Below are 115,343 nucleotides of genomic sequence, written 5' to 3'. Positions count from 1 at the left end.
TGCCCGACGGCGGCACCCTGGTCCTGGAGGCGAACACCGCCGACCTGGACGGCGGGGAACTCGACATGCAGCCCGCACTGCCCGCCGGAGCCTACGCCCGCCTGCTGGTCAGCGACACCGGCGAGGGCATGACAGCGGACGTGGCGGCGCACATCTTCGAGCCGTTCTACACGACGAAGCCCCGCGGCCAGGGGACCGGGCTGGGACTGTCCACCGTCTACGGCATCGTCGCCGAGGCGGGCGGCAGCATCAACGTCTACTCCGAGCCGGGCGTCGGCACCACGTTCCGCATCTACCTGCCGCTGGTCACGGCGTCCGGCGACGGCGCCGCCACGCTCCCGCGGCACGACGCGCCCCCGGCGGGCGACGGGCGGACCATCCTGGTCGTCGAGGACGAGCCGGCCCTCGCCCGCGTCGTCACCCGCATCCTCACCGACGGCGGCTATCACGTCCTCACCGCCACCGGCGGCCGCCAGGCGCTGACCCTCTTCCACCAGCACCGCTGCGACGCCCTGCTGACCGACGTGATCATGCCGGAGATGTCCGGCCGCCGTCTGGCCGAACTGGTCCACGCATCCGAACCGGCCCTGCCCGTCCTCTACATGTCCGGCTACAGCAACGGCCTCCTCGGCACCACCCACGTCCTCGACGGTGACATCGCCTTCATCGAGAAACCCTTCACCGCCCACGACCTCCTGCACAAGATCGCCGAGGTCCTTCCCGACCTCACCAGGAGGTACGGCTGACCCGCCCCGCCGAATCCACCCCGCCCCCTCCGCTCCCCCGCGAGGCGCTGCCCGCCTCCCGCCCCTCAGCGCGCCGCACCGGCGAAAGCGGCCCCCGGCGGTCACCCCTCGCGGGTTCAGGGGCGCGTGGTGAAGGAGGCGAGGATGACGGTGAAGCCGGGGAGGTTGGTGGCCCAGGCCTGCCGGGTGGACTGCCACTCCAGCACGAACGTGCGGCCGCCGCTGGTGGTGACCCGGCGCAGCGAGCGCATCGAGGCGCCGTCGCGGTCGCGGAAGGTGTACTCCCAGACGGCCGCCGATCCGGCCGGAAGCGCTTCGAGGCGGAGCCGCCGGTAGCCGGGGAGGGCGGTCTCCATCTCGGCGATCTCCAGTTCGGCGATCACGTCGGACGGAGGCTCGGCCACGGCGGTGACGCTGAGCCGCAGCCGGTCGGCGTCGGCGCGGAAGGCCGTCCCGCCCGGGATGTCGAGCCGGCGCCAGCCCTCGGGAACGGCGATCCGGTAGCCGTCCGGGCTGTCCCACCAGGTGTGCCCGGGCGGCGGCGCGGTCTCCCGCCCAGGCCCGGCCGGGACGCCGGTGGACCGCTCGGGACCGGGCGGCAGGGCGGGTGGGACAGCGGTCCCGGTGGCGGCCGGGCCACCGGCAGGCGGACCGGCGGTGTCCGGGCCGGCGGTGTGGGGACCATCGGCGGTGGACCGGCCGGTCCCTCCGGGGGCGGACAGCACGGTCGCGGAGCCGGCCGCATCGGTGGTGAGACCGGGCCGGGCGGGCGCCGGGAGGATGCCGGCCGGCCGGTTCGGGTCGGGCGAGGCGGGAGCGGTGGTGACGGTGGCGGCGGCGACGTCCGTACCGCCGCGGGTCTCGCCCTGGGCCGTCGCCGCGACCGCCGTGAGGGTCGTGGTGACCGCGACCGCCGCCAACGCCGCCGGGATCCGCCGGCGGGCCGCGGACCGTGGCCGTCGCCGGCTCGCCTCGACGACGCCGCGCAGCGCCCACTCCGCTCCGGTGACGGTCAGCCGGTCGGACGGATCGCGACGCAGCAGACCGGCGAGCACCGGCGCCAGCGGCCCGGCCCGGCGGGGCGGCTCGGGGCGGCCGGCGCCGATCGCGCGCAGCACCTCGGTGGTGGTCCGGCGGACGAACGGCGGGCGGCCCTCGACCGCGTGGTAGAGCGTGGCCCCCAGCGACCACAGGTCGGACCGCTCGTCGGTGGCGTGGTCGAAGATCCGTTCGGGGGCGATGTATTTCGGGGAGCCGAGGACGATCCCGGCGTCGGCGAGGGTGCGGATGCCGTTCGGGGTGACCACCGGGCCGAAGTCGGTGAGCACCACCCGGCCCTCGTCGGTGATCAGCACGTTGCCGGGCTTGACGTCGAGGTGCAGCACCCCGGCCCGCCCGGCCGCCCGCAGCGCCGACACCAGCACGAGGCCGATCCGCGCGACCCGGATCGGGGACAGCGGCCCGGTCTCGTCGATCACCTCGTGCAGCGACCGGGACGGAAGGTACTCCATGACGATCCACGGACCGTCCCACGACGGCAGCACGTCGAGGGTGTTCATCACGTTGGGGTGCTCGACGCGGGAGGCGGCGACGGCCTCCGGCAGCGCCCAGTCCCGGATCAGCTCCTGCTGCCCGATCGTCAGTCCGTCGGGGATGGCGCAGTGTTTGACCACGACCTGCGTGTCGGTCTTCTCGTCCACAGCGAGCCAGATCCGGCTCATGTGACCTGAGGCGAGCGGGTGGACGAGCCGATAACGCCCCCCGACGACCTCTCCCTCCGCGGCCATGTCTTTACCCCGTCTTCAAGATGTGTTTACGCAGCTCAGATGCTCTGTCGAGAGTAGCCGGTGCGAACCATCCAAGATCGATGGGGGTAACTCTCCGCACCGGTACGACTATCCACTGTGACCAGGGGCGGGGCCATCGTCCGAGTGGCGCGCGCAGGCGTCCTGTCAGAGTTCCGACACCATTCGAGTGATGGGACAACCGTCACCAAAAGGTCCCGGAAGTCTCTACGACACTCCATTGAGGACGGCGAAGACCCGCCCGGCAGTGGCGCGGATCACGGCACGGACGCTCTCCGGCGACTCGCCCCGCGTGATCCGGCGCCGGATCTCGGCATGCAGGGCGTGGTCGGCGGCCGACAGGAGAGCGGCGGCGAGATGGCCGGAGGCCGGCGACGCGGCGTCCGGAGGCGCGGCGGCGGTGAGCGCGGTGGCCAGCGCCTCCTCGGTCAGCTCGCGCAGGAGCCGGGCGCGCGCCAGCAATGCCGGACTGTCGTCGACGACCCGCCAGAATCGCGCCGCTGCGGGGTCCAGGCCGAGCGTGGCGTCGTCGCGATCCAGGCGTTCGAGAAACGCGCGGTGCACGGCGGCCGCCGGCGTCTCCCCGGGGACCCGGTCGCGCACGGCGCGGGCGAGCCGCTGGATCACCTCGTCCTGGCGGTCGAAGAACAGGTCCTCCTTGGTGGGGAAGTAGTTGAAGACCGTGTTGACCGAGACGGTCGCGGCGCGGCCCACCTCGGCGACGGTGACCCGGTCGAAACCCTTCTCCAGGAACAGCGCCAGCGCGGCGTCGGCGATCGCCGTGCGGGTCGCCTGCTTCTTGTCGTCACGAAGGCCCACGTCCCGAATCTTAGCGTCACCCAAAACTTGGTGTGACACCAAAATTCCACTACGGTCGGCCCATGCCTCTTCTCTTCGGTCTCTATCCGGGTGGCCTCTCCGAAACGGCTGACGGCTCCGTCACTCCGGGCGCGGTGAACGATCCGGACCGCATCCTGGCCGCGCTCGACGAGCTGCACGGCGACCGCCCGTTCCTGGTCCGGGGCTACCTGCACTACAGCGACGCCACGCCCGGCATGCCGCAGGCGCCACCCGACCCGGAGCAGTACGCGACCGGCCGCCGACGGCTCGACCTGGTGCTGTGTTTCCGCGAGCCGGGCGACGATCTGGCCGGATGGCTGCGGTTCGTCCGCGAGCAGATCCGCCGGCACGCGCCGATCCTGGCCAAGGTGCAGATCACCGAGGAGCCGGACAATCCCGGGCCGGGTGGCGACGGCGGTTTCCCGGCGGTGCGGCGGGCTCTGATCGAGGGTGTTCTCGCGGCGCGCGACGAGGTGGCCCGGCTCGGCGTGGACGTCCTGGTCGGCTGCAACGCGACGCTCGCCTTCGACCCGGGGCAGGAGTACTGGACCGGCCTGGGGCGGGCGGGTGGTGACGAGTTCCGGGCCGCGCTCGGCTATGTGGGGCTCGACTTCTTCCCGGACGTCTTCCGGCCGATCCCGCCGGAGGAGTTCGCCGGCACGGTGGCCGGGGTGCTCCGCCATTTCCGGCGGGAGAGCCTGGGCGCGGGCGGGGTGCCGGAGTCGGTGCCGATGCACATCACCGAGCACGGGTGGCCGACCGGCGCGGGCCGGTCACCGGAGCGTCAGGCCGAGGTCCTGGAGACGGTGGTACGGGCCGTCGCCGGCGCCGGTGATCTCGGCATCGACACGTATGAGCACTTCGCGCTCCGCGACGCCGACAGCTCCGCCGACGACCCGATGTTCCGGTTCGGCCTGATGACCACGGACTACCGGCCCCGGCCGGCGTTCACCACCTACCGCCGCCTGATCGCCGAACTGTCCGGCTGACGACTCCTCCTCGCCGGAACGGCGACGATCCTCATCGCGCGACGGGGACGAGCGTCCACTGCCGGCCACCGCGGTCGTCGTCCCAGCTCAGGGCCGGCGGGGCGGTGGTGACGGCACGCAGGCGGACCGCGTCGGCCGCGCCCTGGGCGGACAGCAGCAGATAGCGCACCCCGTGGCCGGCCGGATCGGCGACGGCCGCCGCGAAGTCCCGGTCCGGGGTGATGACGAACTGCCGGGGCCGGTCGCTGGCCAGCACGATGCCGAAGGCGTAGGCCGCGTCGGTGAGGACGGCGCCGTCCGGCAGCTCCATGGCGTCCAGGTCGGCGGCCACCCTCCGGTTGACCAGGGTGAGCCCACGGGTACGGTCGGCGCCGTCCGCGGTGAGCCACTCCGACTCCTCGCGGGCCAGCGTCGGCCGGCCGAGGGTGACCACCGTGGCCGGGATCGCGACGAGCACGGCGGCCAGCGCCGCGGTGACCACCTCCCGCCGGGGCCGGGCCGCGATCAGATGCCCGGCCAGCAGCACGGTCAGCGGGACGACAGTGATGTGGAACCGCAGCCAGCCGAACGACGTGCCGGACAGGAACGCCAGCGCGTCGAACGCCAGCACCGACCCGAGGACGGTGACCGCGGCGAGCACCCGTGGGTCACGCCGTCGCCAGGCCACCACCAGCGCGGCGACGAGGACCACCACGAACAGCGGGGCCAGGCCGAGCATCTGCTGCAACCAGTAGCCGATCCGGCCGGGCAGGTCGTCGCCGGTGACCGAGCTGATGCCGGTGGCGTTCGCGGACACCTGGGCGGAGTTGCCGTACTGGGAGGAGAACGTGGCGAACCACTGGCCGACGATCAGCTTGCCGGCCAGCGCCCACAGGATCACCGCCAGCAGGCCGGGCAGCCCGGCGAGGACCGCGTCGGTACGGGCCAGGGCGATTCGGCGGGGGCGGTCTCCGGGCGTACGCCACAGGGTTGTCAGGAAGACGAGGACCGGGACCGCGGCAGCCGGGGCGAGCGCCTCGTATCTCGCGCCGTAGGCGAGCCCGATGGCGAGGCCGAGTGGCACGAGTTGTTCGGCGCGGCCGTCGGCGAGCCAGATGACCAGCGCCCGCACCGCCAGCATCAGGCAGAGCAGGAAGCAGGCCTCGCTCATCCCGTTGCCGGAGTAGATGACGATCATCGGGTGCAGCGCGAACGCGGCGGTGAGCACGAGCCGGGCGGTCCGCGGCACATCGGAGCGCCGGAGCACGTCGTGCAGCACCGCGACGGTCGCCGTCATCAGCGCCGCCGAGACCAGCACCACGAGCAGGCCCTGCTGGGTGAGCGCCGGGAAGATCAGCCCGAGCGGCAGGAACGGCAGCAGGATCAGCGACGGCAGCGGGTTCCAGACGAAACCGATGGCGGCCAGGTGCGGATCCCGGCTGAACAGCGTGTACCAGGCGTTCGCGACCCGGCTCGCCGAGTCGCCGGGCACCAGGTCGCTCTGCCAGAACCACAGAGCCATGGCCACATAGACGACCGCATAGAAGACGAACGGCCTCTTCAACACCTGAGGGGTACGGGTGAGCACGTCAACCGACATCGGCGGTCTCCTTGGCGAGGTGCAGGCCGTGCGTCGTCTTCTCCCAGTAGGACGGTTTGAACACGAGCTGCCAGGCGGCCTTGGCCCCGGCCAGGCTCATCATCGCCCAGTACCCGGGCGACAGCAGCGCCGTGCCGAGGAGGTCGGGCCGGTCCATGGTGCGGGCCGACAGCACGTTCAGATAGATCACCGTGGCGTTGCCGAAGACCAGGCAGAGGACGCCCAGGTAATAGAAGGGCGGCACGAAGATCTCCTCCATGATCGGCGGCCGGTCCAGGAACCAGAGGATCGTGGTGGCCCACAGGACGGCGTTGAGCAGCGCCGCGAGCGGGGTGCCGCCGACGAACAGGTTGAGGCAGAGGATCCCGCGCCAGCCCAGCTGCCGGGCCGTGGCCCGCGGTGACCGCAGGTGCACCAGCCAGGTCATCAGGTAGCCCTTGTACCAGCGGCTGCGCTGCTTGATCCAGTTGATGAAGTCGGAGTTCGCCTCCTCCAGCGTGACCGAGTGCAGCACCCCGACCCGGTATCCGGAGCGGGCCAGCCGGATCCCGAGGTCGGCGTCCTCGGTCACGTTGTACGGATCCCAGGCCCCCAGCTCCCGCAGCTCCCGCGCCCGGAAATGGTTGCTGGTGCCGCCCAGCGGGATCGGCATCCGCAGCGCCACCAGACCGGGCAGCAGCGACCGGAACCAGGTGGCGTACTCCAGCGCGAACCACCGGGTGATCCGGTTCTGGTCGACGTTGAAGTAGCCCAGCTCGGCCTGCAGGCACACATAGGACGGCCCGAGCCGGCGCAGCGCCACCACGGCCCGGCGCAGCTGCAGCGGGTCGGGGATGTCCTCGGCGTCGTAGATCGTCACGAACTCGCCGGTGGCCTGCTCCAGCCCCACGTTGCAGGCCTTCGGCTTGGTCTTGGGCTGCGACTCGGGCACCACCAGGATCCGCACGTGATCGGCGGTCGCCACGGCCTCCGCGGCCTCGATGGTCTCCCGGTCGTCCTCCTCCAGCAGCAGGATGATCTCCAGCTTGTCCGCCGGGTACTCCAGCGCGCCCAGATGCGACATGAGCAGCCCGATCACCGACGGCTCCCGGTAGGCGGGCACCAGCACCGTGTAGACCGGCAGCTCGTGATCGGGGACGGCCCGGGCCTCCTCGTCGCTGACCCGGATCAGGTGCTCGCCGCGGGTCGACGCCCACACCAGCACGACCCGGAAGACGATCGCCGCGCCGTACGCCACGGTCACGATCGCCACCACGGTCTGCAGCACTGTCATCGGCCGCAGCACCGCCCATACGGTGAGCAGCACGAGCGCCGCGATCAGGCCGGCCCGCTGCATCCTCGACAGCACCACCCGCGCCGAGAAGTCCGCGCTCATCGGGCGCTCTCCAGCAGGATCACGGCCATCGCCACCAGTGCCGCCAGCGCGAACCGGCCCCGGGGAAGGTACTGCCGGACGGCGGTGACCGGGGCGGGCGCCGGCGACCAGCGGGTCACGACGACCGCGACGGTGATCGCCAGCACCGCGTCGGTGAGGACCGGCAGCCGTGCCACGTCGAAGGCGGCCGGGCCGAACAGGCGCCCGGTCAGCAGCACGACCAGGACCGCGCCGACGGTCACCGCGGTCACCGTCAGCGACCCCACCACACCCCGGGTCAGGGCCTGCCGTGTCGCTCCGGACAGGACGAACGCGCTGATCAGCAGGCACACGACCGCACCGGCCAGCGCCAGGCCCGGTAGCTGCTGAGCGGGCAGCAGCAACTCCTGGCCGTGATACTCGGTGACCAGGCCGCCTCCGCTGCTGGTCGGCCCGGCCGGGCGGCCGAGCAGGGTGACCACGGCCCGGATGCCGGCGTCCACCGGTGCGCCCACGGCCGGGGCCACCCCGGCGATCGCGAGCAGGGGCAGCAGCAGCGCCCACCGCAGCCGCGCCACGGTACGGGTGCCGACCAGCAGGATCGCCGCGCCGGCCAGGAACGACAGCGCCGCCGGAACCAGCCAGGCGTCGGCCGGCATGAGCAGCAGCAGGGTCACGCCGGCGGTCAGGAACACGGTGGCCAGCAGCCCGTCCACCTGCCGGTCGTGCACGTCCGGTTCGGCGCTCGACGGCCGGATCCGGCTCGCGGCCAGCGCCGCCGCCGCGGCGGCCGGGATCAGCAGCGGCACCCCGGAGCCACGGCTCCACAGGCCGTCCCACACGTCCGCGGCGAGCGCCGGGAACGCCACCGCGGTCAGCGCCACCGCCAGCAGCAGCCGGGTCGCGACCGCCCGGCGCACCGCCACCACCAGGCCGCCCGCGCCGGCCGGAGCGCCGTACACCCAGTTGCTGGTGACCGCGTACCGCAGCACGAACACCACCACGATGGCCAGCACGTTCGCTTCCAGGTAGTGCAGCCCGGCCAGTTGCACGAGCCCGTAGAGCAGCCCCAGATGGACCGGCGTGAGCGTGTTGTTGAGCAGCAGGAACCGGCCGAACCGGCGGCGCCGGGCGTGCTCACCCGGAGGCATCACCAGGTTGTCGATGACCGCGAAGTTCCACACGATCGCCACCTGCACGGCCAGGAGCGCGGCCAGCAGGTACGGCAGCCCCGCGACCTCGCCGAGCGCCCACAGGGCCGCCGAGTTGACGGCTGTGCCGATCGCCCCGGCCAGCCCGAAGCCGGCCAGCCGGCCCAGCGGCGACACCGGATGCCGGGCCGCGGCGAGTCGCAGCAGCGTCAGGTGGCGCAGATAGCGCAGCCCCTCCCGCAGCGACGCCTTGCTCTCGCCAGCCTGCCGTGGCCGGAACGTGTACGGCACCTCGGTGATCTGCCGCATCCGGCCGCGGACCACGAGCTCCAGCAGGATCTTGTACCCGTTCGGCCGCAACGACGAGGTGTCGAGCGCGTCCCGGCGTACCGCGAAGAAGCCGCTCATCGGATCGGTGACCGCCCGCAGCCGGACCGGGAAGAAGATCTTGGCGAGGGTGCCGGAGGCGCGCGAGACGATGCGCCGGAAGGCGCCGCCGAGGCCGGTGACCCGCCCGCGGGTGCGGTAGCGGCTGGCCACCACCGCGTCCGCCTGGTCGATCTGCCCGGCGGCGAGCAGCTCCGGCACGGTGGCCGGGGGATGCTGCAGGTCGCCGTCCATCACCACGACCCACGGCGCGAGCGCCGCGGTCAATCCGGCGGTCACCGCACCCCCGAGGCCCCCGGTCCGTTCGCCTCGCGGCCGATGCAGCAGGCGTACGCCCTCCGGATCCGATGCGGACAGTGCGGTGATGATCTCCGGGGTGTGGTCGTCGCTGTCGTCGACGAAGACGATCTCGCTGGGGGTGGCGCCGAGCGCGTCACGCAGTTGCTCGACCAGGGGCCGTACGTTGTCCGCCTCGTTGCGCGTGGGCACGACGACGGTGACCGCCGGAGGTGCCTTCAGCCGAACCGGGATTACCTCCACCATTACGGGATCTCCCTCTGGGACGTGAATCGTGCTACCGCTCCGCCGCCGGCCTCGTAGTACTCGACGACGACGGTGTGCTCACCGGCCGCGACATCGATGTCGGCGGTGAAGGTGGTGGGGCCGTGATCGGACCAGCCGTCGACGACCGTGACGCCGTCGAGCAGCACCCGGATCCCGTCGTCGCCGGTCGCCGCGAACCGGTAGGTCCCGGCCGTCCACGCGGCGGTCCGTGTCCAGCGGGCCGAGAATCCGTCGGCGGGGACGGCCGGTCCGGGGCTGCCGTCGCCCCAGTCGAACGCGACCGCGTCGTCGGATCCGGTCAGCACCGGCGTGCCGGACAGTTCGCGGTTGTCGAAGTACTCGGCGGCCCAGGTGTCGACCGGGCCGACGTCACCGACGCGTTCGTAACCGAACCGGGCGATGGCGCCGCCACCGTTCTCGAAGTACTCGACCCGGATCTGATGGGGGCCGTCGAACAGCAGGCGGTCGGTGCTGAACGAGTCGTTCTGGTTGACCCACTTGTCGACGATCGGGACACCGTCCAGCCAGACCCGGATGCCGTCGTCGCTCTGGCCGGCGAACCGGTAGATGCCGGCCGGCAGGGTGTCGGTGCGGGTCCAGCGGGCCGAGAAGCCGTCGGCGGGCAGACCCGCGGCGGGTGCGCCGCCACCCCAGTCGAAGCCGATCGTGCTGTCCTGCCGGGTCAGCACGGGCTCACCGGCCAGATCCATGCCGGTGAAGTATTGGGCTGTCCAGTCCGGTGGATCGGCTGCCTCGGCGGTCTGCCGGAAGGCGAGTTTCGCGACCGCGTCGCCCCCGTTCTCGTAGTACTCCATCACCACCGTGTGCGGCCCGCCGCCGAGCAGGGTGGTCCGGGTGTGCGCGGTGGCGCCGGAGTCGGCCCACGCGTCGATGATCCGCTGACCGTCCACGGTGACCCGGACACCGTCGTCGGCGGTGGCGATGAACTCGTAGTCGCCCGGGGCAAGGCTGAGCGCGCGGGTGTACCGGGCGACGAAGTGGTCCGCGCTGATCGCCGGGTCCGGGGAGCCGAGCGCCCAGTCGTTGTCGACGTTCGGCTCGGCACGGGTCAGCGCCGGCGTGGTGGACGGCACGGTCGGCGCGGAGCCGGCCCCCGGGGTGTTCCAGTACTCGGCCTGCCATTCTGTGCCGGGCTGGTCGATGGCGGCCGCCCAGTCCAGTTTGGCCATCGCGTCGCCGCCCTCGTCGAAGTACTCGAGGGTGATCGTGTGGACGCCCTCGCCCAGGTCGCCGATCCAGTCGTAGGCGGTCCCGGACTGGCCCTGCCACCTGTCGAGCACCAGCCGCCGGTCCACGTAGAGCCGGACGCCGTCGTCGGAGACCGTGGTGAACCGGTAGCGCCCGGCCGGGAAGTGCTGCCGCTTCGTCCAGCGGGCGGAGAACGCGTTCGCCGGCACCGCCGGGTCCGGGGCGGCCTCGCCCCAGACGAAGTCGATCCGTGGGTCGGCCCGGGTCAGCACCGGGGTCCCGGCCAGGTTCTTGTTGTCGTAGAAGGTGGCGGTGAACGGCGCCGACGGCACATAGGTGGCGGTGTAGGTGGTGTCCGCGGCCGGGGTGGTGACGGTGTGCCGGATGCCCTTCCCGTCCGACCAGCCTTGGAACTGGTAGACCGTGCCGTCGGCCGCCACGGCGGTCGGTGGGGCGTACAGCTCCCGCTTGAAGTTCTCCACCCCGAGGACCTCGTGCGGGGTCTCCACCGGCACCCCGTCCAGATACGCGGTCAGGCCGGGCGGGCTGGTCGCGACCGTGAGAGTGGTGGTGAGCGGCCGGATCTCGATCGACTTCGAGGTGCTCAGCCCGGTGCCGTCGGTGGCGGTCACCCGGATCTCGTACCAGGTGTCGGCCGACGACTCGCCGGTGTCCGGAATGGTGAACTGCCCGGCCCGGCCGGTCAGCGGCCCGGCGAACGGGTGGATGTGCGTGTGGTGATGCAGGATCACCGACGTCCGGATGCGGTTGTCGTCCAGGTCGAACCCGGCGGCGTCCTGCGCGAAGGCGTTGTAGGTGATGACGTCGCCGGCGCGGTAGGTGGACTCGTCGGCCGGCACCGCGATGGTCACCGTGGGCGCGATGCCGACCTGGATGATCAGCGGTACGGCGCTCGCGGTGTCACCGCCGCTGTCGGCCACCCGCAGCACCGCGGTGTAGACGCCGGTGTCCGGATAGGTGTGTGTCGGGTTGGCGTCGGCGCTGGTCGTGCCGTCGCCGAAGTCCCAGGAGTAGGTGAGCGGGTCGCCGTCCGGGTCGCTGCTGCCCGCACTGGAGAAGTTGACGGTCAGCGGGTTCAGCCCCTTGTCCACGTCGGACGTGGCGTTCGCCGTGGGGGAGTGGTTGCCCAGGCTGTAGGTGACCTTGTAGATCCGCCCCGGGATGTAGGTCAGGTAGTAGAGGTCGCCGTCCGGCCCCACCTTGAGGTCGACGACCGCCCCGGCCTGCGCGTCGAAGTCGTGCACCGCCGTGACGTTGCCGTTCTCGTCGAGCACGGCCCGCTTGATGAACCCCTTCGCGTAGTCGGCGAAGAACAGGTTCCCCCGGTACTCGGGCGGGAAGACCGAGCCCCGGTAGACCGGTCCGCCGGTGGCCGCCGCGCTCTCGCCGTCATGGGCGTACACATGGATCGGGTCGATGAACCCCGCGCAGTTCGCGGTGCACATCCCCTCCTTGAGCGGCCACCCGTAGTTGCCGCCCTTGACGATGTGGTTGACCTCCTCCCACGTGTAGTCGCCGACGTCGCCGCCGTACAACTCCCCGGTCAGGCTGTCGAACTGGAACCGCCACGGGTTGCGGAAGCCGTACGCCCAGATCGCCTGCTCTTTTCCCGCCTGCCCGTAGAACGGGTTGTCGGCGGGGATCGAGCCGTCGGGGTTGATCCGCAGGATCTTGCCGTGCGGATTGGAGAGGATCTGCGCGTTGCTGGAGTAGCCGTTGTCACCGACGGCGAAGTACAGCTTGCCGTCCGGCCCGAACCGGATGCTGCCGCCCACGTGCAGGTGCTGCGAGAGCGACTCGGTCTTGAAGATCTCGAACGGCCCGTCGGTGCCGACGTCACCCGAAGCGTCGAAGCGGACCAGCCGATTGTGCAGGTCAAGGCCGGTGTAATAGAAATAGGCGTAGTGATTGGTGACCCCGAAACCGGGGTCGAAGGCGATGCCGATGAGACCCCGGTCACCGGTCGGCTCGGACGGCAGCACCGCGAACGGCGTGGCCAGTAGGTGCCCGTCCTTGAAGACCTTGATGACGCCGGCCCGCTCCAGGACGAAGATCCGCCCGTCCGGGGCGATCTCGAAGCCGGACGGCTCGTTCAGGTCGGCGCCGACGACGAGCGAGGTCTGGAAATCGGACGGCGGGGCGGCGGACACGGGCGCGCCGGCGCAGAGGGAGAAAAGGATCAGGACCAGAAGCGCTGTCGCCGCTCTCACAGGTCCCGAACCTATGGTCCGATCGTTGCGATACAACGGCTCCGGGCTGAAACTGCAGTGACACCGGTGATTCCAGGCTGTTTCCTGTCCCGGCCAATGAGTCCTAAATGGAAATGGATCACCGGAACTACCGGTGATCCATTTCCGAATCGTCAGCGAATGGGTACGTCCACGTAGGATCCGCCACCGATGGTGATGGAATCCCCCGATTCGTTCTCGTCGTAGTAGAGCGGGTCCACGGTGTCCACCACGAGGGTCAGCGAGTGCCCGGCCGGCAGGTCGTAAGCGGTGGCCGGCAGCTTCACGTCGACACTGCGCGTGGCCGTCAGCCAGGTCGCCGGAGCGTGGGTGATCAGCTTGGCGGTGCCGAGGGAGTCCAGGTCGTAGAGGTACGCCACCACGGTCCCGGTCGCCGCGGCGCCGGAGAGCTCCAGGTGCACCTTCGGGATGCCGCGGATCCGCTGCGCCGACGACGGGCGTTCGGCCGCCCAGACCCCGGCCCGCCCGCGGTCCACGAACGGCAGCCAGACCGACGGCTGCTGCCCGGTGATCGCCGCCGCCCCGTTGGAGATCAGCACGATGCCGCCGCCGGCGACGGTGTCCCGGTCGGCGGGCAGGGTCTTGGTCCAGCCGGAGCTGACCGCGCCGCCGAGCAGGCCGGTGCCGTCCAGGGTGCGGATCCTGCCCAGGCCGTACCGGGTGGTCGACGACGACTGCGCCGCCCAGGTGGGGTACGACTCGGCGGTGGCGTTCAGCGGCTTCAGGTAGATCGGGTCCGGGCTCGTCGTACCGGTGGCGAGGTGCTCGTCGAGGAAGGCGTAGAGGCTCGTCCACACCTCGTTGGGCAGCCCCAGCACGCCGGTCAGCTCGGCGATGGCGTGGTCGCCGGGGCGCAGCTCCAGCCGCTTCGGGGTGGTGAGCCGGCCGTAGAAGTCGACGAGCTGGTTCGGCGGGAAGAAGGTGTCACCCCAGCCGTTGGCGATCAGCACCGCCGGGTTGTTCGCGTTGATCCGGTCGAGGTAGGTGGCGGCGGACCGTACCCTCGCCCACGCCATCACGCCGTCGACGTTCACGTTCGCGTTGAAGTCGTTCATCTTGGCGGTCAGCTCGGCGCTCGGCGTGCCGGCGATCTGCGCGGCCAGCTCCAGCAGCCCGGCCGACTGGCGGTGCCGGGTCTGGTCGGCGTAGAGCGAGTAGACCAGGTCGGTCCATCCACTGAGTACGCCGACCGCCCGGATCCGGCTGTCGAAAGCCGCTCCGAGCAGGCTGATCCCGGCGCCGTACGAGATGCCGGCCGCCCCGATCCGGGCCGGGTCGGCGGCCGTGTTCGCGATCGTCCAGTCGACCACCCTGGTCAGGTCGGCCATGTCCTTCGGCCCGGCGGTGTCGATCTCCCCGCCGGACAGCCACCAGCCCCGCGGCGTGTACGACACCACCACGTACCCGCGCCCGGCCAGCACCTTCGCCTGCGCGAGGTACTCCAGGTCGTTGAGTCCCCAGCTGGACGGCAGGATCACCGCCGGGTGCCGTCCGCCGGCCGAGGGTGCGATGACGTTGGCCTTGAGGGCGACCCCGCCGTCACCGGTGATCTCGACCGCCGTGAAGCCGGTCGTGCCCACGGCGGCGTGCGCCGGTGCGGTGGTCAATGTGGTCGTGGCCAGGGCGAAGGCGGCGATCAGTGTGGTCAAGCGGCGAAGCGCCATCAACACTCCTCGATTCAGGGGAGCGAACGTGGCGGCAGCGTAGGAATCGGTTCCGAGAATTTGAAGATGGTGACATTCTCGTTACCGGCTAGTAACGTGACTGATCGGTAGCCAAGGGGGTGTCAGGTGCTCTACGGAACCCCGACAGCACGTCGACGTGACGCCCAGCGCAACCGGGCGGCCATCCTGGAGGCCGCGAGCGAGGTGCTGGCACAGGAGGGCGTCGTCGCCCTGATGCCGGAGATCGCCCGCCGCGCCGGGATCGGCCAGGCCACCCTCTACCGGCACTTCGCCGACCGGCAGGCGCTGACCGCCGCCGTGCTGACCTACCAGCTGGAGATCATGGAGGCCCGGGTCGCCGCCTGCTCCGGGCATCCGGCCGGGTTCCGGGACCTGCTCCGCGAGACCCTGCACTCCCAGATCGAGCTGCGCGGCCTGGTCAAACTGGTGCGCCGCTTCGACCTCGGGTTGCAGGAGCGCTACCGGCAGCGGGTGATCGCCGCCTTCGCCGCGCCGCTGGGCCGGGCCCGCGAGCACGGGCACGTCCGCGCCGACCTGGTCCCCGAGGACCTGTCCCTGCTGTTCACCATGGTTCAGGGGGTGGCCGAGGCCACCGACGACGTGCGGGCCGCCCGGGCCGCCGCCGACCGCGCGGTCGACCTGGTGCTCGACGGAGTCTTCCGGCCGGACCTCAGGACCCCGGGGACACTGCCGATCAACCCCGCGGTGGAGGAGCACGGCGGAACGGGGTGACGACACGATGCGTGGTCCGGAGATCGACGAGATCAGCGTGTCGGAGCGAGCCGAGCTGGAACGGCTGCGCCAGATCATCTCGACCGGCCCCACCGGCTTCGTCTCGATCGACGCCGACGGCATCGTCCGGATCTGGAACCGGTCGGCGTGCCGGCTGCTCGGCTGGACGGCCGACGAGATCATCGGCCGCCCGCTCACCGAGCTGCTGATCCCGGCCGAGTTGCGGGACGCGCACACCGCCGGGATGGCCCGCTACCTCGCCTCCGGCGAGCCGGCGGTGATCGGCAAGCCGGTCACGCTGCCCGCCCTGCACGCCGACGGCCGCCGGATCGAGCTGGAGTTCACCATCTGGCCGTCCTGGGTCGGCGGCGAGCGCCACTTCTACGCGTTCATGCGCGACATGTCCGAGCAACGGGCCGCCGAGGAGCAGGCCGCCCGGCACACCCGGGTGCTGCTCGCCACCATCGACGCGCAGCGGGCCGTCACCGCCGCGGCCCACGACCACGACAAGGCACTGCGCGTCGTCGCCGAGCAGGTGATGGCCGTCTTCCCCGCGGCCGGCGGCGCGGCCGTCGAGCTGATGGACGGCGACTTCGCCGCGACCGGCGCCCTCACCGGCTACACCGGCCTCACCGGCGTCCGGGCCCGGCCCGGCTCGCTCGCCAGCGAGGCGATCGCCCACCGCCGGGTCGTACGCTGCGCCGACACGGCCACCGACGAACGGGTCGACCGCGAGGCCTGCCTGCGGATCGGGGTCCGGTCGATGTGCGCCGCCCCGTTGTACAGCGGCGACCGGCTGATCGGCGTGGTCAAGGTCGGCAGCGCCCGGCCGGACGCCTTCGGCGAGGTGGACGCGCACCACCTGGAGCTGCTCGCCGCCAGCCTGGCCTCCACCCTGCGGTACGTCGACGACTACGCCCGCAACGCCACCCTGCTCGCCGAGCGGACCGCCGCGCTGGAGGCCCTGGAACTCAGCGACGCCCGGTTCCGCCTCACCTTCGAGAACTCGCCGCTCGGCCTGGCCCTGTCCAGCGTCGACGAGCGGTCGTTCGGGCGCTACCTGCAGGTAAACCCGGCGATGTCGGCGATCACCGGGTACTCGGCCGAGGAACTGCTCGGCATGTCGTTCCGCGACCTGCAGCACCCGGACGACGTCGCCGCCACCGAGACCGCGCTCCGGCAGATGATCACCACCGGGCCGGACACGGTCCGCGTCGAGCGCCGCTACGTGCACCGGGAGGGGCACACCATCTGGGTGTCGAACCGGGTGGCGGTGGTGCGCGGCGGGGACGGCGCCCCGTCGTACGTCGTGGTGCAGGTCGAGGACGTCACCGCCCAGCGCGCGGCGGACGCCCGGTTGCGCCAGATGGCCGCGCTCCTCAAGATCATCCCCGTCGCGGTGATCGTGCGGCGTCTCGACGGCACCGTCCTGTGGTGGAACAGCGGCGCCCAGAGCCTCTACGGCTGGACCCCGGGAGCGGCCGCCGGGCGGCTCAGCCACCGCCTGCTGAACACGGTCTTCGAGGACGGCTCGGCGGCCGAGCAGCGGGCCACGCTGGAGTCCGACGGCGTCTGGTCCGGTCGGCTGCAGCACCTCACCGCCGCCGGGCGTACCGTCAGCGTGCTCAGCCGGCAGGTCGTCCACCGGACCGCCGACGGCGACGTCGAGGTCCTGGAGATCAACACCGACGTGACCGCGGCCCGCGCCGCCGAACAGGCCCTCGCCCTCAACGACCAGCGGTTCCGGGCCCAGTTCACACATTCGGCGGTGGGCCAGGTGATCCGGGCGCTGGACGGCTCGCTGATCGCGGTGAACGAGGCCTTCGCCGGCATGCTCGGCCGCTTCGCCGAGGACCTGATCGGACGCGACGTCGACGAGGCGCTGCTCGGCCCGGACGACCGCGCCCACATGCACAACGAGATCGCCGGGCTCTTCGCCGGTGACGCCACCTCCTACACCCACGAGGCCCGGCTGCGTCACGCCGACGGCTACTGGGTCGACGCCGAGATCACCGTCTCCCTGGTCCGGGACTCCCAGAACCGCCCGAAGCACCTGATCGTGGTGGCCACCGACGTCTCCCAGCGGCGGATCGCCGAACGGGCCCGGGACGACGCGGCCGCCGCCCTCGCCGAGCGCAACACCGCCCTGGAGGTCGCCAACCAGCTCAAGCTCGACATCATCGGGATGCTCGGGCACGAGATCAGCAACCCGCTGTCGGCCATCCTCGGCTACAGCGACCTGCTCGCCGACGACTTCGAGGCCGGCACACCGGCGGCGACGGGGATCGGCGTGATCAGCCGGCAGGCGCAGCGGCTCGACGAGATCGTCCGCGAGGTGCTCAGCATGGTCAGCATCGACGCGGGCAACCTCAGCGCCGTACGCGGGGAGGTGTCCCTGCACGACGGGATCGCGCAGGCCCTGGCGAGCGCCGGCGCCACCGCGGTGCCGGTGACCGGCCCGGACGTCACCCTGCGCTTCAATCCCGGCCACCTGCAGCAGGTCCTGGTCAACCTGCTCTCCAACGCGGCCAAGTACGCGGGCGGCGCGACCGGCATACGGATCGAGCCGTCCGGCCGCGGCCGGGTGCTGCTGCGCGTCGAGGATCGCGGGCCCGGCGTGCCGGAGGAGTTCCGCCCGCGCCTGTTCGAACGGCTCACCCGGGCCGAACGCGACGCCGGCTCGGTCCGCGGAACCGGTCTCGGGCTCTACATCGTCCGGAGCCTGGCCCGCGCCAACCACGGCGAGGTACGGCACGAGCCGCACCCCGCCGGCGGATCGGTCTTCGTCCTGGAGGCCGAGTCGGTCTAGAAGACGACGCTCCAGCCCTCCCGGCGCCCCTGATCGGCGGTCCACGCCACGCCGTCCACCTTGAGCCCGCGCGCGTCCAGCAGTGTCAGCGTGCCGCCACCGTTGCCCAGCCGCACCGGCTCGGTGACCGGCACCCGCGCGGCCGCCCCGGACGCCAGCGCCCCGGACAGCGGCAGCCGGCCGCCGGCCCGGTCCACCAGCGACCAGCCGGCCAGGTCGATGTCCCGGGGCGAGGTGTTCAGCAGCGTGACGGTCTCCGCCTCGGGCGCCGGGCCGGCCGGGTTCACCAGCGCCGCCACGATGCGTACCAGATGGTCCGGCTCGGACGACGACGGCTGCGGCGCCGGGCCCGCACCGGGCAGTTCCGGCAGCGGATGCCCGGTGATGTCGTCGGTGTGCCACACCTGCGACTGGAAGGCCAGGAAGATCGCCACCCAGTCGTCGGCGGCCGGGAAGTGCAGCAGCAGCGCCCCGTCCTGCCACACGCCGTTGTCACCGGCGAACCGCCCGCGGTTGCCCTGGTTCATGTGCACGTCGTGGATCCCGTTGCCGGGCCGGAACCCGAAGATCTTGTCCGGCTTCGCCTCCGGGCCCCACGCCTCGCCGAACACGTACGCCCGCGCGTCCAGATCACCCAGCGCCCGGCGGACGAAATGATCGAGGAAATCGCCCAGATCATTGTCCGGCCCCGGCTTCGCGGCCGGCACCGGGCGCATCGAGGTGCGGTCGAAGAGGTTCCCGCGGATGAAGTCGATCGCCACGCCCCCGGGCCGGCTGCCGATCTCGGTGAAACCGTCCGGAAGCCGGCGCACCTGCTCCAGGATCGGATGGTCGAAATGGTCGGCCGCCAGGTGGAGCAGGTCCGGCGGGCTCTGCTGGGAACGTACGTTGACGGCCGCCCGGTAATCGATGCCGGAGGCCCGCAAATGAATTTGGTAATGCGGTGTGTCATTGGTCTCGATGCGACGGTCGACGACGGCCGCCCGCAGAACCCCGTAGCGCTTCAACGGCATGGACCGGATTGGACACCCGGGTATATTGCGTGTCAATAAACGGCTCGGGAAGTGTTCTCGTCAATTACCGGACAGCGTGTAATCGAGCGGGCGTCACCGGCCCGCCGCGGGCATGGATCACGATCTCCCTGGGAATCCTCACAGCCGGCACCGGTAGCCTGGTGCCTTCGTCTCTTCGTGAAGGAGTTGATGTCCGCCGTGGGCGGATACGGCTGGCAAGTTGTCCTGGTCGTGGTGCTGGTGCTGCTCAACGCGGCGTTCTCGGGAAGCGAGATGGCTCTCATCTCGCTGCGGGAGAGCCAGTTGCAGCGTCTCGAGCGGCAGTCCCGCACCGGAAGGACCCTCGCCAGGCTGGCGCGGGACCCCAACCGGTTCCTGGCCACCATTCAGATCGGCATCACCCTGGCGGGCTTCCTCGCCTCGGCTGCCGCGGCGGTGTCCCTGGCACAGCCGCTGATCGAGCCGCTCGGCTTCCTCGGCAGCGCCGCGGAGCCCGTCTCGATCATCCTCGTCACCATCGTCCTGACGTTCTTCACCCTGGTCGTCGGCGAGCTCGCCCCCAAGCGCATCGCCATGCAGCGGGCCGAGGGCTGGGCCATGCTGGTGGCCCGCCCGCTCGACGTCCTGGCCACCCTGTCGCGGCCGGTCGTCTGGCTGCTCGGCAAGGCCACCGACCTGGTCGTCCGCCTCGCCGGCGGCGACCCCGGCGCCGGCCGTGAGGAGGTCAGCACCGAGGAGATCCGCGACATGGTCGCCGCCCAGCAGGACATCACTGCCGAGCAGCGCACGATCATCAGCGGCGCCTTCGAGATCGCCGACCGCATCCTCCGCGAGATCCTCATCCCGCGCCGTGACGTGCTGATCCTCCCGGCCGACCTGCCCGCCCCCGAGGCGCTGGCCCGGCTGGTCAAGGGCGGCCACTCGCGCGCCCCGGTGACCGGCGCCATGGGCCTCGACGACGTGCTCGGCGTGGTCCACCTGCGTGACCTGATCGCCGCCGACGGGCTGGCCCGCGACCACATGTTCGAGCCGCTGTTCCTGCCCGAGACGCTGAAGGTGTCCGACGCCATGCGCCAGCTGCGCGGCCAGCGCCAGCAGTTCGCCCTCGTCGTCGACGAGCGCGGCGCCATCGACGGCATCGTCACCATGGAGGACCTGGTCGAGGAGGTCGTCGGCGAGATCTACGACGAGAGCGACCGGGACGTGCAGTCGGTGATCCACGAGGAGGACGGGGCGATGCTGCTGCCCGGCACCTTCCCGATCCACGACCTGCCGGACATCGGCGTCGACATCGAGGAGACCGACGCCGGCGACTACACCACCGTCGCCGGGCTGGCCCTGGCCCGCCTCGGCCACATCCCGACCGTCCCCGGCGAGACCGTCCGCATCGACGGCCACACCGCCGAGGTCGTCGAGATCACCGGCCGGGCGATCACCAAGCTGCGCCTGCGATCCCTGCCGGCCGAAACCGCCGACGAGGACGCCGAGGACTGACCCGTCCGGAAGGGCCGGGCGTGCCTCGTCACACCCGGCCCTTTCCGGCTCGCGGGCGTGTCCGTTCGCTCATAGGCTTCACCAGTGCTGATGATCATTGCGCTGGCGCTGCTGGCGGCGGTTCTCGCCTTCGCCGTGGCCCGGCCCCGGGGGCTTCCCGAGGCCGCGGCCGCGGTGCCCGCCGCCGCGCTGGCCGTCGGCTTCGGCCTGGTCACCCCGTCGGCGGCCCTGCACGAGGTGGAGGAGCTGGCGCCGACCGTCGCGTTCCTGGCCGCGATCCTGGTGCTCGCGTTCACCGCGGAACGGCACGGCGTCTTCGGCTGGATCGGCGCGCTCGTCGCCCGTACCGGCAAAGGTCGTCCCCGCCGTCTCCTCGGAGCCGTCTTCGGCGCCGCCGCCGTGACCACCGCCGTGCTCAGCCTCGACGCCACGGTCGTCCTGCTCACCCCGGTGGTCTTCGCGGTCGCCGCCCGCGCCGGCGTCCGCCACCGCCCGCACGCCTACGCCTGCAACCATCTGGCCAACTCGGCCTCGCTCCTGCTGCCCGTCTCCAACCTGACGAACCTGCTGGCCTTCACCGCGAGCGGGCTGACCTTCGCCGGATTCGCCGCCCTGATGGCCGCGCCGTGGCTCGCCGTCATCCTGGTCGAGTTCCTGATCTTCCAGTTCTTCTTCGCCGGCGACCTGGCCGCCCCCGCCACCGAACGCCCCGGCGACCCCGGTCCGGCCCCCCGCTACGCCCTCACCGTCCTGGCCGTCACCCTCGCCGGCTTCGCGGCACTCCAGCCGTTCGGCGTCGAGCCCGCCTGGGTGGCCGCCGCCGGCGCCGCCGCCCTGGCCGCACCCCTGCTGCGCCGCCGCGACATCCGCCCCCGCACCCTGCTCACCGAGGCGAACCCGGCCTTCTGCGCCTTCGTCCTGGCCCTCGGCGTGGTCGTGCTGGCCGTCCGCGCCAACGGCCTCGGCGACTGGATCGACACCTGGATCCCCCGCCACCCCGACCTGCTGGGCCTCCTCGGTGCCGCCACCCTCGCGGCGATCCTCGCGAACGTCCTCAACAACCTCCCCGCCACCCTCGTCCTGCTCCCCGCCGTCGCCCACTCCCCGGGCCTGCTCCTGGCCGTCCTCATCGGCGTCAACGTGGGCCCCAACCTCACCTACGCCGGCTCCCTCGCCACCCTGCTCTGGCGCCGCATCCTGCACGCCCGCGACGCCGCTCCCCGAACCTCCGAATTCCTCAAACTAGGCGCCGCCACCGTCCCCCTCACCGTGGTCGCCGCGGTCACCGCACTCTGGGCCGGCCTCAACCTCTACCAACCCTGATCCGGTACGCCGACGGCCGCCCCCGACCGCACCCACCCCGCCCGTGGCCGCCCCGCGACGCGGTCCCGGCGCCGGACCGCAGCGCGCCCGCCGGGCCGATCCCGCCCCACCGCCCACGCGCCGTCCCCATCCGGCGACCGGTCCCGGGACGGTCGTGGGACGGACGAATCCATCGCGGCCGGGGTGCGCGCTGGCCCACGGCCCCGCCGGCCGGTACCGCTCCGGGCGGCCCCCGGCGTCGTGTCGGCGTTCGGGAGGCAGCGCTGGATGCCGCCCGGCCGAAGGGTGGGGCCGGGGCGTCGCTGACGGCCGCCGGGGACGGGCGTGGGCGGGCGTTGTGGGAACGGGATGTCATGGGGCGCTTGTAGGATGCGCCGGTGGTTCAGGATCTCGTGGGTGACGACCGGTCTGCGGCGGCGATGAGGCAGGGGACTGGCGGGGAGAAGCCGGGCTCCGCCGCCGGTGACGCCCACGCGGCGGAGAGGGCGGCTGAGGCGGCGGCCGGGGCAGCCTCTGAGGAGGCGGCTGGGACGGCGGCTGAGGCGGCGGTGGGGTCGTGGAGTGGGGCCGAGCTGGTGCTGTGGCTGCACCGGGGGCTGTCGGTGGCGGCGGTCATGGGGCTCGTGGTGGGGACCCGCGCGTTCTGGCAGGCCAATGCGATGAGCCGGCCCTGGCTGGCGCTGACGCTGACCGGGGCGTACCTCGTGATGCTGATCGCCGCCGTGGTGGCGCTGTGTGCGTCCCGGCATCGGGTGCTGGCGCGGCTGGATGCCGGCGTGCTGGTCACCGCGATCGTGATCAAGCTGGTGGCGGCGTGGCCCGGGGTGTCGGGCGCGAAGGCGCTGACGGTCGACGAGGGCATTCTGATGGATGCGGCGTCGCGGGCTCTGGCGAAGGGGAACAACCCGTACACGTCGGCGTGGCCGGGGATCGATCCGGCGCTGCCGACCCAGCTGATGGACGGGCGTACGGTGTTCGACTTCGGTTATCCGCCGCTGGGTGTGGAGATCGGGGCGGTGTTCCAGCGGCTGTTCCCGTCGATGACGGGCATCGTGCTGGTGGCGTGGCTGGCGGTGTTCGTGACGGCGGTGTTCGTGTTCACCGTGGCGCCGGGGCCGTTGCGGCCGATCGCGACCCTGGGCGTGCTGGGCCTGGGCACGTTCACCGGTTACGCCGACAACGCGTACCCCTCGGTGATCGCTCTTCCGTTTCTCTGTCTGGCTCTGTGGGGCTGGCCGCGGATCGGCCGGACCGGACGTCTGGGGTGGCACGGTCTGGTGCGCGCGGTGGCGCTGGGTGTCGCGTGCTCGATTCACCAGCTGGGCTGGTTCCTGGCGTTGTTCCTGGTGGTGGGCCTGGTCGTGCTGCGCCTGGGTGAGTTGGGCCTGGCCCGGACGTTCGGGTTGATGCTGCGGTACGGCGGAACCGCGCTCGCGGTGTTCGTCCTGTCGAGCCTGCCGTTCATCGTGACGACGCCGCACGCGTGGCTGACCGGGGTGTTCGAGCCGTTGCTGCAGCACGCTGTCCCGCACGGCCAGGGCCTGATGGGGATCACGCACTACATCATCGGCGGGAGCGCGGCGCTCGACTGGTACGGCCACGCGACGATCGCCCTGCTGCTGGCGCTGCTGGCGGCGTTCGGCCTGCACCTGCGCACGCTGGGTCCGGCGATCGCGGTGCTCCCGTGGATGATCTTCATGGTGTCGACCCGCTCGCAGGACGGCTATTGGCTGCTGACCATGCCGTTGTGGCTGGTCGCGCTGGTGACCACGACCCGGGCGGACTTCGCCGGCGCGTGGCGGGTCCCGCTGCCGAGGCGGGAGGCGGTCACCGCCGCGCTGTTCGTGCCGGCCGCGGCGATGTTCGTGGTCGCGGTGGCGACGCCGCAGCCGCTGGAGTTCACGGTGCGTACCCCGGTGGCGGCGGGGAAGAACCTGCCGGAGCTGACGGTCGAGGTGACGAACCGGTCGGACGAGCCGGTGCGCCCGAGCTTCTCGGTGGCGACGGGCGCGACGATCGCCAGCTTCTGGAAGGCCGAGGCCGGGCCGGAGACGCTGGCGGCCGGGGCGACCGGGACGTACACGCTGGTCCCGCCGACGAAGACGTTCAAGATCCCGGCGGAGGGCCGGACCATCCTGCGCGCGGTCTCGGACGCCCCGCAGACGCTCAGCAGCATCCGCCTGACGAACTGAGGAGCGGCCCTGCGATGACCCGCATCCTGGTGGTCGACGACGAGCCGCAGATCATCCGCGCGCTGCGGATCAATCTCAAGGCACGGGGGTACGAGGTGGACACCGCCCCGGACGGCGCCGCGGCCCTGCGCGCGGCCGTCGACCACCACCCCGACCTGGTGGTGCTGGACCTGGGCCTGCCCGACATGGAGGGCGCCGAGGTGATCGCCGGTCTGCGCGGCTGGACCTCGGTGCCGATCATCGTGCTCTCCGGCCGGGCGGACAGCACCGACAAGGTGACCGCGCTGGACGCGGGCGCCGACGACTACGTGACGAAGCCGTTCGGGGTGGACGAGCTGCTGGCCCGGATCCGGGCGGTGACCCGTCGCTCGCAGCCGGGGGAGCCGGAGGCACCGGTGGTGCGGCTCGGCGCGTACGAGGTGAACCTGGCCGAGCACACGATCAGCGGCGACGTCCGGCTCACCCCGACCGAGTGGCAGTTGCTGGAGCACCTGCTGCGGCATCCGGGCAAGCTGATCACGCAGCGGGACCTGCTGCACGACGTGTGGGGCCCGCAGTACCGGACCGAGACGAACTATCTCCGGCAGTACATGGCCCGCCTGCGCCGCAAGCTGGAGGCCGACCCGGCCCGTCCGCGCCATCTGCTCACCGAGCCCGGCATGGGCTACCGGTTCCGCCCATGAGCAGGCTCGGTGTGCTCGACGTCGGGTCGAACACGGTCAACCTGGTGGTCGCCGAGGCCGCGTCCGGACTGCCGCTGCCGGTGCACACGTGGGAGCGCCGGCCGCGGCTGGCGCACCGGCTGCCGGCCGACGGCACGATCGGCCCGGCCGCCCTGGACCGGATGGTCGCCGCGGTCGGGGAGGCGGTCGCCGAGTCCCACCGGGCCGGGGTGAACCGGATGTTCGCGTACACCACGGCGGTGGTCCGGGACGCTCCCAACCGCGACGCGGTCCTCGCGGCGGTGCAGGAGCGCACGGGGGTACGGCTGGGCACGCTCACCGGCATCGAGGACGCCCGCCTGACGTTCCTGGCGGCGCGGCGCTGGCTGGGCTGGCAGGCCGGTCCGATGCTGATGGTCGACATCGGCGGCGGCTGTCTGGAGGTGGCGTTCGGGCGGGACCGGCTGCCCGAGTCGGCGATGTCGCTGCCGCTGGGTGCGGGCCGGCTCACCCGGGAGTTCCTGGCCGACGGCGATCCGCCCTCGCCCCGGGCCGTCCGGAGGCTGCGGCGGCACGTGCGCGAGCAGTTCGCCGAGGTCGCCGCCCGCACCTCGTGGGAGGCTCCGCGTACGTCGGTGGCCGCCTCCAAGACTTTCCAGCAGCTGGCCCGGCTGGCCGGGGCGGCCCCGCTGCGGCAGGGCCCGTTCGTGCCGCGGGAGCTGCGGGCGACGGCGCTGCGGCCGTGGATCAAACGGCTGGCCGCGATGCCCAGCCCGAAACGGTCGCGTCTGCCCGGCGTGTCCCCGCACCGGGCCCGGCAGATCCTGGCCGGCGCGATCGTCGCGTACGAGGTGATGCGCCGGCTGAGCGTCGAGTCGCTGATCATCTGCCCGTGGGGGCTGCGCGAGGGGATCCTGCTGCGCGAGCTGGAGGCCCGGCAGACGCCGCTGGTCAACGCCGCCTGGGTGCCCTGGAATTGAGGTCTCATTCGCGGGGAGCACACGCCGATATCTCTGGTATCCGGTTGTTCCTCTCGCGCCAAGGAGACACATCGTGCGGTTGTTCGGTTCCCGTGCGGCCGGCCCCGAGGTGGCCCGCCCGATTCCCCGTGAGGTCGAGGCTCTGGAGCAGCTGGTGCTGGCGCTCGACGCGGCGACGGACGAGGACAGCGCCTGGCGTCTCACGGTGGACAGCATGGTCAAGTTCCAGAAGATGGGGTACGGCGCCGTCTGGGTTCCGGACGGGCTGAATCGGCTGCGGCGGCTGCACGAGTGCGGCCCGCTGCAGCCGCAGCTGGCCGGTGTCACCGAACCCGAGCTGGTGACCCGGGCGTTCCAGACACGTACCGCGGTCTTCGACGAGGAGCCGGAACGGGCCGCCGGGTGCCGTCGCTGGCAGGCCGCGGCCAAGGCGGGCATGGTCGCCGCGATGATGTTGCCGGTGGTGAAGAACGGCGAGGTGCTGGCCGTCCTCGAGTACTACTCGCCGGCGCCGATCTACGCCGACGCGGGACGCAAGGAGAAGCTCGCCGCCATCGCCCGTGTCGCCGAGCAGGCGCGTTCCGCGGCGGTCGCCGCCGCCGAGCTGCGCCAGGTGGCCACCGACCGGGAGGCCGTCACCACCGTGGTCACCCGGGTCGGGGCGGCCACGGACACCGCGACCACGATCCGTGCGGCTCTGGACGCGGTGCGGACGGCGTTCGGCTGGGCGTACGGCTCGTACTGGGAGATCGACGGCGCCGCCAACGTGCTGAAGTTCCACCTGGAGTCGGGGTCGGCCGGTGACGAGTTCCGCCGGGTCACGCTGGCCGCCGAGTTCGCCGAGGGTGTCGGCCTCTCGGGCCGTGCCTGGCGGGCCCGTGACCTGGTGTTCGTCAAGGACCTCGCGGAGGTGACCGACTGCGTGCGGGCACCCGCCGCGCAGCGGGCCGGGGTGCGCTCCGGAGTCTGTTTCCCGATCATGAGCGGGGACCGGGTCGTCGGCACGATGGACTTCTTCACCACCGAGTACATCGACCTGTCGGAGTCCCGGGCGGCCGCGCTGCGCAACGTGCAGCAGCTGGTGTCGCAGCGGCTCGACGTGGTCCGTGGCACCGAGCGGGCCGCCGCCAATGCCCGTGACCTGCTGGACACCGTGCAGCGGCTGCGCAGCGCCAGCGACGACGCCACCTCGGTGGCTGAGCAGGCGGTGAGCCGCGCGTCGGCGATGACCGCCGAGGTGGCCGCGCTCGGGCAGGCGTCGACGGCGATCGGTGACGTCATCAAGATCATCTCGTCGATCGCGGAGCAGACCAACCTGCTGGCGCTCAACGCGACCATCGAGGCGGCCCGGGCCGGTGAGTCGGGCAAGGGCTTCGCGGTGGTGGCCGGTGAGGTCAAGGAGCTGGCCCGGGAGACCGCCGAGGCCACCCAGAAGGTCGCCGACCAGATCGCCGGGATCCAGGCCAGCGCGGAGACCGTCGCCAACGGCATCCACACCACCAGCGAGACGATCGGGAAGATGGACGCCGTACAGGCCCGGATGAACGACGTGCTCGCCGAGCAGGCCGAGATGGCTCGCGCCCTGCAGGGTTGACCCCTTCCGATCGAACATTCGTCCTAGACTCCCCAGGGTGACGCAGGGCACACCATGATGCGTCCATGTGCCCGGCCGGTGGCCGGCCGGGCCCGACCCGGAAGGGGAACAGCACATGAGCGGTGTTCGATTGCTGGTCGGGACCCGTAAGGGGTTGTTCGTCCTCACCTCGGACGCGGCCCGCAAGGACTGGAAGGTGGACGGGCCGCACTTCGGTGGGTGGGAGATCTACCACGCGAACGGGTCGCCGGTCGATCCGAACCGGATCTACGTGTCGCAGTCGGGCGGCTGGTTCGGTCAGCTGATCCAGCGGTCCGACGACGGCGGCGCGACGTGGCAGCAGGTCGACCACGACTTCACCTACGCCGGTGAGGTCGGCGACCATCTCTGGTACGACGGCACCCCGCGCCCGTGGGAGTTCAAGCGCATCTGGCATCTGGAGCCGTCCCGTACCGAGCTGGACGTGGTCTATGCCGGCGCCGAGGACGCGGCGCTGTTCAAGAGCACCGACGGCGGCCAGAAGTGGGTGGAGCTGACCGGCCTGCGCACCCACACGTCGGCGCCGAAGTGGCAGCCCGGCGCGGGCGGCATGTGCCTGCACACGATCATCCTCGACCCGGTGAACCCGGAGCGGATCTTCGTGGCCATCTCGGCGGCCGGCGCGTTCCGCAGCGACGACGGCGGTGTCACCTGGCAGCCGATCAACCGCGGCCTGAACAGCGGCGGCATTCCCGACCCGGACGCCGAGGTGGGCCACTGCGTGCACCGGATCGCCCAGCACCCGTCCCGGCCGGACACGCTCTTCATGCAGAAGCACTGGGACGTCATGCGCTCCGACGACGCCGGCGACAACTGGCGGGAGATCAGCGGCGACCTGCCGACCGACTTCGGCTTCCCGATCGCGGTGCACGCCCACGAGCCGGAGACGATCTACGTCGTGCCGATCACCAGTGACTCGCTGCACTACGTGATGGACGGGAAGCTGCGCGTCTACCGCAGCCGGACCGGCGGCGAGCAGTGGGAGCCGCTGACCGTGGGCCTGCCGCAGGAGCACTGCTACGTCAACGTCCTGCGCGACGCCATGGCGGTGGACACGCTCGACGAGTGCGGCATCTATTTCGGGACGAGCGCGGGCCAGGTGTACGGGTCGGCCGACAGCGGAGACACCTGGCAGGCCCTGGTCAGCGATCTGCCGCCGATCTGCTCGGTGGAAGCGCAGGTGCTGCCGTGATCCGGGTGGTCCTCCCGCCCCACCTGCGCACCCTCGCCCACGTGTCCGGCGAGGTGCAGGTCGAGGTGCCCGGCGAGGTGACCCAGCGCCACGTGCTCGACGCCGTGGAGGCGAGGTTCCCGATGCTGGTCGGCACCATGCGTGACCGGGGCACCGGCCGGCGGCGGGCGCTGGTCCGCTTCTTCGCCTGCGAGGAGGACCTCTCCAACGAGTCACCGGACGCGGCGCTGCCCGACCGGGTGGCCCGCGGCGAGGAGCCCTTCCTCGTGGTCGGGGCGATGGCCGGGGGCTGAGACGCGACGGCGGCCGGGCAGATGCCCGGCCGCCGCGGTTGCGCTGACCTCAGTGCCAGGGGTGGTGCCATCCGCCGTAGCTCTGGTAGTAGCCGCCGCTGACGACCACGGGGCCGCCGACCGGCACGACCTGCACCGGCGCCGCCGGCACCGCGAGGACGCCGGCGTTGTTGCAGTCGCAGGCGGGCCCGCCGTTGCCGGGCTCGTCGTTCATGGCCTGGGCCTGGTCGTTCTGCGCGTACCCGGTGTCCTGGGCGTGCCCCTGGGCCTGTGCCTGGCCCTGGCCGTCACCCTCGTCGCCGTTGCCGCCCTTGTGCTTCTTGTGCTTCTTGTGGGCCTTCGCCGGCTTCTCGGAGCTGACGAGAGCGCCACCGGTCGGCTCCTCGGCTACCGGCGCGGGCTCCTCGGCCACCGGCGCGGGCTCCTCGGCGACCGGCGCCGGCTGGTCCATCACCGGTTGCTGTGCCACCGGCGCGGGCTCGTAGTCGACGACGGGTTGCTGGACGATCCGCACCGGTCTCTGGATGACCAGCACGTAGGGGGTGACGACCCTCTGCGAGTAGAAGTCACAGTCGTAGTCGGCATTCATCAGGAACATCGAGTTCGCGTACCCGTTGCAGTCGCTCATCGTGTTGTAGTAACCGAGTTCGTACCCGGGCGGCCACCAGCCCGGGTCGGCCGCCGCGGGTGCGGCTCCGAAGGCGGCCCCGGCCGCGAGCCCGGCGCACGCGGTGATCAGTCCCCGAGTCGATTTTCGCATGTCAGACCTTTCCGTTAAGTCGCTTGTGTCCCGCATAGCCCAGCACGACGTCCGGAAACCGGGGCGAGGTTCGTGCGAAGTACTTCGGACCGGGTAACCCTTGGCCCCCGGGGGCCACTCCCGAGTGATGCCGGGGACCTGCCGGGACGGGTGGGGCGCCGCCCGGCCTACGATCGGGGACATGGCCCGGCGCAGCGGCGAGGCGACTCGCGAGGAGATTCGTGCCGCCGCGGCCCGTCTGTTCCGGGAGCGTGGTTTCGCGCGAACCTCGGTTCGGGACATCGCGGCCCAGGCGGTGACGAACCCGGCGCTGGTGATCCGTCATTTCGGCACCAAGGAGCTGCTCTTCCTCGACACCATGCAGCTCACCATCGACGACGAGCCGCTCCTCGACGTCCCGCTGGAGCGGCTCGGCCCGCGGTTCGTCGAGGTGGTGCTCGCCGACGACGACATCCGCGGGGTCTACCTCGCGCTGGTCCGGGGCAGCAACGAGGCGCAGATCAAGGTCCGTCTGCAGACCATCCACGAGCGCACCTTCGTCGAGCCGGTGCGGGCCCGGCTCTCCGGCCCGGATGCCGACGTCCGGGCGCGGATCGCCGCGGCGCTGGTGGGCGGGCTGCTCTACGCCCTGTGGGTGGTCGAGGACGAGGGCCTGGTGTCGGCGGACCGCGGCGAGCTGATCGCCCACTACGGCGCGCTGCTGCAGCAGGCCCTCACCGGCCCTACTGGACCGACCAGCCACCGTCCGACGGCAGCACCACCCCGTTGAGGTTCACACCGTCGTCGCTGAGCAGGAAGGTGATCGACGCGGCCAGGTGTGCGGCCTGCGCCACCCCCGGGATGAGCTGGAGGAACGGGCCGGTGCGCCCCCTGCCGAACTCGGACTGGCCGGCCGGGGCCATGCCGGTGGCGACCCCGCCGGGCGCGACCGCGTTGGTGCGGATGCCGTGCTGCCCGTACATGAAGGCGATGTTCTTGGTGATGCCGATGACCGCGTGCTTGGACGCCGTGTAGGCGACGCCCGCCGCGTTGCCGCGCAGCCCCGCCTCGGAGGCGATGTTCACGATCGCGCCGTGGCCGGCCGCCAGCATGGCCGGGACCACCGCGCGGGTGAGGCGGAAGAGCCCGTCGACGTTGACCGCGAACACCTTCTCCCACACCTCGTCCGAGGTCTCGTGGATCGGGCTGAAGTCGTCGACCACCCCGGCCACGTTGGCGAGCCCGTCGATGCGGTCGCCGGCCGCGGCGACCACCCGGTCGATGTCCCCGGACCGGGTGATGTCGGCGGCGACCGCCACGAACGAGTCACCCAGCTCCGCCTCCGCCTCGGCCAGCTTCCCGGCGGTGATGTCGACGCCGATCACCCGGCCGCCCTCCCGGACGATGCGTGAGGCGGTGGCCCGGCCGATGCCGGAGGCCGCGCCGGTCACGATGATCGTCCGGCCGAGGAAGCGGCCGTCGACGATCTGCTCCGTCCAGCCGGACTCCGCGGTGGCCTCCGCGATGACCCCGCCGTTGACCTGCAGAACCAGGTCGTCGATCACCGACTGCGGCATCGTGCCCTGGCTGAGCTCGACCATCTGCCGCAGGGGCAGGCCGCGCACCGGCGCCAGCATCGACGGGTCCGCGCCGCCGGCGGCGAGCAGGCCGCCCAGCGCCGGGCCGCCCACCGGATGGTCCAGCCACTCGCCGACGGTGCTCGTCGCGGTCAGCGGCTTCTTGGTCATCGGGGGTCCCTTCGTCGGGAGACGGATCCGGCGGAGCCGAAGTAAACTTAGTTTACTTCGGCCCTGGGAGGTAACCCCGGGTTCCGCCGGGCGCTAGGGTCCTCCAATGGGATTGCTGGACAGGTTCGCCGGCTCGCCGCGCCGCCGCTTCGCCCAGTTCGCTCTCCGGGTGGCCCGGCGCACCCCCGGCGTGGAGCGCGCGGTCTATCAGCCGGACGACTTCGCCATCGCGATCCACCGGACCGGGTCCGACGGCCCGGCCCACCTCTATCTGGCCAACGTCTACCGCGAGACGGCCGGCGCCACCGCGGCCGAGCGCCGCGAACGGATCGAGACGCTGCTGCGGCTGATGCGTCCGATGCCGGAGGACAGCTGGGATTCGGTACGCCCGAAGCTGCGTCCCGTGCTGCGCCCGGTGACGTTCGGCGCGGCCGGCCCGGCCGGGATGCGCCCGCCGCTGTCCCGCCCGGCGATGCCGTTCCTGCGCGAGCTGGTCGTCATCGACGCCCCCGACGCGATGGCCTACATCCTCCCGGACCGGATCGAGGAGTGGGGGATCAGCGCCGACGAGGTGTTCGAGGTGGCCCACGCCAACCTGGCCGCGATCGCCCGGGACAGCCTGGAGCGGGAGTGGCGCGGCGGCGCGGTCAGCATGCTCGACGACGGCGACGGCTACTTCACGTCGCTGCTGCTGTCGCCCGGCTGGCTCGCCGAGGTGGGCGAGCGGATGGGCAGTCCGGTGATCGCCTTCGCGCCGGACAACAACACCCTGCTGGTGACGCCCCTGCCGGAGACCGGGATCGAGCAGATCTACGCGGTCGTCGAGCACAGCTTCGGCGAGGCGATCCGCTACCTGACCCCGGTCGGATACGTCGCCGGGCCGGAGGGCCGTGCCGTGCAGTATTTTCCGCCGCCCGGCCACCCGCACCACACCGTGGCCCGGCGGGCCGCCGCGGTCCTGGCCCTCACCGAGTACTCGAACCAGACCGAGTGGCTGTCCGCGCAGTACACGAAGGCCGGGGTGGACACCCACATCGGCGCCCTGATCGCGGTCGAGCCACCCGGCGGCGGCCCGGCCGTGACCATCACCACCTGGACCGCCGGGGTGAGCGCCCTGCTGCCCCGGGCCGACGTGATCGCTTTCGCCCACCCCGACGGCGGCGTCGAGTTCCGCGTCCCCTGGCAGATCGCCGAGGAACGGGCCGGTCTGACACCGGAGCCGCTGCTGGCCCCGCCCCGCTACCGCGTCGACGGCTGGCCCGCCCCGGACACCCTCGCCGAGCTGCGCGAGCACGGCGTCGGCTGATCCGCGGGCCAGGCTCGGCGACACCGCCTGTCGCGGGACCGGCCCGGCGGGAGAGACTGGGATGAATCTTGGTTACCTGGGGAGGTTCCATGCCGGCTCTCGACGACGAAGAGGCGCATCTGCGGGTGGGCCCGCCGGCCGACCACGCGGCCGGGCTGGAGGCGGTCCGGCTGAGCCTGGCCAACGCCGTCCGCACGATGGGCGTCCGCAAGACCGCCCGCAACCTGTCCGTGCTCAACCAGCACGACGGCGTGGACTGCATGAGCTGCGCCTGGCCCGACCCGTCCGGCCGCCGGCACACCGCCGAGTTCTGTGAGAACGGGGCGAAGGCGGTCTCCTGGGAGGGCCAGCGCGACACGGTGGGCCCGGAGTTCTTCGCCCGCCACTCGATCGCCGACCTGGCCGGGCGCACCGACCACTGGCTGGAGAAACAGGGCCGGCTGACGCATCCGATGGTGCGGCGCGACGGCGGCAGCCACTACGAGCCGATCACCTGGGACGAGGCGTTCCGCATCATCGGTGACGCCCTGCGGAGCCTCGACGATCCGGACCAGGCGGCCTTCTACACCTCCGGCCGCGCCAGCAACGAGGCGGCGTTCGTCTATCAGCTGCTGGCCCGCGCGTTCGGCACCAACAATCTGCCGGACTGCTCGAACATGTGTCACGAGTCGACCGGCACCGCCCTGAGCCGCACCATCGGCATTGGCAAGGGCTCGGTCACCCTCGACGACCTGCACCAGGCCGACCTGATCGTGGTCTCCGGGCAGAACCCGGGCACCAACCACCCGCGCATGCTCACCGCCCTGGAGATCGCGAAGCGGGACGGCGCGAAGATCCTGGCGATCAACCCGCTGCCGGAGGCCGGGCTGCTGCGCTTCGACAACCCGCAGAAGCCGCGGGGGCTGGCCGGCCGGGGCACCCCGCTGGCCGACCGGCTGCTGCGGATCCGGTCCAACGGCGACCTGGCCCTCTGGCAGGCGATCGGCCACCTGCTGCTGCGCAAGGGCGTCGCCGACCGGGAGTTCATCGGCGCGTCCACGGTCGGGTTCGAGGCGTGGGCCGAGCACGTCGCCGGGATCGACCGTGACAAGGTGCTCGCCGCGACCGGTCTGACCTGGGACGAGATCGAGGCCGCCGCCGACATGCTGGCCGGGGCCGAGCGGATCGTGCACTGCTGGGCGATGGGCATCACCCAGCACCGCAACGCCGTCGCCACGATCAAGGAGTTCGTCAACGTCGCGCTGCTCCAGGGCATGATCGGCAAGCCGGGGGCCGGGCTGTGCCCGGTCCGCGGCCACTCCAACGTGCAGGGTGACCGCAGCATGGGCATCTGGGAGCGGCCGTCGGCGCTCTTCCTGGACCGGCTGCGCGACGAGTTCGGGTTCGAGCCGCCCCGCGAGCACGGGCACGACGCCGTGGACACCGTCCGGGCGTTCCGGGACGGGCGGGCCAGGGTGTTCATCGCGCTCGGCGGCAACTTCGTGAGCGCCATGTCGGACACCGAGGTCACCGCCGCGGCGATGCGTGGCGCGGACCTGACCGTCCAGGTGTCCACCAAGCTCAACCGCAGCCACGTGGAGGCCGGCCGGACCGCGCTGATCCTGCCCACCCTCGGGCGGACCGAGCAGGACCTGACCGGCGGCCGGGTGCAGCGGATCACCGTGGAGGACTCGATGTCCGCGGTGCACGCCTCGCGGGGCCGGTCCGCGCCGGCCGGCCCGCTGCTGCGCTCCGAGATCGACATCGTCTGCGGGATCGCCGCGGCCGCGCTCGGTGACCGGCACGGCATCCCGTGGGACTCCTTCGCCGCCGACTACGAGGAGATCCGGGAACGGATCGGCCGGGTGGTCCCCGGCTGCGACGGCTACGCCGAGAAGATCCGGTCCGGCGGGTTCACCATGCCGCACCCGCCACGTGACTCGCGGACCTTCCCGACGGCCGAGGGCCGGGCCGTCTTCACGGTCAGCCCGCTCGAGGTGATGACCGTCCCGGAGGGCCGGCTCGTGCTGCAGACGCTGCGCAGCCACGACCAGTTCAACACCACGATCTACGGCCTGGACGACCGTTACCGGGGGATCAGCTCGGGCCGCCGCGTGGTGTTCGTCAACGCCGCCGACCTGGCCGAGCTGGGCTTCGCCGACGGCGACCTGGTCGACCTGGTCTCCGAGTGGGCCGACGGCGTGGAGCGCCGGGCCGACCGGTTCCGCCTCGTCGAGTACGACACGCCGAAGGGCTGCGTGGCCGCCTACTACCCGGAGACCAACCCGCTGGTGCCGCTCGACTCCCAGGCGGAGGAGAGCGGCACCCCCACGTCGAAGTGGGTCCAGGTCCGGCTGGAGCGCCGATCGTGAGCTAGACCAGGCCGCCCATCCTCGGGTCGCTGATGCTCTCCTCGCCGTCCTCGATGTGGCCGGCGTAGCGCACCAGCGGGCCGTCGCCGGCGGTCACCGACACGTCGTACCAGCCGCCGGTACGCCCGGCCGCGTGCTGCGAGGTGCGCGCGGTCCCGGCCCGCAGGCCCAGTGTGGCGGCGTGCCCGGTGTACCGGTCGGTGACCGTCACGTCGGCGCGTTTCGGGCCGGTGTTGCGGATCTCCAGCAGAAGGGTGTGGCGGCGCTCGTCGTACCGGGCGCGGACGGTGATCGGCGGGGCGCCCCGGAAGTGGCGGAAGAACCCGTTCGGGCCGCGCACCTGCAGGTCGGCGCCGGCCGCGGCGGCCCAGTGGTCGGTGAGCTGCCGCCCCGGCTCGACGGTGAAGGTCCGCGGCGCGTGCGCCGGATCGCCGGAGTGCGCCTGGAACACCGCGGTGGCCCGGCCGGTGTTGCGGAAGGTGATCTCGAAGCCGTCCGGCACGGCCCGGCCGTCGGCGTGCAGCGTGTACGGCAGCGGCCGCGCCGGCCGGACCCCGCGCTCCTGGGCGGGCAGCTCCGGGTCGGCCGGCGGCACCGGCTGCTCGTCCGGCCGCCGGGTCAGGTCGGCCGGCTTGAACCCGTCGGTGCCGGGCAGGCGGACGGTCCGCCGGTTCGGGTTCCGGAAGTCGAAGGCGCTGGTCAGGTCGCCGCTCACGGCCCGCCGCCAGGGCGTGATGTTGGACTCGATCAGGTCCGGGTTGCCGCGGGCGAACCGGGCCTCCAGGAACCGGATCAGCGACGTGTGGTCGAACAGCTGCGAGTTGACCCAGCCGCCCCGGGTCCACGGCGACACGACGATCGTCGGCACCCGGATGCCCAGCCCGTACGGCCCGGCCGGGTACTTCGCGCTGCCCGGGAAGATCTCGTGCACCGTGTCCACGGTCGATCGGCCCGGCTCGGGGACCGGCGGCACCAGATGGTCGAAGAAGCCGCCCTCCTCGTCGTAGGTGATGAACAGCGCCATCCGGCCCCACACCTTCGGGTTGCTCGCCAGGATGTCGACCACCTGGGAGACGTACCACTCGCCGTAGTGCGGGCCCCAATTCGGGTGCTCGGTGTACGCCTCCGGCGCGACCACCCAGCTCACCGCGGGCAGCCGGTCGTTGCGTACGTCCTCCCGGAAGTCGCTGAGCAGCGCGTCCGGGAGCCGGCCCAGCCGGTTGACCTCGGTGCCGGTCCGGGCCCGGTCGGCGAGCGGGGTACCGGGCGCGGCGTTCTGGTACTGGTGGAAGTAGAGCAGCGAGTTGTCGCCGTAGTTGCCGATGAACGGGTCCCGGGTCCAGCCCCAGCCGCCCGCCGCGGTCAGCCCGGTGCCGGTGTCCTGGTAGATCCGCCACGGGACGCCGTTGCGCTCCAGCCGCTCCGGGTAGGTCGTCCAGTCGTACCCCAGCTCGGCGTTGTCGACGACCGGCCCGCCGCCGGAGCCGTCGTTGCCCACCCAGCCGGTCCACAGGTGATAGCGGTTCGGGTCGGTCGAGCCCATCAGCGAGCAGAAGTAGTTGTCGCAGATCGTGAACGCGTCGGCGAGCGCGAAATGGTACGGCAGGTCGGCCCGCACGTGGTGGGTCATCGTCTGCACGCCCTTGTTCGGCACCCACCGGTCGTACCGGCCGTCGTTGACCGCGTCGTGCGTGTCGCGCCAGCCGTGCGGCGGGTCGGGCAGGAACATGCCGCCCACGTCGGGCACGTCCGGCCGGAACGGCAGCAGCTCGCCGGCGCCGTGCGGCTGATGCCACACGCTGCGGCCGGACGGCAGCGTCACCGGATGGGGGTCGGCGAAGCCGCGCACCCCGCGCAGCGTGCCGAAATAGTGATCGAAGGAACGGTTCTCCTGCATCAGGATGACGACGTGGTCGATGTCGCGGATCGTGCCGGTACGCACGTCGGCCGGAATGGACAGGGCCCTCTCCAGGCCCGCGGGCACGGCCGCCGCGACCGCGGGCATGCCGAGCATCTGCAGGAAGGAACGACGGTCAAACTCAGCCATGACGGATTCACCTTCGATCGACGGTCGGCGGCGACCGTACCGACGCGAATCGATCGACGGGAGGCCGTGCGGTCGCGGCCCGGCGTCGCCTCGGTGAACGCCGGGCCGCGCCGTCAGGCCGGGCTCTCCGGGGCGGTGGTGGCGGCCGACTCGAAGAGGGCGGCCAGAGTCTCCACGCCGCCGCCCCACGCCGCGGCGAGGACGGCCGCGACCACTGTCGCCGCCTGCAGGGCGTGGTAACCGCCGCGGCCCGAGCCGGCGCGGACCAGGTTGCGGGCGACCGCGCGCGGGAGCGTACGCCGCAGGTAGTCCTTCTCCGCGCCGAGCTCCTGGTCCTTCGGCATCAGCCCGGCCATCTGCACCTTGCCCCGGCCCTCGGCGTAGCAGCGCCGCATCAGGAACCCGAAGGTCGACCGGTCGGCCGGCACCTCGTGGTCGATGGTGGCGTCCGGCACGTACATCCACCGGCCGCCGGCCGCCGCGCTCATCCGCAGGCACAGCTCGGTGTCCTCGGGCCGGTTCTGGTCGCCGAGCTTGCCGAAGCCGGTACGGAAGCCGCCGACCGCGAGGAACGCCTCCCGCCGCACGATCATGTTGGCCGACCACACGTTCCGGATCGGGGCGGTGCGTGTCGGCATCCCGGTGTAGGACACCCCGACCGCCCAGAGCAGCTCGTCCGGCAGCCAGGTGGGCCGGGTCGCCGCCCACGCAGGGATGATGCCGCCGCCGGTGCCGACGACCGACGGGTCGGCGAACGGCGCCAGCTGCCCGGCCAGCCAGTGCGGGCTGGCCACCGTGTCGTCGTCGAGGAAGGCGATGAACGGGGTACGGGTGTGGAACGCGCCGGTGTTGCGGTTCCCGGAGGCGCCCCGGGCGTACGCGTTCTCCAGGACGGTGACGCCCGGGAACTCGGCGCGCACCCGGGTGGCCATCGCCGGGTTGTGGTCGACCACGACCACCACCTCGGCGGCGGGGTACGTCTGGGCACGGGCGGAGGCGATCGTCCTGGTGAGTGACGCCCAGCGTTTCTCGCTGTGTGTCGGTATGACGACGCTGACGTCGGTGCTGCTCGTGGGCTCCACGCGATCGGCTCCTAGGTACGGGGGGAGTGGCGAAGCCTGGCGGAGTTTCCTGTGCTGAAGCTGTGGATTCGGGGTCCTGTCGATGGCGAATCTGTGAGCCCTGTCGCCCTCGAAACGCCTAGTCCGCAACTCCGGTGAGTAACGACGACGTTCCTCCGGCGACCTACGTCAAGGGGAGACGATAAAAATACGGAGAGTGACTGGGCAGACTGGTGGTGTGGCTCACCCGCACTGGCCCGCCGACGCCGTCACCGTGGTGATCGGCTGGGCGCGAGACCGTCCCGCCCCGGACGGCCGCCGGCGTGTGCTGGCCGTCGAGGGCCGTTCCGGCGCCGGCAAAACCACTCTGGCCAGGGGGGTTGCCGAAGGGCTCGATGCGCCGCTGATCCACATGGACGACCTGTACGCCGGCTGGGACGGCCTCCGGGCGGGCGTCGGCGCGCTGCGGTCGTGGGTGCTGGAGCCGCTCGCCGCGGGGTCACCGGCGGTGTGGCGTCGCTTCGACTGGGCCGCGGGTGACTACGTAGAGGAACATCGGGTACCGGACGGAGAGTGGCTAGTCGTCGAGGGCGTCGGGTCCGGGGGGCGGGTGCTCCGGCCGTACCTCGCGGGGGTTGTCTGGGTTGACGCCCCGGCCGCGGTCCGCAAGCGGCGGGCCCTCGCCAGGGACGGGGAGACCTATGCCCCGCACTGGGCCCGCTGGGCCCGGCAGGAGGACGCGTTCTACGCGGCCGACGAGGTCCGCGAGGCGGCGGACCTGATCATCGGGAATCCCGGCGCTCCATCAGCGTGATCCCGAGCAGCGGATAGCTCCACCGCTGCGTCACCCGGTAGCCGGCGTCGATCCTGCTCCGCTTGGCGGGTGACATGTCGGCCAGCGGGTCGGCGGGCGAATCCACCCGGATCACCCAGATCCGGTCCGGTGTGCCGAGGCAGGACGCTTCCGGGCACTCGGTGGCGGGCAGCCGCCCGTCCGCCCGCTGCCCCGCGACGGCGAGCACATCGGCGGGCCGGGGATCGCGCAGGTAACGGGCCCAGATGTCGCGGGGCGCCCACCCGATGCTGGGGTGGCGGTCGGGGAACACGGCGACGTCGCCGTCCCGGTACCGCGGCGGGACGACCTGGGCGATCCGGGCCGAGTCCTGCCCGTGCCCGGCCGGCTCCCGGATGTCGACCTGGGAGGGGTATCCGAGGAGCGCCACGAGCCCGATGACCGCGACGGTCCGGTTGCCGGCCCCGCGGGCGGCCAGGACGACGAGCGCCGGCATGGCGACGAGAACGTACCGGGCGACCCAGATCTCGGTGACGGTCCCGGCGGCGAGCAGCAGCGCGGGCGGCGCGAACCCGGCCGCGGCCAGAGCCCACCCGATCCGGTCGCGGCGCAGCCCGGCGACGGCGAGGGCGAGCACCATGCCGCCGGTGATCGCGGAGACGAACAGCTGCCCGGGCAGCACCCGCAGCGTCTGCTCGCCGACCCGGCTGATCCAGGAGATCTGCGCGGTCTGGCGGGTGGCGTACAGCAGCAGCGCGACAGCGGGCAGGCTGCCGATCGTGGCGGCGGGCAGCCAGGCACGCCAGGCGCGGTGACCGGCCAGGGCGTGCCCGGCGGCCACCAGGAGCCCGCTGAGCGGATGCAGGACGCCGGTGGCGGCGAGGGCGGCCGCGTAGGCCGCGGCACGCCCGGCGCCGGGCCGGTCGAGGAGGCGGATCAGCGCAAGGAGGGCGAGGGCGGCGAAGAGCATGGCGATCGCGTACGGCCGGGCCTCCTGCCCGTAGCGGGAGACGACCGGCAGCACCGCCCACAGCAGCCCGGCGAGCAGGCCGACGGTGTCCCCGGCGGCGCGGCGGCCCAGATCGGTGACGATCACCGCGGTGAGGATCACGGCGATCAGCGAGGGCAGGCGCAGCGCGAACGTCCCGGTCCCGGCGATCCCGGCAAAAAGCTTCAAAGCCGCATAGTACGGCGTGACGACCGCATCCACCGAGCCGCCGAGCCGCCACAGATGCGCCCAGTCGAGCCGGACCGCGCCCCAGGTGGCGAGCTCGTCGGCCCAGAGTGACGCCCCGGCCGGCCGCCAGCCGCCGATGATCGCCGTGAGCAGTGGCGGCAGCCCCCACAGCAGATACCGGAGCGGCCGGGCGGCCGGCCGCGGAGAGGTCCGGACGGGGCTCGGTGCGGTGACGACGCTGATGACGGACTCCCGGGCACGGCTGTGGAGCGACCAGACTAGGCGCGGACCCGCGCGCCCGCCGGAGGTTCGTGCCCAACTTTCCGTGAACGGCCGGTGTTCAGCCCTTGACCGCGCCGGCCGTGATCCCGGCGACGAAATGGCGCTGGAGGAACGCGTACGCCAGCACCATCGGCAGTGACGCCACCACCACGCCGGTGAACAGCAGCGGGTAGTCGGTGAGGTATTCGCCCTGGAAGTCGAGCAGCGCCAGCGGCAGGGTCCGCTTCTCCGGGTCGTCGATGAACAGCAGCGGGTAGAGCAGGTCGTTCCAGTGCATGACGAGCAGGAAGATCGCGGTGGCGGCGAGGCTCGGGTACGACACCGGCACCGCGATCCGGCGGAACGTGGCCCACGGCCCGGCCCCGTCGATCTCGGCCGCCTCGTACAGCTCGGGCGGCAGCGTACGCATGAACCCGGCCAGGATGAACACCGCGACCGGCAGCGTCACCACCACGTCGACGAGGATCAGCCCGGTCAGGCTGTTGCGCAGCCCGAGCCGCTCGAACTGCACGTACTGCGGGATCATGATCGCCTGCGCCGGGACCGCGAGACCGATCGCGAACACCCCGAAGAGCACCGCCGACGGCCACTTCGGCAGCCGGGCCACGGCGAAGGCGACCAGACTGCCCAGCAGCAGCGTCACCGGCACGGACACCGACACCACCAGGACGCTGTTGCCGAGCACCCGCAGCAGGTCCTGCTCGCCGAGCACGGTGGCGTAGTTGTCCAGCGTCGGGTGCGGCGGCAGCCCGAACGGCGCCGCGAACAGTTCCTTGGTGGTCTTCAGGCTGCTGCCGACGATCACCAGGATCGGAACCGAGATGAGCAGCGTGTAGACCGCCAGGATCAGGCGCCGGCTCATCCGTGTGCCATCCTCGCGGCTCGGTTCTGCAGGAAGGTGACCAGCGCGATCGCCACCATGAACACGATCGACTCGGCGGCGGCGTAGCCCAGCTGCGAGTTGGCGAACGTGGTGTAGATGCGGGTGGCCAGCACGTCCAGGCCGGACTGCGGCGGGTTCCCGGCCAGGCCCAGGATCAGGTCGAACGCCTTGAACGACTGCAGGGTGGTGTACGCGATGACCAGTGTCGTCGCGGGCGCCACCATGGGCCAGGTGACGTGCCGGAACTGCTGCCGGCGCCCGGCGCCGTCGGTCTGCGCGGCGTCGTACAGCTCCTGGGGGATCTGGTTGATCCCGGCGATGTAGATGATCATCATCTGGCCGGCGTGGAACCAGATCTGCGCCACCGCCACCCAGAGGATCGCGGTGTTCTCGTCGCCCAGGTAGGCCGACTTCAGCGAGCCCAGCCCGATCGCGTCCAGCACGGCGTTGGCCAGTCCGAAGTTCGGGTCGTAGACGAACTTCCAGATGAACGCCACCGACACCGACGACAGCACGGTCGGGAGAAAGAACAGGGCCCGCAAGAACGTCGAAGCCCTGGTGCGTACGGCCAGGAGCGCCGCGAGCAGCAGCGCCAGGGCGGTCTGTCCCACCACCACGGCCAGCATGAACTTCAGGTTGTTGGTGAGCGCGTTGCGGAACAGGTCGTCGGCGGACACGACCTCGGTCAGGTTGGCCGCTCCCACCTCGGTGAACGTGGCGCTGTAGCCGTCCCAGTCGGTGGTCGCGTACCGCAGGCCCTGCACGGCGGGCAGCAGGAAGAACCCGCCGTACAGGGCCAGCGCGGGAACCGCGAAGAGGAACAGCTTGAACTTCACCGCTACTTCTTCTTCTGGTCGATGACCTTCTGGGCCTCCTCGGCCGCCTGCTCCGGGCTCTTGCCGCCGGCCACCTGCACGGTGGCGTTCTCCACGGCGCCGCGGACGTCCAGGTTGGTGAACTGGAAGCGCGGCGCCAGGGCGGTCTTCCTGGTCAGCCACGGCGCGAGCGCCTTGAGGTCGGCGTTGGTGTACTCGACGCCCTTGACGGTCACGTGCTGCGCGGTGCCGTTGGCGTAGACGCCGGCCACCGCCGGGTCGGACAGGTGGGCCAGCCACGACTGCGCGGCGTCCTTCTTCGACGAGCCCGCGTTGACGCCGAGGATGAAGGTGGCGTTGAAGACCCCCTCGTACTTCGCCTTGTCGGCGGTCGTGGTGATCGGCGCGAGCAGGTCGATCGGGAACGTCGCGCCGAGCTTGCGCACGCCGGCGACCTGGAACGAGCCGGTGGCCAGCAGGGCGGCCTTCCCCTGGGCGAACAGGGCGAGCGCCGCGTCGCTGCTGGTGCCGGTCGCGTTGTCCTGGAAGTACGGGCGCAGCTCGGCGTACTGCTTGAGGACCGTGAGGAACCAGTCGTCGGTGACCTTGTGCTCACCCGTCTCGATCTTGCCGAGCGCGTCGTCGGCCGGCGCGTTGTTGACCACCAGCACGTTGAGCAGCTGGCCGGCGTTGGCGGCGTCCCCGCCCGGCCAGGCGATCGGGGTGACGCCCTGGCTCTTCAGCCTGTCGGCCAGGGCGAGGAAGCCCTGCCAGTCCTTCGGGGCCTCGCCCAGCCCGGCCTTGCTGATCAGGTCGGTGTTGGCCAGCGGGGTGTTGAAGACCAGCTGGTACGGCACACCCAGCTGCCTGCCGCCGGTGGCGCCCGCGGTGATCAGTGACGGCTCGTAACTCTGCAGCCAGCTCTGCCCGGTGAGGTCGGTGGAGACTCCGGCCTTGGCGATGTCGAGGAACTGGGCGCCCCGGAACGCGGTGAACGCGTCGCCGATCGCGGCGCCGCGCAGCTTCTGCAGCGCGGTGCTCTGGTAGTCGTTGGACGGCGAGATGTCCTGCTTCACCGTGATGTTCTTCGACTTCTGGAAGTCGGCGATGATCTGCTCGAAGACCGCCTTGTCCTCGGCGCGCCAGTGCGCGAAGGAGAGCTCACTCGACGACTTCGACGACGTCGAGGAGTCGCCGCCCGGCCCGGCGCACGCGGCCAGGAACGATGCTGCCCCGGCTCCAGCGGCGAGTTTCAGCAGATCACGGCGGTTATAGGTGGTCATTTCGAAGCTCCTGACAGGAGGCCGCGACGCCGCAGCTCGGGCAGCAGGCCCTCGCCGGCGTGGTACGCCTCCTCGAGATGGGGATATCCGGAGAGGATGAACTCGTCGATGCCGAGGTCGTGGTATTCGGCGATCCGGTCGGCGACCTCGGTGTGGCTGCCGACCAGGGCTGTTCCGGCGCCGGGACGGACGAGTCCGACTCCAGCCCATAGATTGGGGTAGATCTCTAGGTCGTCACGCGTTCCGTGGTGCAACGCGAGCATGCGCTGCTGGCCCACCGAGTCGGCCTGCCGCAGCGAGGCCTGGGCCTTCGCGATCTGCTCCGGCGTGAGCGCGTCGAGCAGCGCGTCCGCCTCGGCCCACGCCTGCTTCGCGGTGTCCCGGGTGATCACGTGCAGCCGGATCCCGAAGCGGCCGGTGTAGCCCAGCGCGCGCAGAGCGGCGATCTTGTCCGCCACGGCGGCGGGCGGCTCGCCCCAGGTCAGGTAGACCTCGGCGTGGTCGGCGGCGACCTGCAGCGCGGCCCGCGAGGAGCCTCCGAAGTAGATCGGCGGCGCGTCGAAGCGGCGTGGCGCGAGCGCGCCGGCCACGTGGAAGTGCTCGCCTTTGAAGTCGAACGGGCCGTCCCAGGCGCCGCGCAGCACGGTCAGGAACTCGCCGGTGCGGGCATACCGCTCGTCCTTGTCCAGCCAGTCGCCGAAGCGCTGCTGCTCGGCCGCGTCGCTGCCGGTGACGATGTTGAGCATCAGCCGGCCACGGGAGATCCGCTGGAAGGTGGCGGCCATCTGCGCGGCCAGGGTGGGGGAGAGCGAGCCGGGGCGGAACGCCACCAGGAATTTCAGCGTGCTGGTCTCGCGGGCGATCGCCGCGGTGGTCAGCCAGGCGTCCTCGCACCAGGTGCCGGTCGGGGTGAGCACTCCGGTGAAGCCGGTGCGCTCGGCGGCGCGGGCGACGTCGATCAGGTATTCGATGTCCGGCTCGCGCAGCGCGGCCCCGTCGGTGTGCGTGCTGCGCCCGCCACGATCGTCGACGCCCACGATGGACCGGCTGTCGCCGGTCGTGGGCAGGAACCAGTGCAGAACCACGGACATGGGCAGGAATATATGTGCGGCATCTCCTATCGATCAAGGGGGTGAACTAGAATATGTGCACGTTCTCACAAAGTGCCTGTCCGGCGCCCGCCGCGGGAACCGTGAAGACGAAGATCGTTCCCCCGCCCGGGTTCGGCAGAGCCTCGATGTGCCCGCCATGACGCTCCACGATCCGGCGGCAGATGGCCAGCCCCAGCCCGGTGCCGGGCATCGACGTGCCGTTGCTCGCCCGGTGGAAGCTGTCGAAGACCGCCGCGTGCTCGCCGTCCGGGATGCCGATGCCCCGGTCCGCCACCTGCACCCGCACCATGCCCGCGTCGTCCAGGCGCGCCGTCACGTCGATCCGCGGCGACTGGCCCGGCGGCGTGTACTTGATCGCGTTGCCCAGCAGGTTGTCCAGCACCTGCCGCAACAGCACCCGGTCGCCCCGGATCGGCGGCAGCGCCCCCACGAACACGTCCGGCCGCTGCCCCGCCGCCCCCGGCGCGTCGGCCCGGGCCGTCACCACGTCGTCGACCAGCTCCCGCAGCCCCGCGTCCTCGATCCGCATCGCCGCGTCCCGCGCCGCCGTGTAGTCCAGCAGCTCCGTGATCAGCGTCTGCATCCGGTCCGCGCCGGCCATCACCTTGCCGGCGCTGCGCAGCGCGTCCTCCACCGCGGCCGGCTCCGGGTCGGCCAGCGCCTCGACGATCAGCTCCGCATAACCACGGACCGCGGCCAGCGGCGCCTTCAGGTCGTGCGCCACCACACCGGCGAACCCGCGCAGCTCGTTCTCCACATGCTTGCGGTCGGTGATGTCGTGGAAGACGGCGACCGCCCCGTGCTCCCCGGCCGTGGTCTCGATCGGCCGGGCCGACACGCTGATCACCCGGCCCTCCGGATGATCGGCGTTGCGCACCATCATCTCGACCTGGTCGCTGCTCTCCCCGGCCAGCGCCCGGGTCAGCGGCAGCTCGTCGACCGGGTACTCGGTCATCCCGTCCAGCCGGTACAGCCCGAAGCGATCCGTCCAGCCACCCGGGCCCGGCGCCCGCTCCGGCCGGCCGAGGATCCGCCGGGCCGCCGGATTGTGCAGCAGGAACCGCCCGTCCGGGCCGACCACACCCACCCCGTCGCTGATCCCCTCCATCACCGCGAGCAGCAGCTCCGCCTGACGGCGTGACGTCTGCTCACTCGCCAGCAACTCCGCGGTCGCCAGCCGCACCTTCCCCTCGGCCCGCTCCCGGCCGGCGACCAGCACCCGGACCAGCAGGGTCAGCAGCAGCGTCAGGCAGAGCCCGCCGCCTGCGACGGCCGCCGGCAGGCCACTCGCCGCGCCCGGCAGCCGGTCGCTCACCGCGGCCAGATACAGCGTCCAGTTGCCGTCGGCGACCGGGACCACGACCGTACGATGCAGGTCGCGCTCACCCTCGACCGGCGCCTGCAGCGCGGCGACGGTGACCTCCCGACGATCCGCGTCGTCGGCGCGCAGCGCCAGATCCAGCAGACGCTGACCGGCCCGCTCCAGGGTCGCGCCCATGAAGTCCCGGCCCCGCACCCCGAGCATCACCCAGCCCAGGAACCGCCGGTCGGCGCCCTGATAGACCGGCGCCGTCAACACGAACGAGTTCTGCCGCTGCTCCACCGGCATCGACTGGTCGACGAGCAGGTGGTACGTGTCCGACACCGCGACCTCGCCACTGCGCCGCGCGTCGTCCATCGCCGTCGCCGGCGCCCTTGCCTGCGACATGTCCAGGCCCGGCTCCGGCGCGTTGTCGTCCAGCGGGGTGAGATAGACGGTGAAGGCGTGCTCGCCGTGCCCGTACGGCTTCAACGTCAGATCCGGCTGCCCCCGCTCCCGCCACCGCTGCTGAACCTCGGCGACCTCGCCGTCGCGGGCCGGCACCACCAGCGCGATCGTGGTGGCGCCGGCCAGCTTCATCGACCGGAGCGGCGCGGTCAGCGCGGTGTACTCGATCCGCGTCAGCACGTCCTGCGCCCCCGCGGCCGCGGCGGTGGTGAGCAGCGTGTCGACGTAGCGCTGCGTCTCGGTGCGCACAGCCTCGGCCGCGGCGTCGGTGCGGCGATCCATCTGAACCTCGCCGCCCGCGGCCTCGTGCCGCTTCAGCACGAGGCCGACGCTCAGCGTCACCGCGCACCCCACCGCCGCCACCAGCGTGCTGATGACCGCCCGCTTCCCGCTCACCCCTGCCTTATCGGGCGCCCCGGCAACCGTCCTGAGACCAACTTCACCCGCCGGGCCGCCGCCTCTGCCTTTCTCGCTCCGCGGTCACGTTCTCGCCCTCGGTCGTGGTCGTTCTCAGGCCCGTCGAGGCAGCAGCCAGCTCACCAGCCGCACCAGCTCGCCGGGATTGACCGGCTTCGCCAGGTACTCCTCGGCCCCGGACACGTACGCCAGATCGATATCGGTCTCGGTCGCCATCCCGCTCAACATGATCACCGGGATCTCCGCGGTGGCCGGGTCGGCGTGCATCCGGAAGCACACGCTGACCCCGTCCATCCCCGGCATCGCGATGTCCATCACCACCAGATCCGGGCGGGTCTCCGTGATCAGCGTCAGCGCCGTGCATCCGTCCCCCGCCGTGGCCGTCCGGTACCCGGCCATCTGCAGCTTGAACGCCACCAGATCACGCACGTCTTCGTCATCGTCGACCACGAGCACCATGGGCCCGGAGGCGGTGCGGGGGAGAACGGGCGCGATGTCCATCATGGCCGTCATGGTGTCTCCGGTTCTCGAGGCCGGCGGTGATCCACCACCGAGGTGACCCGAGCAATCGGCCCGTCCCTCGATTTCCCCAGACAAATGCGGGTTGCCGCGAGGTTTCCATTCGGTACGGCCACCGCTCCCCAGCCGCAACCATCCGTGCCGTCCCCTGCCCCGCCGGCTGTCTGCAGCTCACCACCGACCCGCCTCCGCCGGGCCGAATCCGTCACTCCCGATCACCCCACCGACAGCCGCGCCCGGCCGGCCCCGAACCGTGGCCGGCCATGGGGCTGTCCCGAACCCTCCCGCCGCCCCGGATGTGGTGAAGAGCCCGGCTGTGCTTCAGGGCGCGGGACAGCGCTCGCGGCCGGCCGGCTCGCGGGGCGCTTCGGTGGACGGCCGGGCGGGCGGGAGCGCGGGGAAGCCGGCCTGGTGGGTCAGCGGGTGGCGGTGGCCGGCTCGCGGGGCGCTTCGGTGGACGGCCGGGCGGGCGGGAGCGCGGGGAAGCCGGCCTGGCGGGCGGTGACGGCGCGTTCCGGGCGGCTGCGGCCGAGGAAGGTAACCGCCCAGCGGATCAGGGAGGTTGCCCGGTTGCGGCCGCGCGGGAGGTAGGCCCAGTGCACGCCGAGCCAGAGGAGCCAGCCGGCGAGGCCGCTGAGGCGTACCCCTCGGAGGTCGGCGACCGCGGAGAACCGGGACACCGTCGCGATGTTGCCCTTGTCGAAGTAGTGGAACGGCTTGCCGGCCGGCTTGCCGGCGAGGCGCCGCCGGATGGCGCGACCGGCATGGGCGCCGCCCTGGATGGAGACCTGGGCCACGCCGGGCAGACCGTCGAGGCTCATCAGGTCGCCGACCACGAAGATCTCCGGGTGGCCGGGAACGGTCAGATCCGGTTCGACCAGGATCCGGCCGGACCTGTCGGTCGGCGCCCCGGTGGCCTCGGCGATCCGCGCCGCGAGCGGTGCGGCGGCGACTCCGGCGCTCCACACCCGCGTCATCGCGTCGATCCGCTGATCCGCGGCGGAGGTGGCGGAAGCGGGCGCGGAGGCGACGACCGGGGTGGCCGCGGGGGCCGGCGCGCCGGCGGGGGAGCGCGGGGGCGTGGGGGTCAGGTGGACGCCGGTCGGGTCGATGTCGGTGACCAGGGTGTTCACGTGGATCTCGACGCCCAGCTCGCGGAGCCGGCGGGCGGCCGCCGCCGATGAGCCGGCGCTGAAGGCGGGCAGGATGCGGTCGGCGGCGTCGATCAGGACGATGCGGGCTCGCGCCGGGTCGATACGCCGGTATTCGCCGGGGAGGGTGCGGTGGGCGATCTCGGCGATCTGCCCGGCCAGTTCGACGCCGGTGGGCCCGGCGCCGACGATGGCGAAGGTGAGCCAGCGGGCCTGTTCGGCCGGGTCGGTGGCGAGTTCGGCCATCTCGAAGGCGGTGAGGATGCGTGAGCGCAGCTCGACCGCGTCGTCGATGCTCTTCAGGCTGATGGTGTGTTCGGCGAAGCGGTCGTTGCCGAAGTACGACTGGGCGGTCCCGGCCGCCACGATCAGGGTGTCGTAGGGCACCTGGTACGGCAGGCCGCCGGGCGCGGTGGCGGTGACCGTCCGGTTGTCGGTGTCCACATCGGTCACCCAGCCGAGCAGCACCTCGGTGCCGGGCTGCCCGCGGAATAGCTCGCGCACCGGGGTGGCGACCTCGCCGGGGGAGAGGACGCCGGTGGCGACCTGGTAGATGAGGGGTTCGAAGACGTGGTGGTTGGTCCCGTTGATGACGGTGACGTGGGCCGGCGCCTTGCGCAGCGCCCGCGCGGCGTACTTGCCGCCGAAGCCCGCTCCGATCACGACGACCCGGTGCCGTGCCTGCTCGATCATGACGATCACGCTCCTCGCTACGTCCATCAGAACAGAGAAGCGTGGGACATAAGTCCTGCTCAGCGCGCGATTATCATCACCGTGCATCGCTGTCACAAATGGCCGGGGACCGTCGTCCCCGGCCGTTTGTGACAGCTCACTGGACGACGAAGAGCAGCCGGTTCGGGGATCCGGAGCCGGCGTTGGTCACCACGCCGGTGGTGGCGTTGCCGGTGAGGGCCGAGGAGACCTGGGCGGGGGTGTAGCCGGGGTTGCGCGACAGCACGAGCGCGGCCGCGCCGGCGACGTGCGGGGACGCCATCGAGGTGCCGCTGATCGTGTTGGTGGCGCTGGTGCTCGTGTACCAGGCCGACGTGATCGACGAGCCGGGCGCGAAGATGTCGACGGTGCTGCCGTAGTTGGAGAAGCTGGACCGGGCGTCGGTGCTGGTGGTGGAGCCGACCGTGATGGCGGTGGCGACACGGGCCGGGGAGTAGTTCGCGGCGTTGGCGTTGGAGTTGCCGGCCGCTACGGCGTACGTGACACCGGAGGCGATCGAGTTGCGGACGGCGGTGTCGATGGAGGTGCTGGCGCCGCCGCCGAGGCTCATGTTGGCGACCGCCGGCTTGACCGCGTTGCTGGTCACCCAGTTGACGCCGGCGATGACCCCGGCCGTGGTGCCGGAGCCGGAGCAGTTGAGCACCCGTACGCCGACGAGTTTGACGGCCTTGGCCACGCCGTACGTGGATCCGCCGACCGTGCCGGCCACGTGGGTGCCGTGGCCGTTGCAGTCGACCGCGCCGCTGCCGACCGCGTCGTAGCCGGCCGTGGCCCGCCCGCCGAACTGGCTGTGGCTGTAGAGGATGCCGGTGTCGATGATGTAGGCGGTGACGTTGGACGCGGTCACCGGGTACGTGTACGTGGTGCTGAGCGGCAGCGCCCGCTGGTCGATGCGGTCGAGTCCCCACGTCGCGTTGGTCTGGGTCGCGGCGAGCGTGATGACCTGGTTCTGCTCCACGTAGTCGACCTTGCGGTCGGCGGCCAGCCGTTTGGCCTGCGCCTCGGTGAGCGTGGCCTCGTAGCCGTTGAGGGCCTTGCCGAAGCTGCGCTTGACCGCGCCGCCGTAGGCCCGGGTGAGCCCGGCCTCCTGGGCGCCGGACTTGAGTACGACGATGTAGCTTCCGGGTATCGCGTCCGCGGTCCCGGCGAGCCGGATCTGGCCGGTGACGGGCGCGGCCGCGGCCGGGGTTCCCGTCGCGACGACCGCTGTCGCCAGTGCGAACAGACCGGCGGCCAGGATGCGGCCGCTGCTGCGTCGAATCGCCATGATCTTCCTCTCTCGCGCCTGCCGGCGGCGAGCACAGGGATAGATGCCCATCGCTCGACAGCTCCGAGCCGAGCGTATTCGTGACGACAGTTGTCAACCAGATATCGAAAGCTATATATCTTCGGCTAAGCCATGTCCGGAAGGTGCCGACAAGACGGGTGAAAGGGCCACATCCCGATACGAGGCGAGCCGATGAGACTTCCGATGGCCGTACCGCCCGTCGTCGGCTACGCGGCGCTCCACCTGATCGCCGTGCTGGCCTGCGCCAGGACGACGTTCGGCGATCCCGGCGAGCCGATGATCTGGCCGGCCTTCGGCATCGCGGCGATGTGGCTGACGGCGAGCGCGGAGTCCCGCTGGCGGTGGCCGGTCACCGGCGCGATCGGCCTGTTCACCGCCGCCGGTTTCGTCGTGACCGGCGCCGGGCCGGTGGTCGCCGTGCTGGAGGGTGTGTCGGCGATGCTCGGCGCGGTGGCCTTCCTGGTCGCGGTCACCCGGCGCCTGCCCGGCCTGCGGACCGCCGCGGACGGCCGCCGCCCGCTGTCGAGCCTGCCCGACCTGTGGGGCCTGCTGTTCTGCGCCGGTGTCGCCGCCCTGGCCGCGAGCGTGCCACGGATCGCCGGTGACCTGCTGCTCGACGCCGGGCGCACGTTCTCGGTCACCGGCGCCGCCGCGCTGCTCCTCCGGGACACCGTCGCCGTGCTGGTGTTCGGCACAGCCGCCCGGCTCTTCGGGAGTCTTCTGGAGGCCGACCGGAGCCGGATCCCGGAGGGCCTGGCGATCTTCGCCGTGTCGGCCGGCGCGTACTGGGCGGTGTTCAGCAGCCAGGCGGAGCTGCCGATCGGCTTCGTGCTGATCCCGCTGACCGTGTGGGCGGCCATCCGGCTGCCCAGCCCGGTCGTGGTCCTGCACGCGGCCGTCTTCGACTGCGCGGCCCTGCTCTGGACGGTGGGCGGCGACGGTCCGTACGCCGTGGTCGCCGACGTCGAGCTGCGGGCCATGCTGATCCAGCTCTACGCCGGCATCCTCGCCTGTGTCGGCCTGTCCCTGGCGCTCAGCCGCGACGAGCGCGACACCCTCATCCGGCGTCTGCGGGACTCCGAGCAGGAGGCCACCGACAAGGCCACGATGATGACCACGGTGGTCAACTCGATGACCGAGGGCCTCGCCATCCTCGACCACACCGGCCGTCTCGTGCTGCGCAACCCGGCGGCCGGGCGGCTGCTGGGCACCGTCCCGGCGGTCACCGGCGGGGTGGCGCTCGCCAGTGACCACGGGTTCTTCCAGCCGGACGGGTCACCGCTGTCCGACGGCGACCTGCCGCACGTGCGCGTCCTGGCCGGCGAGGACGTCCAGCCGATGGACGTGCTGGTGCGCAACTCGGCGGTGCCGGAGGGCCGGATCGTCCGGTTCAACGCGGCCCGGCTCTCGCTCGGCGACGGCCCGTACCACGTGGTGGTGGTCTTCCACGACGTCACCGCGGACCGCCGCCACCGTGACGAGCTGATGTCGTTCGCCGGGCGGGTCGCGCACGACCTGCTCAACCCGCTCACCACCATCGAGGGCTGGGCCGAGGTGCTGGAGCAGGAGCTGGCCGGATACCGCCCGGCCGAGCGGGTGGAGCGGATCCAGCGGGCCGCCGCCCGGATGCGCACGTTCCTGAACGGGCTGCTCGCCTACACCGCGGCCCGCGACGGCAAGCTGATGCCGACGACGGTCAACATGGCCCTGCTCGTCGGCGACATCATCAACAGCCGCCTCGACCAGGCGGAGAGCACCGGGGCGGCGCCGCCGTACTTCGAGGTGGGCCGGCTCGACCCGGTCGAGGCGGACCCGGTCCTGCTGCGGCAGCTGCTGGAGAACCTGATCGACAACTCGCTGCGGACGATGGCGCCCGGCGTCGCGCCGTACCTGGCGATCTCCTGCCAGCCCGCGCCGAACGGGCTGCTGCGCATCGACATCCTGGACAACAGCCTCGGCATCCCGCCGGGCACCCGGCACGAGGTGTTCACCAACTTCCACCGGGAGAAGGGCTCGACCACCAGCAACGGCCTGGAGCTGGCGATCTGCAAGCGGATCGTGGAGCGGCACGGCGGGACGATCGAGGCGACCGCCAATCCGTACGGCGCCGGCACGCGGATGTCGTTCACCCTGCCGGCCGGCCGCTCGGCGTACGCCCGGGCGCTGGCCCCGGCCCGCTAGGACCGACCGGTCAGGTCGGCGGGACCGCGCCGAGCATGTCGAGGACGCCGCCGAACAGCGCCGTGGTGCCCGCCTGATCGAGGTGCCGGGCCTGCCAGCCGCGGTCCCGCAGGCCCTGCAGCACGCCGACGACGGTGGTCCGCGCGGTCCGCAGAGTCGCCGGCGAGAGCAGCACCGCCGAGGTGCCGTCGGCGTGCGCGGCCCGGGACGCCGCGCCGAGCGCCACCATGGCCGCCGCGGCCCCGTTGAGGATCTGCGCGATGTGCAGCCGGTCCCGGTCCAGGTTGAAGGCGGCCACGTGCACGGCCAGCCCGAGCGCGGTCATCAGCCGGCCGGTCTCGTCGCCGCTGAGCACCGCCGGCATGGTCGCCGAGTCGTCCTCGACCGCGGTGACACCGGTGCAGAACCCGGTGATCAGTTCCTCGGCGACGTGGGCCGGCACCGGTTCGGTGTCGCCGGCCCGCTGGCGCAGGGCGGCCTCGACCGCGTCCCGCACGATGTACTCCGGCACCACCCGCTGCTGGTCGGCCAGTCGCCGGATGATCACGGTCACGATGTCGTCGACACGCATCGCGCCGGGTTGCTCCATTCCCCCACCCTAGGGCCTACGCGGCGGCGGGCAGGGTGACGCGGGCCGTGGTGCCGTCGCCGCTGCTGTCCACGGTCACCGTCCCGTGATGCGCCTCGACGATGTTGCGGGCGATCGTCAGCCCCAGGCCGACGCCGGGAATCGCCTGGTCACGCGCGTGTCGCCCGCGATAGAAGCGGTCGAAGACATACGGCAGCTCGCCGGCCGGGATGCCGATGCCGCCGTCGCGGACCTCCACCCACGGGCGGGGCGCGGCGCCGGTGGCGATCGTGATCGGACGGTCGGCGGGGGTGAAGAGCAGCGCGTTGCGCATCAACTGCGCGACGGCGTGCGCGAGACGGGTGAGGTCGGCGCGGACCGGGACGTCGGCGGCACATCTCAGTTGTACGGTGTCCGCCCGCAACGCCACCAGCGGGCGGCAGCTGACCGCCGCCGCCGAGACCACGGTGTCCAGGCTGACCGGCCCGACCGGGGCGGGCAGCGGCGCCTCCGCCGGCCGGGTGCCGGCGAGCAGGTGGTCGACCATCGACACGAGGCGCTCACCGTTGCGGTGGATCGGCTCGATCAGCCGCCGGTAGGGCGCCAGGTCGTCCTGGTCGCCGAGGATCTCCAGGTAGCCCTGGATCGACGCGACGGGTGTACGCAGCTCGTGGGTGATCGTGGAGACCAGGTCGTCCTCGCGTTTCGACGCCCGGGCCAGCTCGTCGCCGAGGTCGGCCATCCGCAGCCGGTTCCGGATCGCGCTCAGGTGCACGGCGGCCTGCCCGGCGAAGGTGACCAGATTGCGGACCTGCGCGTCGTCGACCTCGCGCGGCCGGTCGTCGATGACGCACATGGCGCCCAGGGTGTGCCCGTCCTCGTCGACGATCGGCGCCCCGGCGTAGAACCGGATGTTGGGGTTGCCGACGACGTTCGGCAGATCGGAGAAGCGGCTGTCGCGGGTGGCGTCCGGGACGATCAGCGGCCGCTTGGCCGGGATGATGTGCTTGCAGAACGACACGTCGAGCGGGGTCTGCTCGTCGGCGAGGCCGTGACTGCCGGCGAACCACTGCCGGTCCCGGTCGATGAGGGAGACCGCGGCCATCGGGGTGTCGAACATCGACGCGGCCAACCGGGTCAGGTCGTCCAGAGCGGCCGGCCGGGGCCGGTCGAGCACCTGGTACGACTGCAGGGCGGACAATCTGGCCCGCTCGTCCTCGTCCCGGGGATTGTGCTCCACGACTATCTTTCGGCGGCAGGTCTGCGGAGCTGAGCGGAATCTCGGCGGGTTGGACGCGCCGCCCCGGGCGAACCACCCGGGACGGCACGCGGGGGTCAGCCCACGGCGGCGCGGCGTGCGGTGTACTCGCTGCCGGCGCGCTGGCTCGGGTACTGGATGAGGTTGTCCGGCTGGTCGTCGTACGCGACGTCGGCCCAGCGGGCCCGCGGTCCGGCGTTCTCCAGCGGGTCGGTGTCGTAGACCGACCGGCTGTGGAAGCGCTGCGCGTAGTCGAGCATGCCGTCGACGAGCCGGTCCACGTCCCCGGCCGGGCGCACCACGAGACGCATGAACTGGCTGGTCATGCCGAGCTTGTTGCCGCACTCGCGGGTCATGATGCCGTGGTTGGCGACCAGGTAGTCGCGCAGCGCCACACCCGACCACTCGTTCGGCAACTTGACCAGGAAGAAGTTGCCCTGCGACGGGAAGACGGTCAGGCCCTGGATGCGCTGCAGCTCCCGGCCCATCGACCGGCGGTCCCGGCTGAGCAGGCGCAGGCTCTCCTCGTACTCCATCTCGTGGTCGGAAATCATGTGGACGACCTTCTCGGCCAGCGAGTTCAGGTTCCACTTGGGCAGCATCTTCGCGATCTTCCCGGCGATGGCCGGGTTCGCCAGCATGTAGCCGAACCGGATGCCGTGCAGTCCGAAGTTCTTGCCGAGGCTCTTGAGCACCACCGCGTTGGGGCGGATCACCGCGTCCGGGCCGACCGAGGGGTAGCGCTCGGCGTCGGAGAAGTCGATGAACGACTCGTCGACCACGACCAGGTCGAGGTCGCTGAGCGCGTCCATGAACCGGATCACGTCACGCCGCGGGATGTAGTGGCCGTCCGGGTTGTTGACATTGCAGACCACCGCGACCCGGGACTTGCGCTCCCGGATGAACTGGACGTACTCCTCCAGGTCGAGGCGGAAGCCGTCGCGCTCCTGCAGCGGGAACATGTCGACCCGCTTGCCGGTCTCCATCGGCTGGTCGGTCCACCGGCCGAAGGTCGGGATCGGGATCGCCACGCTCTCCTTGATCAGCAGGTGGTCGATCCAGGTGATCAGCTCGGTCGAGCCGTTCGCCATGGCCACCGTCTGCGGGTGCAGGCCGAGCACACCGGCCAGCTTCTTGGTGATCGTCGACGAGTCGCTCGGGTAGTACTTGAGGATGCTCTTGAGGTCCCGGGTCAGCTCGTCGAACATCTCGGGCGTCGGGAAGTACGGGTTGCACGGAATGCAGAAGTCGACGATCTCGACCCCGTCTCCCGCGGCTCGTGCCACGTCGAAGTACGACGCGCTGTGTGAGCCCTTGTGCAGGATCGACGTATCGATACCGGTCCGTGCCACAGTTTCCTCCCGAACCCCTCGATGATGGTGCCGCCCACCGATACGGGAGTCACGGGCGGATCGTTCACGATTTTGTCGATCGTTCGCGAGGCTTAAGCCGCAGGAAAGGAACGCCGTCCCGCGTCGAATGATCAACTAGTTCGTTCTCTCCGTCAGACGACCGTCACGGAGGGAAGTGGAATGCGCGGTCTGATCAGGGTGTTTCTGGCCGGCCTGGTGGTGTCCGGCGCGGTGATGACGGCGACCCCGGCGGATGCCGAGCCGGTCCGTGCGGGGCGCACGCCGAGCGCCCCCATAGCATGGGGGGACCTGACGAAGGGGGCCTGAATGACCGGGTGGCCGACGGCGCCGGTGATCTACGAGATCGGCACCTGGCCGTGGCTGGCCGGGCTCACCCGGAGGTACGGCCGCCCGGTGACCCTGGGCAGCGTGCCGGGCGAGGTGTGGGACGAGGTCGCCGCGCCCGGCGTCGACGCGGTCTGGCTGATGGGCGTGTGGGAGCGCAGTCCCGCCGGTCTCGCCGTGGCCCTCGGGAACGAGTCGTTGCGGCGTGCCTTCCGGGCCGCGCTGCCCGGCCTGGCCGACGACGACGTGGTCGGCTCGCCCTACTGCGTGCGGCGGTATCGTGCCGACGACCGGCTGGGCGGGCCGGCCGGGCTGGCCACGGCCCGCGCCGAGCTCAACCGGCGCGGGGTGAAGCTGGTCCTCGACTACGTGCCCAACCACGTGGCCCCCGATCACCCGGCCACCATCGACCATCCGGACTGGTTCATCCAGGGCAGCGCGGCCGACCTGGCCGCCGACCCGGGCGGCTGGTTCGAGGCGGCCGGCCGGGTCCTCGCCCTCGCCCGTGACCCGTTCTTCCCGCCGTGGCCGGACGTCGCTCAGCTCAACGCCTTCGACGAGGGCCTGCGCGAGGCGACGGTGGCCACGCTCACCTGGATCGGCGAGCAGTGCGACGGCGTCCGGTGCGACATGGCGATGCTGGTCACCAACGACATCTTCGCCGGCACCTGGGGGGAGCACGCGGGGCTGGTCCCGGCCGCCGAGTTCTGGCCGCCGATCATCGAGCGGGTCCGCAGGGCGCATCCCGGGCTGGTCCTGATCGCCGAGGCGTACTGGGACACCGAGTGGACGCTGCAGCGGCAGGGTTTCGACTTCTGCTACGACAAGCGGCTCTACGACCGGCTCACCCACGAGAGCGCCGAGTCGCTGCGCAAGCACCTGGTCGCCGACCGCGGCTACCAGGACGGGCTGCTCCGGTTCACCGAGAACCACGACGAGCCGCGCGCCGCCGCGAGCATGCCCGGTGGCCGGGAGCGGGCCGCCGCGGTGGCCGTCGCCACGCTGCCCGGCGCCACCCTCTGGCACGACGGCCAGTTCGAGGGCCGCCGGACCCGTCTGCCGGTCTTCCTCGGGCGGTATCCGGACGAGCCGGCCGACCTGGAGCTGCGGTCCTTCCACCGGCGGCTGCTGGCGGTGGCGCCCGCCGTGCGCCGCGGCGAGTGGCGGCTGCTGGACAGCCACGGCTGGCCGGACAATCCGTCACACCGTGACGTGGTCGCCTGGTCGTGGCACGAGGGCGCGGTCCGCCGCCTGGTCGTGGTCAACCTCGGCGACCGGCCGGCCCAGGCGCGGATCGCCCTGCCCTGGCCGGGCCTGTCCGGGCGGTCCTGGGAGCTGGCCGATCTGCTGGACGGCCGGGTCTTCGACCGCGACGGCGACGAGCTGGCCGGCGAGGGCCTCTTCGTGGACCTGCCCGCATGGGGCCACCACGTCCTGACCGTCGAGCCGTCCTGAGCCGTGCCGGCCTGACCGTCGCGTCGTCCTGAGCCGTGCCGGCCTGACCGTCGCGTCGGCATGAGCCGGCCGAAGTCGGACCGAGTCGATCGGAGCCGTCAGACCAGCGAGCCGGCCCGCAGCCGCAGACGCGGCGGGGTGGCCGGCAACGCGGCCGCGGCGTCCGCCGTGACCGTGACCACGACGCAGCCGGGCCGGCGGGCGACCTCGGCGGTCACCCCGAGCAGCCGGGCCGCGCGGACCAGCACCGCGGCGATCTCCTGGTCCCGCAGGGTCACCCACAGCAGGTGGCCGCGCCGTCGCTGACCGGCGGCCAGCAGCGCGGCCCGCCAGGCGGCCTGCGCGAGGGTGAGCCGCTGCACGTGCCGGGGCGAGGAGGCGCCGAGCTGCTCGGTGCCGAGGAGGGCTTGCCGGCCCTGGCGCCAGGCCGCCGCCAGCATCCGGCTGGTCGCCAGACGCTGCGATTCCGCCACGACCACGCGCTGCACCTCGTACCGCCGCCGCCCGCCCCCCGTTCGGATCTCCCGCGACGCCTCACAACCGAGACCGTCGAGCAGGTAGACCAGGCGGTCCGCGGCGTCTTCCCGATCGAACTCGGCCAGCGCCTCACCGGCCCGCGGAACGGGGGCGGGCAGGGGCTGCCGCTGAGGGCGGGAGGTGTCCACGCACTCGACCAGGCAGGCCGACTCGAACGCGCCGGGAAGCGCGTCGGCCAGCACCACCGGACGAATCGACGTCGGGTCCATCGGCATCTCCCTCCGTGACTGAGGACACCGTCGCCGATAAGGCCGTTCGGCCGGTACACCGGCGGCACAGACTTGAGGGAAACTTGCGCGGACCGGGCCGTCCCGCGTGGGGAAACAAAGGTGACCCTTCGAACCAGCCGTCGTATGGCGCTCACCGGTCTGGTCACGCTGCTCGTCGTCACAGCCTGTGGCCAGGGCGCTGCGGAGAATCGCCGGGTGCGGATCGCCACCGGCAGCCAGACCGCCGTCTACTACGCGATCGGCTCCGCCTACAGCACCATCATCAACCGGGAGCTGCCCGGCACCGACGCCGGCGTCCTCACCACGGCCGCCTCGGCGGAGAACATGGACCTGGTCGTGCACGGGCAGGCCGAGGTCGGCTTCGCCCAGTCCGACGTGCTGGTCACCGGGGGCGCGCCGGCGCCCGGGCTGGTCGCCCTCGCCCGCGTCTACGACGACCTGCTGCACCTGGTCGTCCGCGCGGACAGCCCGATCAAGGACCTCACCGGGCTGACCGGCAAACGGGTGTCGGTCGGCGCGCGCGGCTCGGGCACCGCGGTCACCGTGCGCCGGCTCCTCAGCGTGGCCGGCATGGCGGGCGCCGTACAGTCCCGTGACCTGGGCCTCGACGACTCGATCGAGAAGCTGGAACGTGGCGAGATCGACGCGTTCTTCTTTTCCGGCGGGCTGCCGGTCACCGGGATCAAACAGCTCGGCGGCCGCACCGGCATCCGGATCGTCGACCTGTCCGAGTGGGCCGGGGAGCTGCGCGAGGCCTACAGTGACGTGTACGTGGTGCGCGACGTGCCCACCTCGGCGTACTCATTGCCGCCGGTCGCCACGATCGCGGTCCCGAACCTGCTCGTGGTCGCCGCGACGATGCCCGAGGACCTGGCGTACGACCTGACCCGGCTGCTGATGGAACGCCGTGGCGAGCTGGCCGCCGCCCACCCGGCCGCCGAGCGCCTGGAGCTGCGCGCCGCGATCTCCACCCTGCCGGTGCCGCTGCACCCGGGTGCGGCCCGCTACTACCGCAGCGTCAAGCCCTGAACCGGATCGTCGCCACGAGTCCACCGTCGTCGGCGGGCGCCAGCGTGAACCGGCCGCCGGACGCTTCGACCAGCACGTTCACGATCGACAGGCCCAGGCCGGCGCCGTCCACGTTCTGCGCGTCGGGGGCCCGCCAGAACCGCTCGGTGGCCTGCCGGCACTGCTCCTCGGTCATTCCGGGGCCGGTGTCGCGTACCGCCACCTCGGCCTGCCCGTCCTCGGCGGACCGCAACCGGACCACCACCCGCCCTCCGGCCGGAGTGAATTTGAGAGCGTTGTCGATCAGCGCGTCCAGCGCCTGATCGAGAGCGGTCGCGACCAGCCGGGCCGGCACCGGCTCCGCCGGCAGCTCGGCGCTCAGCTCGACGCCGCGGCGCTCGGCCAGCGGCTGCCACGCCTTCACCCGGTCGGCGGTCAGCGCCGTCGCGTCGGCCGTCTCCATCGGATGCCGGCCGCGCTCGGCACGGGCCAGCGCGAGCAGCCCGTCCAGCACGTCGGCGAGCCGGTCGGTCTCCTCCAGGGCGAACTCGCGGTCCTCGCGCAGCTCCTCGTCGTCGAGCCGGCTGCCCAGGTCCTCGATCCGCAGGCGCAGCACGGTCAGCGGGTTGCGCAGCTGATGGCTGGCGTGCGCGACGAACGACCGCTGCCGCTCCATCGCCTCGGCCACCGCGTCGGCCATCTCGTTGAAGCTGGCCGACAGCCGGCGCAGCTCCGGCGGGCCGAGACCGGGCTGCACGCGGGCCGCGCTGTCCCCGCCGGCGATCTCGTGGGCCGCCGCGTCCAGCCGGGTCACCGGCCGCAGCACCCAGCTCGCCAGCCGGTCCGCGGTGGTCAGGCAGGACGCCACCGCCAGCACCCCGACCAGGGCCAGCACCAGCCACACGATCAGCACGTCACGGCGGCTGCGGTCGGTCGGCGACACGGTCAGCACCACACCCAGCACCGCACCGCCGTCACTGATCGGCACCGACACCGTCAGCGGCTCCCGCTCCCACGGCCAGATCGTCCCCGGCGTGCTCATCTGGTGCCCGGCCAGCGCGCCGCGCAGCGCGCCCTCCGGCGCCTCCGGGGTGGTGCCGAACGCGCTGAGCACCCGCTGGTCCTGGTCGACCAGGAGGGTGCCGATGCCGTACAGCTCCTGATAACGGCGCAACTCGTCGGTCAGCGCGTCGAGGTCGCCGCTGCGCACCGCCGGCGCGGCCAGCGACGCGAACCGGGTCGCGTCAGCCAGCCGGTCGGCGACGGCCCGGTCGGTCTCCCGGCTGGCCACCGTGACGGCGAGCGGGATCTCCAGGGCGAGCAGCACCATGCAGAGCAACAGCAGGTAGGTGACCACCAGCCGCCTGCGCACGCCGTCTCCCGTTGCTCATCCAGTGCGCAAACGGTAGCCCACACCGCGGACGGTCTCCACCAGCCCGGGATCGCCCAGTTTCCGCCGCAGCGACGTCACGTGCACCTCGAGCGTGTGCTTGTCGCACCAGGTGGTCTGCCAGACGTCCAGCATGATCCGCTCCCAGGCCATCGCCACCCCCGGCTGCCGGGCGAGCGAGTGCAGGATGTCGAACTCCTTGCGGGTCAGCGTCACCGGCTCGCCGTGCACCGTGACGGTCCGCGCGCCGACGTCGATCCGGATCGGCTCGACCGTGATGATCCGCCCGGCCTCCGGCCGTTCCTGCAGCGCCGTACGCCGTAGCAGCGCCTCGATCCGTGCCTGCAGCTCGGCCATCGAGAACGGTTTCACCACGTAGTCGTCGGCGCCGACCCGCAGCCCGGTCACCCGGTCACGCTCCTCGCCGCGCGCGGTCACCGCGATGATGCCCAGGTGCTCGTTGCGGGCCCGGAGCACCCGGCACACGTCGATGCCGTCGCCGTCCGGCAGGTTCAGGTCGAGGAGCACGAGGTCACAGGGGGCCGCCTCGAGCGCCGCGGTGGCCGTGGCGGCGTGCTCCACCGCATAGCCCCGCCGCTGCAGCATCGAGGTCATCACCGCCCCGACCCGGCGGTCGTCCTCCACGAGCAATATCCGCATCGGTGGCCCACCCGTCCTCGTCCCGTCGACCGAACGGTAACCGCCCTTTGTTTCCAGTGGGAGCGCCGCGACGCGGCTTGGCACGTTAGGTTAGGGTCACCTAACTATGGCGAACTACAAAATCCGCAAGCCGGTCGATCCCCACGTGCTGCTCCTCGAGGTCACCGGGAGCGAGCGGATCTCGCCGAACATCGTCCGGGTCACCTTCGGCGGCGAGGGGCTCGCCAGGTTCACGCCGCTCGGGTTCGACCAGTGGTTCCGGCTCTTCCTGCCGCGCCCCGGCCAGGACACCCTCAAGCTGCCGACCCGCGCCTCCGGGCTCTGGTATGCGCAGTACCTCGCGACCGCCAAGCCGAAGCGGCCGTTCGTGCGCAACTACACGGTCCGGGCGTACCGGCCGGACGGTCTCGACGTCGACTTCGTGGTGCATGTGGATGCCGCCGGTCATAGCGGCCCGGCCAGCGCGTTCGCTCTCGCCGCGAAACCGGGCGACCGGGCCGGCCTGCTCGATCAGGGCGTCGGCTACAACCCGCGCGCCGACCACGACTGGACGCTGCTGGTCGCCGACGAGACCGGGCTGCCCGCGGTGGCCGGCATCTGCGAGTCACTGCCCGGCGACGCGTCCGGGGTGGCCGTCGTCGAGGTGCCGTCCCTGGCGGACCGGCAGGAGTTCCGGGTGCCGGCCGGTGTCGACCTGCGCTGGGTGGCCCGCGACGAGCCCGGCGGCGTGCCCGGGCAGCTGGCCCTCGCCACGCTGCGGGCCGCGCGGCTGCCGTCCGGGCCGGTCTGGGCCTACCTGGTCGGCGAGTCGGCGCTGGTCACCGGCGGCCGCCGGCACCTGGTCGAGGAGCGCGCGGTGCCGAAGGGCAACATCGACTTCATCGGCTACTGGCGGCACGGCCACGCCGCCATGTGAGCCGGCCACCGGCTGCAGGGCCACGCCAGGTGAGCCGGCCACCGGCGGCACCGCCACGCCGCCGGGTGAGCCGGGTGCTACGGGCAGGTCACGCCGGGCAGGTGCAGCCGGACCACCGTGCCGCCGGAGTCCGACTCGCCGACGGCGATCCGGCCGCCGTGCCGTTCGGCGATCCGCAGGCAGGTGGACAGGCCGATGCCGTGGCCCCGGCGGGACTCCGGGTCGACCTGGGCGAACATGTCGAACACCCGGTCCCGCTGGTCGGCCGGGATGCCCAGCCCGTTGTCGGCGACCGCGACCACGCAGCCGTCCGGGTCGGTGACACAGGTGACCTCGACGACCGGCGAGCGATCCGGGTGCCGGTACTTGATGGCGTTGTCGATCAGGTTCTGCAGCAGCTGCCGCAGCAGGACCGGGTCGCCCTCCACGGTGGGGAGCTGCCGGCCGACGGCGATCGTCGCGCCCGTGCTGTCGACGTGGTCGCGCAGGTCGGCCCGGACCTGGGTGATCACCTCGCCGAGGTCGACGGTGACCGCCCGGTACGGCGCGTGCCCGGCCCGCGCGTAGTCGAGCAGCGACCGGACCAGCTGCTGCATCCGTTCGAGGGCCCGGCCGGCGCCGGACATCCAGGCCCCGGCGCGTTCGTCGAGCCCGTCGCCGTACACGTGCGCGAACATCTCCAGATAGCCACTGGCGCTGGCCAGCGGGCGGACCAGGTCGTGACTGACCGCTGCCGCGAAGCCCTCCAGCTCGTCGTTGGACCGCTCCAGCTCGCGGACGGCCAGGCGCAGTTCGGCGTGCGCCAGTTCGAGGGCCTGCCGCTGACCCTCGGTCTCCAGCGCCAGGTCCGCGCTGATCCGGGCCTGCCGCCGGCGCTCGAACAATCCGACGACGATCTCCGCGAGGTCCTCGAGACGGTGGATCTGCCGCGGGCTCAGCGTCTTGCTGACGTCGTCGAAGACGCAGAGGGTGCCCAGCGCGTACCCGGCCGGGCTGATCAGTGGGGCGGACGCGTAGAAGCGCACGTTGGCGATCCGCCCGTCGACCCACGGTGTCCGGGCGTACGCCGGGTCCTGGCGGGCGTCCGGCAGGTGGACCACCCGGCCGCTGCGGAAGCCGATGGCGCACATCGAGTCGCTGCGCTCGGAGTCGCCGCCCTCGAACCCGACGGTGGTGAGCTGACACTGCCGGTTCTCGTCGATGAGGTTGAGCGTCGCGGTCGGCACGTCGGCGACCATCGCCGCGACCCGGACCACGGCGCTCAGCTCGTCGTCGGCCGGCGCGTCGAGCAGCTGGTATTCGTGGAGCGCCGCCAGTCGCTGGGCTTCCGCGTCGGGACGCTCGATGGCCAGAGTCAGCACGGTCTCCCCTTCGGCACGACCCCCGGGGGCCCTTAGCCGGTCACTGCTCCGCGAAGGTCTGCAGGAGCTGGATCACCGCCGGCCCGATGATCACCACGAAGATCACCGGGAACATGCAGAACAGGATCGGGAAGAGCATCTTCACCGGGACCTTCTGGGCCGCCTCCTCGGCCCGTTGCCGCCGCCGGACCCGCTGCTCCTGTGCGTGCTCGCGCAGCAGCGGGGCCACCGAGATGCCCAGCTCGCCCGCTTGGACGAGCGCCGTGACCAGGCGTTTCAGATCCCGCACGGTGGTACGCCCGGCAAGCCCCCGCAGCGCCTCGGAGCGGGCCACCCCGAGCCGCATCTCCTGCAGCACCCGGTGCAGCTCGTCGGCCATCGGCCCGCGGGTGCTGCGGGCCACCTGGTCCATCGCCGAGTCCAGGCCGAGCCCCGCCTCCACTCCGATCACCAGCACGTCCATCACGTCCGGCAGCGACCGCTGGACGGCCTCCTGTCGTTTGATCGCCGCGTTCCAGAGCAGCAGCAGCGGCAGGAACGCCCCGAGCACCAGCCCGGCGACCGCGCCGGCGAGTGCGCCGGGCCGGCCCGTCAGTGCGTTGCCGGTGGCCGCCAGCAGCACCGACACCAGCACCATCGCGGCCGGCCGGGCCCGCAGGATCCGCGCCATCGGCCAGTCGGGCGGGTTCCCGGCGATCTCCAGCATCCGGCTCAGGCGTTCCCGGTCGGCGGGCGGGGTGAGCAGCGCGCCGAGCCGGTCGGCGGCCCGCTCCAGACGGCGGCTCCCGGCCGTGGCCCGGCGCCGGCCGGGTTCGGCGTCCCGGTGGCCGGTGAAGACGGCGAGCGTACGCATCACCCGGTCGCGCCGCATCTCCGGCGTCGTGACCGCGACCGCGACCAGCAGGATCGCCCCGGCCGCGCCGGTCACCGCGAGGAACGCCAGCAGCCCGGCGGCCACGTCACACCTCCACCCGGACGACCGCCCGCAGCCAGAACACGCCCGCGGTCATGCCGGCGGCGGCGATCGCCAGCAGCATCAGGCCCTGCGGTGTGGTCCAGAGCGGCCGTAGATAGCCGGGTTGCACGAGGTGGATGCCGAGCGCGGTGAGCGGCGGCATGCTGCCCAGCACCCACGCCGAGAGACGACCCTCGCCGGACAGCGCCCGCACGTGCCGTTTGAGGTGGGCCCGCTCGCGCATCGTGTCGGCGGTGGTCTGCATGACGTCGACCAGGCTGCCGCCCACCTCGCGCTGCAGCCGCAGAGCCATCACCAGCCACACCGTCTCCGGGCTGCGCATCCGCTCGCCGACCCGGTCCAGGGCGTCCTCGAAACTGCCGCCGATCCGCGTCTCGGCGAGGGCCCGGCGGAACTCGGCGGCGACCGGGCCGTCGTCGTCGCGTACCGCCGCCTCGAGTGACTGGTGCAGGGTGAAGCCGGCCCGCAGTGAGCTGGTCATCAGGGTGAGCGCCCCCGGCAGGTCGTCGCCGAACCGCTGCTCGCGCCGCCGGATCCGGGTCCGCAGCACCGCCCCCGTGACGGCGTAACCGCCCGGCAGCCCGGCGAGCAGCGCGAACTGCCACGGGAACAGCGCCGACGCGACGGCCGCCGCCAGCCCCATGGCGGCGAACCGGACTGCCAGCCACTCGGCGGGACGGGTCGCGCCGCCGAGCCGGTCGAGGGTCGCCTCGTCCCGGGCGGCCAGCCGGGCCAGGACCGGCACCGCCTCCAGACGGCGGCCGGCCACGGTCAGCAAGCGCCGCAGCGGCGGGACCCGCTCGCCGGAGACGCGCACCGAGAAACGGCGGAGCAGGGCGAGCCGCCGCTGCACGGGGGTGCGCCCGAAGGCCGTGTCGAGCGCCGTCCAGCCGGCGAGGAAGGCGGCGCCGGCCCCGAACACGACGGCCATCACGAGGATCACCATGTGCGGCCCGTGAAGAGGGCGGGCGACAGCGTGACGCCGTACGGCGCGAGCGCCCCGAGGAAGTTCGGCCGGATGCCGGTGGCCCTCAGGTGGCCACCGCGGGCGTCCGTGCCGTACTCGTGCAGGAAGATGTCCTGAAGGGTGACGACGTCGCCCTCCATGCCCACCACCTCGGTGATGTGGGTGATCTTGCGGGTGCCGTCCTTGAACCGGTTGACCTGCAGGATCAGGTCGACCGCGGAGACGATCTGGTCGCGGATCGCGCGGCTCGGCAGGTCCATGCCGGCCATCAGCACCATCGTCTCCATCCGGGAGAGCGCGTCCCGCGGCGAGTTGGCGTGCAGCGTGGTCAGCGATCCGTCGTGGCCGGTGTTCATGGCCTGCAGCATGTCGAGGGCGGCGCTGTCGCGGACCTCCCCGACCACGATCCGGTCCGGCCGCATCCGCAGCGCGTTGCGGACCAGGTCGCGGGTGGTGATCGTGCCGCGGCCCTCGGAGTTCGGTGGCCGTGACTCCAGCCGGATCACGTGGTCCTGGGCCAGTTGCAGCTCGGCGGCGTCCTCGATGGTGACGATGCGCTCGTCGGCGGGCACGAACCCGGACAGCACGTTGAGGATCGTGGTCTTGCCGGAGCCGGTGCCGCCGCTCACCACCACGTTGCGGCGACCGCGCACGCAGCCCTCCAGGAACTCGGCCGCCGTCCGGCTCAGGGTGCCGTAGTCGAGCAGGTCGCCGACGGTCAGCGGGACCGCGGCGAACTTGCGGATGGTCAGCGACGAGCCGTCCAGGGCGATCGGCGGCACTATCGCGTTCACCCGGCTCCCGTCCGGCAGCCGGGCGTCGACCATCGGGCTCGCCTCGTCGACCCGCCGCCCGACCCGCGAGCAGATCCGGTCGATGATCCGGCGCAGGTGGGCCTCGTCGTCGAACTCGGCCGGCACCCGCTCGATCCGGCCGAACCGTTCGACGAAGACCGCGTGCGGCCCGTTCACCATCACCTCGGTGACCGACTGGTCGCGCAGCAGCGACTCGATCGGCCCGTGCCCGAGGACCTCGTCGACGACCTCGCGCACGATCCGGGCCCGGTCGGCGCCGGAGAGCGGGGTCTCCTCCCGGGCCAGCAGCTCGTTCAGCCCGTCCCGGACCCGGGCGTCCAGGTCGTCGGGGCGGTCGCGGTCGGTGCCGTACAGCGTGGGGCCGAGCTCGTCGGCGAGCCGCCGCTGGATCCGTAGCCGTACCTCGTTGACCTGATCGGATCCGGACGGGTTCCGCTCCGCCGCCGTCATCGGGCGGGCGGCCTGCTGACTCCGGTCCTGCTGCGCGGCGGCGAGCCGGGCGGACAGGCTCATCCCCGATACCTCCTGCCGAACAGGCCGCGGCGCCGGGCGGGCGCGGTCTCGAATCCGGCGCACCGGTCGGCGAGCTGCCGGATGGCCCGGCTCACCGGGTGCAGCGGGTTGGTCATGGTGAGCGGCTCACCCTGGTTGACCGAGACCGGCACGTCCCGGCTGGACGGCACCTGCACCGCGAACGGCATGCCGACCGCCGCCTCCACGTCGGCCGTGGAGAGGCCGACCTCGGTGTTGGCCCGGTTGAAGACCAGCAGCCGATGGTCCTTCGGATAGTCGAGCAGGTCGAACATCTCCGAGGTGAGCCGCACCGACTTCAGGGCCGGCAGGTCGGGGGTGACGATCGGGACGTACCAGTCGGTCATGTCCAGGGCGGCCAGCACCTGGTCGGTCACCAGGGCCGGGGTGTCCACCACGATGAAGTCGTAGGCCGGCCGGGCCACGTCCAGCACCTCGGCCACGAAGTCGCGGCCGATCCGTTCGCCCTCGGCCGGGCTGGGCGGGGCGAGCAGCGCGTCCAGGCCGGTGCGGTGGCCGGAGACGATCGACCGGAGCCCCGGCTCGTCCAGCCGCCCGCTCATCGGCAGGCCGCCGGTGATGTTGCGCTCCGGGGAGAGCCGCAACATGATCGCGACGTCGCCGAACTGCAGGTCCAGGTCGATGATCAGGACCCGGCGGCCGCCGCCGGTCAGGGCCACCGCCAGGTTCGCGGCGACCATGCTGCGGCCGCATCCGCCCTTGCCGGCGAAGACGGTGACCACCCGGGCGTACGGCGCCTGCTCGGTAGTGCCCCGCAGGGTGCTGCTGAGCGCCTTGGAGAGGTCGATCGACCGGATCGTGGCGGCCCGCAGCCCCTCCTCGTCGGCCTCGTCGACGATTTCGCGGACCCCGGAGCGCAGGCACTCCAGCACCGTCGCCGGCTCGATCGTGCGGCGGATCAGCACCACCCCGATGAGTGGCCGCTGCAGCCGCTGGTACGCGGTGAACATCAGCGCCTCGCCCAGGTCGACGGTGGCGCCGAGGATCACCAGGATCGTCTCCGGATAGCGCGGCAGGTGTGTCTCCAGGTCCGCCATGGTGGCCAGCACGGTGCAGCCGACCTCGCGGAAACCCGGCCCGACCCGGGTGCGCCGCTCGTCGTCGGGCTCGACGTAGACGTAGAGGGTCATCGGTACAGCCCGTCGGTGTCGACGCCGCCGCCCGGGGTGACCGTCGCCGCGGCGCCGAGCAGGGCCAGGTGCAGCGCGCAGTACCGGGACGCGTGCACCAGCCGCTGGGCGTCCTTCGGGCCGACGGCGAGGGTGGCCACGTACCGTTCGCCGTGGACGGCCGGGCCGTCGCCGGTGGCGCCGAGGACGGGCTGGTGCGAGGCTGAGACCGACGGGGAGGGCACGGCCGGCTCGGGTGCCTCGCCGATCACGATGATCTCGGTACGCGGCAGCAGCACCCGGGTCCGCGGCGGCGGCGCCCCGTCCTCCGGCTCGAGCGGGCAGCTGGCGTAGACGGCGACCGCGTCACCGGCCGTGACGTCCCCGGCGACCTGCGGCGCGATGCTGAGCGCCACGGTGACGGCGAGCCGGTCGGCCGGCACGGTGATCCGCCGGGACGGGGTGGCGGACGGCGCGGGCGGCTGGAACAGCGGCCGCAGCAGCAACTGGCCGGTCTCCAGCGGGGCGGTCAGGCGCAGCTCGTCGAGCGCGGGGTCCCAGCCGGTCAGGGCGCCGTCGGGCACCGTCTCGGCGGGGACGATGATGCGGCCGGTCAGGCTGCGGACCTCGGCCCCGGGGGCGCCGGCCGGGACGTGCCGGGTGGCGATCAGCACCCAGACGCCCTGTTTGCCCTCGACCGCCCGCCGGTCCGCGCTCCTCAGATACGACAGCAGCGCCGTCCCGCTGATCATCGCCAGCACGAGGGCGGCGAGCAGGATCAGCACGCGACGCCGCACGGCGCCACCGCCCCGGCCGTCATCCGAGGCACGACATCACGCCCTTGGCGCTGATGGTGATCGGGGTGGTCCGTGAGATCCACGCGAGCAGCGGTGTCGCCGCCTGGAACGTGCGCTGCACGGTGACCGACGCGTCGGACCCGGCGAGGGAGGCGGCCGCGCAGACGGTGACCCCGCCGGGGGCCGGGTAGGTCAGCGGGACCCCGGCGCCGACGATCGAGGTGATCTTCGCCTTGACGTCGGTGACGGTGCCGTTCAGCGCGCCCACCCGGGCGCCCTCGCGGGCGGCCGCGGTGAGCTGGATGTGCTGTTGCAGCAGCCGGCCCATGTCGATGATCCCGAAGAGGATCAGCAGGAGGACCGGGAGCACGATCGCCATCTCGACGATCGCGGCCCCGGTCTCGTCGCCGGACCTGCTAGATCGCGTTCGTGATCTTGGTGAAGAGGCCGGCGATGTCGGTCTCGAGCGCCTGGAGGCCGACGATGAGGGCCACCGCGATGAGCGCCACCAGCAGGGAGTACTCGACGATCGTCGCGCCCTCGTCCGAGTCCTGGCCGGCGCGCAGATATCCGAGGAGAAGCTTGAACCGGTCCACTGGTTGTCCTCACTCACGAGGGCCACCCTCCGTGGCGGCCGTTGCCCTGTAGATCGGGCGGTTGCTGGGGACCATGAGCGAGCCTCGGTTGCGAGATGGTTACCGGTCGGTGGTGGACGAGGTCTGGGCCAGCACCGACCGCAGCCGGCCGGCCAGCACGTCGGCGGTGTACGGCTTGGCGATGAACGGCGAGCCCGCCTTGATCAGGCCCCGTTTCACGGCGATCTCCTCGGGCACCCCGGAGACGTAGACGACCCGCATGCCCGGCCGGACCGTCGTCGCCGACCGGGACAGCTCACCGCCGGAGACGCCGGGCAGGCCCAGATCGGTCAGGAGCACGTCGATCGCGCCGTCGTGCACCCGGCAGGTCATCAGGGCGCCGACCGGGTCCTTGGCGGCCAACACCGAGAAGCCGTGCATCTCCAGCATCTGCGTGGTCAGCTCCCGCAGATCCTGGTCGTCCTCGACCAGCAGCACCACCGGTCCCTGCCGTTCCGCGGTCCTCCACATGGTCCTCTCCCGCGCCGCCCTCGTGTCACGCTATCGAGTACGGCGCGCCCGGCGGCCGGGAATCGGCAAACGGGCGCGTCAGCGGGGCAGCGTGACGGTGAACCGGGTGCCGCCCTCCGGCCCGGGCGCCGCCGTGATCGTCCCGCCGTGCGCCTCGACGACGGCCTTGGTGACGGCCAGCCCCAGCCCGGTGCCCTTGATCTTGCGGTCCACCGCGGTGCTGGCCCGGAAGAAGCGGGTGAACAGCTTGGGGTACTGCTCGGGCGGGATCCCGATGCCGGTGTCGGTGACGTCGACGGTCACCGTCTCCCGGCCGGCACGTGCCCCGACCGTCACGGTCCCGCCGGGCGGCGTGTACTTGATCGCGTTGGAGAGCAGGTTGTCCACCACCTGCCGTAGCCGCGCCGACTCCCCGGACACCACGGGCAGCGAGTCGATCTCGGCGACCAGGTCGACCTGCGCGGTGATCCGGTGCTCCTCGACGGCCTGGCGCAGCAGCCGGTCCAGGCGCAGCGGCCGCGGGTCGAGCAGCGCCGGCCCGCTCTCGAAACGGGCCAGGTCGAGCAGGTCCTCGACCAGGTGCAGCAGGTGCGCGCTGGTGCGCTCGATGGCGGCCAGCTCGCGGCGCTCGGCCAGCTCCGGCTCCTCCAGCAGCGAGTCGGTGTAGGCCGCGATGATCGCGATCGGGTTGCGCATCTCGTGGCTGACCACGGCGACCAGCTCGTCCTTCATCCGGTCCAACTCCTGCAGCCGGCGCACCTGCTCCTGCTCCCGGGCGAGCAGCAGCTCCCGCTGGTCGGCCAGTTCCCGCCGCTCAGTGACGTTGGTGGCGATCCCGTCGAGGTAGAGGACCCCGTCCTCGGTACGGGGGAAGCCGCGGCACCACACCCAGCGCACCACCCCGTCGAACCCGATGAACCGGCACTCGAACTCACCCGGCCGTCCCGCCTTGAGCGCGTTCTCGTACGCCCGGAACAGCTCCATGTCGTCCGGGTGGATGTGCTCGGCCATCAGGTGGGCGAACGTGTCCGTCGGCGGCAGCGGTCCTCCGAACACGCCGTTCTCGCCGGGGCTGACGTAGAGCGTGTGCCAGCGGTCCGGCGGCTCGTAGCGGACGCTCCACACGCAGTCGTTGACCAGCTCGATCACCCGGTTGAAGTCGCGCCGGGCGGCGGCCAGCGCCAGGCCGAGCTGCTCGGTGCGGCGGCGTTCCATTACCCGGCCGGTCTGTGCCGCGATGTCGCGCAGCACGGCGAGGATGTCGTCGTCGCGCCCGACCGGGTTGTCGGAGAAGAACACCAGCGCCCCGGCCACCCCGGCGTCGCAGTGCACCGGCATGCCGATCGCGGCGCGCAGCCCGAGCCGGTGCCCGAGCGGCAGCCGTCCCGGGTCGGTCAGGTCGCCGAGCAGGTCGTTGCTCCAGATGTCGGCGCCCCTCGCCCAGACCGCCCCGGGCACGCCCTGCCCGATGCTGAACGAGACCGGCTCGTCATCGCTGAACCCGGCCAGGTCGAACCCGTCCCGCCGCCACGATCCGGCCCGGACGATCCGGTGCCGTTCGTCGTCGACCTCCCAGTACTCGGCACAGACCCAGCCCAGCTCGCCGGCGACGGCGGTGGCGGCGGCCATCGCCGCGTCCCGGGCGGAGAGCGCCTCGGACAGCGCCTCGGCGACCGCGTGCCGGCAGCGGCGCAGCATCTCGGCCCGGTGCGCGTCGGTGATCTCGTGCATGGCGACGACCGCGCCGAGCCGCCGGCCGTCGGCGGTGTCGATCGGCCGGGCGTTGGCCAGGAAACGGCGGGGCGGCCGGTCCGGCGCGCAGACCACCATCTCCTCGTGCTGCACGGTCTCGCCGGTCCACGCGCGGGCCAGGGGCACGGCCTCGGGCGCCATCGGGGTACGCCCGTCCGCCTCGACCAGATGGTAGGTCCGGGCCCACGACTCGGCCCCGATCGGCAGCTGCGCCAGCCCGTGGATCTCCCGCATCGCCGCGTTGAACTGGGCCAGCCGCCCGTCGCTCCCGCAGGCGGCGACCCCGGCGTCCAGGCTGTCCAGCAGCGCCTGCAGGAACGCCCGCTCCTGCCGCAGCTCGGTCCGCGCGGTGGTCCGGGCCGTGATGTCGTGCAGGAACGCGTGGAACACCGGCTCGCCCCGGTCGTGCTGCAACTGGAGGGTCATCTCCACCGGGAACTCCCGGCCGTTGCGATCAACAGCGGTCAGTTCCAGGCGGCGTCCGGACATCTCGGAGACGCCGCTACGCCGTACCCGCGCCAGCCCCTCCTGATGTGCCGCGCGCAGCCGCGGCGGGATCATCAGCTCGGTCGCGGACCGGCCGACCGCCTCCTCGCCGGTCCAGCCGAAGAGCTGCTCGGCCGCTGTGTTCCAGGCCGTGACCCGGCCTCCGGCGTCCATCGAGACGAACGCGTCGTGCGCCGAGTCCAGGACCGCACGCAGCCGCGCCGCGGTCCGGAGCGCCTCGTCGCGCTCGGCTCGCAGGGTGTCCTCCGGTGCGGAGATCCGGTCCTGCCGGTGCGTTGTCATCACCGAAACCGATCGGCAACCGAACGCGACCGCTGAGGGGTGACCGCCGTCTCATTGCATCGGGAATTATCGATGTCTTGGCGAGGTTGAGCCGGTCGCGAGAGGCCGGAAGGGCCACTCACCAGAACGGAGAGAGTGATCAGAATGAGCCAGCAGAAGATCATCGCGGTTGTCGGCGCCACCGGTGCCCAGGGCGGCGGACTGGTGCAGGCGATCCTGGCCGACCCGTCCGGCGACTACGCGGTCCGGGCCCTGACCCGCGATACCACCTCGCCCCGGGCGCAGGAGCTGGTCAAGCTCGGCGCCGAGGTGGTGCAGGCCGACAACTACGACGAGGAGAGCCTGGTCGAGGCGTTCACCGGGGCGTACGGCGCCTTCCTGGTGACGAACTTCTGGGCCCACATGTCGGCCGACCGCGAGCTGGAGGAGGCCGCCAACCTGGCGAGCGCCGCCAAGCGCGCCGGCCTGCAGCACGTGGTCTGGTCCACTCTGGAGGACACCCGCGACCACATCCCGGTCGACGACGACCGGATGCCGACCCTCCAGGAGAAGTACAAGGTTCCGCACTTCGACGCCAAGGCCGAGGCGGACCGCCTGTTCACCGAGGCCGGGGTGCCGACCACCTTCCTACGCACCACGTTCTACTGGGAGAACCTCGCCAACGGCTGGGGCGCCACCCGCGACGCCGACGGGGTGCTCACCCTGAGCCTGCCGATGGGCGCGAGCAAGCTCGCCGGGATCGCCGTCGAGGACATCGGCAAGACGGCGTACGCCCTGTTCAAGGCCGGCCCGGCCGAGTATGCGGGCCGGTTCGTGCACATCGCCGGCGAGCATCTGACCGGCGAGCAGATCGCGGCCGGACTCTCCCGTGCCACAGGTGAGCGTGTCGTTTACCGCCCGTTGACCCACGACGCCTACCGTGATCTCGGTTTCCCGGGCGCCGACGAGGCGGGCAACATGCTCCAGTACTACACCGAGTTCGAGGACTACTTCACCGGAGTCCGCGACCTCACCGAGGTCCGCCGGCTCAACCCGGAGCTGCAGACCTTCGACACCTGGCTCGACGCGAACGGTCACACCCTGCCCACCAAGTGACATTTCCGCCAGGAAGCACCGCATAGGATGCGGCGGTGCTCATCCGGGATCTCACCGCACGTTGCCTGACCGTGGTCGGCGCGCCCTGGTTCAGTGCCGCCGGCTTCGCGGTCATCGCGGTCAACGCGGCGTGCCTCGGCCTGGAGACCTACTCCGGGATCGAGGCCGCCGCGGGACCGTATCTCCGGGTGATAGAGCACCTCTGCGTCGCCGGTTTCGTCCTCGAGCTGCTGCTGCGCCTCGGAGCCTCGCTCGACCGCCCGTCCCGCTTCCTCCGCGACGGCTGGAACCTCTTCGACATCGCCATCCTGGCCGCCCCGCTGCTCCCCGGCGTCCGCGAGAACGTGACCCTGCTGCGGCTGCTGCGCCTGGCCCGGATCGTCCGCGCCTTCCGCCTGTTCCCCAGCCTCCGCGTGATCCTCGTCGGGATCCGCCGCAGCCTCCCCGGCCTCGGCAGCTTCCTGCTGATCACCGCCCTGGTGATCTACGGCTACGCGATGGTCGGCTGGATGCTCTTCGGCGCGGCCGAGCCCGAGCGCTACGGCACCGTCGGCCAGGCCATGCTCAGCCTGTTCCTGCTGCTCTCCCTGGACGACATCACCAACATCCTGTCGGCCGGCCGGGAGATCTCCGCCTGGGCCGTCCCGTACTACGTCTCCTACATGGTCGCCGCCTGCTACCTGCTCACCAACCTGCTGGTCGGCCTGGTCCTGACCGCTCTCCAGGAGGCCCACGAGGCCGAGCGCGCGGCGACGGCCGGCAAGAAGAGCGGCCCGCCCATCCCGATCGACAACACCCCGCACGTCCAGATAGCCCGCCTGCGGGAGGCCCTCGACGCCCTCGAGGCCCAGCTCCTGACCGGCGCTTCCGCCCCGTCGACCCCGGACATCCCGGCCTCCCGCGAGGCGGTCCACTGACGGTCCGTTCCCCTTTCCGGCCCCGCGGCGGTACGCCGTCGGCCGCCCCACGAACCACCCCGCCCGTGCCCACCACGCGACCACCTGCCCACTCCCGCGCCCAGCGCGCCCGCCGGGCCGGTTGCCCGCTCACCCCGCGGGGCCGCGCTCGTCGCGCCGGGTGCCTTAGGGTCGGGAACGTGACCGGAACTCCTGAGATCACCGTGGCGACCCCGGCCGATCGCGAACGCATCGTCGACTCGCTGGTCGCGGCCTTCCCCGCCGACCCGGTGCTGCGGTTCCTGTTCCCGGACGACACCGAGTACCCACGTCAGGCGGCGGCCTTCTTCGGGCGGCTCTTCGACAAGCGGGTCGGCAAGGGCTCCATCTGGACCATCGGCGGCCTCTCCGCCGCGATCTGGGAGCCACCCACCGGCGGCGACGAGCCGGCCGGCGAGCTCGACGTCCCCGCGGACGCCCTGGCCCGGGTGAGGTCCTACGAGGACGCGCTGCACAGCGCCCTGCCCCGGGAGCCGTTCTGGTACCTGGGCGTCCTGGGCACCCACCCGTCCGTCGCGGGCCGCCGCTGGGGCCGGGCGGTGATGGCCGCCGGCCTGCGCCGAGCCGCCGAGGACGGCCTGCCCGCGGTGCTGGAGACGAGCAAACCGGCGAACGTGGACCTGTACCGCCGGGCCGGCTGGACAGTGGTGGGCGAGTTCACCCACCCCCAGCAGACCTGGGTCATGCAGCAGTGACCCCGACCGGCCGCGAGGTGGCCCGAGGGCGGTGCGGGACAGCTCACGGAGCCGTGCGGCCGGCGCCTCCCGCGGAGACGCCGGCCGCACGGGGTGGTCAGCCGACCGGGAGGGGCTCCGGCGTGGCGGGGGCCGGGGCCTCGACCGGGAGGCGGCGGAGGCGGCGGGCCTCCCGGCGGGACTCGATCATCGTGTAGAGGACCGGGATCAGCACCAGGGTGAGCGCTGTGGAGCTGACCAGGCCGCCGATCACCACCACGGCCAGCGGCTGGGAGATGAAGCCGCCCGCGCCGGTGATGCCCAGCGCCATCGGCAGGAGGGCGAAGATCGTGGCCAGGGCGGTCATCAGGATGGGGCGGAGGCGGCGGAGCCCGCCTTCGACGACGGCTTCGGTGACGGTCATGCCGCGTTCGCGGTACTGGTTGATCAGGTCCATCAGGACGATCGCGTTGGTGACGACGATGCCGATCAGCATCAGGATGCCGATCAGGGCGGCCACGCCCAGGGGCGTTCCGGTGACCAGGAGCAGGGCGACCGCGCCGACGAACGCGAACGGGACGGACACCAGCAGGATCAGCGTCTGCCGGATGCTGCGGAACACCGCCACCAGGATCAGGAAGACCAGGGCGATGGCCACCGCGATCGCGAGGCCGAGCTGCGTGAAGGCCTCCGACTGCTGAGAGGCGACACCGCCCATCTCGTACGAGGAGCCGGCCGGCGCGGTCAGCTTGTCGAGGGCGGCCCGTACCGCCGAACTGGCGGCCCCGGTGTCGTCGCCGACGGGGGTGGCGGTGACGGTGTTGGTGCGGTCGCCGTCGACGCGGGTCCGCTGGACGGGGCCGTCGATCTCGGTGACGGTGGCGACCTTGTCGAGGCGGACCGGGCCGGCCTGGGTCATGACGGTGACGGCCTTGAGGGCGGCGAGGTCGGCGGGCGCGTCCGCTCCGGTGCCGACGACGACGTCGTGCTGCGCGCCGTCGAGCGTGACGCGGGTGACGGTGGCGCCCTGCACGGCCTGCCGGAGCGCGCCGACGACGGCCTGGTCGGTGAGACCGTACCGGGCGGCGGCCTCGCCCTTGGCGACGATGCTGATCTGCGGGGCGCTCTCGGACAGGTCGCTGGTCACGTCGGTGACCTCGGTGACGCCGGCGAGGGCCTCGGTGACCTGTGCGGTGGCGGCCTTCAGGGTGGCGTCGTCGTCGGCGTGCACCGACACCTCGATGCCGCTGCCGCCGAAACCGCCGCCTCCGCCGCCGACGCTGATCTCCCCGGCGTCCTTGATCGCGGCGAGTCTCGTCTCGAGGCTGCTCTCGACGGCCGCGGCGTCGGCGCCGTCGGTCAGGTTCAGCGTGTAGGAGACGCTGTTGCCGCCGCTGCCACCGCCGAACAGGCCGCCCGGGGAGCCGATCCGGACCTGGTACGACGCGACGCCGTCGAGCCCGGTGAGCGCTGCCTCCACCTGCTGGGCGGCCTTGTCGGTGGTGGCCAGGCCGGTGCCGGCGGGCAGGGTCTGGCTGATGGTGAGGGTGCCCTCGCCGGACTGGTCGATGAAGCTGGTCTTGAGTCCGCCGGCCATCGCCGCGGTCGCGACGAGCAGGGCGGCGGCGATGCCGAGGACGGTCTTGCGGCGGCGCACCGCGAAGGCGATCACCGGCAGGTAGACACGCTGGAGGCGGCCCTGGCGCTCCTCGGCCTCGACGCGCCGCCGGTAGGACTCCGGGTCGGCGCCGGCGGCGTCCCGCGGGGCCTTGAGGAACCAGTAGGCGAGCGCCGGGACGACGGTGAGCGACACGAGCAGCGACGCGAGCATGGCCACGGTCACGGTGATCGAGAAGGAGCCGAAGAGTTCGCCGACCATGCCGGAGACGAACGCGATCGGCAGGAACACGGCGACCGTGGTGAGGGTCGACGAGGTGACGGCGGAGGCGACCTCGCGGACGGCGGTGATGATGGCGTGGCGGCGGTCCTCGCCGTACCCCAGATGCCGTTTGATGTTCTCCAGGACCACGATGGAGTCGTCGACGACCCGGCCGACGGCGATGGTCAGCCCGCCGAGGGTGAGGATGTTGAGGGAGTAGTCCTGCGCCCACAGCACGATCAGCGCGATCAGCAGCGACAGCGGGATGGACACCGCGGTGACCAGCGTGGACCGTGCCGACCGCAGGAACAGCACGATGATCAGGACGGCCATCAGCAGGCCGAGGGCGCCCTCTTCGAGGAGGCCGTCGACGGACTCCTTGACGGCGGGGCCGTTGTCGGACACGACGGTGAGGGCGGCGCCGGAGCCGAGGGCCGTGGTCAGGCCGGGCAGCAGGTCACGGACGTCCTCGGAGATCGAGGACGAGCTGCCGCCGTGGTTCATCGTGATGGAGACGCCGAGGCTGGGCTGCCCGTTCGTACGCGTGATGGAGGTTGCCGCGCCTTCGGTCAGCCGTACCTCGGCCAGGTTCCGCAGTTGCTGTGGCTTTGCCCCGGTGTTGATCCACAGCTCTTCGACCTGCTCGATCGAGGTGACCGGGCCGCCGACGGCGAGGCTGAGGTCGCGTCCGCCGGAGCTGATCGAGCCGGCCGACGAGGTGCCGCCGAGGCTGCTCAGCGCGGTGATGATCGCCTGTGTGGTCGCCGGGTTCTTCGGGGTGACGGTGAGGATCTGCGTGCGGGCGCCGGAGACGGTCACCTCGTTGACGCCGTCGACCGCCTGCAGCGCCGGGACGACAGTGCCGGTGAGGGCGTCGGCGGTGGTCCCGGTGGCGGCCAGCGTGATGGTCGGCAGGTCGCCGGTGCTGCCGGTACGGACCTGCGGGTCGACGTCCTGCGGGAGGCGTGCGCCGATCTTCGAGACGGCCTGTTCGACAGCGGCGGCAGCGTCGTCGATGTCGGTGTCGAAACCGAACGACAGCTGAACGGTGGCGGTGCCCTGCCGGGAGGTGGAGGTCATGCTCTCGACGCCGGTCAGGTTCTGGACGGCGTCCTCGAGGGGCACGGTGACCTGCTGTTCGACGACTTCCGGGGCGGCGCCGGGGTAGGTGGCGACCACGCTGACGGCCGGGAACGACAGGTCGGGCAGCAGTTGCTGCTTGAGGGAGGCCGCCGCGTAGCAGCCGAGGGCCACGACGAGTGCGGCGACGATGGCCACCAGTTTGCGGTTGGCCAGACTGAGACGGGCGAATATCGACACCCGGAAAGTGTCGGATCCGCGGGCCGCCGGCATCGTCGTCCAGCGGCGGGCGAACCGGCTACCACGAGTGCGGTAAGCCGGAGGTCCGCAATACCGCCGCCGCGGTCACCGGCCGGGGCCTCTCAGCCTGCTCTCAGCCCCGGGGCACGTCGACCAGGCCGCTCTGGTAAGCGACCACCACCAGCTGGGCGCGGTCGCGGACGCCGAGCTTGGCCATCGCCCGGTTGACGTGCGTCTTCGCGGTCAGCGGCGACAGGAACAGCCGCTCGCCGATCTCGTCGTTGGTGTAGCCGTGCGCGACCAGCACCAGCACCTCACGTTCCCGCTGGGTGAGCTCGTCGAGCGGCACCGAGGTGACGGCCGGTCCGGGGCCGGGCCGGCTCTGCAGGTGGTCGATCAGGCCGCGGGTGGCGCGGGGGGAGAGCAGCGCGTCGCCGGCGGCCACCACCCGTACCGCATGGATCAGCTCGTCGGCCCCGACGCCCTTGCCGAGGAAACCGCTGGCCCCGGCCCGCAGCGCGAGCATCACGTTGTCGTCGTTCTCGAAGGTGGTGAGCACCAGGATGCGCACCCCGGCCAGGTCGTCGTCGGCGGCGATGCGGCGGGTCGCCTCGATGCCGTCCATGCCGGGCATCCGGATGTCCATGAGCACCACGTCGGCCCGCTGCCGGCGGGCCAGCTCGACGGCTTCACGGCCGTCCATCGCCTCACCGACGATCTCGATGTCCGGCTCGGAGTCGAGGATCATCCGGTATCCGGCACGGATCAGCGCCTGATCGTCGGCCAACAGCACGCGAATCACGATTTGTCCTCATAAGGTAGGGTGGCGCGCACGGTGAACCGGCCGGGTTCCTCGCGCACCTCCAGCGTTCCGCCGGCGGCCGTGGCGCGTTCCCGCATCCCCACGATGCCGTATCCCGATCCCGGGCTCCGCTCGCTCCCGGGCGGATTCCGGACGTCGATCGTCAGCGCCCGCCCCGACCAGGCCAGGGACAGGAGAGCCGAGCCCGTGCCGTGTTTGTGGGCATTGGTCAGCGCCTCCTGCACGATCCGGTAGGCGGCCAGGTCGGTGACCGCGGGGAGCTGCCGCTCGGCGCCCGTGGTGTCGACGGTGACCCGCAGACCGGCCGCCGCGACCGTCTCCAGCAGCGCCGGCAGCCGGGACAGCCCCGGCGCGGGCTCGGTGTTCACCACCGGGTCGTCGGACTGCCGCAGCACCCCGACGATCGACGACAGCTCCTTGAGCACGTCGTCGCCGGCGTGCCGGATCAGGTCGAGCGCGGGCCGCACCTGCTCGGGCCGCCGGTCCAGCAGGTGGCTGGCGGCGGCGGCCTGCACACTGATCACCGCGATGTGATGGGCGACCACGTCGTGCAGTTCACGGGCGATGCGCAGCCGTTCCTGGATGACCCGCCGCTGCGCCTCCTCCTCGCGGGTCTGCTCGGCCCGGCGGGCGCGTTCCTCGACCTCGGCCAGGTAGGCGCGGCGGCTGCGGGTGGCGTCACCGAACGCGGTGGCCATCCCGATGAAGAAGAGCGTCGGCAGGCTCTGCAGCGCGACCGGGTTGCCGTGGACGACGGCGTAGCCCCCGTAGACGGCGGCGCCGCACCCGGCGGCGAGCATCAGCGTGGTACGGCGGTCGGTGGTGGCCGCCACGGTGTACGCGACGAAGCCGCTCGCCAGCAGGAGCAGCGGATGCCCGTGGTGGGTGGCGTGGTAGTGCCCGATCAGGCCGGCGGTGACCACCACCAGCAGCGCCCGCGGCCACCGGCGCCGGCCGGCGATCGCCAGGAACGCCAGGACCGCGCCGAGGACGTCGGCGGTGGTGAGCTGCGGTGTCGGGACCCGGGCGGCGGCCATCCGGTAGAAGACGAAGGCGCCGGCGGTCAGCACGGTGGCCACCGCGAGGTCGGACGCGTGCGGGTGTCGGCTGATCATGGCCTGGTCAACGGTAGTGCCCGGGCCGGGAGCGGGGCGTCATCCAGCGGCGGTAGCGGGCCGTACCGCCGCTGAAGTAATCACACCGCCGTCCACCTCGGGTTCATCTCACGTTCCCATGGGATTCACAGGATTCATCGAGGTTGCTCTGTCCTCGCTGTCCCTAGATATGGGGCATGACGTCCCTGCACTCGTTCAACCGGTACGAGATCAAGTACCTGATGCCCAGTGACCGGGTCCCGGAACTGCGCCGGGAGCTGGTCGCCCGGATGGATGCCGACAGCCACGGCGGCGACGGCGGATACGGGGTGTGGAGCACCTACTACGACACCCGTGACCTGCGGTTCTACTGGGAGAAGATCGAGGGGCTGAAGTTCCGCCGGAAACTGCGGCTGCGCCACTACGGCGACCGGAACGACGTCACCGACGACACGACCGTGCACGTCGAGATCAAGCAGCGCGTCAACCGGGTCACCCAGAAACGGCGGGCGGCTCTGCCGTACCACCTGGCCCGCGATCTTTGTGACGGCCGCCGGATGGTCGATCACGAACCGGGACGGACCGCCTTCCTGGAGGAGGTCCTGGAACTGGTCTCGGTGCTCGACCTGCGGCCGGTCGCGATGACCGGCTACCAGCGGGAGGCCTACGTCGGGCGGGACGCCGACGTGGGGCTGCGTGTCACCCTCGACCACCGGGTCCGTGGCCGGGACCGGGACTTCCACTTCGCCGCCGAGGCGGAGAACCGGCTGATCGTGCCGGCCCGGCTGTCGGTGGTCGAGTTCAAGGCCGACGAGCGGGTGCCGTACTGGCTCACCGATCTGGCCGCCCGCATGAACCTGTCGATCGTGCGGGTCTCCAAGTACTGCCAGAGCGTGGAGGCCTTCGGCCGGGTGCCGCGCTCGATCTTTCACATTCCCGATTCCGAGACTGTCGAGGTCTGACCATGCCCTTCGAAGTACAGGACCTGTCCGGCACGTTCAGCGTCGGTGACATCGCTATCGCGCTGTCCCTGTCGTTCGTGCTCAGCGCGTTCATCGCCTGGGTGTACCGGTTCACCCACCGCAACGTGTCGTACTCCCAGTCGTACGTGCAGACGCTGGTCATCCTCGGCATGCTGATCGCGCTGATCATGCTGGTCGTCGGCTCCAACATCGCCCGGGCGTTCGCGCTGGTCGGCGCCCTGTCGGTGGTCCGGTTCCGGAACGCGATCAAGGAGACCCGCGACGTCGGGTTCATCTTCCTGGTGATGGGCGTGGGCATGGCCGCCGGCACCCGCTTCTACACCCTGGCGATCGTGGCCGCGGTCGCGATCAGCCTGATCATCCTGGTGATGTTCCGGTTCAACTGGTTCGCGTCCAACGTGCAGCGGCAGGTCGTCAAGGTGCAGGTGCCGCCGGACGGCAACTACACGCAGAACATCCAGGACGTGCTGATCTCGCTGACCAGCGAGTTCGAACTGATCAGCATCGAGTCGATCCGGGGCGGCGCGCTGACCGAGCTGATGTACACGGTCCGGCTGAAGAAGGGCACCGAACCCGGCGAGCTGATCGGCAGGCTCGGCGAACGCACCGGCGGGCAGCGGGTCACGGTCCTGACCGGGTACGACCAGACGGACCTGTAGATGAAGCGGCGGCTGGTACACCGGATCCCGGTACGGGTCCGGCACTACTGGAAACTGCTCGCCACCTGCGCGGCGACCCTGCTGGCGTTCGCCGTGGTGTTCAGCACCGTCCGGGTCGCGCCACTGGTCACCAGCGCCGGCGACGAGAACGGCGACGAGGTGACGGTGGACATCGCCGGGACCACCGACCTGTTCGACGCAACCACCGCGCACAGCGTCAAGCTGACCTTCCACGACGACGACTACCAGCGGGTGCTCGACGCGTTCTGGGACGACAACGAGAAGGAGTACCTGGAGGCCGATCTGACCCTGGACGGGACGGTCATCCCGAGCGTCGGGATCCGGCTCAAGGGCAACTCGACGCTGCAGAGCGTCACCCGGAACGGCCAGTCGCGGCAGCGCGGCGGCTTCGGCGGCGCGCGGCAGGGCGGTCCGCAAGGCGGTGCCGCGCCACAGGGCGGCGGCGCCCGGCCGGGTGGCTTCATGGGCGGCGGGCGTGCCTCGCTGAAGGCCGAGGAACCGGAGACGCTGCCCTGGCTGATCCGCTTCGACGAGTTCGTCGAGGGCCGGCGTTATCAGGGACACCGCGAGATCGCGGTGCGGGTCGGCGGCATGGGCGGAGGCGCGGCGGTGCTCAACGAGGCGGTCTCGCTCAACGTTCTCGCGGCGGCCGGTGAGATCACTCAGCGGTACGCCTACACGAGCTTCACCGTCAACGACCGCCCCACCACCGCCCGGCTGCTGGTGGAGCACCCCGACGACGAGTTCGCCGGCACCGTCGCCAGCGCCACCGGCCACCGGGGCGTGCTCTACAAGAGCCTGGCCGGTAGCCAGTTCACCGACCAGGGCGACGACCCGACGGAGTACGCCGACGACTTCAAGCAGATCAACCTGAAGGGCAGTCAGGACCTCCAGCCGGTCATCGACCTGATCCGGTGGGTGAACAGCGCGAGCGACGCCGAGTTCGACGCCGGGCTCGGGGAGCACGTCGACGTCGCGTCGTTCGCCCGTTACGTCGCCACCCAGAACCTGCTCGTCAACTTCGACGACATGGCGGGCCCCGGCCGCAACTACTACCTCTGGTACGACCTGGACACCAAACGGTTCTCGGTCGTGGGCTGGGACTACAACCTGACCCTGTCCGGCTCGGCCACCCAGGACCCGGCCCAGTCGGTGAGCATGGGCGGCGGCGGGATGCGTGGCGGCGGTGGCTTCCCGGGCGGCGGTGACCTCCAGCCGCCGGAGGGCATGCCGATGCCGCAGGGCGGCCGGGGTGGCTTCATGAGCGGCCACAAGCTCAAGGAACGGTTCCTGGCCAGCGCCGCCTACCAGGACGAGTACCGGGCGGCGTACCGGGAGCTGTTCAACGAGATCTACGGCAACGCCGCGGCGCTCAACACGATCACCGCGATCACGAAGGTCATCGGCACCGTCGGCGGCGCCGACACCGCGGCCGTCGCGAGCGAGGCCGAGAACCTGACCACGCTGATCCGGGAGCGCACCGGGTTCCTGGCCACCCACGAGTTCATCACCGGGTGACCGGTTCCGTCGCCGGGTGACCGGGGGGAGACCCCGGCCGGCTGTCCATGGCCCCCCATGACAGCCGGCCGGGTCTCCTTCAACGGGTAACGACAAGGGAGACACCGAGCGAGTTGCGGCCGGTGGTCTCGTCCCACACACCGTCGTTGGCGAGCCGGACGGCGTAGGCGGGCGTCGCGGCGAGCTTGACCATCGGGTCGGGCAGGCTCAGCGACAGGGGGTACGTCCCGGGCGCCCCCGGCACGGTGAAGTCGGCTTTCAGGATGATCGCCTTACCGGGCGTCCAGGTACGCAGGTCGGCGCGGAGTCCGATGTACTGGCTGCGCGTGCCCGAGGTGATGACCAGGCGCACCGGACGATTCTGCAGCGGCGCCGCGTACCCCTCGTTGACCATGATGATCTGCGCGGTCGTCCGCGTGCCCGCCTTGGCCGACGCCGGCAGGTCCGACTTGAGCAGCCGGATCCGGTAACCGAGACGCCGGGCCGCCTCGTCCCGCCCGGCCTCGCCCCACGACTCCAGGACACCCTCGTGGAACGACGGGTTCAGGTAGGTCCAGTGGTAGGCGGCCATCTCGTCGTTCGCGTTGTCCCACCCGGACCGCTGCGACGGATCGCAGGTCTCGCCGCCGACGAGAGTGGACGGCCCCTGCGCGGCAAGCCACTCCCGGTCGTCGGCGGTGTAGGTGCCGTAGTCGTCGTCCCCGGCCAGGAAACAGTCGTCGTGGATGCCGAGCCGGGTCGCGTTCGGCGCCAGCCGCCGCTTCATCTGCGGGGTTCGCACCTGGATCGGCACGGTCGCCGGGATCGCCGCGAACAGCGCCGACAGGACCCGCCGCCGGTCCTGCCAGTCGGTCCGGGTGAAGTGGGCGGTGTAATACCACTCGCCCCACTGCCCGATGAACCCCGCCTGCACGGCTGTGACCACGTCCGCGTTCGCCGCGACGATCTGCCCGAGCTGCGCGATGTGCCGCACCGTGCGCTCCGGGGTGGCGTCCTGGTCGGACTCCGCGGTGTACGCGAACCGGACCACCATCTTCACCCCGGCGGCCCGGGCAGCGGTGAAGTCGTCCCGGATCAGCTGCCGGTCCTCGCGGCTGATCGTGTCGGTGCTCTGGTACTTCTCCAGGTAGAAGATGCGGAAGACGAGGCTGCGGCTCTCCGTGGTCCGTGCCTCGGCCAGCGCTGCGGCGTCCAGCGGCACGTACCCCGACCCGTCGGCGAGCAGGTGCGTCTCGGTGTAGGTGAAGAAGCCGCGGCCCGGGTTGGCGAAGACCGCCTCCGACTTCGGATAGAGACGGGTGACCATGGTGGCGGGCGCCGCCACGGCCGCGTGGGCCGCTCCGGGCAGGAGCACGACGAGGGCGGCGGCCGCGGTGCCGGCCCGGCCGAGGAACGAACGCATGGGCCGACAGTCGGCTCGCCCCGCCCGTACCTGAGACAAATGATCAGCGAGGTTCGCCGAGTCCGAGCAGCCGGTCGAAGAGACGGAACCGGAAGACCACGGTCAACGTGACATACCAGAGGATCAGCGCGGGCAGGACCACGAAGAACACCGGCTTGGACGGGCCGATCAGTCCGAAATAGTTCCACAGCACCGGTACGCACAGGACCGCGCTGAACGCCACACACAGGCCCAGCACCAGCAGCGCCGGGCGCTTGTCGCCGGTCGGGGCGGTCCACGCGGCGAACGCCCGGGACCGTGGCGCCAGGAACAGGATGAGCAGGAACGACGCGAAGCAGAAGAACGTCGACAGGCCGGTCTGCGCCAGGATCGTCGCCGACGCCGTGGTGAAGTCGGCGTCCACCCCGTACGTCAGGCCGGTGTACTGCTCGAACTCGCGGACGATCCGCTCCGGGGCGCGGCCGGGCCCGAACCCGTGCGAGATCATGCTGTACAGAGCCGTGTAGATCGCCGTGCCGAAGGTCGCGGTCACCACCGACGCCGGGACCACGAACCGGACCAGGTTGCGCAGCAGGTACGGGTCGGGCCGTCCGCGACCGGCCCAGAACGTGAGGAACACCGTGGGGATGCCGACCGTGAACATGGTCAGGCCCACCTGCGTCGGCGAGTACGGGAACCCCAGCTGCAGCATCGTCACGGCCTGGATGACCAGGCCCTGGCTGGCCACGCGTGCCAGGAAGACGTACAGCGAGATCCCGATGCCGTTGATGATCCTCCGGCCCTCGTGCTGGGCCGGTGGCAGCGCCGAGAAGTCGTCGTCGACCAGCACGATGTCGGCGACGTCCCGGGTCACCGCGCTGCCGCTGCGCATCGCCACGCCGACGTGCGCCTGCTTGAGCGCGCGGGCGTCGTTGACCCCGTCGCCGATCATCGCCACGTAGCGGCCCTGCCGGCGCAGCGACCGGACGACGCGCTCCTTGTGCTCCGGCGCGACCCGGCCGAACACGGCGGTCCGGGCGACCAGCCGGTCCAGCGACGGATCGTCGAGGCCGTCCAGCTCCGTACCGGGAACCGGCTCGCCGTCGCCGATCCCGGCGCGGGCGGCGATCGCCGCGACGGTCCGTGGATCGTCGCCGGACAGCACCTTCAGCTCCACCCCGTCGGCCCGGAGCCGAGCTGCCGTCGCGACGACGTCCTCGCGCAGCTCGTCGGCGAGCACGGCCAGCGCCACCGCCTCCAGCATCGGCAGGTCCGGCCGCCCCGCCGCGTCGCGCAGGCCCGCCTCCGGCTCCTCGGTCCGCGCCAGCAGCAGCACCCGCAGCCCCCGCCCGGCCCGCTCGGCCACCACGGCGGCCTCCACCTGCTGCCGCAGCCGGCCGGCCAGCGCGTCCGGGGCGCCCAGCACCCACGTGCCGGTCTCGGTGACCATCCCGGACCAGCGCAGCGACGACGAGAACGGCACCTCGTCGCGGACCGCCCAGATCGGCCCGCCCAGCGCCCCGCCGATCGCCAGGGCGGTCAGGTTGGCGGTGGTGGCGTTGTGCGCGAGCCCGCCCAGCGCCTCCGCGGCCTCGTTGTACTGGTGCTCGCCGAGCGGGACGATCTCCTCCAGCGTCAGCTCGCCGGTGGTCAGGGTGCCGGTCTTGTCGGTGCAGACCACGTCCACGTTGCTGACCGACTCGACCGCGTTGACCTGCTGCACGAGCGCGCCACACCGGGCGATCCGCACGGCGCCGGCCGTGTAGGCCAGGGCGATGAGAAAAAACAGACCATAGGGTACGAGACCAGACAGCACCGCGGTGATCTGGACGACCCGCAGCACGCTGAAGCCCTCCAGCGCCGCCTGCGCCAGGATGCACCCGCTCATCAGCGCGGTCAGCGCCATCACCAGCCGCACGATGAACTCGATGCTGCGCTGCAGCGGCGTCCGGTCGGTGGTGGCCCGCCGCGCCTCCGCGGTCAGCCGGCCCGCGTAGCTGTGCGGGCCCACGTCACGCGCCTGCTGATGCCCGTCCCCGGCCACGCACAGGCTGCCCGAGCGCAGCTCGTCGCCGGGGTGCTTGACGACCGGGTCGGACTCGCCGGTCAGCAGCGACTCGTCGGCCTCCAGGCGGCCCCCGTCGAGCAGCGGGCCGTCCACCACGATCTGGTCGCCCGGCCGGACCCGGAGCACGTCGCCGCGTACCACCCGGTCCGGGGCGACCTCGACCTCCCGGCCGTCCCGGACCACCAGCACCCCGGCCCGGTCCAGCAGCTGCAGCCGGTCCAGCTTGCGCTTGGCCCGGATCTCCTGGGCCGCGCTGATCACCGCGTTGATCAGGCCCAGGCCGACGCTGATCAGGGCGTCGCTGTACTGCCCCAGGCTCAGCAGAGCGGCGCCGATCACGAAGAGGATCAGGTTGAAGAACGAGAAGACGTTGGTCCGCAGGATCTCGGCATAACCGCGGGAGCCGCCCTGCACGGCGGTGTTCGCCTCGCCGCGCCGCAGCCTCGCGTCGGCCTCCGCCTCGCTCAGGCCCGCCACCGGCGCCAGCGTCACCTGTTCCACCCGATCGAGACTAATCGCCCAAAAGTAGCTTCATCTCGTGTTCGGGCTCCTGGGCAGGCGCGCACCCGCCGGTTCCGTGCGCGCAACCCTTCGTTCGGCATCTGTGCGCCGCCCGTCACCATGTTGCTCGTCTGGGCGGTGTCCGGCATTAACGGCCGCGCCGCCCACCGCCCATAGCTTCGAGTGGATCACGCCCGGCCGCGCCCGCCCCTGGTGGCGCCCCTGCCCAAGCGAGCCGACTCATGCCTGCACACCCGGACGTCAGCGTCGTCATCCCCACGTGCAACCGCCCGGACCTGGCCGTTCGCGCCGTCCGCAGCGCGCTCGCGCAGACGCATCGCGACCTCGAGGTGATCGTCGTGGTCGACGGTCCCGACGACGACACCACCACCGCTCTCGCCGCCGTCGGCGACGACCGGCTGCGCGTCGTCGTCCTCCCCGAACGCGGCCGCGCCCCGCACGCCCGCAACGTCGGCGCCGCCGAGGCCCGCGGCCGGTTCGTGGCCCTGCTCGACGACGACGACGAATGGCTGCCCCACAAGATCGAGAAGCAGCTGGCGCTGGCCGCCGGCTCCACTGCCACCCACCCGATCGTCGCCACCCGGCTGATCAACCGGACACCCCGCGCCGACTCGGTCATGCCCCGCCGCCTGCCCGCCACCGGCGAACCGCTCAGCGAGTACTTCACCGTCCGGCGCGGCCTCTTCTACGGCGACGGCTTCATCCAGACGTCCACCATCATGGCCCCCACCGACCTGCTGCGCCGGGTGCCGTTCACCGTCGGGCTGCGCCGCCAGCAGGAACTCGACTGGGCGCTGCGGGCCATCCGCGAGGACGGGGTGGAGCTGCTCTACGCCGAGGAGCCGCTCGTACTCTGGCACCAGGACGAGGACCGGGAGCGGATCAGCCTGCAGAACCCGTACGACGAACAGCTCGAATGGCTGCGCGACAACCGGCACCTGTTCACCCCACGGGCGTACGCCGCGTTCACCCTCAGCGTGATGAGCTCGATGGCCGCCCCCGGACGCGAGGGCCGCCACTTCCGGGAACTCCTCGCCGAGGCGCGCCGCCACGGCCGGCCCGGAGCGCTCGACTACCTCACCCACCTGCAGATCTGGGCACTGCCCCCGGCCGTACGGGCACGCCTGCGCGACCTCGTGGTGGGCCGCCGCTCCGCCGCCGAGACCCCCACCGCCACCCCCGAGCCGGTCGATGTCGCCTGACGTGACACGGCGGGTGGCGATCTGGCGCAGCGCCATGCTGCTCGGCTCGGAGACCTTCGTCCGCGCCCAGGGCGACGCCCTGACCGGCTGGTCGCCGACCTACGTGGGCGCCACCCGGATCGACTCGGCGCTGTCCCGGCCCGACGACGTCATCGCCTTCCCGGACGGGCCCGCCGGGCGCCGCGAATTCCTCGGCCTGCGGCTCAGCGGCACCTCACCGCGGCTGCGTGCCGTCCTCGCCCGGATCCGGCCGGAACTCGTCCACGCCCACTTCGGCGGCGACGGCTGGCTGGTCAGCCACAGCGCCCGCCGGCTGGGCATCCCCCTGATCGTCACCTGCCACGGCCACGACGTCACCCGGCAGCCACAGAGTTCCGGCCTGCACGGACTGCGCTACCGCCGCAACCTGCGCGCCGTCTTCGACCGGGCCGCCCTGGTCCTCGCCGTCTCCGAGGTCATCCGCGACCGCGCCGAAGCGTGCGGCGCCGACCCCGCGAAGATCCGCGTCCACTACACCGGAGTAGCCGTACCCCCGGCCGTTCCGATCGTCCCGAAACGCTGGGACGTGGCGTTCGTCGGACGGTTCGTCGCCAAGAAAGGCGTCGACGACCTGCTCACCGCCCTGTCCCGGCTGGACAGCCCCCGGCCGCGCGCCGTCCTCATCGGCGACGGCCCGCTCCTGGCCGACATGCGGGCCCTCGCCGAACGCCTCCGTGTCGACGCCACCTTCGTCGGCAGCCAGCCCCCCGAGTCGGTCCAGCGCCACCTCGCCGAATCCCGGATGCTCGCCGCCCCGTCGAAGACCGCGCCCGACGGCGACACCGAAGGACTGCCCACCACCATCCTCGAAGCCGCCGCCCTGGGGCTGCCGGTCATCGCGACCCGCCACAGCGGCATCCCCGAAGCGGTCCTCGACGGACGGACCGGACTGCTCACCCCCGAAGCCGACCCGGCCGGCCTGGCCGCCTCCGCCGCCCGGCTGCTCGGCGACGCCGAACTGCGACACCGGATGGGGACGCAGGCCCGCGAGCACGTCACCGCCCACTTCGACCTGCAGACCCAGACCCGCCGGCTGGAATCCCTCTACAACGAGGCCACGGCGACAACGCCCGCCCGTCGCTAGCCTCGCCGCGCCCGGCCTGCCGCGCCCGGTCTCGCCGTGCCCGGCCTGCCCGCCGTGCCCGGCCTGCCCGCCGTGCCCGGCCTGCCCGCCGTGCCCGGCCTGCCCGTCCGGCCCGCCGTGCCCGGCCTGCTCGTCCGGCCCGCCGTGCCCGGCCTGCTCGTCCGGCCCGCCGTGCCCGGCCTGCTCGTCCGGCCCGCCGCGCCCGGCCCGGCGTGCCTGCCGCGCTCGGCCCGGCGCGCCCCGGCTCCCAGCGCTGTCGGGTGGTGGTGATGGCAGTTCTGCGGGACGGGCTCGTGGTGCGGTGATCGCGGCTAGCGGAGGCGGCGCAGGGCCGCGGTGGCCAAGCGCTTGCCTCGGCGGACGCCGCCCAGGACGGCGGTTGCCGCTCGGCCGCCCGTGGTCGCCTTCAGCACGGTGATGATCTTGTAGGCGCGGGCGAGGTCCGACTGGAGAGTGGCGGTCCTCTGCTCGTACCACGTCAATTGGGATCGGGCCTCGGCCAACTGTGCTGCCAGACGGTCGTGGGAGGCGGTGAGCTCCCGCAACGTCGACGGGGTGATCCGGGTCGCCGGAGGCGGGGTCCGCGGGTGGCCGGACATGGCGGCCAGCAGTTCGGCCGCGCCGTCGGCCGGCCACAGGTGGGCCAGGCCCTCGTTCTGGAGGGCGACGGCGAAGCATCGCAGCGCCGACATCTCACCCATCGCCGCCCCCTCACCCGCGGGACGCGAGCTGGACGGCGACGGTGAGGGGATCGGGTGGAGGTCGCCGTCCGGGGTGAGGAGGAGGGCGTCGGCCGGGACGGTGGCGTGGGGGCCGGACTGCCAGGTGGTGAGAAGGGTGCGGAATTCCGGCTGGTCGCCCGTCCGGGCGGCGGCCAGGAGGGCGTCGTGGAGGCATGCTCCGGCCGGGATCGGGCCGGAGGCGGTGCTGAGGGTCCAGCCCGCGGAGGTACGGACCAGATGACCGTCGGTGAGCAGGCCGTCTGGCAGGGGTGACGGATGGTGACCGGGATAGGCGGCGGCGACGATCCACGCCGGGGCCAGCGCGGCGGCCAGGCGCTGCCGGAGCAGGTCGGCGGCGAGCGGCCGCGGGTCGGCGAGCAGCGGGCCGTCGGGCAGGCCGGCCCGGCGCAGCGCCGACGTCAGGTAGCCGTGCAGATCCGGTTCGGTCAGGGCGTCCTCGTTGACCAGCACCGCCGGTGACTGCGGGGACGGGTAGGCCGACCAGTCCCGGAGCACATCGAGGCCGGCGGACCGCAGGTGGGCGCGCAGTGGTTCGAGGCCGGCGGGGCGGGTCGGGTCGGCGGCCGGGTAGCCCGACCACTCGGCGTCACCGGGGGCGACGGCGCCGGCGTAGAGGCGGTGCAGCCCGGCCGGGTTGGCCAGCGACAGCAGCAGCCGTCCGCCGGGGCGCAGGACGGCGAGCAACTGCGCGACGCCGGCGGCCCACGGCAGGTCGGCGGTCTCGGTGGAGCCGGTACGGTCCAGCCCGTCCAGCGCGACGACGGTGTCGTACGCCGGAACCGCCGCGAGTTTCTCCAAGCTCCCGCAGCAGACCTGCACCCCGGCCCGATCGGCCCAGCGGGCGGCGAGCGCGTCGGCGTCGGGCACCCCGCGCACCAGCACGGTGACCTGCCGGGCCGGGATCGCCTCGACGAGTTCCGGTTCGTGCGGCCCGACGACGAGCACGTGGCCGTGCGCGGTGGCGGCGAGTTCCCGCAGCAGCGCGCCGCGGGCCGGGGCGTGGTCGGACCAGTGCGGCATCTCGCCGCCGAGCAGAAGCGGGGTCATGCCGTCGTCCAGTGGAAGAGGTGCCGAAGCTCGGCAGCGGACAGGAGGCGGTCGGCGCCGAGCTCGTCGACGGCGATGGCGTGGGCGGTGGCCGTGTCGATCTTCGGCCCGTGCAGGTCGGCCCACTGGCGGCGGATCCGGGAGCGGCCGCCGAACAGGTCCTGCTCGCCCTGCAGCTGCATCGGGTCGCCGTAGACGGCCGGCTCGCAGCCGGCGAGGATGCCGTAGAAGACGGCGCTGCACAGCCGGTTCGACGCGATCCGCCGGTGCCGGCGCTGCTCGGCGAGTTGCCGGGCCAGGAACCCGGGGTCGAGGTCCTTCCACCAGCCGCCCCGGTAGCCGTGGCAGATGACTCGGAACCCGGCCTGCTCGTAGCGGCGGCGCACCCGTACCGTGCGGTACTCCTGCCAGTAGAGGCAGACGGTGACCGGCCCGGTCTCGGTGTCGCGGATCTCGGCGATCAGCCGGTCGTGGTCGCCCTCGACGTGCTGGCCCTCCCAGCCGTGGAAGGGGTACCAGATGGTGCCCTCGCGCTCGTCGCCGGCGGGCTCGGGCTCCATGGCGGTCAGGTACGCCCAGGGCGCGCCCACCACGTGCACCTGCCGCCGGCCCATCGACCAGGCCCGGCGCCGGGTCCGCTCGCTCCAGACGAACGTCGGGATCCCGGGGACGAACTCGTGGTCGGGGGCGAGGCCGTCGCCGATGTTCCACCCGTGCTGCAGGTAGCCGTGGATCCGGGGCGGATCGGCCTCGAACCCGCAGTAGCGGGCGAGCACGAAGGAGTGCCCGTAGTAGTGGTTGGCGTGGTGCACGCCCCATCCCACCCTGAGAAGGCGTACACCACGCAAACGTCAGGCGATCAGCCGGTGACGGCGAACAGGGCTTCGGCGTACGCCTTGTGGCCCTCCGGGGTCGGGTGGTACGACTCGGACAGGTTGTCGCGGATCCCGTGGATCCACGGCTCCTTGGTGCACGCCTCGTGCCCCTTGAACGCCTCGCGCACGTCGACGAAGGTGAAGCCGGCCGCGGTGACCCGTCCCTTGATCAGCTCGTCGAGGGCGTCGGCGCCGTCGTTGAGGGCCTTGCGCCGCGCGTCGGTCAGCGCCTCGCACGACACCCCGGACGAGCCCGGCGCGGCGACCAGGTGCGGGTATCCGAGGACGTACACCTTCGCGTTCGGCGCCCGGTCCCGGATCGTCTTGTAGAGCGAGTCCAGCTCGGCCGGCAGCGCGCTCTGCACGGTGGTGACGGCGGTGCCGACCGAGGTCTTGCAACTGTCGTCGGTGCCGAGCAGGCACGTCTGCAACGACTTGGTCCAGCCCGCGTCGTTGCCGCCGACCGTCAGCGTCACCCAGCCGGTCTTCTCGCTCAGCGCGGTGAGCTGCTCGTAGCGCACGTCGTTGATCCGGGCGCCGGCGCAGGTCGCGTCGGTGATGGCGCCGAACGCGGCGACCGTGCGCAGAGCGGCCCACAGGTGCGGGTAGCCGCCGTCCTTGCTCTGCACGCACTCCGCACTGTCGCCGTAGTTCCCGGCGCCGAGCCCGGCAGCGTACGAGTCACCGAGCGCCACGAAATCGCGGGCGTCCACGGCTTTCGTGGCGGCCTCCTCGGCGCCGCCGCAGGCCGTGAGGGCGGCCAGCGCCACCGCGGTGGTCGCGACCGAGATCCAGCGTCGCTTCAAGGCAACTCCTTAACGAAAGTACAGATCCCGTGAATAATGCCTGACGCCCGTGATCCGGCATACTGCTGACCTGTGACATCTCGCGAGCCCCGCCTGGAGATCGAGTACTGCACACAGTGCCGCTGGTTGATGCGTGCGGCCTGGACGGCGCAGGAGCTGCTCACCACGTTCACCACCGACCTGGGCGAGGTGGCGCTCGTCCCGGGCGTCGGTGGCGTCTTCGAGGTCCGGCTCGGCGCGGAGACCCTGTGGTCGCGCAAGGCCGAGGGCGGCTTCCCCGAGCCGGCGCACCTGAAGCGGCTGGTCCGGGACCGGATTGCCCCGGGCCGGTCGCTGGGCCACAGCGATGGTCACAAGACGGGCGAGATCAGCGGGAGTGAGGCAGAGTCGGACGGGTGATGTCCCGCTGGACGCTGTACGTCCCCGTGCTGGCCCTGCTCACCCTGATCCTGACGTTCGGCCGTGACCTGCCGCCGCCGGCCGTGGCCGTGGCGTCGCTGCTGCTGGCCGGGGCGGTGCTGGCCGCCGTGCACCACGCCGAGGTGGTGGCGCACCGGGTCGGGGAGCCGTACGGCTCGCTGATCCTGGCCGTGGCGGTGACGATCATCGAGGTGGCGCTGATCGTCACGCTGATGGTCAGCGGCGGCGAGAAGGCGCAGTCGCTGGCCCGGGACACCGTCTTCGCCGCCGTGATGATCACCTGCAACGGCATTCTCGGCCTTTCGTTGCTGGTCGGGGCGTTGCGCCGGCGGATCGCGGTGTTCAACCCGGAGGGCACCGGCGCCGCGTTCGCCACGGTCACCGCGATCGCCACGCTCAGTCTGGTGCTGCCGGCGTTCACCACGAGCCGGCCCGGGCCCCAGTTCACCCCGGCGCAGCTGGGGTTCGCCGCGGTCGTGTCGCTCGGCCTCTACCTGCTGTTCGTGGCGGTGCAGACCCGCCGCCACCGGGACTACTTCCTGCCGATCACCACGGCCGGCGAGGTGATCGACAGCGAGGAGCACGTCGACCCGCCGTCGTCGCGGACCGCGTTGCAAAGCCTCGGCCTGCTCCTGGTCGCGCTGGTGGCGGTGGTCGGGCTGGCCAAGGGGGTGTCGCCGGCGATCGAGTCGGGGGTGGCCGCGGCCGGGCTCCCGCAGTCGGTGGTCGGCGTGGTGATCGCGCTGCTGGTGCTGCTGCCGGAGACCATCGCCGCGGTCCGGGCCGCCGCCCGCGACCGGATGCAGACCAGCCTCAACCTGGCGCTCGGCTCGGCGATGGCCAGCATCGGCCTGACCATCCCGGCGATCGCCACGGCGATGATCTGGCTGGACGGGCCGCTGCTGCTGGGGCTCGGCGGCACCGAGACGGTCCTGCTGGCGCTGACCGTCGGCGTGGGCACGCTGACCGTGGTGCCGGGGCGGGCCAACATCCTGCAGGGCGGCCTGCACCTCTCCCTCCTGGCGGTGTTCCTCTTCCTGGCCGCCAGCCCGTGATCCACGGCGGACGGTAGATTCCGGCGGTGACCAACCGGCAGACCCAGGCGGTCGTTCTCTTCCTCTTCGGAGGCGCGATCCTCAAGGCGTCGCTCACCGACCTCTATCTGAGGTATGTCCAGGAGGGTCTCCGGCCGTTCCTGATCGCCTCCGGGGCGCTGCTGGTCGTCGCGGCCGCGGCCACCCTCTGGTATGAGTTGCGTGCCCCGCGGGACGAGGAGCACCACGACCATCACGAGCCGCGGGTCGGCTGGCTGCTTCTCCTGCCGGTGTTCGCCCTGCTGCTGATCGCGCCCCCGGCGCTCGGCTCCTACACCGCCGCCCAGTCCGGGACGGTGCAGGTCAACGCCGAGTCCGACTACGCGCCGCTGCCCGCCGGCGACCCGGCTCCGGTGAGCCTCATCGACTACGTCTCCCGGGCGGTCTTCGACGAGGGCCGCAGCCTCGCCGGTCGCCGCCTCCAGTTGACCGGGTTCGTGTCCACCGCCGACGACGGCGCGCCGATGCTGGCCCGGATCGTGGTGAGCTGCTGCGCCGCCGACGGCCGCCCGATCAAGGTCGGTCTCACCGGCGGGCCGCCGGTGGACGTGCCCGCCGGGACGTGGCTGCAGGTCACCGGCAAGTACAGTGACCGGCGCGGCAAGGACCCCGTCAACCGGGCCGACATCGCGTTCCTCGAGGTGGAGCAGTGGCAGCCGGTCGACCCCCCGAAGCAGCAGTACGAGTGAGCGCCCGCGCCCGGATCTCCCTCGCTGCGGCCCTGCTCGCGGCCGGGGCGCTGCTCGCCGGCAACCTGCCCGAGCAGCCGGCCGTCCCGATCGCGGCGGCCGCCCGTCCGACGGCCGAGCAGGAGTGGCCCGCCGCGGCCCGCGCCGACCTGCGGGACCTGACCGTCGAGCCGCTGCTGTTCCTGGACGCGACGACGGCTGTCGGCCAGGTGACCGACGGTGATTTCGTACGGCTGCTGGTGACGAAGGACGGCAGCGACCGTGAGTTGCGCCGTCTGCCGGCCGCCGGCGATCCGCGGTTCGAGGCGATGACCGTCTCCGGTGACGAGCTGATCTGGGCCGAGTCGTCGGCCGGCCGGCCGGTGGAGATCTGGGCGGCGCGCCGCGACGGCGGGGCCGCCCGGCTGATCACCGCAGACACCGGCAACACGCTCTTCTACGGCAACCAGTACGACCTGGTGGTCGACGGCGGCCGGGTGCACTGGGTGGCCGGCGAGGGCGACGCCACCACCCAGATCCGGTCGGTGGCGCTGACCGGCGGCAAGGTGGACGTCCGTGAGGAGCGGGGCCGCTGGTCGCTGTCGGGGTGGCCGTGGCTCACCGACGACACCGGCGCCCAGTCCGGCCAGGTCCGGATGCGGGAGATGACGACCGGCCGGGAGGTGCGGGTGCCGTTCTCCGGCGCCGAGTGGGGGATGTGTGCCCCGGCCTGGTGCCGGGTGATGGTGATGAACGGCGAGGGCCTGGCCCGGATCGACGTGATGCGCCCGGACGGGTCGGACCGCCGCCGGGTGGCCGGGCCGGGCACGCAGGCGGCGGTGAGCGACGTGGCGGTGCTGGACCGGTTCGAGATCCTCTCCGAGCCGGGGCCCGACTTCGACCTCACCGGCACGGCCGCGCTCGTCGTCCACGACCTGGCCACCGGGCGTACCGTCACGCTCTCGCCCGCCGCCGATCTGGCCGCCACCAAGGACGGTGTGCTGTGGTGGTCGACCGGCAGCCAGGAGGCGGCCGTCTGGCACACCCTGGACCTGCGGACCATCTGACTCTGTGGACCCGTCTCTTTTTCTGCGGACGGCCGGGAACCAGGTCGCCCTGGCGGGCGACTAACGGGCGTTGCCGAGCCTGTCGACCGAGAAGGACCTGTTGAACGAATGGACCACACCGATCGGATCCGCGGTCTCCGCCACTCCTCCGGGCCGCGCCGACCGCGGCTGGACCGTCGAGCGGGCACTCGCCTGAGCAGGCCTCTGCTGGCTCTGGCCGCGCTGCTGGCCGTGCTGCTGCCGGGTGTGCCCGCGTGGGCGCACAACGCGCTGGCCGAGGCGACCCCGGCGAAGGACGCCACGCTGAAGAAGTCGCCGTCCGAGGTGAAGCTGCGGTTCCTGGAGAAGCTGAAACCCGACTACACCACCATCACGGTCAGTGACGCCGCCAACGCGAAGGTGGAGACCTCGGCGCCGAAGGTGGACGGGGCGACCGGCGTGGTCACCTTCGGCGAGCCCCTCGCCAACGGCGTGTACACGGTCGCCTACCAGGTCGTCTCCACGGACGGGCACACCGTCAAGGGCTCGTACCGGTTCACCGTGAACGATCCGTCGGCGACCGCGTCCCCCTCGGCCGAGCCTGCGCCGTCACCGTCGGAAGCCGCTCTCCCGTCGGCCGCCGCCACCTCGTCGGCGCCGCCGGTTGCGGTCGATACGCTCGAAAAGTCCGAGAAGTCATCAAATTCTCCGATGTATGGTCTCCTCGCCGGTGTGGTGGTACTCCTCGCCGCCGGTGCCGCCTTCCTGTTCATCCGTCGCCGCAAGGCGTGAAAGGGTCCCCCATGAAGCAGACCGCGCTGCGGCGCGCCGCCACCGTCTCCGCCGTCGCCGCCGCGTTCGTGCTCGCGCTGGCCGGTCCGGCGGCCGCGCACGTGACCGTCAACCCGGGCACCGCGACCCAGGGCGGCTACACCAAGGTGTCGTTCCGCGTGCCCAACGAGAGCGACAGCGAGTCGACCACCAAGCTGGAGATCAACCTGCCGGTGGAGAGCCCGGTCGGGTCGGTGTCGGTCAAGCCGGTGCCGGGCTGGACCGCGGTCGCCGAGAAGTCGAAGCTGGCGACCCCGGTCAAGGTGCACGACAGTGAGATCACCGAGGCCGTCACCAAGATCACCTGGACCGCGGCGGGCGGCTCGGAGATCAAGCCGGGCACCTTCCAGGAGTTCGACGTGTCGCTCGGGCCGCTGCCGGCGGTCGACCAGATGGTCTTCAAGGCGCTCCAGACGTACTCCGACGGCACCGTGGTCCGCTGGATCGACGAGCCGGCCGCCGACGGCACCGAGGCGGAGAATCCGGCGCCGGTCCTGAAGCTCGCCGCCGCGTCGGCCACCGCGGCCCCGTCCGCCGCCGCCCCGGCCCCGGCCGCCGATGCCGCCGCCGACAAGAGCGACAGCGGCAACGGCGCCGCCTGGGGCATCGCCGGTCTGGTCGCCGGTCTGGCCGGCCTGGTCCTGGGCCTGCTCGCCTACCGCAAGGCCGCTACACCGAGCGCCTGATCACCGCAGTTCGTTGTCGAGGCCGGCCGTCAGGCCGGCCTCGATGTCGTCCGGGGCCCGCATCCGCCAGGCGTCGGTGATCAACTCACTCAGCCGTTCGGGGGAGACCTGCCCGAGCCGCAACATCACCAGGGGCAGCCCGTCGTAGCCGGGTGTGGTGAAGAACATGTCGGGCTCGCCGAGTAGCAGAGCCTGCTTCTCCGCTTCGTCGCCGACGAACAGAACCGCCACATCCGTACGGATCACGCGCGGTTTTCCGGGTAGACGTTCCGGATATGACCACACGAATCCCTTCCCGCCGACCCGGAAGTCGAAGCCGTCGCTGTCGATCTCCTCGACCTCGGGCAGGGAGAGGGCAAGCCGGCGCACGTCATCAGCGTCACTCACGGTGGTCATTCTGCAACATGTCTGTCGGCATCCGCGGCAATTGATGCCTTGCCTACTGGCTAGCTAGGCTTCTATTCTCCGATCCAAGAAATAGGAATTGCCCCCTCCCCACACCGGCGGTCCGACATGCAGAAGCTCCTCCTCCTAGCCCTGGTCGGGTTGGGTGCTCAGCTCGTCGACGGCAGCCTGGGCATGGCCTATGGCGTGACCTCGACCACGCTCCTCCTCGCGATCGGCACCAACCCGGCCGCCGCCTCCGCGACGGTGCACCTCGCCGAGATCGGCACCACCCTGGTCTCCGGCCTCTCGCACTGGCGGTTCGGCAACGTCGACTGGAAGGTCGTCCTCAAGATCGGCGTCCCGGGCGCGATCGGGGCCTTCGCCGGCGCCACGTTCCTCTCCAGCATCTCCACCGAGACCGCCGCCCCGCTGATGGCGATCATCCTGCTGGTGCTCGGCCTCTACGTGTTCATCCGGTTCACCTTCCAGGGTCTGCCCAAGGGCCAGCTCGGCAAGCCGTTGCGCAAGCGGTTCCTCACCCCGCTCGGCCTGGTCGGCGGCTTCGTCGACGCCACCGGTGGCGGCGGCTGGGGCCCGGTCGGCACCCCGGCGATCCTGGCCAGCGGCCGGCTCGAGCCCCGCAAGACGATCGGCTCGATCGACACCAGCGAGTTCCTCGTCGCCATCGCCGCGAGCCTCGGCTTCATCTGGGGCATCGGCAGCGAGAACATCGACTACGGCTGGGTCCTCGCCCTGCTGATCGGTGGCGTCATCGCCGCGCCGATCGCCGCCTGGCTGGTCCGCCACATCCCGCCGCGGGTCCTCGGCGCCGCGGTCGGCGGCGTGATCATCCTGACCAACACCCGCTCCCTGCTCCGCAGCGACTGGATCGAGGCCCCGGACGCGGTCCGCTACGTGTTCTACGGCGTCATCTACGCCGCCTGGGCCGCCGCGATCGTCTACTCGGTCCTGCAGTACCGCAAGAACGCGGCCGAGGAGCAGCAGATCATCGCCGAGGCGGAGGCGCTCGCCGCGACCGGCGACGCCCCCGACGACAAGGCCGCCGCGAACGCCTGAGCGGGTGTGCTCGCCGCGACCGGCGACGCCCCGACGACGAGGCCGTCGCCAACGGCTGAGACGACACGGAGGGCGGGGTGCCCTGTGGGCCGCGGCCTCGCGCCCCTACGATGCGCCGATGTGGTGGAGGCGTAAGAAGCGCACGTTGCCGGAATTCTGCGGCGACCTGGCCCAGGGAGTCATCGACCTCGACGAGGACGCGTCCTCGGCGGCGATGCGCGGCATCATCGGCTCACTGGACGCGGCCGGGCCCGCCGAGCTGACCGAGGGGGTCCGCCGGCTGCTCCCGGCGGTCCGGCAGGTGTCGATCGGCAACGGCGGACAGCTCGCCCAGGTCGCGGCCGGGCTCGTCGAAGCCGGCGCCGACCCGTTCGTGCTGCTGGACGTGCTCGTCGAGCGGGTCACCGACGGGCTCGAACAGGCCGTCCGGTTCCCGGTCCTGGCCGAGAAGGACGGCGGCGCATTCGAGGCCCCCGGCAGCCAGGAGGAGGCGGACGCGCTGATCGACCGGGCCGCCCGGGCCGCCGCACAGGCCGGGATCGGGCGGGAGGAGGGCATCGGGATCACCGAGGCGTTCTTCACCGTCGACGACTGGATCCCCAGCCTGCTCCTGCCGCTCCAGCAGAAACGGGTGCGCCAGGCGTTCCCCGGCCGCGACCGGCTGGCCGCCGCGGCCGACGCCATGTCCGGTTACGCCGACGCGGCGCCCTGGCTCCACGGGCTGCTGCGGGTCGTCGACGACGAGCCGTTCCTGGTCGTCCACCGGCCCACCGGGCGGGCGTTCCGGCTCACCCTCAGCGGCGTCGGCGACAACTTCCAGCTGCACACGCTGCTCGCCGCCACCCTGATCGGCGACCCGGCGCGGGGCCTGATCGAGGGCGAGCGCCCGGCCCCGGCGTGGATCGCCGCCGCCACCGACGGCCCCGACCTGCAGCCGGCCGGTGGGGTACGCGGCCAGTTCGAACTCTTCGGCGCCGACGGCGAGCGGATCTGGGGCGAGGGCCGTCCCGCCGACATCCCGATCCTCGACGGCCACCGCGTCGTCGTCCTGGACCGTCCGTCCTACGCCCGCGCCTGGAACACCGGCCGCGTCTACCCCTTGATGCACCCCGAGATCAGCCTCGACCGGACCCTGCCCGCCACCGAGGCAGCCGCCTGGCTGAGCAAGATCACCGACCCGTCCCACTGACCCCGAGGGGTGCGCGGCAGCGCGGGCGTCCAGCGGGGTCTGGGACGATCAGTGGTCCGGGGTGCCGGGTGGGGCCATGATCCGGAGGGCGTTGGCGTCGACGGCGACGCGCAGCGGTGTGGCGCCGCACGGCTCGCCGTCGACCTCGACGTGGGCCGGCCGGTCGGTGTCCAGCCACAGTTCGCCGACGGCGAGGAACGGCTGGTCACGCAGCGTACGCCGATGACCGGTGAGCGCGTTGCGGGCGGTTTCGCGGATCAGTTCCAGCTTCGACGCCCCGCCGACCGGGTAGGCGACGAGCAGCCGGTCGTCGGCGTGGGCGTCCGCGGTGATGGGGCGGCCGGCGTGGAAGCCGCCGTTCGCCACATACACCTGATGGGTGGTGAAGACGATCTCCTGCCCCTCGGCGCGGACCGTGACCCGCAGCGGGCGGTGCCGGGTGAGCAGGCCGAGCGCGGTGATCGGGTAGGCGATCCGCCCGATCACCCGTTTCAACCGGCTCGGCACGTTGATCATGATCTCGGCGGAGAGCCCCGCACCGACGTGGTTGGTGAACGGCATGTCTCCGGCGATGCCCAGGTCCACGTCGATGACCTTGCCGTCGACGAGCGTCGCGACCGCCTCATCGAGATCGGGGAGGATTCCGACCGTACGCGCGAAGTTGTTCGTCGTGCCGAGCGGAAGCAGACCGAGAGCCACGTCGCGGTGGGCGAGCATCCGCCCCGCCGTGCTGATCGTGCCGTCGCCGCCGCCGGCGACGAGCAGGTCCGGCCGGTGGGCGAGCGCGGCCGTCAACGACTTCTCCAGCTCGCCGGGACGGTCCACCGCATATGCCCCGAGCAGCTCGAACCCGGCCGCGACGAGACGGGCGTGCGCGTCCGCGTAGAGCTGCCGGCCACGCCGCGACCGCGCGTTCACGACCAGCGCCGCCCGCCGGTCGCGCCGGATGTCCTCGGTCAGCTCCTGCTTCGTCCGCACCGGCCGACCCTACCGTCCGGAGATCACATCACGTCCAGCCGCACCGACTCGTAGCCGCGCAGCACGAAACCGGGGCTACGGACCGGTTCGGCGGCCAGCTCCAGCCGGGGCGCGTGATCGAGCAGAGCGGTCAGGGCGGCCTGCATCTCGATCCGGGCGAGCGGCGCGCCGAGACAGAAGTGCAGGCCCGCCCCGAAACTCATGTGCGTGTTCGGCACGCGGCCCGCGTCGAACCGGTCGGGGTCGGCGAAGACCGCCGGATCCCGGTTCGCCGCTCCGAGCAGCGCCGCCACCTCCGCCCCCTGCGGAACGGTCACCCCGCCGATCTCCACATCGGCCGCCGCCGTCCGCACGAACAGCTGGGACGGCGAGTCGTACCGCAGCATCTCCTCCACCGCCGTCGGCACCAGCTCCCGGTCGGCACGCAGCCGGGCCAGCTCCCGCGGATGCTCCAGCAGCGCCACCATCCCGTTGCCGAGCCCGTTGACCGACGCCTCGTGCCCCGCGTTCAGCAGCAGGATCGCCGACGCCACCAGCTCCTCCGCGGAGAGCCGGTCCGAGCCGTCGCGCACCGACACCAGATGACTGATCAGATCGTCGCCCGGCTCGGCGGCCTTGCGGGCGGCCAGCTCCCGCATGTACAGCGCGAAATCCCGGCACGCCTCCAGCGCGGCGGCCTCGACCTCGGGGGTGCGGCTCACCTCGTACATCCGGACCATCGCCGCCGACCACGGCCGCAGCCGGTCGCGCTCCTCCGCCGGAACCCCCAGCAACTCGGCGATCACCGTCACCGCCAGCGGCTCGGCGAGATCGGTCAGCAGATCGAAATCCGGCCCCGCCGCGTCCACCAGGGCGGTCGCCTCGGCCACCACCGTCGCCCGCAGCCGCTCCACGTGCCCGCGCGCGAACGCCTTCGCCACCAGCGCCCGCAACCGCGTGTGCACCGGCGGCTCGTTCTCCATCATCTGGTGCCGGTGCAGCAGATTGAACGGCTCGAAGACCGCCGCCGGCTCCTCGTCACGCCAGAACCGCCCGAGTCGCCGATCCCGCAGAACGGCGTCGACCGCGGCGTGGCTCACCGCCAGCCAGCGCCCGCTCGGCTCATGAAACCCCAGAGCCTCCTGCTCACGCAGCCGCGCCAGCGCGGGATAGGGATCCTGGACGAACGACGGGTCCGAAAACTCAAGGTCCACCCGGCGGAGATTAACCCTTTGCGGTACGCGCCAACCCGTCCCGCCGAAACCGGACAGTCCCGGAACCACACCGCGACGCGGTCCCGGGGCACGCTCCTCAGCGCGCCCGCCGGGCAGTCCTGCCCACTCACCGTCTCTGTCCGGCCGGCTCGCTGCCTCGAGGCTCCGGGGGCGACGGTGAGAGCGAGCCGGCCCGCAAACCGGGAACGTCAGGCGGGCGCCCCGGCCGGGATGCCGGCCCGGACCGGCCCGGCGAGCGCCTGCCGGTAGTGGCCGATCAGCTCGTCACCGATCGCCGCCCAGCTCCGTCCGTGCACCGCCGCCCGCCCGGCCGTCCCCATCGCGTGCCGCAGGCCGGGCGCGGCGGCGAGCCGGGCGACCGCCGCGGTGAACCCGTCGGCACGGTGCGGCGGGACCAGGAACCCGGTCCGCCCGTCGTCGACCAGGTCGAGCGGGCCACCGGCGGCCGGCGCGACGACCGGCAGCCCGCTGGCCATCGCCTCCTGCACGGCCTGGCCGAACGTCTCGTACGGCCCGGTGTGGGCGAACACGTCGAGGGACGCGTAGATCCGGGCGAGCTGGGCGCCGTGCCGGGCGCCGAGGAAGATCGCGTCCGGCAGCGCCCGCCGCAGCATCGGGGCGTGCGGGCCGTCCCCGACCACGACGAGCCGTACGCCGGGGAGCCGGGAGACGCCGGCGAGCAGCCCGATCTCCTTCTCCGCGGCGAGCCGGCCGACGAATCCGGCCAGCACCTCGCCGTCGGGGGCGAGGGCCCGGCGGATCCCGGCGCTGCGCCGGCCGGGGTGGAAGCGGGCGAGGTCGACGCCGCGCCGCCACAGGTGCACCCGCCGCACGCCGTGCGACTCGAGGGCGCTGACCGATTCGGACGACGGCGCGAGGGTACGCCCGGCGGCGTTGTGCACGGTGCGGATCCACCGCCACGCCATCCGCTCGGTGAGCCGTACCTTGTAGACGCGGGCGTACGAGGCCACGTCGGTCTGGTAGACGGCGACCGACGGCACGCCCAGCGTCCGCGCGCTGACCTGCGCCCACGCCCCGAGCACGAAGGGGCTGGCCAGGTGCACCACGTCGGGGGCGTGCCGGCGGAGGGCGGCGTGCAGCGCCGGGGCGGGCAGGCCGAGCCGCAACTGGGGATAGCCGGGCATCGGCAGGGACGCGACCCGGGCCACCGGATAGGGCAGGCCGGTCAGCGGCGCCCGCGATCCGGGTGGCGGCAGGGGCGCCACGACCAGCGGCTCGTGACCGGTGCGGGCCAGGTGTTCGGCCATCCGCGCGACCGAGTTGGCGACGCCGTTGACATCGGGCAGGAACGATTCCGTGACGAGCGCGATGCGCATGGGAACAGGGGAACCGGGGCCACGATCCGGCAGGAGACCGCCCTGTGACGGACGGCCGAACGATCAGCGCATTCTCAGCGTCACCGCGAGCAGGACGACCGAGACGAGCTGTGCGGCGGCGAGAACGACGGCCAGCAGGGTCAGCGAATGCTCGTAGAGCGCCCCGGCCAGCAGCCCGCCGGCGAGCGCGGCGACACCCTGCACGGCGGCGAAGACCCCGTAGGCGGTGGCCCGCCGGGGCGCCGGCACCAGGTCGGCGACGAGCGCCTTCACCGTGGAGTCCTGCACGCCGACGGCGGCGCCCCAGAGCAGCGTGCCGGTGACGATGGCCGGGGCGCTGCCGGAGAGGGCGAGCGCGGGTGTGGCTGCGGCCAGGGCGGGCAGCGCATACAGCACCCGGGCGCCCCACCGGTCGTAGAGGTGCCCGCTGGCCAGGGCGGAGACCGCGCCGGCGGCCATCGCCCCGGCGTAGAGAACCGGCACCAGGGCGACCGGGATCTGCCCGGTCCGGCTGGCGTGGTACGAGAGGAGACCGAAGGTGACCAGGCCGCCGGTGGCCGCGGCGGCGGACATCGCGAACCAGTGGAAGCGGCGTGGCAACCGGCCGGCCGCCACCGTGCCGGGTGTCTCCTTCCGGGCCGGGGCCGGGAAACGGCGGCTGATCCAGACCAGCAGCAGCATGGCGGCGGCGCCCGGCACGGCGAGCGCGGCCAGCGCCGGCCAGATCACCCCGGCCGAGACGGCGACTCCGGCGGCGACCAGCAGCGGCCCGGCGAACGCGCCGACCTGGTCGAGGGCTTTGTGAACGGCGAACCCGCGGCCCCGGCCGACCGATCCGGCGGCCTCGGCGAGCAGCGCCGACTTCGCCGGTGAGCGGATCGCCTTGCCGATCCGCTCGGCGACGATCAGCAGGGCGGCGACGGCGAGCCCGGCGCCGCCGAGGGCCGGGGCGAGAGCCAGCAGCGGTACGCACACCGCGGTCAGCCCGTACCCGGTGATGGTGAGCGCCCAGTAGCGGGCGGTGCGGTCGGCGAGCGGCCCGGACACGAGCCGGAGCAGCAGCGCGGCGGCCTCGCCGGCGCCGGTGACGACGCCGACCACGAGCGCGGAGGCGCCCAGCCCGGCGAGCAGGGGGCCGGTGATCGACCGGGCGCCCTCGTAGACCATGTCGGCAGCCAGACTGACCAGCCCGAATCCGAGGATCGCCCGCCACGGGGAGAGGGCACGCGCGTTGGTCAGAGCAGCAGCCACGGCCCCCACCATACGGACCGTGGCCCGTAGTGGATCAATTCCCGGCAATGTTTGGTGGACCGGGGGAGACCGGCGCATGTTTGGTGTCCCCCCGAATCAGGAAGACCATCGCCGTGCATCCTCAGCCCCCGCGCCGCACCACCCATGCCCACGGAACTCCGAGGAATCTGCTCGTCTACGACCGCTGGGGCCGGTACGGCCGGCCGGTGGTCCTGTTGCACGGCCTCTTCTACGACCGGACGATCTGGTGGCCGGTCGCCGCCGAGCTCGGGGACGCATGCAGCGTGATCGCCGTCGATCTGCCGGGGCACGGCCACTCGGCGGCGCGCAGCGAGAACGACGTCGCCGGCCTGGCCCGGGATCTGGCGGTGCTGGTCAACGGCCTGGATCTGCACCGGGCGCCGGTCCTGGTGGGGCAGGGCGAGGGGGCGTTGCTGGCCGAGGCGTTCGCCGACTCCTACGCGACCCGGGCGGTGCTGACCTTCGACGAGCCGGCCGCGGAGCCGCCGGACTGCCCGGAACGGCACCGGGCGACGGCCGATCTGGCGGGGGTGCCGAAGCACTACCGGCAGTTCGCGGTGGCGCGCTGGGACGGGAGTCTGCTCCGGTCGTACCGCTGCTGGTTCTCCGGCCGGAAGCAGTCGCGAGCCGGGAAGCGGCCGGGCTTTCCGCATCTGCGCGCTCCGGCGCGGTTCGCCGCCACCTTGAAGGACCTGATCTGACGGACGGAGCAGCCGCCCCGCGGCGGCTGCTCCGTGTTCGGTCAGCCGTGCCGCTGCCGACGGCGCCGGTGCATCGGCGGCGTCAGCGCGGCGGCGCTGATCACCAGGCAGACGATCAGCAGCGTGCCTACAAGGATGTCGAGAAACATGCGGTACCCCCATGAGAAACCGCTGGTCGGCTGCGGTGTCAGCCGAATCTCAACGGTCCACCCGCCACCTGCCTGCGTCAACCGGATTGCCGCAGAAACCGCTGTTGGCCTGGCCCTCGCGCGGTGTGCTGCCTAAGCTGGCCGCGAGGGGAGTACCTCCGGCAGAACGTGGCGGTCACCACGGGCACCCGATGTGCCCTCGTGCGTTCGCTCGCTCCGGCGGGTGAGGGAGACCTCGGACGATCCACCGTGTCCGAGGGGGCCTCGTGCTCGATCTGCCATCCATCGCGTCTCCGCAGCTCTGGGCGATCTCCATCGCGGTGCTGCTGGGCCTGCTCGCCGTCGACTTCGTGCTCACCCGCCGCCCGCACGCGGTGGCGATGCGCGAGGCGGTCGGCTGGTCGCTGTTCTATCTCGCGCTTCCCGGCGCGTTCGGGGCCTTGATCTGGCAGGTGTACGGCCACCGCCCGGCCGTGGAGTTCTACACCGGCTACGTGGTCGAGAAGTCCCTGTCGGTCGACAACCTGTTCGTCTTCATGCTGCTGCTCGCCGCCTTCGCGGTGCCCCCGCAACTGGCCCAGCGGGTGCTGCTCTACGGCATCGCCGGCGCCCTGGTGCTGCGCGCGATCTTCATCGCCGCCGGCGCGGTCGTGCTGCAGAGCGGCGCGTGGGCGTTCCTGCTGTTCGGCGGGGTGCTGCTGCTGACCGCGGCCAAGGTGTTCCGGGAGGCGGTGCGCCACGACGAATACCAGGTCGAGATCGAGCAGATGCGCAGCGTACGGCTGTTGAAGCGGCTCATGCCGGTGACGAGTGACTATCGGGGCGGGAAGCTGACGGTACGGGCGGACGGCCGTCGCGCGCTGACCCCGCTGGCCCTGGTCGTGGTCGCCGTGTTCATGACCGACCTGGTGTTCGCCGTCGACTCGGTGCCGGCCGTCTACGGGGTGACCGAGGACCCGTACCTGGTGTTCGCGACGAACGCGTTCGCGCTGCTCGGGCTGCGGGCGCTGTATTTCGTGCTGCACAACGTCCTGGACCGGCTGCGGCACCTGAACTACGGTCTGGCGATCATCCTGGCCTTCATCGGGGTGAAGCTGGTGCTGCACTGGGCGCACGGCCTGTGGGCCGGTGTGCCGGACATCCCGACCGACGCGTCGCTGGTCGTCATCGCCGTCACCCTGGCCGCCGTGACCGCCACCAGTCTCTACGCCGACCGCCGGGAGCGCGCGACGACGGGTGTCACCCCACGCTGATCGGCTTGCGGCGGATCTGGTCGGCGGCGTCCCGGGCCATCATGATCAGCGGGCGGGCGTCGGTGAAGGTCTCGACCGCGGCGTCCAGGTCGCCGGATCGGGCGGCGGTCTCGATCCGGCCGCACGCGGTCGTGGCCGGGCCCGCCCCCAGGTTGGCCAGCACCCCCATGAGCTGGTGCGACTCGATGCGCAGCAGGTTCGCGTCGTCGAAGGCGAGGGCCTGCTGCATCCGGTCCAGGTGTTCCGGGATCTTCGCCGACAGCGACGCGAGCAGGCCGGCCAGCGCTCCGGCGGTGGCCGCGGGGTCCGGGCCGCGCAGCTGGTCCAGCCGCCGCTCGATCTCGGTGATCATCGCCGGCAGGTCGGTCCGGGCCGGCTCGGCGCCGATCCAGTGCTCCAGCACCCGCGCCACGTCGGCCGGGATGAGCGGCTTGGCCAGGTGCTCGTCCATGCCGGCGGCCAGGCAGCGGGCCCGGTCCTCGGCCAGGGCGCTCGCGGTCAGCGCGATGATCGGCACGTGCCGGCCGGGCGGCTCGCGGCGGCGGATCTCGGCGGTCGCCTCGTACCCGTCCATCTCCGGCATCAGGCAGTCCATCACGATCGCCCGGTAGTCGTGCCGTCCGGCCAGCTCGACGGCCTCCCGCCCGTTGACCGCGACGTCGGCGGTGTAGCCGAGGTTGGCCAGGATGCCGAGCGCGACCGTACGGTTGATCTCGTTGTCCTCGGCGACGAGCACGTGCCCGCGCGCCGGCGTGGCGTCCGCGGCCGTGCCGATCGCCGTGTCCTGGGCACGGTCGCCGAGCACCCGGACCAGCGCGTCGTAGAGCTGTGACTGCCGCAGCGGCTTGGCGAAGGCGGCCGACACCCACGCCGGGGCCGGCTCGCCGGGCGGGAGCCGGTCGTCGTCGGCGAGCAGGATCGTGCGGGGTGGCGGGCAGTCCGGCGGGGTGAGCGCCACGGTGTCCTCGGGTGTGGTGTGCGCGTCCACGATGAGCAGGTCGATCGGACGTCCGGCGGCGGCCGAGTCCCGCATCACGGCGATCGCCTCGACGGTGTCGGCCACCCCGATCGCGTCCATCGACCAGGTGGCCAGCTGTTCGGCCAGGACCGTACGGTCGGTCTCGTCCCGGTCCACGACGAGCACCCGCAGCCCGTCGAGGGCGTGCCGTTCGAAGAGGTCGAGGTGCTTCTGCGCGGTCCGCAGCGTGACCGTGAACCAGAACGTGCTGCCCCGCCCCGGCTCGCTGGCCATCCCGATCCGCCCGCCCATCAGCTCGACCAGGTCCCGGCTGATCGCCAGGCCCAGCCCGGTGCCGCCGAACCGCCGGGTGGTGCCCGCGTCGGCCTGGGTGAACGCCTCGAACAGCTCCTCCTGCCGGTGCGCGTCGATGCCGATGCCGGTGTCGTGCACCTCGAACCGGATCGGCACCGTCTCCGGGCCGGCGGCGCGCTCGGGGTCGGGCTGCGCGGTGATGGTGATCGTCCCGTGCGGGGTGAACTTCACCGCGTTGCCCGCCAGGTTGAGCAGCACCTGGCGCAGTTTGGCCGGATCGCCGCAGACCTCGGCGGGCAGCCGCTCGTCGCAGCTCCCGGTGACGGTCAGGCCGTCGTGGGTGTCCGGCGGGTCGACCAGCGACACCACCTCGTCGAGCAGGGCGCAGATCCGGAAGTTCGCCTCCTCCAGCAGCACTTTGCCGGCCTCCAGCTTGGAGAAGTCGAGGATGTCGTTGATCACCGAGAGCAGTGCGGAGCCGGCCGCGCTGATCCCCTCGGCGTAGCGGCGCTGGCGCTCGTCGAGGCGGGTGCCGAGCAGCAGCCCGGTGAGGCCGATGACGCCGTTCATCGGGGTCCGGATCTCGTGGCTCATCGACGCGAGGAACTGCGATTTCAGCCGGGCCGTCTCGAGCGCCTGGTCGCGGGCCTGGCCGAGGGCCTGCTCGGTCTGCCGCCGGGTGGTGATGTCGCGGACGAAGCCGTGGAAGTGCTCGCCGCCGTTGTGCCGGATGCGCCACATGGTCAGCTCGACCGGGATCTCGTGCCCGTCGCGGTGCACCGCGGTCATCTCGGTGGGCCGGTCCAGCAGCCAGTCCCAGCGGCCGGTGAGCAGCCGGCCCAGCGCCCCCCGGTACCGTTCGGGCAGGATCGTGCCGGTCACGTCCCGGCCCAGGACCTCGGCGCGCGGCCACCCGAAGACGTGCTCGGCCTGCCGGTTCCACTCGATGATCAGGCCGTCGCCGGACATCGTGAAGAACGGGTCGCTGGCCGCCTGCATGATCATCTCGAGCTGCTCGCGTTCCGCCCGGCGGCGCTCGTCGGCCAGCACCCGGGCGGTGATGTCGTGCGCGACGGTCGCGGTGCCGATCACGGCGTGCTCGGCGTCGCGCATCGGGGCCATGCTCAGCGACACCTCGATGATGGTCCCGTCCTTGCGGCGGCGGCGTGTCTCGTACCGGGTGAGGGGCTGGCCGCGGCGGACCCGGGCGAGCAGCTCGCGCTCCTCGCCGAGCCGGTCGGGCGGCAGCAGCCGGCTGACGTCGCTGCCGACCATCTCGTCGGCGGAGTACCCGTAGAGGCGCTCGGCGCCCGGGTTCCAGCTCTTGATGGTGCCGTCCGCGTTCTTGCTGACGATCGCGTCCTGGGAGGCCTCGACGATCGCGGCGAGCCGGGCGTTCTCCAGCGCCTCGCTCTGCCAGTTCGCCTCGGCCCAGGCCACCGCGCGGCGGGACCGGCGGGTCAGGACCACCGCGGTGACGCCCGCGGCCACGCCGGCCAGCAGGGAGATGGCCCTACGCAACACTGCGGCCTCCGAGGATCCGAATCCGATTCAGCATCAACGTACATGTGACCTTCTTCTGCTTTAGCCTTATTACGGACATAGCACCCACCGACTCGCGCAAGGGAGCCGCCGTGGCGACAGTGATGGTCGTCGACGACGTGGCCGCCAACCGGGAGATCGTGCGCATGCTGCTCGGTTTCCGTGGCCACGACGTCATCGAGGCGCACGACGGGGCCGACGCGCTCCGCCTGGCGCACGCCCACCACCCGGACGTGGTGGTCTCCGACGTCCTGATGCCCGGCATCGACGGCCTGGAGCTGGTCCACCGGCTCCGCGCCGACCCGGACCGCGAGGCCGCCCAGGCCCCGGTGATCTTCTACACCGCCAACTACCTGGAGCCGGAGACCCGGCCGATCGCCGAGGCCTGCGGGGTCAGCCAGGTGGTGCTGCGCTCCCAGGACCCGGACGCCCTGCTCGACGCGATCGACGTCGCGCTGGCCGGCGGCCCGGTCGACGTCAGCGCCACCCCCGACGACGACTTCGCCCAGGCCCACCTGCAGACGGTCAACGCCAAGCTGATCGAGAAGGTGCGGGCCCTGCACGACACCGAGCGGCTCTTCGTGACGATGGCGGTCGCCTCCCCGGTCGGGCTCGGGATCATCGACCGGCAGGGCAGCGCCGACTACGTGAACCCGCGGCTCGCCGAGATCCTCCAGGTCCCGCTGACCCGGATCGTCGGCACCGGCTGGCAGGACGCGCTCGGGCTGGCCGACCGCGACCTGCACGGCCTCCTCGGGCTGCTGCGCGGCGACGGCGACGACACCGAGCTGCGCTTCGCCCAGCGGATCACCTGGCCCGACGGTGCCGTCCGCTTCCTGCGCATCCACCTGCGGCAGACCCGGGACGAGGACGAGGGGCTGACCGGCGGCGTCCTGATGGTCGACGACGTCACCGACGTCGCCCAGGCCGAGGAGCGGCTGCGCGCGGAGAGCCAGCGCCGCCAGGACGAGGCCCGGCACCGGGACGCCGAGCGCCTGGACAGCCTGCGCCGGATGGCCGGCGGGACGGCGCACGACTTCAACAACATCCTCGGCGCGATCCTCGGCTACACCAACCTGGCCATCGAGACCATCACCGACGGCCGCGAGGACGGCGGCATCCCGGCCGAGACCGCCGAGTCGCTGCTCGGTGACCTGGCCCAGGTGGTCAAGGGCGGCGAGCGGGCCAAGGCGCTGACCCAGCACATGCTCGCCTTCGGCCGGCGGGAGGTCAACAAGCCGGTCGCGGTCAAGGTCAACGCTCTGCTCGAGGAACAGCAGGAGACGCTGCGCGCGGCCGCCGGACCGGCCTGCGCGGTACGCCTGGTGCTGCGCGCGGACCTGCCCGAGGTCAAGGCCGACCCGGTGCAGCTGGCCCGCGCGCTGGACAACCTGGTCCGCAACTGCGGGGAGGCGATGCCGGACGGCGGCACGGTCACCGTCACCACGTCGTCCGCCGGCGGGAACGTGACCATCGAGGTACGCGACACCGGCCCCGGCATGCCCCCGGACGTCCTGGACCGGGCCTGCGAGCCGTTCTTCAGCACCAAGTCCGCCACCGGGACGGTCGGGCTCGGCCTCTCCACCGTGCACGGCATCGTCAGCCAGGCCGGCGGGCGCCTCGACCTGCGCTCCGAGCCGGGCGCGGGAGCGTCGGTGACCATCACGCTGCCCGCCGTCGCGGGCGCCGTCGCGGTGCCGCCACCCCCGCCGCAGAGCGCCCCGGACGAGCCCGGCGGAGGGGAGACCCTGCTGGTCGTCGACGACGAGGACGCGGTGCTGCAGGTGACCGCCCGGATGCTCGGCGGCGCCGGCTACCGGGTGCTGACCGCTCCGGACGCGGCCGAGGCGCTGCGTCTGCTGGAACGGCACGGCGGCGAGATCGCGGCCCTCGTCACCGACGTGGTGATGCCCGGCATGGACGGCCGTCAGCTGGCCCGGATCGCCTCCGGCCGCCGGCCCGGCCTGTGCGTCGTCTTCGTCTCCGGATACGCCGAGTCCCTCTTCGACGAGAACGGCAACAACCTGGAGCCGGGATCCACCATCCTGGCCAAACCGTTCGACCGGGAGAGGCTGGTCAGCACCGTACGAACGGCCCTTTCCCTGGCCCAGCGGACCTGACTGCCTGGCGGTCACCTGTCCGCGATCGATTAGGATTTCTGGCTCACCGCCCCCGAGCCCCCAGGAGGCACGGTGACCGCCGCCAGTGACCGCCAGCCCACCGTACGGCTGCCGCAGCAGGCCACACCCGGCCACGACGACCTCGGCCCGCCGCCCGCGGAAGCGCCTGCCCCACCGGCCGCCCCGCGCCGCGGCCGCCGTGTGCTGATCGCCGGTCTCACCGCGGTGGCGCTCGCCGCCGCGGCCGGTGGCGCCGCCCGCTATGCGCTCGCCGGCGACGTGCCCCGCGGCGTGACAGTGCTCGGCCTCGACCTCGGTGGGCTGGCCCGTGCCGAGGCCGCCGCCGCGCTCCGTGCCCACCTGGCCGCCGACCCACGAGCCACCGCCGCCGTCCAGGTGCGCGTGGAGGGCCGGGGCGCCACCCTGAAACCGGCCGACATCGGGCTGGTCGTCGACGTGGACGCGACCGTCGACGCCGCCGCCCGGGGCGGCCCGTCGCTGTTCCGCGAGCGGGCCGTCGCCCCGGTGATCGCCGTCGACGCCGAGCTGCTCGACGCCGCCCTGCGCAAGGCCGTCGGCAAGGTCGGCACCGCGATGAAGGCGCCCGCCGTCACGTTCACCGGGCTCACCCCGACGGCGGTGCACCCGCGGCCGGGGCGCGGCCTCGACCCGCGGCACTCCGCCGAGGCGGTCCGGGCCGGCTGGCTCACCGGCGCCCCGGTCGACGTCCCGCTGGTCGAGCTGCACGCCGCCACCACCGCCGAGCAGGTCGACCGGATCGTCGAGACGATCGCCCGGCCGGCCGTGGCCGCGCCGCTGACCGTCACGTCCGAGCGGGGCACACTCACCATCCCACCGGCCGCGATCGCGAAGAGCCTGGTGCTGACCGCCGACAGAGCCGGGCTGATCGAGCCCCGCTTCGACCCGGGGAAGCTACGGGCCGCCGTCGCGCCCGCGCTCGCGACGATCGAGGTGGCGGCGCGGGACGCGACGTTCACGTTCACCGGCGGCCGGCCGAAGATCGTCGCGGGCGCCGAGGGCCGGGGGCTCGACCTGGCCGCGCTCGCGCCACAGCTGCTGACCGCGGCGACCGGCGCGGACGGCCGTACCGTCGCGGCGTCCCTGACCGCCGCCGCGCCCGCCACCTCGGCCGCCGACCTGGAGAAGCTCGGGGTGAAGGAGAAGGTCTCGACCTTCACCACGAAGTTCACCGGCGGCCTGTCGTCGTCGCGCAGCCAGAACATCGTGACCGCCGCCAAGCAGGTGCGTGGCGCGCTGGTGCTGCCCGGGAAGACGTTCTCGCTGAACAAGCACACCGGCGAGCGCGGCTACCGGCAGGGCTACAAGGACGCGCCGGTGATCGTCGGCGGGCACCTGCAGCCCGGTGTCGGCGGGGGAGTCTCGCAGTTCACCACGACGCTGTTCAACGCGAGCTACTACGCCGGGCTCGAGGACGTCGAGCACAAGCCGCACTCCTACTACTTCGACAGGTACCCGGCGGTCATCGAGTCCACCATCTTCTGGCCCGACCTGGACTTCAAGTTCAAGAACGACAGTCCGTACGGCGTGCTCATCGACACCGCCTGGACCAGCGACTCGATCACCGTGTCGATGTGGAGCACCAAGGTGTGGGACAAGGTGACCACCGAGTGGAGCGCCCGGCGCAACATCACCTCGCCGCCGACGATCACCAAACCGGACGGTCCGGACTGCATCTCCACCGGTGGCCTGATCGGCTTCACCCAGGACGCGTGGCGGCTGTTCCACTCCGGCGGCAAGGTCGTCAAGCGGGAGAAGTTCACCTGGAAGTACGACCCCGAGCCGCGCTTCGTCTGCGGCGGCCCGGACGCCGGCTGACCGCGGTCAGCCGGCGTCCGGACGGAGGACGGGTTGCGATGCGGGCACAGATCCGCGGTGCCCGCCCGCAGGGGAGCGAAACCCGGCCGGATGCGCTAAGGAGGAGGGATGACTGGCTACCGGCTCAACCGCAGACTGCTGCTGACCGCGGGTTCGGGTGTGTTCGGCATCACCGTCCTCAACACGCTCACCGGGTGCTCCGAGCCCCGGAAACAGACGCCGGAGCCGGCCGGGACGAGCGCGTCCGCCGCGACCGGCGGTCGACTCGACTGGCGTCGTGTCGACCTCGACTTCGTCGCCGTCTACCTGCTGGTCCGCGGCGGTGAGGTGGCCGTCGTCGACACCGGCACGGCGGGCTCGGCCGGCGCCGTCGAGACCGGGCTCAAGGCCGCCGGCCTGAGCTGGGCCTCGGTCAAGCACGTCATCCTCACCCACCAGCATCCCGACCACGCGGGCGGGCTCGCCGAGATGGTGCCCCAGCTCTCCGCGACGCTGTACGCGGGGACCGACGACGTCGCCGCGATCGACGCGGCCGGCAAACCGATCCAGGCGGTCAAGGACGGCGACGAGGTCTTCGGGTTGCAGATGATCGGCACCCCCGGGCACACCCTGGGCCACGTGTCGGTCTTCGAGCCGGGCACCGGCGTGCTGGTGGCCGGCGACGCGCTGCGCAACCAGAACGTGCTGGAGGGCTCGGCCCCGCAGTACACCGCCGACGCGGCGCAGGCGGCCGCCTCGGTGAAGAAGCTGGCCGGCCTCGACGTGCGCGCCATCCTGCCCGGCCACGGCCGGCCGATCACCGACGGCGCGAAGGAGGCGCTGCAGAAGCTGGCGGCGACACTCAATTGACATCCTCTCCGCCCTCAAGGACGGAGATTCCCTCCACGCTGCGCGTGGAACACGCAACGTCCGGGTGGGTTCCCGCTTCTCTGCGCGCCGCCGGGACGAGTCCCGGTCTTACG

The 115,343-nt window shown here is 72.2% G+C and carries 93 protein-coding genes (1 of these 93 running past the window's edge); 42 read left to right on the top strand and 51 right to left on the bottom strand.

What is annotated here, in order from left to right:
* On the top strand, positions 1 to 746 hold the end of the coding sequence (locus BM290_RS04005; protein WP_093610127.1) for a PAS domain S-box protein. It extends 928 nt beyond the left edge of the window; the window shows 746 of its 1,674 coding nt (coding positions 929–1,674); its start codon lies off the left edge, out of view; it ends in the stop codon at positions 744 to 746.
* A gap of 116 nt (positions 747 to 862) precedes the next feature.
* On the opposite strand, the gene BM290_RS04000 is transcribed toward BM290_RS04005, so the two are convergent.
* Positions 863 to 2,533, bottom strand: coding sequence for a serine/threonine-protein kinase (locus BM290_RS04000; protein WP_093610125.1), 1,671 nt, complete (start codon positions 2,531 to 2,533; stop codon positions 863 to 865).
* A gap of 225 nt (positions 2,534 to 2,758) precedes the next feature.
* Positions 2,759 to 3,370, bottom strand: a complete 612-nt coding sequence (locus BM290_RS03995) for a TetR/AcrR family transcriptional regulator (protein WP_093610123.1) — start codon at positions 3,368 to 3,370, stop codon at positions 2,759 to 2,761.
* A gap of 62 nt (positions 3,371 to 3,432) precedes the next feature.
* On the opposite strand from BM290_RS03995, the gene BM290_RS03990 reads away from it, so the two are divergent.
* Complete coding sequence (locus tag BM290_RS03990; protein WP_093610121.1) at positions 3,433 to 4,380, top strand: hypothetical protein; 948 nt, start codon at positions 3,433 to 3,435, stop codon at positions 4,378 to 4,380.
* 31 nt (positions 4,381 to 4,411) lie between these two features.
* Here the strand turns inward: BM290_RS03990 and BM290_RS03985 are convergent, their stop codons facing one another.
* The 5 genes from BM290_RS03985 to BM290_RS03965 form a co-directional block, all read right to left on the bottom strand.
* Positions 4,412 to 5,959, bottom strand: a complete 1,548-nt coding sequence (locus tag BM290_RS03985) for an ABC transporter (RefSeq protein WP_143133608.1) — start codon at positions 5,957 to 5,959, stop codon at positions 4,412 to 4,414.
* Complete coding sequence (locus tag BM290_RS03980) at positions 5,949 to 7,334, bottom strand: glycosyltransferase (protein ID WP_093610117.1); 1,386 nt, start codon at positions 7,332 to 7,334, stop codon at positions 5,949 to 5,951. Before BM290_RS03980 ends, BM290_RS03985 begins: the two co-directional genes overlap by 11 nt.
* Positions 7,331 to 9,394, bottom strand: a complete 2,064-nt coding sequence (locus BM290_RS03975; protein WP_093610115.1) for a glycosyltransferase — start codon at positions 9,392 to 9,394, stop codon at positions 7,331 to 7,333. Before BM290_RS03975 ends, BM290_RS03980 begins: the two co-directional genes overlap by 4 nt.
* On the bottom strand, positions 9,394 to 12,855 hold the full coding sequence (locus BM290_RS03970; RefSeq protein ID WP_177319573.1) for a PA14 domain-containing protein: 3,462 nt from the start codon (positions 12,853 to 12,855) through the stop codon (positions 9,394 to 9,396). Before BM290_RS03970 ends, BM290_RS03975 begins: the two co-directional genes overlap by 1 nt.
* A 152-nt stretch (positions 12,856 to 13,007) precedes the next feature.
* Positions 13,008 to 14,558, bottom strand: coding sequence for a CocE/NonD family hydrolase (locus BM290_RS03965; RefSeq protein WP_093610111.1), 1,551 nt, complete (start codon positions 14,556 to 14,558; stop codon positions 13,008 to 13,010).
* A gap of 126 nt (positions 14,559 to 14,684) precedes the next feature.
* Here BM290_RS03965 and BM290_RS03960 point away from each other — a divergent pair, with 126 nt between their 5' ends.
* On the top strand, positions 14,685 to 15,311 hold the full coding sequence (locus BM290_RS03960) for a TetR/AcrR family transcriptional regulator (RefSeq protein WP_093610109.1): 627 nt from the start codon (positions 14,685 to 14,687) through the stop codon (positions 15,309 to 15,311).
* A 7-nt stretch (positions 15,312 to 15,318) separates the two neighbouring features.
* Positions 15,319 to 18,120 carry a PAS domain S-box protein gene (locus BM290_RS03955; RefSeq protein ID WP_093610107.1) on the top strand — a complete coding sequence of 934 codons (2,802 nt, stop codon included), beginning with the start codon at positions 15,319 to 15,321 and terminating at the stop codon, positions 18,118 to 18,120.
* Here BM290_RS03955 and BM290_RS03950 read toward each other — a convergent pair.
* Positions 18,117 to 19,133 carry a DUF2278 family protein gene (locus BM290_RS03950; protein ID WP_093610105.1) on the bottom strand — a complete coding sequence of 339 codons (1,017 nt, stop codon included), beginning with the start codon at positions 19,131 to 19,133 and terminating at the stop codon, positions 18,117 to 18,119. The two genes, BM290_RS03955 and BM290_RS03950, sit on opposite strands and share 4 nt — an antisense overlap.
* 189 nt (positions 19,134 to 19,322) lie before the next feature.
* Here BM290_RS03950 and BM290_RS03945 point away from each other — a divergent pair, with 189 nt between their 5' ends.
* From BM290_RS03945 to BM290_RS03910, 8 genes are all read left to right on the top strand, one after another.
* Positions 19,323 to 20,627, top strand: a complete 1,305-nt coding sequence (locus BM290_RS03945; protein ID WP_093611153.1) for a hemolysin family protein — start codon at positions 19,323 to 19,325, stop codon at positions 20,625 to 20,627.
* A gap of 84 nt (positions 20,628 to 20,711) precedes the next feature.
* Positions 20,712 to 21,950 carry an SLC13 family permease gene (locus tag BM290_RS03940; RefSeq protein WP_177319572.1) on the top strand — a complete coding sequence of 413 codons (1,239 nt, stop codon included), beginning with the start codon at positions 20,712 to 20,714 and terminating at the stop codon, positions 21,948 to 21,950.
* 377 nt (positions 21,951 to 22,327) lie between these two features.
* A complete protein-coding gene (locus BM290_RS03935; RefSeq protein WP_143133607.1) occupies positions 22,328 to 24,142 on the top strand; it encodes a hypothetical protein in 1,815 nt (604 codons plus the stop codon).
* A 14-nt stretch (positions 24,143 to 24,156) separates the two neighbouring features.
* Positions 24,157 to 24,825: a response regulator gene (locus tag BM290_RS03930; RefSeq protein ID WP_093610101.1), complete on the top strand. Its 669-nt coding sequence runs from the start codon at positions 24,157 to 24,159 to the stop codon at positions 24,823 to 24,825.
* A complete protein-coding gene (locus BM290_RS03925) occupies positions 24,822 to 25,784 on the top strand; it encodes a Ppx/GppA family phosphatase (protein WP_093610099.1) in 963 nt (320 codons plus the stop codon). The genes BM290_RS03930 and BM290_RS03925 overlap by 4 nt, the downstream gene beginning before the upstream one ends.
* A 73-nt stretch (positions 25,785 to 25,857) precedes the next feature.
* Positions 25,858 to 27,378, top strand: a complete 1,521-nt coding sequence (locus tag BM290_RS50550) for a methyl-accepting chemotaxis protein (protein ID WP_093610097.1) — start codon at positions 25,858 to 25,860, stop codon at positions 27,376 to 27,378.
* A 115-nt stretch (positions 27,379 to 27,493) separates the two neighbouring features.
* Positions 27,494 to 28,609, top strand: coding sequence for a WD40/YVTN/BNR-like repeat-containing protein (locus BM290_RS03915; RefSeq protein ID WP_093610095.1), 1,116 nt, complete (start codon positions 27,494 to 27,496; stop codon positions 28,607 to 28,609).
* Positions 28,606 to 28,902: a MoaD/ThiS family protein gene (locus BM290_RS03910; protein ID WP_093610093.1), complete on the top strand. Its 297-nt coding sequence runs from the start codon at positions 28,606 to 28,608 to the stop codon at positions 28,900 to 28,902. The genes BM290_RS03915 and BM290_RS03910 overlap by 4 nt, the downstream gene beginning before the upstream one ends.
* A gap of 49 nt (positions 28,903 to 28,951) precedes the next feature.
* Here BM290_RS03910 and BM290_RS03905 read toward each other — a convergent pair whose 3' ends face one another.
* Positions 28,952 to 29,662 (bottom strand): hypothetical protein, encoded by a 711-nt coding sequence (locus BM290_RS03905; RefSeq protein WP_093610091.1) that lies wholly within the window; start codon positions 29,660 to 29,662, stop codon positions 28,952 to 28,954.
* 181 nt (positions 29,663 to 29,843) lie between these two features.
* Between BM290_RS03905 and BM290_RS03900 the strand changes: the two genes are divergently transcribed.
* The gene (locus BM290_RS03900) at positions 29,844 to 30,431 is read left to right on the top strand and encodes a TetR/AcrR family transcriptional regulator (RefSeq protein ID WP_093610089.1); all 588 of its coding nucleotides are present in this window, start codon (positions 29,844 to 29,846) and stop codon (positions 30,429 to 30,431) included.
* Here the strand turns inward: BM290_RS03900 and BM290_RS03895 are convergent.
* The gene (locus BM290_RS03895) at positions 30,385 to 31,389 is read right to left on the bottom strand and encodes an SDR family NAD(P)-dependent oxidoreductase (protein WP_093610087.1); all 1,005 of its coding nucleotides are present in this window, start codon (positions 31,387 to 31,389) and stop codon (positions 30,385 to 30,387) included. The two genes, BM290_RS03900 and BM290_RS03895, sit on opposite strands and share 47 nt — an antisense overlap.
* A 106-nt stretch (positions 31,390 to 31,495) precedes the next feature.
* Between BM290_RS03895 and BM290_RS03890 the strand changes: the two genes are divergently transcribed.
* Positions 31,496 to 32,695: a DUF1444 domain-containing protein gene (locus BM290_RS03890; protein WP_093610085.1), complete on the top strand. Its 1,200-nt coding sequence runs from the start codon at positions 31,496 to 31,498 to the stop codon at positions 32,693 to 32,695.
* 89 nt (positions 32,696 to 32,784) lie between these two features.
* Positions 32,785 to 35,046 (top strand): FdhF/YdeP family oxidoreductase, encoded by a 2,262-nt coding sequence (locus BM290_RS03885; RefSeq protein ID WP_093610083.1) that lies wholly within the window; start codon positions 32,785 to 32,787, stop codon positions 35,044 to 35,046.
* Position 35,047: 1 nt separating this feature from the next.
* On the opposite strand, the gene BM290_RS03880 is transcribed toward BM290_RS03885, so the two are convergent.
* Together BM290_RS03880 and BM290_RS03875 are read right to left on the bottom strand one after the other, a co-directional pair.
* Positions 35,048 to 37,093 (bottom strand): phosphocholine-specific phospholipase C, encoded by a 2,046-nt coding sequence (locus BM290_RS03880; protein ID WP_093610081.1) that lies wholly within the window; start codon positions 37,091 to 37,093, stop codon positions 35,048 to 35,050.
* Between the two features lie 113 nt (positions 37,094 to 37,206).
* Entirely contained in the window at positions 37,207 to 38,175 is a 969-nt protein-coding gene (locus BM290_RS03875) for a glycosyltransferase family 2 protein (protein ID WP_177319571.1), read from the bottom strand.
* Positions 38,176 to 38,371: 196 nt separating this feature from the next.
* Between BM290_RS03875 and BM290_RS03870 the strand changes: the two genes are divergently transcribed.
* Positions 38,372 to 38,968, top strand: a complete 597-nt coding sequence (locus tag BM290_RS03870) for a nucleoside/nucleotide kinase family protein (RefSeq protein ID WP_239143367.1) — start codon at positions 38,372 to 38,374, stop codon at positions 38,966 to 38,968.
* Here BM290_RS03870 and BM290_RS03865 read toward each other — a convergent pair.
* From BM290_RS03865 to BM290_RS03825, 9 genes are all read right to left on the bottom strand, one after another.
* Positions 38,937 to 40,124, bottom strand: coding sequence for a glycosyltransferase family 39 protein (locus tag BM290_RS03865; RefSeq protein WP_177319570.1), 1,188 nt, complete (start codon positions 40,122 to 40,124; stop codon positions 38,937 to 38,939). The two genes, BM290_RS03870 and BM290_RS03865, sit on opposite strands and share 32 nt — an antisense overlap.
* 340 nt (positions 40,125 to 40,464) lie before the next feature.
* The gene (locus BM290_RS03860) at positions 40,465 to 41,268 is read right to left on the bottom strand and encodes a carbohydrate ABC transporter permease (protein ID WP_093610073.1); all 804 of its coding nucleotides are present in this window, start codon (positions 41,266 to 41,268) and stop codon (positions 40,465 to 40,467) included.
* Entirely contained in the window at positions 41,265 to 42,125 is an 861-nt protein-coding gene (locus BM290_RS03855) for a carbohydrate ABC transporter permease (protein WP_093610071.1), read from the bottom strand. Before BM290_RS03855 ends, BM290_RS03860 begins: the two co-directional genes overlap by 4 nt.
* A gap of 2 nt (positions 42,126 to 42,127) precedes the next feature.
* Complete coding sequence (locus BM290_RS03850; protein ID WP_093610069.1) at positions 42,128 to 43,387, bottom strand: ABC transporter substrate-binding protein; 1,260 nt, start codon at positions 43,385 to 43,387, stop codon at positions 42,128 to 42,130.
* Positions 43,384 to 44,478: an LLM class flavin-dependent oxidoreductase gene (locus tag BM290_RS03845; protein ID WP_093610067.1), complete on the bottom strand. Its 1,095-nt coding sequence runs from the start codon at positions 44,476 to 44,478 to the stop codon at positions 43,384 to 43,386. The genes BM290_RS03850 and BM290_RS03845 overlap by 4 nt, the downstream gene beginning before the upstream one ends.
* 46 nt (positions 44,479 to 44,524) lie before the next feature.
* Positions 44,525 to 46,663 (bottom strand): ATP-binding protein, encoded by a 2,139-nt coding sequence (locus BM290_RS50545; RefSeq protein WP_275413139.1) that lies wholly within the window; start codon positions 46,661 to 46,663, stop codon positions 44,525 to 44,527.
* Between the two features lie 114 nt (positions 46,664 to 46,777).
* Positions 46,778 to 47,188: a response regulator transcription factor gene (locus BM290_RS03835; RefSeq protein WP_239143366.1), complete on the bottom strand. Its 411-nt coding sequence runs from the start codon at positions 47,186 to 47,188 to the stop codon at positions 46,778 to 46,780.
* 431 nt (positions 47,189 to 47,619) lie between these two features.
* On the bottom strand, positions 47,620 to 49,074 hold the full coding sequence (locus BM290_RS03830) for an NAD(P)/FAD-dependent oxidoreductase (RefSeq protein WP_093610065.1): 1,455 nt from the start codon (positions 49,072 to 49,074) through the stop codon (positions 47,620 to 47,622).
* 109 nt (positions 49,075 to 49,183) lie between these two features.
* Complete coding sequence (locus tag BM290_RS03825) at positions 49,184 to 50,353, bottom strand: S8 family peptidase (protein ID WP_093610063.1); 1,170 nt, start codon at positions 50,351 to 50,353, stop codon at positions 49,184 to 49,186.
* 204 nt (positions 50,354 to 50,557) lie between these two features.
* Between BM290_RS03825 and BM290_RS03820 the strand changes: the two genes are divergently transcribed.
* The gene (locus BM290_RS03820; protein ID WP_093610061.1) at positions 50,558 to 52,555 is read left to right on the top strand and encodes an ATP-binding protein; all 1,998 of its coding nucleotides are present in this window, start codon (positions 50,558 to 50,560) and stop codon (positions 52,553 to 52,555) included.
* 10 nt (positions 52,556 to 52,565) lie between these two features.
* Here the strand turns inward: BM290_RS03820 and BM290_RS03815 are convergent, their stop codons facing one another.
* The 3 genes from BM290_RS03815 to BM290_RS03805 form a co-directional block, all read right to left on the bottom strand.
* A complete protein-coding gene (locus BM290_RS03815; RefSeq protein ID WP_093610059.1) occupies positions 52,566 to 53,144 on the bottom strand; it encodes a hypothetical protein in 579 nt (192 codons plus the stop codon).
* 16 nt (positions 53,145 to 53,160) lie between these two features.
* A complete protein-coding gene (locus BM290_RS03810) occupies positions 53,161 to 54,363 on the bottom strand; it encodes a GAF domain-containing sensor histidine kinase (protein WP_239143365.1) in 1,203 nt (400 codons plus the stop codon).
* A 95-nt stretch (positions 54,364 to 54,458) separates the two neighbouring features.
* Positions 54,459 to 55,733 carry a pyridoxal phosphate-dependent aminotransferase gene (locus tag BM290_RS03805; RefSeq protein WP_093610057.1) on the bottom strand — a complete coding sequence of 425 codons (1,275 nt, stop codon included), beginning with the start codon at positions 55,731 to 55,733 and terminating at the stop codon, positions 54,459 to 54,461.
* Between the two features lie 327 nt (positions 55,734 to 56,060).
* On the opposite strand from BM290_RS03805, the gene BM290_RS03800 reads away from it, so the two are divergent.
* Positions 56,061 to 57,533, top strand: a complete 1,473-nt coding sequence (locus tag BM290_RS03800) for an alpha-amylase family protein (RefSeq protein WP_093610055.1) — start codon at positions 56,061 to 56,063, stop codon at positions 57,531 to 57,533.
* Positions 57,534 to 57,631: 98 nt separating this feature from the next.
* On the opposite strand, the gene BM290_RS03795 is transcribed toward BM290_RS03800, so the two are convergent.
* The gene (locus BM290_RS03795; RefSeq protein ID WP_143133606.1) at positions 57,632 to 58,279 is read right to left on the bottom strand and encodes a hypothetical protein; all 648 of its coding nucleotides are present in this window, start codon (positions 58,277 to 58,279) and stop codon (positions 57,632 to 57,634) included.
* A 144-nt stretch (positions 58,280 to 58,423) separates the two neighbouring features.
* Between BM290_RS03795 and BM290_RS03790 the strand changes: the two genes are divergently transcribed.
* Positions 58,424 to 59,329 (top strand): TAXI family TRAP transporter solute-binding subunit, encoded by a 906-nt coding sequence (locus BM290_RS03790; protein WP_093610051.1) that lies wholly within the window; start codon positions 58,424 to 58,426, stop codon positions 59,327 to 59,329.
* Here the strand turns inward: BM290_RS03790 and BM290_RS03785 are convergent.
* A complete protein-coding gene (locus tag BM290_RS03785) occupies positions 59,319 to 60,680 on the bottom strand; it encodes a sensor histidine kinase (protein WP_093610049.1) in 1,362 nt (453 codons plus the stop codon). The genes BM290_RS03790 and BM290_RS03785 overlap by 11 nt on opposite strands.
* A 15-nt stretch (positions 60,681 to 60,695) precedes the next feature.
* Entirely contained in the window at positions 60,696 to 61,358 is a 663-nt protein-coding gene (locus BM290_RS03780; RefSeq protein ID WP_093610047.1) for a response regulator transcription factor, read from the bottom strand.
* Between the two features lie 106 nt (positions 61,359 to 61,464).
* Between BM290_RS03780 and BM290_RS03775 the strand changes: the two genes are divergently transcribed.
* Complete coding sequence (locus BM290_RS03775; RefSeq protein ID WP_093610045.1) at positions 61,465 to 62,274, top strand: siderophore-interacting protein; 810 nt, start codon at positions 61,465 to 61,467, stop codon at positions 62,272 to 62,274.
* Positions 62,275 to 62,351: 77 nt separating this feature from the next.
* Here the strand turns inward: BM290_RS03775 and BM290_RS03770 are convergent, their stop codons facing one another.
* The 10 genes from BM290_RS03770 to BM290_RS03725 form a co-directional block, all read right to left on the bottom strand.
* Positions 62,352 to 63,635: a GAF domain-containing sensor histidine kinase gene (locus tag BM290_RS03770; RefSeq protein WP_239143363.1), complete on the bottom strand. Its 1,284-nt coding sequence runs from the start codon at positions 63,633 to 63,635 to the stop codon at positions 62,352 to 62,354.
* A gap of 40 nt (positions 63,636 to 63,675) precedes the next feature.
* Positions 63,676 to 64,593, bottom strand: a complete 918-nt coding sequence (locus tag BM290_RS03765; RefSeq protein WP_093610043.1) for a type II secretion system F family protein — start codon at positions 64,591 to 64,593, stop codon at positions 63,676 to 63,678.
* Between the two features lies 1 nt (position 64,594).
* Positions 64,595 to 65,557, bottom strand: a complete 963-nt coding sequence (locus BM290_RS03760; protein WP_093610041.1) for a type II secretion system F family protein — start codon at positions 65,555 to 65,557, stop codon at positions 64,595 to 64,597.
* Positions 65,551 to 66,906, bottom strand: a complete 1,356-nt coding sequence (locus tag BM290_RS03755) for a TadA family conjugal transfer-associated ATPase (RefSeq protein ID WP_093610039.1) — start codon at positions 66,904 to 66,906, stop codon at positions 65,551 to 65,553. The genes BM290_RS03760 and BM290_RS03755 overlap by 7 nt, the downstream gene beginning before the upstream one ends.
* The gene (locus BM290_RS03750) at positions 66,903 to 68,075 is read right to left on the bottom strand and encodes a CpaE/TadZ family protein (protein ID WP_093610037.1); all 1,173 of its coding nucleotides are present in this window, start codon (positions 68,073 to 68,075) and stop codon (positions 66,903 to 66,905) included. The genes BM290_RS03755 and BM290_RS03750 overlap by 4 nt, the downstream gene beginning before the upstream one ends.
* Entirely contained in the window at positions 68,072 to 68,851 is a 780-nt protein-coding gene (locus tag BM290_RS03745) for an RcpC/CpaB family pilus assembly protein (protein ID WP_143133605.1), read from the bottom strand. Before BM290_RS03745 ends, BM290_RS03750 begins: the two co-directional genes overlap by 4 nt.
* A gap of 19 nt (positions 68,852 to 68,870) precedes the next feature.
* A complete protein-coding gene (locus BM290_RS03740; protein WP_275413143.1) occupies positions 68,871 to 69,239 on the bottom strand; it encodes a TadE/TadG family type IV pilus assembly protein in 369 nt (122 codons plus the stop codon).
* A gap of 28 nt (positions 69,240 to 69,267) precedes the next feature.
* Positions 69,268 to 69,447 (bottom strand): Flp family type IVb pilin, encoded by a 180-nt coding sequence (locus tag BM290_RS03735; RefSeq protein WP_093610033.1) that lies wholly within the window; start codon positions 69,445 to 69,447, stop codon positions 69,268 to 69,270.
* A 99-nt stretch (positions 69,448 to 69,546) separates the two neighbouring features.
* Positions 69,547 to 69,957, bottom strand: coding sequence for a response regulator (locus BM290_RS03730; RefSeq protein ID WP_093610032.1), 411 nt, complete (start codon positions 69,955 to 69,957; stop codon positions 69,547 to 69,549).
* A gap of 78 nt (positions 69,958 to 70,035) precedes the next feature.
* Positions 70,036 to 72,498, bottom strand: a complete 2,463-nt coding sequence (locus BM290_RS03725) for a PAS domain-containing sensor histidine kinase (protein WP_093610031.1) — start codon at positions 72,496 to 72,498, stop codon at positions 70,036 to 70,038.
* A 144-nt stretch (positions 72,499 to 72,642) separates the two neighbouring features.
* Between BM290_RS03725 and BM290_RS03720 the strand changes: the two genes are divergently transcribed.
* The 3 genes from BM290_RS03720 to BM290_RS03710 all read left to right on the top strand — a co-directional run bounded on the left by BM290_RS03720 (position 72,643) and on the right by BM290_RS03710 (position 75,244).
* Complete coding sequence (locus tag BM290_RS03720) at positions 72,643 to 73,593, top strand: NmrA/HSCARG family protein (RefSeq protein ID WP_093610029.1); 951 nt, start codon at positions 72,643 to 72,645, stop codon at positions 73,591 to 73,593.
* Between the two features lie 35 nt (positions 73,594 to 73,628).
* The gene (locus BM290_RS03715) at positions 73,629 to 74,510 is read left to right on the top strand and encodes an ion transporter (RefSeq protein ID WP_093610027.1); all 882 of its coding nucleotides are present in this window, start codon (positions 73,629 to 73,631) and stop codon (positions 74,508 to 74,510) included.
* 179 nt (positions 74,511 to 74,689) lie between these two features.
* Complete coding sequence (locus BM290_RS03710; RefSeq protein WP_093610025.1) at positions 74,690 to 75,244, top strand: GNAT family N-acetyltransferase; 555 nt, start codon at positions 74,690 to 74,692, stop codon at positions 75,242 to 75,244.
* 97 nt (positions 75,245 to 75,341) lie between these two features.
* Here the strand turns inward: BM290_RS03710 and BM290_RS03705 are convergent, their stop codons facing one another.
* The 3 genes from BM290_RS03705 to BM290_RS03695 form a co-directional block, all read right to left on the bottom strand.
* A complete protein-coding gene (locus BM290_RS03705) occupies positions 75,342 to 78,422 on the bottom strand; it encodes an efflux RND transporter permease subunit (RefSeq protein WP_093611141.1) in 3,081 nt (1,026 codons plus the stop codon).
* A 133-nt stretch (positions 78,423 to 78,555) separates the two neighbouring features.
* Complete coding sequence (locus tag BM290_RS03700) at positions 78,556 to 79,224, bottom strand: response regulator transcription factor (RefSeq protein ID WP_218163276.1); 669 nt, start codon at positions 79,222 to 79,224, stop codon at positions 78,556 to 78,558.
* Complete coding sequence (locus BM290_RS03695) at positions 79,221 to 80,360, bottom strand: sensor histidine kinase (protein ID WP_093610021.1); 1,140 nt, start codon at positions 80,358 to 80,360, stop codon at positions 79,221 to 79,223. Before BM290_RS03695 ends, BM290_RS03700 begins: the two co-directional genes overlap by 4 nt.
* Positions 80,361 to 80,536: 176 nt before the next feature.
* On the opposite strand from BM290_RS03695, the gene BM290_RS03690 reads away from it, so the two are divergent.
* The 3 genes from BM290_RS03690 to BM290_RS03680 are packed head-to-tail and all read left to right on the top strand — an operon-like array spanning position 80,537 to position 83,520.
* Positions 80,537 to 81,301, top strand: coding sequence for a polyphosphate polymerase domain-containing protein (locus BM290_RS03690; RefSeq protein ID WP_093610019.1), 765 nt, complete (start codon positions 80,537 to 80,539; stop codon positions 81,299 to 81,301).
* Positions 81,302 to 81,303: 2 nt separating this feature from the next.
* The gene (locus BM290_RS03685) at positions 81,304 to 81,981 is read left to right on the top strand and encodes a DUF4956 domain-containing protein (RefSeq protein WP_093610017.1); all 678 of its coding nucleotides are present in this window, start codon (positions 81,304 to 81,306) and stop codon (positions 81,979 to 81,981) included.
* Positions 81,982 to 83,520 (top strand): CotH kinase family protein, encoded by a 1,539-nt coding sequence (locus BM290_RS03680; protein WP_093610015.1) that lies wholly within the window; start codon positions 81,982 to 81,984, stop codon positions 83,518 to 83,520.
* A 79-nt stretch (positions 83,521 to 83,599) separates the two neighbouring features.
* Here BM290_RS03680 and BM290_RS03675 read toward each other — a convergent pair whose 3' ends face one another.
* Positions 83,600 to 84,922, bottom strand: a complete 1,323-nt coding sequence (locus tag BM290_RS03675; protein ID WP_093610013.1) for a DUF4832 domain-containing protein — start codon at positions 84,920 to 84,922, stop codon at positions 83,600 to 83,602.
* Between the two features lie 43 nt (positions 84,923 to 84,965).
* On the bottom strand, positions 84,966 to 87,470 hold the full coding sequence (locus BM290_RS03670; protein WP_093610011.1) for an HAD-IC family P-type ATPase: 2,505 nt from the start codon (positions 87,468 to 87,470) through the stop codon (positions 84,966 to 84,968).
* A gap of 242 nt (positions 87,471 to 87,712) precedes the next feature.
* On the opposite strand from BM290_RS03670, the gene BM290_RS03665 reads away from it, so the two are divergent.
* From BM290_RS03665 to BM290_RS03655, 3 genes are read left to right on the top strand one after another with little or no spacing between them, the layout of a single operon-like run.
* Entirely contained in the window at positions 87,713 to 88,693 is a 981-nt protein-coding gene (locus tag BM290_RS03665; protein WP_093610009.1) for a glycosyltransferase family 2 protein, read from the top strand.
* 1 nt (position 88,694) lies between these two features.
* Entirely contained in the window at positions 88,695 to 89,816 is a 1,122-nt protein-coding gene (locus BM290_RS03660) for a glycosyltransferase (protein ID WP_239143362.1), read from the top strand.
* A gap of 36 nt (positions 89,817 to 89,852) precedes the next feature.
* Positions 89,853 to 90,086, top strand: a complete 234-nt coding sequence (locus BM290_RS03655) for a hypothetical protein (protein WP_093610005.1) — start codon at positions 89,853 to 89,855, stop codon at positions 90,084 to 90,086.
* Between the two features lie 41 nt (positions 90,087 to 90,127).
* Here BM290_RS03655 and BM290_RS03650 read toward each other — a convergent pair whose 3' ends face one another.
* From BM290_RS03650 to BM290_RS03640, 3 genes are read right to left on the bottom strand one after another with little or no spacing between them, the layout of a single operon-like run.
* Positions 90,128 to 91,606: a class I SAM-dependent methyltransferase gene (locus BM290_RS03650; RefSeq protein WP_093610003.1), complete on the bottom strand. Its 1,479-nt coding sequence runs from the start codon at positions 91,604 to 91,606 to the stop codon at positions 90,128 to 90,130.
* Complete coding sequence (locus BM290_RS03645) at positions 91,603 to 92,418, bottom strand: hypothetical protein (RefSeq protein ID WP_093611139.1); 816 nt, start codon at positions 92,416 to 92,418, stop codon at positions 91,603 to 91,605. Before BM290_RS03645 ends, BM290_RS03650 begins: the two co-directional genes overlap by 4 nt.
* A gap of 47 nt (positions 92,419 to 92,465) precedes the next feature.
* Positions 92,466 to 93,287: an SGNH/GDSL hydrolase family protein gene (locus tag BM290_RS03640; protein WP_093610001.1), complete on the bottom strand. Its 822-nt coding sequence runs from the start codon at positions 93,285 to 93,287 to the stop codon at positions 92,466 to 92,468.
* A 72-nt stretch (positions 93,288 to 93,359) separates the two neighbouring features.
* Between BM290_RS03640 and BM290_RS03635 the strand changes: the two genes are divergently transcribed.
* The 6 genes from BM290_RS03635 (at position 93,360) to BM290_RS03610 (ending at position 98,032) form a co-directional block, all read left to right on the top strand.
* Positions 93,360 to 93,686 carry an Rdx family protein gene (locus BM290_RS03635; protein WP_093609999.1) on the top strand — a complete coding sequence of 109 codons (327 nt, stop codon included), beginning with the start codon at positions 93,360 to 93,362 and terminating at the stop codon, positions 93,684 to 93,686.
* A complete protein-coding gene (locus tag BM290_RS03630) occupies positions 93,686 to 94,762 on the top strand; it encodes a calcium:cation antiporter (RefSeq protein WP_093609997.1) in 1,077 nt (358 codons plus the stop codon). The genes BM290_RS03635 and BM290_RS03630 overlap by 1 nt, the downstream gene beginning before the upstream one ends.
* A gap of 26 nt (positions 94,763 to 94,788) precedes the next feature.
* On the top strand, positions 94,789 to 95,490 hold the full coding sequence (locus tag BM290_RS03625; RefSeq protein ID WP_093609995.1) for a TIGR03943 family putative permease subunit: 702 nt from the start codon (positions 94,789 to 94,791) through the stop codon (positions 95,488 to 95,490).
* A complete protein-coding gene (locus BM290_RS03620; RefSeq protein ID WP_093609993.1) occupies positions 95,487 to 96,536 on the top strand; it encodes a hypothetical protein in 1,050 nt (349 codons plus the stop codon). The genes BM290_RS03625 and BM290_RS03620 overlap by 4 nt, the downstream gene beginning before the upstream one ends.
* 231 nt (positions 96,537 to 96,767) lie before the next feature.
* Positions 96,768 to 97,307 carry a copper resistance CopC family protein gene (locus BM290_RS03615; RefSeq protein ID WP_307837927.1) on the top strand — a complete coding sequence of 180 codons (540 nt, stop codon included), beginning with the start codon at positions 96,768 to 96,770 and terminating at the stop codon, positions 97,305 to 97,307.
* Positions 97,308 to 97,318: 11 nt separating this feature from the next.
* Positions 97,319 to 98,032, top strand: coding sequence for a YcnI family protein (locus BM290_RS03610; protein ID WP_093609989.1), 714 nt, complete (start codon positions 97,319 to 97,321; stop codon positions 98,030 to 98,032).
* Here BM290_RS03610 and BM290_RS03605 read toward each other — a convergent pair whose 3' ends face one another.
* The gene (locus BM290_RS03605; RefSeq protein ID WP_177319569.1) at positions 98,033 to 98,419 is read right to left on the bottom strand and encodes an MmcQ/YjbR family DNA-binding protein; all 387 of its coding nucleotides are present in this window, start codon (positions 98,417 to 98,419) and stop codon (positions 98,033 to 98,035) included.
* Positions 98,420 to 98,545: 126 nt separating this feature from the next.
* On the opposite strand from BM290_RS03605, the gene BM290_RS03600 reads away from it, so the two are divergent.
* Both BM290_RS03600 and BM290_RS03595 read left to right on the top strand, forming a co-directional pair.
* Positions 98,546 to 99,496 carry a sulfite exporter TauE/SafE family protein gene (locus BM290_RS03600; RefSeq protein ID WP_093609985.1) on the top strand — a complete coding sequence of 317 codons (951 nt, stop codon included), beginning with the start codon at positions 98,546 to 98,548 and terminating at the stop codon, positions 99,494 to 99,496.
* Between the two features lie 118 nt (positions 99,497 to 99,614).
* The gene (locus BM290_RS03595; protein WP_143133604.1) at positions 99,615 to 100,685 is read left to right on the top strand and encodes a hypothetical protein; all 1,071 of its coding nucleotides are present in this window, start codon (positions 99,615 to 99,617) and stop codon (positions 100,683 to 100,685) included.
* Between the two features lie 48 nt (positions 100,686 to 100,733).
* Here BM290_RS03595 and BM290_RS03590 read toward each other — a convergent pair whose 3' ends face one another.
* The 4 genes from BM290_RS03590 to BM290_RS03575 all read right to left on the bottom strand — a co-directional run bounded on the left by BM290_RS03590 (position 100,734) and on the right by BM290_RS03575 (position 105,381).
* Positions 100,734 to 101,663 carry a diacylglycerol/lipid kinase family protein gene (locus BM290_RS03590; RefSeq protein WP_093609981.1) on the bottom strand — a complete coding sequence of 310 codons (930 nt, stop codon included), beginning with the start codon at positions 101,661 to 101,663 and terminating at the stop codon, positions 100,734 to 100,736.
* 23 nt (positions 101,664 to 101,686) lie between these two features.
* Positions 101,687 to 102,856 carry a cytochrome P450 gene (locus BM290_RS03585; RefSeq protein WP_093609979.1) on the bottom strand — a complete coding sequence of 390 codons (1,170 nt, stop codon included), beginning with the start codon at positions 102,854 to 102,856 and terminating at the stop codon, positions 101,687 to 101,689.
* A gap of 209 nt (positions 102,857 to 103,065) precedes the next feature.
* Positions 103,066 to 104,214 carry a glycosyltransferase family 4 protein gene (locus BM290_RS03580; RefSeq protein WP_093609977.1) on the bottom strand — a complete coding sequence of 383 codons (1,149 nt, stop codon included), beginning with the start codon at positions 104,212 to 104,214 and terminating at the stop codon, positions 103,066 to 103,068.
* A gap of 63 nt (positions 104,215 to 104,277) precedes the next feature.
* Positions 104,278 to 105,381 (bottom strand): MFS transporter, encoded by a 1,104-nt coding sequence (locus tag BM290_RS03575; RefSeq protein WP_239143369.1) that lies wholly within the window; start codon positions 105,379 to 105,381, stop codon positions 104,278 to 104,280.
* A gap of 197 nt (positions 105,382 to 105,578) precedes the next feature.
* Between BM290_RS03575 and BM290_RS03570 the strand changes: the two genes are divergently transcribed.
* Both BM290_RS03570 and BM290_RS03565 read left to right on the top strand, forming a co-directional pair.
* A complete protein-coding gene (locus BM290_RS03570) occupies positions 105,579 to 106,187 on the top strand; it encodes an alpha/beta fold hydrolase (protein ID WP_177319568.1) in 609 nt (202 codons plus the stop codon).
* A gap of 415 nt (positions 106,188 to 106,602) precedes the next feature.
* Positions 106,603 to 107,589, top strand: a complete 987-nt coding sequence (locus BM290_RS03565; protein WP_239143361.1) for a TerC/Alx family metal homeostasis membrane protein — start codon at positions 106,603 to 106,605, stop codon at positions 107,587 to 107,589.
* On the opposite strand, the gene BM290_RS03560 is transcribed toward BM290_RS03565, so the two are convergent.
* The gene (locus BM290_RS03560; RefSeq protein WP_093609969.1) at positions 107,576 to 110,386 is read right to left on the bottom strand and encodes a PAS domain S-box protein; all 2,811 of its coding nucleotides are present in this window, start codon (positions 110,384 to 110,386) and stop codon (positions 107,576 to 107,578) included. The genes BM290_RS03565 and BM290_RS03560 overlap by 14 nt on opposite strands.
* Before the next feature lie 110 nt (positions 110,387 to 110,496).
* Here BM290_RS03560 and BM290_RS03555 point away from each other — a divergent pair, with 110 nt between their 5' ends.
* The 3 genes from BM290_RS03555 to BM290_RS03545 all read left to right on the top strand — a co-directional run bounded on the left by BM290_RS03555 (position 110,497) and on the right by BM290_RS03545 (position 115,230).
* Positions 110,497 to 112,524 (top strand): hybrid sensor histidine kinase/response regulator, encoded by a 2,028-nt coding sequence (locus tag BM290_RS03555; RefSeq protein ID WP_239143360.1) that lies wholly within the window; start codon positions 110,497 to 110,499, stop codon positions 112,522 to 112,524.
* Between the two features lie 72 nt (positions 112,525 to 112,596).
* A complete protein-coding gene (locus tag BM290_RS03550; RefSeq protein ID WP_093609965.1) occupies positions 112,597 to 114,381 on the top strand; it encodes a VanW family protein in 1,785 nt (594 codons plus the stop codon).
* Positions 114,382 to 114,489: 108 nt separating this feature from the next.
* A complete protein-coding gene (locus BM290_RS03545; protein ID WP_093609963.1) occupies positions 114,490 to 115,230 on the top strand; it encodes an MBL fold metallo-hydrolase in 741 nt (246 codons plus the stop codon).
* Positions 115,231 to 115,343: the final 113 nt, after the last annotated feature.

It is taken from the genome of Actinoplanes philippinensis (assembly GCF_900113015.1).
In the GTDB taxonomy this organism is placed as follows: Bacteria; Actinomycetota; Actinomycetes; order Mycobacteriales; family Micromonosporaceae; genus Actinoplanes; species Actinoplanes philippinensis.
The sequence above is the reverse complement of the archived record's forward strand: the minus strand, read 5'-3'. Positions and strand labels throughout refer to the sequence as shown.

Bases quoted from the DNA above. Each gene is read 5' to 3' on its own strand.
- BM290_RS03695 (WP_093610021.1), bottom strand. From the start codon at position 80,360: ATGATCAGCCGACACCCGCACGCGTCCGACCTCGCGGTGGCCACCGTG.
- BM290_RS03795 (WP_143133606.1), bottom strand. From the start codon at position 58,279: ATGGACCCGACGTCGATTCGTCCGGTGGTGCTGGCCGACGCGCTTCCC.
- BM290_RS03775 (WP_093610045.1), top strand. From the start codon at position 61,465: ATGGCGAACTACAAAATCCGCAAGCCGGTCGATCCCCACGTGCTGCTC.
- BM290_RS03650 (WP_093610003.1), bottom strand. From the start codon at position 91,606: ATGACCCCGCTTCTGCTCGGCGGCGAGATGCCGCACTGGTCCGACCAC.
- BM290_RS03800 (WP_093610055.1), top strand. From the start codon at position 56,061: ATGACCGGGTGGCCGACGGCGCCGGTGATCTACGAGATCGGCACCTGG.
- BM290_RS03965 (WP_093610111.1), bottom strand. From the start codon at position 14,558: ATGGCGCTTCGCCGCTTGACCACACTGATCGCCGCCTTCGCCCTGGCC.
- BM290_RS03895 (WP_093610087.1), bottom strand. From the start codon at position 31,389: ATGACCAAGAAGCCGCTGACCGCGACGAGCACCGTCGGCGAGTGGCTG.
- BM290_RS03790 (WP_093610051.1), top strand. From the start codon at position 58,424: ATGGCGCTCACCGGTCTGGTCACGCTGCTCGTCGTCACAGCCTGTGGC.
- BM290_RS03850 (WP_093610069.1), bottom strand. From the start codon at position 43,387: ATGACCACCTATAACCGCCGTGATCTGCTGAAACTCGCCGCTGGAGCC.
- BM290_RS03725 (WP_093610031.1), bottom strand. From the start codon at position 72,498: ATGACAACGCACCGGCAGGACCGGATCTCCGCACCGGAGGACACCCTG.
- BM290_RS03580 (WP_093609977.1), bottom strand. From the start codon at position 104,214: ATGCGCATCGCGCTCGTCACGGAATCGTTCCTGCCCGATGTCAACGGC.
- BM290_RS03610 (WP_093609989.1), top strand. From the start codon at position 97,319: ATGAAGCAGACCGCGCTGCGGCGCGCCGCCACCGTCTCCGCCGTCGCC.
- BM290_RS03985 (WP_143133608.1), bottom strand. From the start codon at position 5,959: ATGTCGGTTGACGTGCTCACCCGTACCCCTCAGGTGTTGAAGAGGCCG.
- BM290_RS03690 (WP_093610019.1), top strand. From the start codon at position 80,537: ATGACGTCCCTGCACTCGTTCAACCGGTACGAGATCAAGTACCTGATG.
- BM290_RS03825 (WP_093610063.1), bottom strand. From the start codon at position 50,353: ATGGCGATTCGACGCAGCAGCGGCCGCATCCTGGCCGCCGGTCTGTTC.
- BM290_RS03900 (WP_093610089.1), top strand. From the start codon at position 29,844: ATGGCCCGGCGCAGCGGCGAGGCGACTCGCGAGGAGATTCGTGCCGCC.
- BM290_RS03860 (WP_093610073.1), bottom strand. From the start codon at position 41,268: ATGAGCCGGCGCCTGATCCTGGCGGTCTACACGCTGCTCATCTCGGTT.
- BM290_RS03925 (WP_093610099.1), top strand. From the start codon at position 24,822: ATGAGCAGGCTCGGTGTGCTCGACGTCGGGTCGAACACGGTCAACCTG.
- BM290_RS03595 (WP_143133604.1), top strand. From the start codon at position 99,615: ATGTGGTGGAGGCGTAAGAAGCGCACGTTGCCGGAATTCTGCGGCGAC.
- BM290_RS03945 (WP_093611153.1), top strand. From the start codon at position 19,323: ATGTCCGCCGTGGGCGGATACGGCTGGCAAGTTGTCCTGGTCGTGGTG.
- BM290_RS03830 (WP_093610065.1), bottom strand. From the start codon at position 49,074: ATGGACGTAGCGAGGAGCGTGATCGTCATGATCGAGCAGGCACGGCAC.
- BM290_RS03665 (WP_093610009.1), top strand. From the start codon at position 87,713: ATGCCTGCACACCCGGACGTCAGCGTCGTCATCCCCACGTGCAACCGC.
- BM290_RS03815 (WP_093610059.1), bottom strand. From the start codon at position 53,144: ATGGAGCAACCCGGCGCGATGCGTGTCGACGACATCGTGACCGTGATC.
- BM290_RS03750 (WP_093610037.1), bottom strand. From the start codon at position 68,075: ATGACCCTCTACGTCTACGTCGAGCCCGACGACGAGCGGCGCACCCGG.
- BM290_RS03720 (WP_093610029.1), top strand. From the start codon at position 72,643: ATGAGCCAGCAGAAGATCATCGCGGTTGTCGGCGCCACCGGTGCCCAG.
- BM290_RS03630 (WP_093609997.1), top strand. From the start codon at position 93,686: ATGTCCCGCTGGACGCTGTACGTCCCCGTGCTGGCCCTGCTCACCCTG.
- BM290_RS03980 (WP_093610117.1), bottom strand. From the start codon at position 7,334: ATGAGCGCGGACTTCTCGGCGCGGGTGGTGCTGTCGAGGATGCAGCGG.
- BM290_RS03845 (WP_093610067.1), bottom strand. From the start codon at position 44,478: ATGTCCGTGGTTCTGCACTGGTTCCTGCCCACGACCGGCGACAGCCGG.
- BM290_RS04000 (WP_093610125.1), bottom strand. From the start codon at position 2,533: ATGGCCGCGGAGGGAGAGGTCGTCGGGGGGCGTTATCGGCTCGTCCAC.
- BM290_RS03950 (WP_093610105.1), bottom strand. From the start codon at position 19,133: ATGCCGTTGAAGCGCTACGGGGTTCTGCGGGCGGCCGTCGTCGACCGT.
- BM290_RS03835 (WP_239143366.1), bottom strand. From the start codon at position 47,188: ATGATGGACATCGCGCCCGTTCTCCCCCGCACCGCCTCCGGGCCCATG.
- BM290_RS03780 (WP_093610047.1), bottom strand. From the start codon at position 61,358: ATGCGGATATTGCTCGTGGAGGACGACCGCCGGGTCGGGGCGGTGATG.
- BM290_RS03820 (WP_093610061.1), top strand. From the start codon at position 50,558: ATGGCCGTACCGCCCGTCGTCGGCTACGCGGCGCTCCACCTGATCGCC.
- BM290_RS03930 (WP_093610101.1), top strand. From the start codon at position 24,157: ATGACCCGCATCCTGGTGGTCGACGACGAGCCGCAGATCATCCGCGCG.
- BM290_RS03600 (WP_093609985.1), top strand. From the start codon at position 98,546: ATGCAGAAGCTCCTCCTCCTAGCCCTGGTCGGGTTGGGTGCTCAGCTC.
- BM290_RS03955 (WP_093610107.1), top strand. From the start codon at position 15,319: ATGCGTGGTCCGGAGATCGACGAGATCAGCGTGTCGGAGCGAGCCGAG.
- BM290_RS03755 (WP_093610039.1), bottom strand. From the start codon at position 66,906: ATGAGCCTGTCCGCCCGGCTCGCCGCCGCGCAGCAGGACCGGAGTCAG.
- BM290_RS03730 (WP_093610032.1), bottom strand. From the start codon at position 69,957: ATGTGGAGGACCGCGGAACGGCAGGGACCGGTGGTGCTGCTGGTCGAG.
- BM290_RS03685 (WP_093610017.1), top strand. From the start codon at position 81,304: ATGCCCTTCGAAGTACAGGACCTGTCCGGCACGTTCAGCGTCGGTGAC.
- BM290_RS03975 (WP_093610115.1), bottom strand. From the start codon at position 9,394: ATGGTGGAGGTAATCCCGGTTCGGCTGAAGGCACCTCCGGCGGTCACC.
- BM290_RS03680 (WP_093610015.1), top strand. From the start codon at position 81,982: ATGAAGCGGCGGCTGGTACACCGGATCCCGGTACGGGTCCGGCACTAC.
- BM290_RS03915 (WP_093610095.1), top strand. From the start codon at position 27,494: ATGAGCGGTGTTCGATTGCTGGTCGGGACCCGTAAGGGGTTGTTCGTC.
- BM290_RS03890 (WP_093610085.1), top strand. From the start codon at position 31,496: ATGGGATTGCTGGACAGGTTCGCCGGCTCGCCGCGCCGCCGCTTCGCC.
- BM290_RS03760 (WP_093610041.1), bottom strand. From the start codon at position 65,557: ATGGTGATCCTCGTGATGGCCGTCGTGTTCGGGGCCGGCGCCGCCTTC.
- BM290_RS03990 (WP_093610121.1), top strand. From the start codon at position 3,433: ATGCCTCTTCTCTTCGGTCTCTATCCGGGTGGCCTCTCCGAAACGGCT.
- BM290_RS03545 (WP_093609963.1), top strand. From the start codon at position 114,490: ATGACTGGCTACCGGCTCAACCGCAGACTGCTGCTGACCGCGGGTTCG.
- BM290_RS03675 (WP_093610013.1), bottom strand. From the start codon at position 84,922: ATGCGTTCGTTCCTCGGCCGGGCCGGCACCGCGGCCGCCGCCCTCGTC.
- BM290_RS03880 (WP_093610081.1), bottom strand. From the start codon at position 37,093: ATGGCTGAGTTTGACCGTCGTTCCTTCCTGCAGATGCTCGGCATGCCC.
- BM290_RS03885 (WP_093610083.1), top strand. From the start codon at position 32,785: ATGCCGGCTCTCGACGACGAAGAGGCGCATCTGCGGGTGGGCCCGCCG.
- BM290_RS03575 (WP_239143369.1), bottom strand. From the start codon at position 105,381: ATGGTCTACGAGGGCGCCCGGTCGATCACCGGCCCCCTGCTCGCCGGG.
- BM290_RS03905 (WP_093610091.1), bottom strand. From the start codon at position 29,662: ATGCGAAAATCGACTCGGGGACTGATCACCGCGTGCGCCGGGCTCGCG.